Annotated in this window: 88 protein-coding genes and 3 tRNA genes (2 of these 91 cut by a window edge); 47 read left to right on the forward strand and 44 right to left on the reverse strand. The window is 48.1% G+C overall.

Translation table 11 applies throughout. The annotated features are described in order from the left end of the window. From lon to DRJ53_RS02550, 4 genes are all read right to left on the reverse strand, one after another. Window positions 1-1,787, reverse strand: partial view of an endopeptidase La gene (gene lon, locus DRJ53_RS02535; protein ID WP_241558433.1) — the 5' portion only. 610 nt of this gene lie to the left of the window's left edge; 1,787 of the gene's 2,397 nt are visible here — the first part of the coding sequence; its start codon is at window positions 1,785-1,787; its stop codon lies off the left edge, out of view. A 318-nt stretch (window positions 1,788-2,105) separates the two neighbouring features. After that, window positions 2,106-2,696, reverse strand: coding sequence for a porin family protein (locus DRJ53_RS02540; protein ID WP_114233993.1), 591 nt, complete (start codon window positions 2,694-2,696; stop codon window positions 2,106-2,108). A 75-nt stretch (window positions 2,697-2,771) separates the two neighbouring features. Beyond that, window positions 2,772-4,070 (reverse strand): hypothetical protein, encoded by a 1,299-nt coding sequence (locus tag DRJ53_RS21455; protein WP_175580729.1) that lies wholly within the window; start codon window positions 4,068-4,070, stop codon window positions 2,772-2,774. A gap of 210 nt (window positions 4,071-4,280) precedes the next feature. Next, the gene (locus tag DRJ53_RS02550) at window positions 4,281-5,531 is read right to left on the reverse strand and encodes a metallophosphoesterase (RefSeq protein ID WP_114233994.1); all 1,251 of its coding nucleotides are present in this window, start codon (window positions 5,529-5,531) and stop codon (window positions 4,281-4,283) included. 352 nt (window positions 5,532-5,883) lie between these two features. On the opposite strand from DRJ53_RS02550, the gene DRJ53_RS02555 reads away from it, so the two are divergent. The 6 genes from DRJ53_RS02555 to dapB all read left to right on the forward strand — a co-directional run bounded on the left by DRJ53_RS02555 (window position 5,884) and on the right by dapB (window position 10,373). Continuing rightward, window positions 5,884-6,564 (forward strand): metal-dependent hydrolase, encoded by a 681-nt coding sequence (locus tag DRJ53_RS02555; RefSeq protein ID WP_114233995.1) that lies wholly within the window; start codon window positions 5,884-5,886, stop codon window positions 6,562-6,564. A 15-nt stretch (window positions 6,565-6,579) separates the two neighbouring features. After that, window positions 6,580-7,383, forward strand: a complete 804-nt coding sequence (locus DRJ53_RS02560) for a ParA family protein (RefSeq protein WP_114233996.1) — start codon at window positions 6,580-6,582, stop codon at window positions 7,381-7,383. 96 nt (window positions 7,384-7,479) lie between these two features. Next, window positions 7,480-7,842 (forward strand): four helix bundle protein, encoded by a 363-nt coding sequence (locus DRJ53_RS02565; RefSeq protein WP_114233997.1) that lies wholly within the window; start codon window positions 7,480-7,482, stop codon window positions 7,840-7,842. Window positions 7,843-7,888: 46 nt separating this feature from the next. Then, window positions 7,889-8,809: a ParB/RepB/Spo0J family partition protein gene (locus tag DRJ53_RS02570; protein WP_114233998.1), complete on the forward strand. Its 921-nt coding sequence runs from the start codon at window positions 7,889-7,891 to the stop codon at window positions 8,807-8,809. A gap of 140 nt (window positions 8,810-8,949) precedes the next feature. Next, window positions 8,950-9,624, forward strand: a complete 675-nt coding sequence (locus DRJ53_RS02575; protein WP_114233999.1) for a DUF5683 domain-containing protein — start codon at window positions 8,950-8,952, stop codon at window positions 9,622-9,624. 14 nt (window positions 9,625-9,638) lie between these two features. Beyond that, the gene (gene dapB / locus DRJ53_RS02580) at window positions 9,639-10,373 is read left to right on the forward strand and encodes a 4-hydroxy-tetrahydrodipicolinate reductase (RefSeq protein WP_114234000.1); all 735 of its coding nucleotides are present in this window, start codon (window positions 9,639-9,641) and stop codon (window positions 10,371-10,373) included. A gap of 109 nt (window positions 10,374-10,482) precedes the next feature. Here the strand turns inward: dapB and DRJ53_RS02585 are convergent, their stop codons facing one another. After that, window positions 10,483-10,974 (reverse strand): CAP domain-containing protein, encoded by a 492-nt coding sequence (locus DRJ53_RS02585; RefSeq protein ID WP_114234001.1) that lies wholly within the window; start codon window positions 10,972-10,974, stop codon window positions 10,483-10,485. Between the two features lie 173 nt (window positions 10,975-11,147). Here DRJ53_RS02585 and DRJ53_RS02590 point away from each other — a divergent pair, with 173 nt between their 5' ends. Next, window positions 11,148-12,956: a nitronate monooxygenase family protein gene (locus DRJ53_RS02590; RefSeq protein ID WP_114234428.1), complete on the forward strand. Its 1,809-nt coding sequence runs from the start codon at window positions 11,148-11,150 to the stop codon at window positions 12,954-12,956. A 51-nt stretch (window positions 12,957-13,007) separates the two neighbouring features. Here DRJ53_RS02590 and DRJ53_RS02595 read toward each other — a convergent pair whose 3' ends face one another. From DRJ53_RS02595 to DRJ53_RS02620, 6 genes are all read right to left on the reverse strand, one after another. After that, window positions 13,008-15,464: a S9 family peptidase gene (locus DRJ53_RS02595; protein WP_114234002.1), complete on the reverse strand. Its 2,457-nt coding sequence runs from the start codon at window positions 15,462-15,464 to the stop codon at window positions 13,008-13,010. A 53-nt stretch (window positions 15,465-15,517) separates the two neighbouring features. Continuing rightward, on the reverse strand, window positions 15,518-16,324 hold the full coding sequence (gene pyrF, locus DRJ53_RS02600) for an orotidine-5'-phosphate decarboxylase (RefSeq protein ID WP_114234003.1): 807 nt from the start codon (window positions 16,322-16,324) through the stop codon (window positions 15,518-15,520). Between the two features lie 50 nt (window positions 16,325-16,374). After that, window positions 16,375-17,655 (reverse strand): kynureninase, encoded by a 1,281-nt coding sequence (gene kynU, locus DRJ53_RS02605; RefSeq protein ID WP_114234004.1) that lies wholly within the window; start codon window positions 17,653-17,655, stop codon window positions 16,375-16,377. Between the two features lie 103 nt (window positions 17,656-17,758). Then, entirely contained in the window at window positions 17,759-17,962 is a 204-nt protein-coding gene (locus DRJ53_RS02610) for a hypothetical protein (RefSeq protein WP_123893312.1), read from the reverse strand. Between the two features lie 80 nt (window positions 17,963-18,042). Next, window positions 18,043-18,828: an SDR family oxidoreductase gene (locus DRJ53_RS02615; protein ID WP_114234006.1), complete on the reverse strand. Its 786-nt coding sequence runs from the start codon at window positions 18,826-18,828 to the stop codon at window positions 18,043-18,045. 135 nt (window positions 18,829-18,963) lie between these two features. Continuing rightward, window positions 18,964-19,050: transfer RNA gene (locus DRJ53_RS02620), tRNA-Ser, on the reverse strand. 215 nt (window positions 19,051-19,265) lie between these two features. Between DRJ53_RS02620 and DRJ53_RS02625 the strand changes: the two genes are divergently transcribed. From DRJ53_RS02625 to DRJ53_RS02645, 4 genes are all read left to right on the forward strand, one after another. After that, on the forward strand, window positions 19,266-22,109 hold the full coding sequence (locus DRJ53_RS02625; protein WP_114234007.1) for a S8 family serine peptidase: 2,844 nt from the start codon (window positions 19,266-19,268) through the stop codon (window positions 22,107-22,109). A gap of 5 nt (window positions 22,110-22,114) precedes the next feature. Next, window positions 22,115-23,857, forward strand: a complete 1,743-nt coding sequence (locus DRJ53_RS02630; RefSeq protein WP_114234008.1) for an amidohydrolase family protein — start codon at window positions 22,115-22,117, stop codon at window positions 23,855-23,857. Window positions 23,858-24,322: 465 nt separating this feature from the next. Continuing rightward, complete coding sequence (locus DRJ53_RS02640; RefSeq protein ID WP_114234010.1) at window positions 24,323-25,321, forward strand: NADP-dependent oxidoreductase; 999 nt, start codon at window positions 24,323-24,325, stop codon at window positions 25,319-25,321. Between the two features lie 69 nt (window positions 25,322-25,390). Next, window positions 25,391-26,089: a type 1 glutamine amidotransferase domain-containing protein gene (locus tag DRJ53_RS02645; RefSeq protein ID WP_114234011.1), complete on the forward strand. Its 699-nt coding sequence runs from the start codon at window positions 25,391-25,393 to the stop codon at window positions 26,087-26,089. 98 nt (window positions 26,090-26,187) lie between these two features. Here the strand turns inward: DRJ53_RS02645 and DRJ53_RS02650 are convergent, their stop codons facing one another. The 3 genes from DRJ53_RS02650 to DRJ53_RS02660 are packed head-to-tail and all read right to left on the reverse strand — an operon-like array spanning window position 26,188 to window position 29,762. Beyond that, window positions 26,188-27,357, reverse strand: a complete 1,170-nt coding sequence (locus DRJ53_RS02650) for an ABC transporter permease (RefSeq protein WP_114234012.1) — start codon at window positions 27,355-27,357, stop codon at window positions 26,188-26,190. A 49-nt stretch (window positions 27,358-27,406) separates the two neighbouring features. After that, window positions 27,407-28,384, reverse strand: coding sequence for an HlyD family secretion protein (locus DRJ53_RS02655; RefSeq protein WP_114234013.1), 978 nt, complete (start codon window positions 28,382-28,384; stop codon window positions 27,407-27,409). Between the two features lie 13 nt (window positions 28,385-28,397). After that, window positions 28,398-29,762: a TolC family protein gene (locus DRJ53_RS02660; RefSeq protein WP_114234014.1), complete on the reverse strand. Its 1,365-nt coding sequence runs from the start codon at window positions 29,760-29,762 to the stop codon at window positions 28,398-28,400. A 214-nt stretch (window positions 29,763-29,976) separates the two neighbouring features. Here DRJ53_RS02660 and DRJ53_RS02665 point away from each other — a divergent pair, with 214 nt between their 5' ends. Beyond that, complete coding sequence (locus DRJ53_RS02665; RefSeq protein WP_114234015.1) at window positions 29,977-30,867, forward strand: AraC family transcriptional regulator; 891 nt, start codon at window positions 29,977-29,979, stop codon at window positions 30,865-30,867. A 201-nt stretch (window positions 30,868-31,068) separates the two neighbouring features. After that, complete coding sequence (locus tag DRJ53_RS02670; RefSeq protein WP_123893314.1) at window positions 31,069-31,317, forward strand: hypothetical protein; 249 nt, start codon at window positions 31,069-31,071, stop codon at window positions 31,315-31,317. Here DRJ53_RS02670 and DRJ53_RS02675 read toward each other — a convergent pair. Beyond that, a tRNA-Ser gene (locus DRJ53_RS02675) sits at window positions 31,280-31,367 on the reverse strand. The genes DRJ53_RS02670 and DRJ53_RS02675 overlap by 38 nt on opposite strands. A 122-nt stretch (window positions 31,368-31,489) precedes the next feature. On the opposite strand from DRJ53_RS02675, the gene DRJ53_RS02680 reads away from it, so the two are divergent. Beyond that, entirely contained in the window at window positions 31,490-31,924 is a 435-nt protein-coding gene (locus tag DRJ53_RS02680) for a CBS domain-containing protein (protein WP_114234017.1), read from the forward strand. Between the two features lie 282 nt (window positions 31,925-32,206). Here DRJ53_RS02680 and DRJ53_RS02685 read toward each other — a convergent pair whose 3' ends face one another. After that, entirely contained in the window at window positions 32,207-34,318 is a 2,112-nt protein-coding gene (locus tag DRJ53_RS02685) for an endonuclease MutS2 (RefSeq protein ID WP_114234018.1), read from the reverse strand. A gap of 378 nt (window positions 34,319-34,696) precedes the next feature. Between DRJ53_RS02685 and msrA the strand changes: the two genes are divergently transcribed. Together msrA and DRJ53_RS02695 are read left to right on the forward strand one after the other, a co-directional pair. After that, entirely contained in the window at window positions 34,697-35,266 is a 570-nt protein-coding gene (gene msrA / locus DRJ53_RS02690) for a peptide-methionine (S)-S-oxide reductase MsrA (RefSeq protein ID WP_241558434.1), read from the forward strand. A 132-nt stretch (window positions 35,267-35,398) separates the two neighbouring features. Then, window positions 35,399-36,448 (forward strand): WD40/YVTN/BNR-like repeat-containing protein, encoded by a 1,050-nt coding sequence (locus tag DRJ53_RS02695; protein WP_114234019.1) that lies wholly within the window; start codon window positions 35,399-35,401, stop codon window positions 36,446-36,448. Window positions 36,449-36,500: 52 nt separating this feature from the next. On the opposite strand, the gene DRJ53_RS02700 is transcribed toward DRJ53_RS02695, so the two are convergent. From DRJ53_RS02700 to smc, 3 genes are all read right to left on the reverse strand, one after another. Continuing rightward, a complete protein-coding gene (locus DRJ53_RS02700) occupies window positions 36,501-37,091 on the reverse strand; it encodes a peroxiredoxin-like family protein (protein WP_114234020.1) in 591 nt (196 codons plus the stop codon). Between the two features lie 92 nt (window positions 37,092-37,183). Then, window positions 37,184-37,513, reverse strand: coding sequence for a DMT family protein (locus DRJ53_RS02705; RefSeq protein ID WP_114234021.1), 330 nt, complete (start codon window positions 37,511-37,513; stop codon window positions 37,184-37,186). 68 nt (window positions 37,514-37,581) lie between these two features. Beyond that, a complete protein-coding gene (smc, locus tag DRJ53_RS02710; RefSeq protein WP_114234022.1) occupies window positions 37,582-41,103 on the reverse strand; it encodes a chromosome segregation protein SMC in 3,522 nt (1,173 codons plus the stop codon). A gap of 219 nt (window positions 41,104-41,322) precedes the next feature. Here smc and DRJ53_RS02715 point away from each other — a divergent pair, with 219 nt between their 5' ends. Further along, a complete protein-coding gene (locus DRJ53_RS02715; protein WP_114234023.1) occupies window positions 41,323-42,105 on the forward strand; it encodes a universal stress protein in 783 nt (260 codons plus the stop codon). Window positions 42,106-42,290: 185 nt separating this feature from the next. After that, entirely contained in the window at window positions 42,291-43,238 is a 948-nt protein-coding gene (locus DRJ53_RS02720) for an arginase (protein ID WP_114234024.1), read from the forward strand. A gap of 332 nt (window positions 43,239-43,570) precedes the next feature. Here the strand turns inward: DRJ53_RS02720 and DRJ53_RS02725 are convergent, their stop codons facing one another. The 3 genes from DRJ53_RS02725 to DRJ53_RS02735 form a co-directional block, all read right to left on the reverse strand. Then, window positions 43,571-44,599 (reverse strand): glycosyltransferase family 2 protein, encoded by a 1,029-nt coding sequence (locus tag DRJ53_RS02725; RefSeq protein ID WP_123893316.1) that lies wholly within the window; start codon window positions 44,597-44,599, stop codon window positions 43,571-43,573. A gap of 113 nt (window positions 44,600-44,712) precedes the next feature. Next, on the reverse strand, window positions 44,713-45,564 hold the full coding sequence (locus DRJ53_RS02730; protein ID WP_206609706.1) for an ABC transporter permease: 852 nt from the start codon (window positions 45,562-45,564) through the stop codon (window positions 44,713-44,715). A 311-nt stretch (window positions 45,565-45,875) separates the two neighbouring features. Next, window positions 45,876-52,271, reverse strand: coding sequence for an Ig-like domain-containing protein (locus DRJ53_RS02735; protein WP_114234027.1), 6,396 nt, complete (start codon window positions 52,269-52,271; stop codon window positions 45,876-45,878). A 910-nt stretch (window positions 52,272-53,181) separates the two neighbouring features. Between DRJ53_RS02735 and DRJ53_RS02740 the strand changes: the two genes are divergently transcribed. The 7 genes from DRJ53_RS02740 to DRJ53_RS02770 all read left to right on the forward strand — a co-directional run bounded on the left by DRJ53_RS02740 (window position 53,182) and on the right by DRJ53_RS02770 (window position 60,610). After that, window positions 53,182-54,663, forward strand: coding sequence for an oligosaccharide flippase family protein (locus DRJ53_RS02740; RefSeq protein ID WP_162303788.1), 1,482 nt, complete (start codon window positions 53,182-53,184; stop codon window positions 54,661-54,663). A 17-nt stretch (window positions 54,664-54,680) separates the two neighbouring features. Further along, window positions 54,681-55,580 carry a glycosyltransferase family 2 protein gene (locus DRJ53_RS02745; protein ID WP_114234029.1) on the forward strand — a complete coding sequence of 300 codons (900 nt, stop codon included), beginning with the start codon at window positions 54,681-54,683 and terminating at the stop codon, window positions 55,578-55,580. Window positions 55,581-55,812: 232 nt separating this feature from the next. After that, window positions 55,813-56,748 (forward strand): glycosyltransferase family 2 protein, encoded by a 936-nt coding sequence (locus tag DRJ53_RS02750; protein ID WP_114234030.1) that lies wholly within the window; start codon window positions 55,813-55,815, stop codon window positions 56,746-56,748. 129 nt (window positions 56,749-56,877) lie between these two features. Next, complete coding sequence (locus DRJ53_RS02755) at window positions 56,878-57,390, forward strand: VanZ family protein (RefSeq protein WP_162303789.1); 513 nt, start codon at window positions 56,878-56,880, stop codon at window positions 57,388-57,390. A 64-nt stretch (window positions 57,391-57,454) separates the two neighbouring features. Next, window positions 57,455-58,453 carry a hypothetical protein gene (locus DRJ53_RS02760; protein ID WP_123893318.1) on the forward strand — a complete coding sequence of 333 codons (999 nt, stop codon included), beginning with the start codon at window positions 57,455-57,457 and terminating at the stop codon, window positions 58,451-58,453. Between the two features lie 54 nt (window positions 58,454-58,507). Beyond that, complete coding sequence (locus DRJ53_RS02765; RefSeq protein WP_114234033.1) at window positions 58,508-59,413, forward strand: glycosyltransferase family 8 protein; 906 nt, start codon at window positions 58,508-58,510, stop codon at window positions 59,411-59,413. Window positions 59,414-59,467: 54 nt separating this feature from the next. Then, a complete protein-coding gene (locus DRJ53_RS02770; protein ID WP_114234034.1) occupies window positions 59,468-60,610 on the forward strand; it encodes a glycosyltransferase family 4 protein in 1,143 nt (380 codons plus the stop codon). A gap of 42 nt (window positions 60,611-60,652) precedes the next feature. Here the strand turns inward: DRJ53_RS02770 and DRJ53_RS02775 are convergent, their stop codons facing one another. The 10 genes from DRJ53_RS02775 to DRJ53_RS02820 form a co-directional block, all read right to left on the reverse strand. Then, on the reverse strand, window positions 60,653-61,828 hold the full coding sequence (locus DRJ53_RS02775; protein ID WP_114234035.1) for a glycosyltransferase: 1,176 nt from the start codon (window positions 61,826-61,828) through the stop codon (window positions 60,653-60,655). After that, complete coding sequence (locus DRJ53_RS02780; RefSeq protein ID WP_114234036.1) at window positions 61,825-63,015, reverse strand: glycosyltransferase; 1,191 nt, start codon at window positions 63,013-63,015, stop codon at window positions 61,825-61,827. The genes DRJ53_RS02775 and DRJ53_RS02780 overlap by 4 nt, the downstream gene beginning before the upstream one ends. Window positions 63,016-63,074: 59 nt before the next feature. Then, entirely contained in the window at window positions 63,075-64,331 is a 1,257-nt protein-coding gene (locus DRJ53_RS02785) for a hypothetical protein (protein WP_123893320.1), read from the reverse strand. Further along, window positions 64,328-65,611, reverse strand: coding sequence for a glycosyltransferase family 4 protein (locus tag DRJ53_RS02790; protein WP_114234038.1), 1,284 nt, complete (start codon window positions 65,609-65,611; stop codon window positions 64,328-64,330). The genes DRJ53_RS02785 and DRJ53_RS02790 overlap by 4 nt, the downstream gene beginning before the upstream one ends. Before the next feature lie 33 nt (window positions 65,612-65,644). Then, window positions 65,645-66,625, reverse strand: coding sequence for a glycosyltransferase family 2 protein (locus tag DRJ53_RS02795; protein ID WP_114234039.1), 981 nt, complete (start codon window positions 66,623-66,625; stop codon window positions 65,645-65,647). Window positions 66,626-66,668: 43 nt separating this feature from the next. After that, window positions 66,669-69,008, reverse strand: a complete 2,340-nt coding sequence (locus tag DRJ53_RS02800; RefSeq protein WP_114234040.1) for a GumC family protein — start codon at window positions 69,006-69,008, stop codon at window positions 66,669-66,671. Between the two features lie 61 nt (window positions 69,009-69,069). Beyond that, entirely contained in the window at window positions 69,070-69,645 is a 576-nt protein-coding gene (locus DRJ53_RS02805) for a WcaF family extracellular polysaccharide biosynthesis acetyltransferase (protein WP_114234041.1), read from the reverse strand. A 29-nt stretch (window positions 69,646-69,674) separates the two neighbouring features. Next, window positions 69,675-70,418: a polysaccharide biosynthesis/export family protein gene (locus DRJ53_RS02810; protein ID WP_114234042.1), complete on the reverse strand. Its 744-nt coding sequence runs from the start codon at window positions 70,416-70,418 to the stop codon at window positions 69,675-69,677. A 77-nt stretch (window positions 70,419-70,495) separates the two neighbouring features. After that, window positions 70,496-71,623, reverse strand: coding sequence for a glycosyltransferase family 4 protein (locus tag DRJ53_RS02815; protein ID WP_114234043.1), 1,128 nt, complete (start codon window positions 71,621-71,623; stop codon window positions 70,496-70,498). A gap of 81 nt (window positions 71,624-71,704) precedes the next feature. Then, complete coding sequence (locus DRJ53_RS02820; protein WP_114234044.1) at window positions 71,705-72,580, reverse strand: glycosyltransferase family 2 protein; 876 nt, start codon at window positions 72,578-72,580, stop codon at window positions 71,705-71,707. A 625-nt stretch (window positions 72,581-73,205) separates the two neighbouring features. On the opposite strand from DRJ53_RS02820, the gene DRJ53_RS02830 reads away from it, so the two are divergent. The 12 genes from DRJ53_RS02830 (at window position 73,206) to DRJ53_RS02885 (ending at window position 87,345) form a co-directional block, all read left to right on the forward strand. Further along, window positions 73,206-73,883 (forward strand): class I SAM-dependent methyltransferase, encoded by a 678-nt coding sequence (locus DRJ53_RS02830; protein ID WP_114234046.1) that lies wholly within the window; start codon window positions 73,206-73,208, stop codon window positions 73,881-73,883. Window positions 73,884-73,974: 91 nt separating this feature from the next. Further along, window positions 73,975-77,181 (forward strand): S41 family peptidase, encoded by a 3,207-nt coding sequence (locus tag DRJ53_RS02835; protein ID WP_114234047.1) that lies wholly within the window; start codon window positions 73,975-73,977, stop codon window positions 77,179-77,181. A gap of 470 nt (window positions 77,182-77,651) precedes the next feature. Next, window positions 77,652-78,686 carry a glutamate 5-kinase gene (gene proB / locus DRJ53_RS02840; protein ID WP_114234430.1) on the forward strand — a complete coding sequence of 345 codons (1,035 nt, stop codon included), beginning with the start codon at window positions 77,652-77,654 and terminating at the stop codon, window positions 78,684-78,686. 15 nt (window positions 78,687-78,701) lie between these two features. Further along, on the forward strand, window positions 78,702-79,946 hold the full coding sequence (locus DRJ53_RS02845) for a glutamate-5-semialdehyde dehydrogenase (protein ID WP_114234048.1): 1,245 nt from the start codon (window positions 78,702-78,704) through the stop codon (window positions 79,944-79,946). Between the two features lie 87 nt (window positions 79,947-80,033). After that, window positions 80,034-80,504, forward strand: a complete 471-nt coding sequence (locus DRJ53_RS02850) for an Lrp/AsnC ligand binding domain-containing protein (protein ID WP_114234049.1) — start codon at window positions 80,034-80,036, stop codon at window positions 80,502-80,504. A gap of 282 nt (window positions 80,505-80,786) precedes the next feature. Then, entirely contained in the window at window positions 80,787-81,563 is a 777-nt protein-coding gene (locus DRJ53_RS02855) for a TerC family protein (protein ID WP_114234050.1), read from the forward strand. A gap of 48 nt (window positions 81,564-81,611) precedes the next feature. Further along, window positions 81,612-82,166, forward strand: coding sequence for an NADPH-dependent FMN reductase (locus DRJ53_RS02860; protein WP_114234051.1), 555 nt, complete (start codon window positions 81,612-81,614; stop codon window positions 82,164-82,166). A gap of 36 nt (window positions 82,167-82,202) precedes the next feature. Next, window positions 82,203-82,910, forward strand: a complete 708-nt coding sequence (locus tag DRJ53_RS02865) for a pirin family protein (protein WP_114234052.1) — start codon at window positions 82,203-82,205, stop codon at window positions 82,908-82,910. A gap of 110 nt (window positions 82,911-83,020) precedes the next feature. Further along, window positions 83,021-83,407 (forward strand): hypothetical protein, encoded by a 387-nt coding sequence (locus tag DRJ53_RS02870; RefSeq protein WP_123893322.1) that lies wholly within the window; start codon window positions 83,021-83,023, stop codon window positions 83,405-83,407. A 295-nt stretch (window positions 83,408-83,702) separates the two neighbouring features. Beyond that, complete coding sequence (locus DRJ53_RS02875) at window positions 83,703-86,027, forward strand: beta-N-acetylhexosaminidase (RefSeq protein ID WP_114234054.1); 2,325 nt, start codon at window positions 83,703-83,705, stop codon at window positions 86,025-86,027. A gap of 185 nt (window positions 86,028-86,212) precedes the next feature. After that, a tRNA-Arg gene (locus tag DRJ53_RS02880) sits at window positions 86,213-86,286 on the forward strand. Between the two features lie 465 nt (window positions 86,287-86,751). Beyond that, complete coding sequence (locus tag DRJ53_RS02885) at window positions 86,752-87,345, forward strand: HAD family hydrolase (RefSeq protein WP_241558435.1); 594 nt, start codon at window positions 86,752-86,754, stop codon at window positions 87,343-87,345. A gap of 196 nt (window positions 87,346-87,541) precedes the next feature. On the opposite strand, the gene DRJ53_RS02890 is transcribed toward DRJ53_RS02885, so the two are convergent. The 4 genes from DRJ53_RS02890 to DRJ53_RS02905 all read right to left on the reverse strand — a co-directional run bounded on the left by DRJ53_RS02890 (window position 87,542) and on the right by DRJ53_RS02905 (window position 90,563). Continuing rightward, a complete protein-coding gene (locus tag DRJ53_RS02890; protein WP_114234056.1) occupies window positions 87,542-88,120 on the reverse strand; it encodes a DsbA family protein in 579 nt (192 codons plus the stop codon). A 206-nt stretch (window positions 88,121-88,326) separates the two neighbouring features. Then, entirely contained in the window at window positions 88,327-89,193 is an 867-nt protein-coding gene (locus tag DRJ53_RS02895; protein WP_114234057.1) for a pirin family protein, read from the reverse strand. A gap of 70 nt (window positions 89,194-89,263) precedes the next feature. Continuing rightward, a complete protein-coding gene (locus DRJ53_RS02900; RefSeq protein WP_114234058.1) occupies window positions 89,264-89,896 on the reverse strand; it encodes a nitroreductase family protein in 633 nt (210 codons plus the stop codon). A gap of 64 nt (window positions 89,897-89,960) precedes the next feature. Continuing rightward, window positions 89,961-90,563, reverse strand: coding sequence for a TetR/AcrR family transcriptional regulator (locus DRJ53_RS02905; RefSeq protein ID WP_114234059.1), 603 nt, complete (start codon window positions 90,561-90,563; stop codon window positions 89,961-89,963). Between the two features lie 163 nt (window positions 90,564-90,726). Between DRJ53_RS02905 and DRJ53_RS02910 the strand changes: the two genes are divergently transcribed. After that, a complete protein-coding gene (locus tag DRJ53_RS02910) occupies window positions 90,727-91,650 on the forward strand; it encodes a phosphatase PAP2 family protein (protein WP_162303791.1) in 924 nt (307 codons plus the stop codon). A gap of 72 nt (window positions 91,651-91,722) precedes the next feature. Here DRJ53_RS02910 and DRJ53_RS02915 read toward each other — a convergent pair whose 3' ends face one another. Further along, window positions 91,723-91,935, reverse strand: a complete 213-nt coding sequence (locus DRJ53_RS02915) for a hypothetical protein (RefSeq protein ID WP_114234061.1) — start codon at window positions 91,933-91,935, stop codon at window positions 91,723-91,725. 79 nt (window positions 91,936-92,014) lie between these two features. Further along, on the reverse strand, window positions 92,015-92,548 hold the full coding sequence (locus tag DRJ53_RS02920; RefSeq protein ID WP_114234062.1) for a hypothetical protein: 534 nt from the start codon (window positions 92,546-92,548) through the stop codon (window positions 92,015-92,017). A gap of 118 nt (window positions 92,549-92,666) precedes the next feature. Between DRJ53_RS02920 and DRJ53_RS02925 the strand changes: the two genes are divergently transcribed. Next, on the forward strand, window positions 92,667-93,416 hold the full coding sequence (locus DRJ53_RS02925) for a YdcF family protein (protein WP_206609707.1): 750 nt from the start codon (window positions 92,667-92,669) through the stop codon (window positions 93,414-93,416). A 61-nt stretch (window positions 93,417-93,477) separates the two neighbouring features. Here DRJ53_RS02925 and DRJ53_RS02930 read toward each other — a convergent pair whose 3' ends face one another. From DRJ53_RS02930 to DRJ53_RS02940, 3 genes are all read right to left on the reverse strand, one after another. After that, complete coding sequence (locus tag DRJ53_RS02930; RefSeq protein WP_114234064.1) at window positions 93,478-93,978, reverse strand: ankyrin repeat domain-containing protein; 501 nt, start codon at window positions 93,976-93,978, stop codon at window positions 93,478-93,480. Window positions 93,979-94,077: 99 nt separating this feature from the next. After that, window positions 94,078-94,320, reverse strand: coding sequence for a DUF3820 family protein (locus DRJ53_RS02935; protein WP_114234065.1), 243 nt, complete (start codon window positions 94,318-94,320; stop codon window positions 94,078-94,080). A 124-nt stretch (window positions 94,321-94,444) separates the two neighbouring features. Beyond that, entirely contained in the window at window positions 94,445-99,082 is a 4,638-nt protein-coding gene (locus DRJ53_RS02940) for a DUF3320 domain-containing protein (protein ID WP_114234431.1), read from the reverse strand. A gap of 147 nt (window positions 99,083-99,229) precedes the next feature. Between DRJ53_RS02940 and DRJ53_RS02945 the strand changes: the two genes are divergently transcribed. The 4 genes from DRJ53_RS02945 to DRJ53_RS02960 all read left to right on the forward strand — a co-directional run bounded on the left by DRJ53_RS02945 (window position 99,230) and on the right by DRJ53_RS02960 (window position 105,644). Further along, window positions 99,230-100,189 (forward strand): cytochrome c, encoded by a 960-nt coding sequence (locus DRJ53_RS02945; protein WP_114234066.1) that lies wholly within the window; start codon window positions 99,230-99,232, stop codon window positions 100,187-100,189. Between the two features lie 159 nt (window positions 100,190-100,348). Next, on the forward strand, window positions 100,349-101,272 hold the full coding sequence (locus DRJ53_RS02950; protein ID WP_114234067.1) for an alpha/beta hydrolase: 924 nt from the start codon (window positions 100,349-100,351) through the stop codon (window positions 101,270-101,272). A 679-nt stretch (window positions 101,273-101,951) separates the two neighbouring features. Beyond that, a complete protein-coding gene (locus tag DRJ53_RS02955) occupies window positions 101,952-103,535 on the forward strand; it encodes a hypothetical protein (RefSeq protein ID WP_114234068.1) in 1,584 nt (527 codons plus the stop codon). A 294-nt stretch (window positions 103,536-103,829) separates the two neighbouring features. Next, window positions 103,830-105,644 (forward strand): AMP-dependent synthetase/ligase, encoded by a 1,815-nt coding sequence (locus DRJ53_RS02960; protein ID WP_114234069.1) that lies wholly within the window; start codon window positions 103,830-103,832, stop codon window positions 105,642-105,644. Between the two features lie 34 nt (window positions 105,645-105,678). On the opposite strand, the gene DRJ53_RS02965 is transcribed toward DRJ53_RS02960, so the two are convergent. Beyond that, on the reverse strand, window positions 105,679-106,131 hold the full coding sequence (locus DRJ53_RS02965; protein ID WP_114234070.1) for an SRPBCC family protein: 453 nt from the start codon (window positions 106,129-106,131) through the stop codon (window positions 105,679-105,681). Window positions 106,132-106,312: 181 nt separating this feature from the next. On the opposite strand from DRJ53_RS02965, the gene DRJ53_RS02970 reads away from it, so the two are divergent. Beyond that, entirely contained in the window at window positions 106,313-107,200 is an 888-nt protein-coding gene (locus DRJ53_RS02970; protein ID WP_114234071.1) for a sugar phosphate isomerase/epimerase family protein, read from the forward strand. Between the two features lie 410 nt (window positions 107,201-107,610). Next, window positions 107,611-109,221 (forward strand): phosphoenolpyruvate carboxykinase (ATP), encoded by a 1,611-nt coding sequence (gene pckA / locus DRJ53_RS02975; protein WP_114234072.1) that lies wholly within the window; start codon window positions 107,611-107,613, stop codon window positions 109,219-109,221. Between the two features lie 339 nt (window positions 109,222-109,560). On the opposite strand, the gene DRJ53_RS02980 is transcribed toward pckA, so the two are convergent. Both DRJ53_RS02980 and DRJ53_RS02985 read right to left on the reverse strand, forming a co-directional pair. After that, on the reverse strand, window positions 109,561-111,912 hold the full coding sequence (locus DRJ53_RS02980) for a TonB-dependent receptor (protein WP_114234073.1): 2,352 nt from the start codon (window positions 111,910-111,912) through the stop codon (window positions 109,561-109,563). 58 nt (window positions 111,913-111,970) lie between these two features. Continuing rightward, window positions 111,971-112,588, reverse strand: a complete 618-nt coding sequence (locus tag DRJ53_RS02985; RefSeq protein ID WP_162303792.1) for a DUF3347 domain-containing protein — start codon at window positions 112,586-112,588, stop codon at window positions 111,971-111,973. Between the two features lie 170 nt (window positions 112,589-112,758). Here DRJ53_RS02985 and DRJ53_RS02990 point away from each other — a divergent pair, with 170 nt between their 5' ends. Next, window positions 112,759-113,319 carry a hypothetical protein gene (locus DRJ53_RS02990; RefSeq protein WP_123893326.1) on the forward strand — a complete coding sequence of 187 codons (561 nt, stop codon included), beginning with the start codon at window positions 112,759-112,761 and terminating at the stop codon, window positions 113,317-113,319. A gap of 158 nt (window positions 113,320-113,477) precedes the next feature. Continuing rightward, a protein-coding gene (locus DRJ53_RS02995; RefSeq protein ID WP_114234076.1) for an ABC-F family ATP-binding cassette domain-containing protein crosses the window boundary here: on the forward strand, window positions 113,478-115,343 show its 5' portion. 87 nt of this gene lie beyond the right edge of the window; 1,866 of the gene's 1,953 nt are visible here — the first part of the coding sequence; it begins with the start codon at window positions 113,478-113,480; its stop codon lies beyond the right edge, outside the window.

Consider the following 115,343-nt stretch of genomic DNA (forward strand, 5'->3'; position numbering starts at 1 on the left):
GTCAGTGTTGGTTTTACCTTGCCATTCAGCGCCAAGTCTTTGGCCACATTGCGCATGATGGCTGCAAGCTGGCGGTCCAATTCGCGAACACCGCTTTCGCGGGTGTAATCCTGGATGATTTTTTCCAACACTTTGTTGGTAATGTTCAGCCGCGTCGATTTCAGGCCATGCGCTTCTTTTTGTTTTGGAATCAGGTGGCGCTGCGCAATCTCAATTTTTTCCTCAACGGCATAGCCGCTGAGTTCAATGATCTCCAACCGGTCGCGGAGTGCAGGCTGGATGTTTTGCATATTGTTGGCCGTGGCAATAAACAGCACTTTGCTCAGGTCGTATTCCAGCTCCAGGTAATTGTCGTAAAACGTATTGTTTTGTTCCGGGTCCAACACTTCCAGCAGAGCAGACGAAGGATCGCCGCGGTGATCGGAACCAACTTTATCTATTTCATCGAGGATAATAACCGGGTTCGATGTTTTCGATTTGCGAATGCTTTGTACAATGCGGCCGGGCATCGCACCGATGTATGTTTTGCGGTGGCCGCGGATCTCGCTTTCGTCGTGAATGCCACCAAGGCTCAGGCGCACATACTTACGGTCAAGCGCATGCGCAATTGACCGGCCCAGCGATGTTTTGCCAATACCGGGAGGACCGTAAAAGCAAAGGATCGGGCTTTTCATATCACCCTTTAGTTGCAGCACCGCCAGGTATTCCAGGATGCGGTCTTTGATCTTGTCCATGCCGTAATGGTCCTGGTCGAGGATTTCTTTCGCCCGCTTCAGGTCGTACACATCTTCGGAATATTCCTGCCAGGGCAGGTCCAGCAACAGGTCGAGGTGATTGTACACCACCGAATAATCAGGCGTGCTGGGGTGCATGCGCTCCAATTTTTCCACGCCTTTTTTAAACATATCACGCGCAGCATCGGTCCATTTTTTTACGTCCGCTTTTTTGCGCATTTCTTTTAGCTCCAGGTCGTTGGCATCGCCGCCCAGTTCTTCCTTGATGCTTTTCAGTTGCTGCTGCAAGAAATATTCACGCTGCTGTTTATCAATCTCGGTTTTTGTTTTGGTGGTAACCTTGTTTTTCAATTCGGCAAACTGCAGTTCTTTTTGCAAAAATTGCATCAACAGTTCGGCACGTTCCCGCAGGTTGTTCAGTTCAAGCAGGCGTTGCTTTTCCTGCAGGTCGGTATTCAGGTTGCTCGAAACAAAGTGGAGTAAAAATGATGGATTCTCAATGTTGCGCAGAATGATTGAAGCTTCCGCCGGGATGTTGGGCGACAGGTGAATGATTTCAGCTGCAACATCTTTTATGTTGGAAATATATGCTTCAAAATCCGGGTCGGTTGGCGCTGGTTCTTCTTCCAGCACCTGGATGGTAGCGCGGAAATAAGGCTCCTCCGAAATCAGCGCTCCTACCGAAAAACGCGACTTGCCTTGTATGATAATGGTAGTGCCGCCATCGGGCATTTTTATTTGTTTCACAATGCGGGCCACAGTACCGATGGAAACCAAATCTTTAAATTCAGGATCTTCCACCGAACTGTCTTTTTGCGCCAGCACGCCAATTAGTTTGTTGGTTTTGTATGCCTCACTTACCGCCTTAATGCTTTTATCGCGGCCAACGGTAATGGGCAACACAACACCTGGAAACAAAACGGTGTTGCGCAGGGGCAGCAGCGTCAACTCATCGGGAATGGGCTGACCATCGTTGCCATCCCCTTCGTTTTCATTTATGGGAATGATGGGTAAAAAATCCATGTCATCTTCGGGCTTGAGCAAAAAATTCACGCAGTTATATTTAAATGTGCTTTGTCCGGAAACCTGCAAAGGTAGGGCATCCGTTCAAGTATAGTGCCACGGGCGGATATCTGCAAGAATGGCAGGGAGATGGGGTGAGTGGCGAATGGTGAATGGTGATTGGGCAATCGTGAAAAGGGAAACGTCAATGGTGAATAGACGATTGCGTTTTCATATTTGCTGCAATGAAACAGTTTTATTGAATAAATAAGTTCAATAAAAAATGCTACCGAAATCCAGTAGCATTTTTTATTAATTAATAAGCTGGCTCAATACTTCACGCACCATTCACTATGCAGCATGCATAAATTACAGCGCCAGGCCAACACTCAGTTGGATGGCTTCGTTGCGCCATTTGCTTTGCTCGCCAATGTCGTTGATGTTATTGAGGCCCACTACATAACGGCCCGAAACAACCACTTTGCTTAGTTTGATCTGGGCGCCGGCAGCCATTGAAAAGTCGCCGCCTTTAAATGCCCGCTTGCCATTTTCCAACAAGTTGTCGTCTTTGTTGAGCAGCACGCCAAATTGCGGGCCCGCCTGCAGCGACAGGAAGTTGCCAATGAATTTGTAGTTGAGCATGATGGGGATGGCCAGGTAATTCAGTTTTACATTGCCATCGCGTACCTCGCGAAAAGCTTCCTGATAAACGTTTTCAAAGTCGCTTTCAACTTTGGTTTGTGTTTGCTGATACAGCACTTCCGGTTGCAGGGCAAACTTTTCGCCGAGGCCAATCATGGCAAAGCCACCGAGTTGGTACCCATAGCGAAACTCCTGGTTAAAAGATTTGCCTTCGATTTTGGTGATGTTGGCGCCCCCTTTGATACCGGCCGTAAACTGGGCCATTGCAGCCTGTGTAAAAGTGAGCAGTGCAGCGAGTGTTAGCAACTTCAGTTTCATAAAAGATAGGTTTTAGTAACAACGCTCAATACTAATACCAACAATGTTCCAATGCTGTTAAAGAAAAGTGTTTTATTAAAATATTACCCCGGTGGACACCATAAAATTGGTGGTCCAGTGCTTCCCTGTTTCGGGAATGTAGTAGTCGACAATAAACTGCGGTTGCAGGTACCATTTGCCGCGGGTGTAGGCGGTGCGTAAAAAAGCGGTTATGGATAAGGGTTGGAATCGAGATTTCTCTTCAAGCGCCACCTGGTCGGAAGCAAACGGTTTGAACGCAGCCGAGTTGATGCGCCATGAAGATTGCGTGGTTTGGTTGAGGCCAAACCTTTGTGTACCGCCATTTACGGTAAGCTGTGGTGTAAAACGTATATGGTCTTTTTTGGAAAATGCTTCCATCCAGTAAAAGTCGTGGCGCACCGATACACTAACCGCAATATCATAATAATGTTCTTCGGTTTCGGTGCGGGAAATAATATCAACCGGGATTACCTCATCGCCGCCGTTGCCGTTATTTCCGTTGTTGCCGCCGTTGCCGCCATTTCCGTTGTTGCCATTGTTTCCGTTATTACCGCCGTTACCATTTCCGTTTCCGTTATTGCCATTGCCGTTACCGTTCCCATTGTTTCCATTATTCCCATTTCCATTTCCGTTGTTGCCGTTCCCATTTCCGTTATTCCCGTTATTGCCGTTTCCGTTATTTCCATTACCTCCATTCCCGTTGCCATTTCCATTGTTTCCATTACCGTTACCCCTGCCCGGCTTTTTCTCTTTGTTTAGTTCCTTTGTTTTCTTCCGGATCAGTTCAATGAAAGTGGCATACTCCTCCACACTCGACTGGCTGCCCCAGCCATAACTCATCGTCAGCGACGGTTTAAGCCAGCTGTTGCGGTAAATAAAATAAGCCGACGCTTCATTTTGCAGTGGCGATGTATAAAACCATAGCGAATCGGAAGTAAAAAAGCGGGTAAATGCGACGCCGGTGGCAAACTTGTGCGACTTTAAATAATCGTATGATAGCGATGCGAGGTACTGGTAAGGTTCGGGCTTGCCGCCATTCATTACCAGTGCCGCGCTGCCGCCAATGCCTAACCCGCTTTTGTGGTAGTAACCTGCGGCGGGTGAAAACATCAACGCGGACTGGGTTTCGAGGTCTCGGCCTTTGGGCACAGTCAGCAGCCGGTTGCCTGCGGTCAATGAAAATGTAGCAAAACTTTTTGGCCGGGTCAATGAATCGAGAAAAGTATCAAGTTCGGAAAAAAGAACAGCATAGTCGTCTTCAGTCAACGCACCGATGCTGGTTGTATCTTTTTGTGCCAGGCAAACAGGCGCAAAAAGCTGGAGCAACACGTATAGGCACAAAATGCGCAGCATTGTATCAGGTGAAATGTGGGTTTAATGATCGTGTGGCCAGCCGCCGAAAACTCTCTTAAATAACAACTTTTTCTATGCCAAGGTAACAAAACCCACCGAAGTGCCGCAAACCTAATATAGTCCAGCTTAGGTTTCTGCTAGCAAACCAGCGCATTTCGAAATTTTTGTCCGCAGAGAAGAAACGCTCATCACTGTGACCTAATTGCATTTTTACGCCAATTCAAAAAGCGTGATTTCCGGTAAAATGCCCACCCTGCCGGGATAACCGATGAAGCCAAATCCCCGGTTGACGTACAGCTTTTGGTTGCCGCGACTGTACAATCCCGCCCATTGCTCGTACACATATTGCACCGGGCTCCAGCGCAGCCAAGGCAGCTCCACGCCAAACTGCATGCCGTGGGTGTGGCCGGCCAGCATCAGGTCAATGTCGGCGTACTGCGGCAACACTTCGGCATCCCAATGCGATGGGTCATGGCTCAGCAGGATTTTAAAAGGCAGGTGTTCCGCGCCTTTGTAGGCCTCGGCAAGTTTACCATATTTCGGAAAACGGGCTTTAGCGCTCCAGTTTTCCACACCCAGCAAACCTATTTGCTCGCCGTTGCGTTCCAGTACCGCGTTTTGGTTCAGCAATAATCGCCAGCCCATTTCGCCATGAATCTTTTTCAGCGTTTCCAGGTTCTGCCGTTTGTGCGCCGCCGACTCCCACTGCTCATAGTCGCCATAATCGTGGTTGCCCAAAATAGAATACACACCCAGCGGGGCTACGAGGTTTTTAAAAATTTCTTTCAACCCCGCCATTTCATCGGCGCGGTTGTTCACCAGGTCGCCGGTAAATACCACCAGGTCCGGTTTGAGGCTGTTGATCTTTTCCACGCCTTTTTTCACGGCTTCGTGGTGGAGCAGGCTGCCGCTGTGTATGTCGGATATCTGCACCACCTTCATGCCCTTGAACGATGCGGGCAGGTTGGAAAACTGCAGCGGCACTTTTCGAACACGATAATCATATTTGTTGGAAAAGCCATACAGCAGCGATCCCAACACACCGCCACCCAGGCCAATGCCGGCCCAGGTTAAAAAATGCGATCGGGAAATGGTTTCACCCTCCTGCAGTTGTGCGCCTTCAGTATTATTGAAAAAAAGTTTACCTGCGGCCCACTGAATGAGGCGTCTGATGTCGTCGATAAGTAAGAACAACGCCACCAGCACTTTTGCAAAAAACAAGGCAATGATTGTAGCAAACACCACCGACCGCAACCCTTGCGACCAAGTATCGAGTTTAAGCAGCGGCAGCAAAATAAGTGTGAGCAGGGCCAGAATGGAAATGGTCCAGTAAACGCCGTATATAATGGTGCGGGTGCGGGCACCGGCAGCTGCCGAAACCAGTTTTACCGCCTGGAAAACATATATGTCCAGCACCACCATCAACCCTACAATGATGAGCCAGAAGGGTGAATTTCGCATGAATTGGTATTTAATTCGTTGGTTTAAAATGACTTGCCTAGGATCGGTTGCAATATTATCCAGCAGGGCAAATGTGGTGCAAAGAAATAGGAATTACGGCGCAATCGGCCATTTGGCCGGCGGCCGCCCTAATCTTTCCACATCCCTTGTTTTGCCGCCTGATGCTGTATTTTTGCAAAACTTTCGGAAACAGCCTTTTATACAAATGAATAGGCCTTTGGTTGGTGACGGGTGGCGATGGGGCCGGATCACCTTTCATTTAATATTTAAGGGGTCTTACTTTCGCGACGGCATCATTGGTGCCTGAACAAACGGTGCCAAATCTGTTTCACCCAAATAAAAAGAAAACATCATGCGCTTAACTTTTTACGGGCATTCCTGCTTCGGACTGGAAATTGGTGGTACACATATATTGGTAGATCCGTTCATAACGCCAAACGAAAAAGCGGCGGGAATCGACATCGCTTCTATCAAAGCCGATTATATCCTGGTATCGCATGGGCATGCCGACCACGTGGCCGATTGCGTGGCCATTGCGCAGCAGACTGGCGCTACTGTTATAGGCAGTTTTGAAGTATGCAACTGGCTGCATTCGAAAGGCGTGGCCAAAATCCACCAGATGAACACCGGCGGTGTCAAGGCTTTTGAATGGGGTTCGGTACGCTGCACCAATGCACTCCACTCCTCCTCTATGCCCGATGGTACGTATGGTGGCAACCCGATGGGTTTTATAATTTCGGCCGGCGGCCAAAACCTATATTACAGCGGCGATACGGCCCTTACGCTGGACATGCAGCTTATCCCCAGGTGGGGAAAGGTTAACTTTTCCGTATTGCCAATTGGCGATAACTTCACAATGGGTTATGAGGATGCGGTAGAAGCAGCGCGGATGGTTCAATGCACTACGGTGGTAGGCGTCCATTACGATACTTTCCCTCCTATTATTATTGATCGCGAACAAGCAAAAAAGGCTTTTGCCGATGCGGGTATCCAGCTATTGCTGCCTGCTATTGGCGAAACCATTGATATTTAAATACTATCCGAACGAATGGCCAGAATCATAGGTGTAGCCAATCAAAAAGGCGGTGTGGGCAAAACTACAACCGCCATTAACCTTGCAGCTTCTTTTGCGGTGCTGGAATACAAAACGCTGCTGATCGACGCCGATCCGCAGGCAAACAGCACTACCGGCGTGGGTTTTGACCTGCAGAATGTGACGCAGAGCCTGTACGACTGCATGGTGAACAATGCAACGGCCCGGGATGTGATCCTGAAAACCGATATACCCTATCTCGATCTCATTCCTTCGCATATTGATTTGGTGGGCGCCGAGATTGAAATGATCAATTACCCCAACCGGGAAAGCGTGCTGAAAGGCTTGGTGGACGAGGTGCGCAACGACTATGATTTTATCATCATGGACTGTTCGCCGTCGCTGGGCCTGATCACGGTAAATGCGCTGACCGCTTCTGATTCGGTAATTGTGCCGGTGCAGTGCGAATTTTTTGCCCTGGAAGGTTTGGGCAAATTGCTGAACACCATCAAGATTGTACAAAGTCGCTTGAACACGTCGCTGGTGATCGAGGGTATTTTGATGACCATGTACGACGGCCGCCTGCGCCTTTGCAACCAGGTGGTGAGCGAAGTGCGCCGCCATTTCGAAGACCTAGTTTTTGCCACCATTATCCACCGCAATGCCCGCCTCAGCGAAGCGCCCAGCGTAGGTAAACCGGTAATTTTATACGATGCCAACAGCAAGGGTTCGGCCAACTACCTGAACCTGGCGAAGGAGATTTTGCAGAAGAACAATATGACCAAGATTCCGCAGGAGGAACGGACGATGGAACTGTAGGTATTAGTCGGGAGTTATGAGCCGGGAGTTGGCAATCGAAAAAATTTTTTGCTGTCTGTTCAAATGGCTTTGATAAACTGTTTCAACTAAAACTAAATGGGCGACCTGAAAAACCTGATTGTGTACCAAAAAGCGTTTCAGTTGGCCCTGGACATTCATCAGGTTTCACAAGCGTTTCTTCCTGACGAGAAATTTAGTTTAACCTCCCAAATAAGGCGGTCGAGCCGCTCTGTTTGCGCTAATCTTGCAGAAGCTTACCGCAGAAGAAAATACAGGCAACATTTTTTATCGAAACTTGCCGATTGCGAATCGGAAAATACGGAAACAGCTGTCTGGCTTGATTTTGCCTTTGCATTTAAATATTTTAACGACGCAGTCTTCAAAGATTTTTCAGACCGAAACGTTGAAGTCGGCAAAATGATTTGGTTCATGATTCAAAATCCCGATCGTTTTTGCTGAATGAAAACAGACCCTGAACTTTGAACTCTGAACTACGAACTAAATAATGAGTACTCCCAAACCTAATAAAGACTTACTCGGTAAAGGAATCCGTTCCCTGTTGCAAGGCATTGACTCGGAGTTGAAAAACACGTCGGGCAACCTGAAAGAAAACGCGGTGGAAGCCGCTACCGGCATCCTGCGCATCCCGGTGGCACAAGTGGAACCGAACCCCAAGCAACCGCGCCGCGATTTTGATGAGCAGGCCCTGCAGGAACTGGCGCAGTCCATCCGGATCCACGACATCATCCAGCCCATTACGGTATCGAAAGTGGGCGCCAATAAATACCGCCTTATTTCCGGTGAACGCCGTTGGCGTGCCGCTAAGCTGGCCGACCTGAAAGACATTCCGGCCTACATCCGCCAGGCCAACGACCAGGAACTGCTGGAACTGGCCTTGCTTGAAAACCTCCAACGCGAAGACCTCAATGCCATGGAAGTGGCGCTAAGCTATAAGCGCATGATGGAAGAGTTGGAATATACGCAGGAGCAGGTAGCCGAACGCATGGGCAAAGACCGCAGCACGGTGACCAACTATATTCGTTTGCTCAAATTGCCGCCGGATATCCAAGTGGCGGTGCGCAGCGGCGAGCTGAGCATGGGCCATGCCCGTGCCCTCATCAACGTAGATACGGTGGACAAGCAACTTTATATTTTTAACCAGATCAAGGAAAAAGCCCTGTCCGTAAGGCAAACCGAAAACCTGGTGCGGGCCCTGTATAAGGAAGCTACACCCGATGATAAAAAGGGCGCTACACCTTCCCTGCCACCAGTTTATAAAAAAATTGAGGACAAACTAGCTACGCATTTCAGCACCAAAGTGGCGCTGAAACACAGCAAGAACGGCAGCGGCCAAATATCGATCGATTATTATTCGCTGCAGGAGTTGAACAAACTGCTGGAGCAGATGAATGTGACGATCGAATAAAATCGGTGACTGAGAAGCTGCAGCGTTTTGTGCAAGCGCATGGTCATGCAAATACCTGACCGAAACATTTTTATACAAGAAAGAAATACTTGTTGGCGAAAGAAAATTTATATAAAACCGTTGTTACCCCGTTTTGTGTAATGCTGTTGGTGTTGATGTCGAATAAAGCAGCGGCACAGCAAAAAGATACACTCAACCAGAACAGCAAAGTGGTGGTGCAAACCGATACGACCAAGCCCCTGATGCGTGCCGATTCGCTGGTGCGGCTGGCGCCACCGGTATACGACAGCAAAGTGGACTCGGTTGTAAAAGTGCACTCACCCCGCAAAGCAGCCATCCGTTCGGCCATTCTGCCCGGCTGGGGCCAGATTTACAATGGTAAATACTGGAAGTTGCCCATCGTGTATGGCGCTTTGGGTGTGTCGGGTTATGTTTTTTTTACCAATATTCAAACCTACCGCGACCTGCGTTTTGCCTACCAGGCAAAATATAAAGCTTCGCTGCCGGTGCAGAATCCAAATGATCCAAGCCAGCGCGGGCCTTTTAGAGACACTAGCGACCTGATCCGCATCAAGCCGGAATACATGCCCTATGACCAGGAGTCGCTGCGCTACAACCGCAACAACTTCCGCAAATACATTGATTACTCATTCTTATTCTTTATAGCGCTTTGGGGCCTCAACGTGGTGGATGCAACGGTTGATGCACACCTTAAAGCTTTTGATGTAAGTCCGGATTTAAGCCTGCGGTTTAAAGCAGGATATTTTGACGTGGCCCGAACCGGAGGTGTTGGACTGGTGCTCACCTTTAAATAAACAATTGCAACGATATGCGCATTGCACTGATCGGTTATGGAAAAATGGGGCAAATGATTGAATCCATTGCCCTGGAACGCGGCCACGAGATTGTATTAAAAATATCCATCGACAATACAGCCGATTTTACAAAAGAAGCGGTGCAACGGGCCGATGTGGCCATTGAATTTACGACGCCGCACAGCGCCTTTGCCAACGTAACGCAATGCCTGCAATGGGGCGTGCCGGTAGTATCGGGCTCCACCGGTTGGAACGACCGACTGGATGAGGCAAAACAAATGTGCGTTGAAAATGGCGGAGCGTTTTTACATGCGTCCAACTTCAGCATTGGGGTAAACATTTTTTTCGAGGTAAATAAATTGCTGGCACGCCTGATGGCCACCCATCCCGAATATGAGGCATCGTTAAAAGAAATCCACCATACGGCTAAACTGGATGCACCCAGCGGCACCGCTGTAACCCTTGCCGAGCAAGTGTTGCAGGCCCTTCCGCACAAAAAGGGATGGACCAACGAGCCTGCGCAAAATGGTGCCGAACTCTCCATCATCAGCGAACGGGTGGACCCGGCTCCGGGTACGCATCATGTAAAATACACATCGGAGATCGACGACATCGAAATCATTCATACGGCACACAGCCGCAAAGGATTTGCACTGGGCGCCGTGCTGGCTGCCGAATTTGTGGCCGGTAAAAAAGGTGTTTTTTCAATGAGTGATGTGTTGGGTTTAGGCGCCGCAAATACGCAATAATTAATGTGCCATAAACATCAATTATTCGCCAGATTTTGTTGTGAGTAAAATGACATCACCAAACTTTAAATAAACAAAGAAGCCAGTGCAGGTGCACTGGCTTCTTTGTTTACCTCGATCCAAAATTTTGCGTCCAATATTGGCCGACCCGGGCGACACCCATTTCTTTATATTTCGGGTTCAGCATGTTTTTGCAATGCCCCGGGCTTTGCTTCCACGCCTCTACCACTTCGTTCTCGCTTTTATAACCAAGGCCAATATTTTCGCCAAATGTCATCCACCGGTACCCGGCCGCGTCGATGCGTTCCCCGGCATTATTGCCTTCCGGCGAATAGTGATTGAAATATTTACGCGTTTGCATGTCCCTGCTGTGCACCAGCGCAGCCTGTTCCAGTTGGTCGTTCCAGGTAAGTGCAGGTGCTGCGGGGTAAAATGTATCGCCACATTTGCCACCGGTACTTCGGAATTTATTTACCAACCTTAAAATGGTTGTTTTGTTCAGCCCTTCGCCCGGAATGGGCCGGGATGCAGGCTTCTGCGGCGTTGGATCGCCGGATAGTGCAAAGGTCAGGATCGAGGAAAGCAAGATGTTGTACGGCATAGGATCAGTCTTACTCCACCATAACAAATGACAACGCCTAAAAATTGCAGGTGCGCCGTTAAAAAAATGTTGGTTTGTCACCTTATGAAAAAATTTGGAAACAGCCCAATGATACCGGTCATATAGTGGGCGGAAAATATACCTTCTCTTTGGGCCAAAACTTATTCAAAGGCATGCAGTCACCGCACCAGTTTCACATCCCGGTTATGGGATTGGCTTACACCATCGACTCCCCCATTAAAGTTGCCCGCTTTGGAATTGCATCAGTTATTTCCATTGTTGAAGACCGGCTTATTGAAATGATGCGCCATTATTATTGCCAAAAGCTCGACCGGCCATTTGTGCCTATTTCCAATAAAGAAGAAGATTACCGGGCACGGCGCATCACCGAGTACCTCAACATGGTGCAGCAAATAGTGCAGGAGCAGGTGAGCATATTGAAACAGCAGGCCTTTGAAGCAGGCAGCGAAATTGCCAAATATTTTGAAATGCTGCCGCCCGGAAGTTTTCTGCAACACGCTTACCAAACTATGCTGCAAACAAAAGATGCGGCAATCCAATACGGCCAACAACAATGGCTGCGCCAGCAGATCACACCGGGGGCGATTGATGTAAACATCATGACCAAGGTGGATAAAGCGAACTACAACAAGGAAGGTGTAGCAATTGAAAACGGGTCCGATGCATCGGCTGCGCTGCGTGGATACATGAGCAGTGACCTCACCGACTCTTCGATCGTTTTTTCAGCCGGATTGAATCCAAGATTATTCAATTACCTCGAATTATTTCGGCAACTCGATGCAACGCCAACTGGTGAATTTTCAAAAAAAGTAGTCATCAAAGTAAGCGACTATCGGTCGGCCTTGATCCAGGGAAAATACCTGGCGAAAAAGGGGATTTGGGTCAGCGAGTTTCGCATTGAGTCGGGCCTGAACTGCGGCGGACATGCATTTGCCACCGAAGGCTTTTTACTGGGTCCCATCCTGCAGGAATTTAAAGATAAAAAAGCCGAACTTTCCGATGCACTGTTTGCCCTCTACGCTCCTGCCATTGCGGCCAAAACAGGCGCCCACTTTCACCAACCGCACCCTATCAAATTCACGGTGCAGGGCGGCATAGGCACGACCGAAGAAGCAGCATTTTTACAAACACAGTATGGGATTGAAAGCACTGGGTGGGGTTCGCCATTTCTGCTGTGCCCCGAGGCAACAACAGTTGATGCGGAAACGTTGCAGCAATTGTGCGCTGCCGGCGAAGGCGACATTGTGCTGAGCCACAATTCACCATTGGGCGTGCGGTTTCATTACTTAAAAAACACCACTGGCGAACAGGAAAAACTGGATCGCATAATGAGTGGCAAAGCCGGCAGCCCCTGCACCGAAAAGCACCTCGTGTCGAATACTGAATTTACCAAAGAGCCCATTTGCACCGCGTCGGTAAAGTACCAACGGCTGAAATTGGCGCAATTGAACGGCAACCCAGAACCGGCTCCAGATTATGCGCTGCAAAAACAAAAAATTCTCGATAAGGAATGCCTCTGTGTTGGCCTGATCAATTCGGCGGTAAAGGCTTACCAGTTGCCCATTTTAAAAAGGCAGGAAGGCGTTACCATTTGCCCCGGGCCCAACACGGCTTACTTCGACAAGGAGGTGACGTTGCAGCAAATGACGGATCATATTTATGGCCGCACCAACATAATTTCCAATGCCAAAAGGCCGCATTTTTTGATCAAAGAATTAGGGCTGTATTTAGGTTATTTGCAGGAACAGATGGCCGAGCAAGCACATACTTTAAAGGATGGTCTTTCCAAACAGTTGATCACATTCATTCAAAACCTGCAGGAAGGCATTGCGTACTATGGTAACATAGTTGAACAAATTACGAACGACCAAAATCAGCAGGCCATTTTTATGCAAGCATTAAACAGTGCAAAACAAAAGCTGGAAAGTTTGCTGCCGCAAAAAGTGGCACAACCAGCCTAACAAAAAAGCATAAAAAAAGCGCAGAAATGATCTGCGCTTTTTTTATGCTTTTTATTTTTTCCGCTCTACCTCTCGGTCCATTTCTTCAATGCTTACCGGGAAGTCTTTCTTTCCCAGCAAGTGCTCGCTGAAGTAGTCGGCCATACGCCAGAACGAGTACTCGGTCATATCGCCAAATGCGTGCCGCTGACCGGGCAAGATCACCAGATCGAAACGCTTGTTTGCTTTGATCAAAGCATTGGCCATGCGGATGGTATTGCCTGGGTGAACGTTGTTGTCAATGTCGCCGTGCATCAGCATCAGGCGGCCTTTCAGGTTCTTTGCCAACTCTGGGTTTTTATCAATGGCATAGGTAAATGTGGTATCGCCTTTTTCACCCACCACTTCTTTTACGCCGTGGTGTTTTTCACTCCACCAGCGGTTGTAAATCGAGTTGTCGTGGTTGCCAGCAGTGGATACCGCCACTTTAAAAAAGTCGGGGTACACCAGCAGTGCAGCAGTGCTCATAAAGCCACCACCCGAATGCCCGTGAATGCCCACACGGGAAACATCAATGAACGGGTAGCGATCGCCCAGTTGCTCCACGGCTGCTTTTTTATCAGCAAGGCCATAATCGCGCAGGTTGCCGTAGCCGTAGTTGTGGTACCATTTGCTGCGGCTGGGGTGTCCGCCGCGGTTGCCCACGGTTACTACCACAAATCCTACTTGCGCCAGGCGGTCGATGCGATCCATGCCGCGGCCAAAAGCTTTGTTCACCGCCTCGGTTTGCGGGCCAGGATACACATACTCAATTACCGGGTATTTTTTCGTCGAGTCGAAGTTGAACGGCTTGTACATCACCCCATACAAATCGGTCACACCATCGTCGGCTTTTACTTTAAAAATTTCGGGGAACCTGTAGCCGGTGCTGAACAACGCAGACAGGTCGGCCGTTTCCAGGTCCATTACTTTGCGGCCATCGGAGGTAAATAACACGGATTTTGGTACCGTGTTTACCCGCGAAAAGCTGTTGACAAAATAATTACGCGAATCGGCCATGCTCATTTCATGCTCAAAGTCGCCAGGGTTGAGCAGGCGCAAACCAGTACCGTCGAAATTAACGCGGTACAGGTGGATGTAATAAGGATCCTCGCCTTTCTCCCGGCCATTGGCTGAGAAATACAGCACCCTTGCTTTTTCGTCAATGCCCACAATGTCTTCGCAGTGCCAGGCACCGGATGTGATCTGGTTTTTCAGTTTGCCGGCACCATCATACAGGTAAAAATGCGCCCAGCCGTCGCGTTCGCTCCAGTGGATCAATTCCTGTCCACCGTTTACCAAACCAGGCCTGCGGGTTTCGATGTAAGTATTCAGCTCTTCGCGAATAAGCGGTTGTACGGCACCGGTAGTAATGTTAACCGAGCAGAGGTCAATGCGCTTCAGGTCGCGGCTGGTGCGGTAGAAGTACAACTGGTTGGGTGTGCCCAGCCAGGTAAGCGTACGGTATTCATCATCGCGGCTGCTTTCTTTTACCGGCGCGGCTTGCAGGTTGATCACCTGGTCTTTGAATTGTTTGATGTCCAGTTCGCGGCGTTGTTTACTTTGTACATTAAATAGCAACACCTGAGGAATCGGCGCTTCTTTTTCGCCGGGCATGTGGTACTTGTAGGTTTCCAGCGTAGGCCTTGGCTCCGCAATTGAATTAATTACCCACAACGGTTTTACCTGCCGGTTGTCGGTGCGGATCACTGCAAAATGTTTTGAATCGGGGCTCCAATAAGCGAATGCACTTTTGCGCTTATCCTTATTTTTTTCCTTATCGATATTTGTTTCGCTGTTGCTTTCGCCAAAGCCAAAAAACTCGATGCCGTCAGTCGTCAATTGCTGCTCCACAATAGTACTGTCGGACTCATTCTGCAGCGCCTTTTCGTAGTTGGCGCGGTCCATCATGTAGAGGTTAAAACGGCGGGCAAACAAAATGGTTTGACCATCCGGTGAAATCGAAGCCCAGGACGGTTTTCTTTTCGGCTTTTTAAAACCGGTCAGTTCGGTTAGTTGGCCTGTATTGAGGTTGTATTCGAAATAATGCACCTTTCTTTCTTTCACCGGCTTTGCATCTTTTTTGGTGCTGTCGCGGCGTTCAATTTCCTGTGTGCTTTTTACTTCAAACTGGATGCGGGTTTCATCGCCAATGAAACGCATGCTGTCGATGCTGAGGTGTTGCGCATCAAACGGATCTTTCACAATCTTGGTGATCTCGGCAGCCATCTTTTCATTGTCGAATAGCGGGCGTTTTTGGCCTTTAGCGGCATCTACGAGGTACCAGGTTTTGCCGCTGGATGTAGACCATTCGTACCAAAAGCGGTCGCCGTTTTTTAACCAATGCGGGTCAACGGCAGTGCTGAAAATAAGTTTGTCTAATTTCTTGGGCGAGAACCGGGCGGCCATTTGGTAATTGGGCTCGGTGGCTTGTTGGGCATGGGAATAAATGAGTGCCAGGCACAACACAAGGGTTGAAAAAAATCTCATGTGAACTGAAACAAGTTTAAACTTTAAAAATCTGCAGCAGCAAGTTATTTAATTTACCGGATCAGGTAGCTTTTCATTTCGGCAGCGTACTGTGCCGCGGCGGCGCCGGCTTTTTCGGCAAAGTCTTCGCCCGAACCGGCATAAATCACGGCACGGCTTGCGTTTACTAAAAGGCCGCAATCTTGGGTCATAGCCTTGCTGGAAATGTCGGCCAAGCTACCGCCTTGTGCGCCAACGCCGGGCACCAGGTAAAAATGCTGCGGTGCAATTTTGCGGATGTTTTCAAAAGCTGCGGCCTGCGTGGCGCCGATTACAAACATCAGGTTATCAGGATTGCCCCAACCGGATACTTTGGTGAGCACCTGCTCGTACAACAAGCCATCGCCGCAAGGCTGGCGTTCAAAATCATCGGCACCCTTGTTGGAAGTAAGCCCCAGCACAATGGTCCACTTGCCTGTGTATTCCAGAAACGGCCGGATGCTATCCTCTCCCATATATGGCGCAACGGTAATGGAGTCAAAATTCAGTGTTTCAAAAAATGCTTTTGCATATTGCGCCGAAGTGTTGCCGATGTCGCCGCGTTTGGCATCGGCAATAGTGAAATGTGTGTCCGGAATATAGGCCACCGTTTGCTCCATTATTTCCCATCCCTTCGCTCCATGCACTTCATAAAATGCGGTGTTGATTTTATAAGCTACGCAATGATCTTTCGTTGCATCAATGATCGCTTTATTGAACGCTAAAATCGCATCAGGCTGATGGCGCAGGTGCACCGGAATTTTTTCCAGGTCGGTATCTAATCCGACACAGAGATAAGTGCCTTTCGAAAAAATTTGTTCGGTCAGTTGCTGGCGGGTCATGTATTATTGGGTGTAAAAATGTTTATGCAAAATGTGTTGACAGCGGGCTATTATTTTGCGGATGCGGCTGCCAGTCCTTCTTCGAGGTATTGGCAAAAAAGAAACACTTCCTCGAAGGTGTTATAAAGCGACACCGGTGCCACGCGGATCACGTCGGGTTCACGCCAATCGGCAAACACGCCTTTATCGGTAATGTACTGAAACACCTGCTTGCCAATATTGGGTACGAGTATCGACACCTGGCAACCTTTTGCACTGCTGCGTGTAATAATATGCAACAGGCCCCTGTTGGCACTCTCAATTTTTTGTAATAAAAAAAGAAGGTAATCGCTTAATTGTTGCCCTTTTGATGCAAGGCGATCCATGCCGGCTCGAGCAAATAGTTGTAATGCTGCAAAATGCGCCGCGTATAATAGTGGCGATGGTGTGCTCAATTGCCAACCTTCGGCCGATGCAATGGGCACAAAACCTTTTTGCATGAGGAAACGCGTTTCTTTTTGATAACCCCACCAGCCGGCAAACCGCTGTAGTGAGTCATCTTTGTGGTAACGTTGGTGAATATAACAACCACCAATTGCACCCGGTCCGGAGTTGAGATATTTGTACGAACACCAAGCTGCAAAATCAACATCCCATTCGTGTAGTTGCAGCGATATATTTCCGGCTGCATGCGCCAGGTCGAATCCACAGAGTGCGCCTGCATCATGTGCGGCCGACGTTATTGATTGCATGTCAAACGCCTGACCCGTGTAATAGTTGACACCACCCCAAAATACCAGCGCCAGGCTATCGCGGTGTTGATCAATAGCCGCAAGTATGGCAGCCGTAGTTATTTCAGTTTGACCATCTTCCGGCTGCACTTCAATAATCACATCGGCGGGATCGAAACCGCGTTGGCGCACATGCGTTTCCAACAGGTATTGATCGGAAGGAAAAGCTTTGGCTTCGCACAAAATTTTATTGCGCCTGCCTTCTGGTTTGTAAAATGATACCAGCAGCAGGTGCAAGTTTACCGTCAGCGAATTCATCACCACAATTTCGGAAGGCAACGCACCCACAATATTAGCAAGTGGCTCCACCAATTTATCGTGGTACTGGAGCCATGGATCGCTGCCCATAAAAAAGCCTTCCACGCCCCAGTGCGCCCATTGATCTAACACCTGGTGCAGGTGCTGCGCTGTTTGCCGCGGCTGCAAACCAAGCGAATTGCCTAGAAAATAAATCTGTGCTCTGCCGTTCCTTTCGGGAATCAAGAATTCGTTGCGGAAAGGGGCCAGTTCATCTGCTGCGTCCAACTGGCGGGCAAAGGCGCCCGATGCTTCAAATTGCATGTTGCGAAGGAAAAAAAAAGCGGCCAGCCTGCAAAAAGAAAGAATAAGCCCCGGCCGCCGGTTTAGGCAAAACCAGGCTACCGGGGCTTATCCGTTGTAAGTACTAATGACCTTGTGTGTCCTTGTCCGTATTGCGGTTAGGGTTATTGGTCCGAACATGGTCGGCAACATCCTGATCGTCGGCTGTGTACCGTTCCGTGATGTCGTCGTTCACCGGCTTGTTTTCCGGCTGCATTTTATTGGGCGTTCCTGTTTGGTGCTGCTCTTTGCTCGTATCGCCGGGTGTTGGTACATGATCTCTTGCCATAACTATTTTTTTGTTTTTAGCGACAATAGGCATGCCAAAGGAAATCTCCAACCGAACTAATTATTTATAGAAAACGCATTCTAAAATGCACCGGTTCTGCCACCATCCACCGGGATGCTGGTACCATTGATATAAGCCGCTGCCGGTGCTGCTAAAAACGCAGCCAGCGCAGCTACTTCGGCGGCTTCGGCAAAACGCCTGGCTGGAATGGCCTGCTGCATCTCATTTGCCACAGTGGCTGCTTCTTTGCCATTGGCCGCAGCAGTGTGTTCAATCAGGCTGTCGAGGCGTGCCGTTTTGGTAAAACCGGGCAGCACATTATTTACTGTAATGCCCCACTGCCCAACTTCGTTGGCCCACGACTTAGCCCAGCCTGCCACTGCGGCACGGACGGTGTTGGATACGCCTAGGTTTGGCAGCGGAATTTTTACAGAGGTAGACACTACGTTGATAATGCGGCCATACCCCGCTTCCTTCATGCCGGGCAGCAGCGCCTGCGCTAATATTTGGTTGTTAGCAATATGCTGGAAAAAGGCTGCTTCAAATTGTGCCGGTGCTGCATCGGTAATAGGGCCGGCAGTTGGGCCGCCGGTATTGTTGACCAAAATGTGAATGGGACCAAATTGTAGTTGCTCGTTCACTGCTTTTTCTACTGCGCCTGCTACTGAAAAATCGGCTTGTGCAACGCGGTGTTGTTGCCCATCGCTGGTGCTCAGTGTGGCCAATGCATCCTGCAAACGTTCGCTACTTCGGGCCATTAAAATACATGTGGCACCTAACAGGGCCAGTTCCTGTGCAATGGCCAGCCCTATGCCCTGTGTGCTGCCACATATCAATGCCGTTTTATTGCGAATTGATAGATCCATAGTTTGAAATTTAGTATCGACGTTTTGGAGGGTTAAAAGTACCGCCAAGTTGCTTGCTAATGTGCCCGCAAGTGTAAAGTGTTTGTGTTTTCATTGAACACGAAAAAGCCTGTTTGCACATACAAACAGGCTTTGCGGAAAGGGAGGGATTCGAACCCTCGGTACAGTTGCCCATACAACGGTTTTCGAGACCGTCCCATTCGACCGCTCTGGCACCTTTCCTCTGGGGCGGCAAAAATAGTGGTTCGGCGCAATACTGCAAAAGGTAAAAATAGCGGGCTGCTGGTTTCGTCCATTTATTAAGTGCCACGCAATTGTTGCCTTATCGATTGTCGCAACAAAGCAACGGAACACTAAGCTGTGCTTGCTTGCATTTTTTAAATAATAGCATTAGTATTGATCGTAATATTTCACCCGGCATCCAAAACCAATGCACTATGGTTACCGACGAATTGGATCACCAACTTTCCATTATCAATGCACTCAAACTTGAAGCACAACTGCAGGCAGTGCAGCGCTACGAAAGTAGGCTGCAGGAAATAGAAGAAATCAGGCGACAGATAGAGCTGGTGCACCAGGGCAAGCTCTCGCTGGTGCAGATAGATACCAGTAAGGCTCGTGTGGACCAGCGGATTGAGCGGGAACATGCACCCCGCCATATTGCCGAAGAACGCATCAACGGTACCAACAATTTCCAGGATGCTTTTATCATTGATAAACTGGCGCATCTCAAAAACGCTGTGTGCCGGCTAACGTTAAACGGCCGCGGCCTGGGCACCGGCTTTATGGTTGCCGAGGGAATCATCATAACCAACCACCACGTGATTCCTGATGAAGCCACTGCGCAACGAATGGAAGTTGAATTTGGGTATGAATTCGATTCGAATAAAATTTTAAAAAAGGCCGACAAGTTTTCCCTGCACCCGCAATTGTTTTTTTGTACGTCGTCCATTGCGCCGGTTGCTGGCGATGCCACTTCCGGTCTTGACTTTACACTGGTCGCGGTCGATCCTTCGGCTAACCTTTCCCGTTATACTGTTGCCCCGCTTGATGGAACGCTGGGTAAAATTGTAATGGGCGAATTATGCATCACCATTCAGCACCCGGCAGGTGAACCTAAGAAAGTGGTACTGAAAAATATTTCGCTGCTCAAGCTTACGGAAACACATCTTATTTATGAGTCCGATACTTTGCCCGGTTCGTTGGGCTCCATGGTTGTCGGGCTGGGAACCGGCGAAATAATAGCGCTCCACCATGCAGGCGTACCCAAGCGCAATGCAGAAGGGAGGCCTGTAACAAAATCAGGCGCCGTTGCCTACCCGGGCACGCCGGACGAGCAAATTGCGTGGGAAGGAAACGAAGGGGTTCGGGTAAGTTGCATCATCAATGCTATTGAGCAAATGGCTTTGCCAAAAGCGATGGAGCCTTTTCGGCAAAAAGTGTTGCGCCGCACCAACGACCGCCGGCAGATCAGGCAGGAGGCGGGGAAAATGGTAACAGAAAGTGTAAACGCCGCGGGCAATCATAAAACCGAAAAACAGAATGTCAACATGGAAAGAACAGCCATAAACAAAAGCGACGGGCTGCAGGCAAATGAGCTTACCTCTTTTATTATACTGGTAAAAAACAAGCCGGAAAGCATTCAACAGGTCAATGCATTTTTAACCGCACGATATGGCCGGCCGATCAAAATCCAGTTGCTGACGCCGGCTACCGCAATCGATGGCGCCGATGAATTGTTCGAGTTTGTTGCTTCGCCAAAAATTTCGCTGTCGGATGAAGCCGCGGAACTTACCCGGTTCACTTACATACAAGCGGCGGAAGCCGATGTGCCGCTGGCGCTGAATACCTACATTGAAAAACGGGAAGGCGGCGCAGGTACGGAGTCGGTATATGAATCCGGTGTAAAGGATAAAGTTTGGGAAGATGAATTTGCCTCCTGGAACGAAGAAGCATTTCAAAAAGAGTGGGCGGAAGCCGAGTTTGTAAAAGGCCGCAAAGCCCACGAGTTTAGGCGGTGGAACCATGATGCTGCCCGCTTTGACAAACTCACCGATGAAGACTTTTCTTTTTTAAAAGAAAACCCGGTATTCATTGCGCAGCTTGACACGGGTTTTACGAACCATTTTAAAGTGGTGGGCGGTTTTGATCAGGACCTTGATGTTGATTTGATTGACAACGACGCCGATGCACCAGATGAATTGCAAGGCGGCGTGCTCAAGTTTCCTGGCCACGGTACCCGAACCGGCAGCATATTAATCGGTAAACAACCGCTTTTTGATTTAAGCGACAGCGCAACACAACACGATGGCAATTACGGACTGATATCCAAAGCAGGTTCACGCATCATTCCCTTTCGCATTGCAGAAACGGTGTTGCTTCTGAACCGGCAAAAAGAACTGGCCAAAGCTGTGGACCGCGCCATTGCATCAGGCGTGCAGGTAATGACCATGAGTATGGGCACCGCCTCAACCATCACTACGGCGCGGCTTGCAAAAAAAACATACGATGCCGGCGTGATCTGGTGTTGCGCTGCAGGGAATGAGGTAAAATTTGTGGTGGCGCCGGCTGTATTTCCCGGTACCATTGCAGTGGCGGCACACAACCCGGATAATGGCCCCTGGCCAAAATCAAGTGTGGGCGATGCAGTGGATATTACGGCACCGGGACAAGATGTGTATGTGCCCATTTTTGCCAAAGGACCCAACGGTACCCGGCTGGACGATTTTGCATATGGCAGCGGAACATCGTACGCCACGCCGCATGTGGCCGCAGCTGCAGCTCTGTGGCTGGCAAAATATAAAACAGAATTGCTGGACGTGAAAGGCTGGCAACGTGTGGAGGCATTCAGGACTGCAATTACCCAAACAGCAAGACAGCACGATAAACTGCCCAAACGCGGCTATGGCGCGGGTATACTGAATGTGGATGCGTTGCTGAACAGCAAAAAAGGCAGGCCGACACCGGAAATGATTGCAGGACTGAAATACGCTTACGATGGATGGAACGAGCACCATTTTATTGCATCGCTGCAAGGATGGACGGAGTTGTTTAAATCGTATTGGAACTTGGCACATGGCGGCTTGCGCCGGCTGTTTGGTATGGAAGCGATGGAATCGGCTGCAGCCACTGCTACGCTGAGTGATTTTTCCAAAACGCAGGAGACACTCCTTTTTGGTGGGGGCTCGTTGCTTGAAAGCGATGCTGCACTTTCACCTGACGAGGCGATTAGCCGCTTGCAGGTACTGAACAATCTTATTCTTCAAAATGCAAAAGCATAATCCACATGGCACATTTTGATTTTCATTTTCACCTCCTTTTCAAACATGCCATATCCGGAGACACGGATGCGAATGAACACACCGATGTCAATCAAAACATCGATGTAAAAGGATTTGCTGATTTGCTGGACTCTGCTTTTGGTGGCCCGTTTGAAAGCCAGGCGTCGCCGCAAATGGTGTTGCAAAGCCCGCTAAAATTTGGATTGATCGCCATCTTATCTGTGGAGCATGCGTTTGTAAAAAGAATGATGCGCATACCGGGTTTTCGATTGGAAAAGGCACTGCCCTTGGACCCGAAAATGGTACAGCAAATAAAGAACAGCGAAGTAAGCTACCACGAGCTTTTTCAAAAGCAGGTAACGTTTACACGCGATACAATCCAAACACACGGCAAAGATTGGGACATGCTGCTGCTCAACCGCTCCAAAGACCGCGAAGAGCCCGGTGTGTGGGAAGCCATCCGCAAAAGGGCGAATGCCAATATGCAGGACGCCATCAAACAACAACAAAATTATAAAGGCAGCCGCTGGTTTGCGCTTTCCATCGAAGGCGGTCACAACCTGAGCGAAGTGCCCATCCGAAACCAACAGGGTTTGATTCACCAGACGCCGGAAGAAACACTGAAAAAATTACAGGACCGGGAGGATGTTGATTTTATGGCGATCAACCTGAGCCACCTGAGCCGCATTCCGGAAATGCAATTGAGTGGTTTTGCACAAGGCCTTAATATGTCGGCGCAAAAAGCGTTCAAAAGCCCCGACTTTCACCCGGCTACCGAATGCGGGTTGACTTTCCTGGGTAAAAAGCTGGTACGACAGGCCCTTACCCACACGGCTAAGCCCATTTTAATTGATGTAAAACACATGAGCCTTTATTCAAGGCTTCAGTACTATCGATACCGCGCAAAACTTGCGGAAGAACACCAACAGGTTGCCAAACTGCCGGTCATTTCTTCGCACACCGGCTTTACGTTCACCACTTACTCCAATTTTATTGGCAACCAGCAATACCTGCCACAGGTGGACACCGATGGTGAAGGCCTGCCGGTAACCACCATCGCTGCACAGGAACGCAAGATTGGTAAAACCGATGACCACAACAACGAAGACTTGTTTGGCAACCCTTGGACCATCAACCTGTTTGACGAAGAAATTGAAGAAATTTTCAACACCAATGGAATGATCGGCATTTCGTTGGACCAACGGGTGCTGGGAACCCGCAAGATGTTTTTAGACGGCAAACGTAAATCGCATTATGAACCCGAACACCTGGCGCGGGAAGAGTACACCAAACTGTTTGAAAACGGGCAAGTGCCTGGTGCAGAAGCCGTGTTGCTGGAAGGCTTGCAAAGAGTGGTGCCGCTGCCCAGGGAACGCCACTCTATGCTGCTGGCGCTGCACCTGGTGCATGCGGTAAGGGTGGGCTTGAACGCAGGCATTGCAGGCCCCGCCGATGTGGACGACCCTTCGCCCTGGGATTACCTCTGCATTGGATCGGACTTCGATGGGTTGATCAATCCAATTAACTCAGTAAAAAATATAACGCAGATCGACCGGCTGAAAGGCGAGTTGATGCGTTACCTGCCACAGGCGGATAAAACGCTGCCATTTTACGAACATGAAAAAGCGCTGCGCTATGACCGGAACGGCACGGTGGACCGAAAGTATCTGGAATCCGTTATTGATAAGGTTTTAAGCATCAATGGCATCAGGTTGCTGATGCGGTTCAACAATAATTGGGGTATTTAAGTATATAAAAAATATCGACGCGGCCATGTGGAGATTGGTGCTGTTCAGATAAGAACAGGTAGCGCATGTGCAAGTAAAACCATTAATAAAAAGGCCCCTGATAATTTGATCAGGGGCTTTTTTGCATGAATATGGGGAATAGATTTTGAAAGCTGTAGCTGGTTTCAAAATTGTGAACGATTGCATCGAAATAGCCGTTTTGCCAATAAAACATTCTTTTAGTTGCATAACCGGATACAACCTGGTAGGAAGGAAACGCCCAGCCCGAGTAAAACTTTACAACGGATCACCGCTTCGTTCAACTTTTTTGCTCAAAACGTTGTTGTGTGGTGTACAACCGCTTCAAAGCCGCATGACAAATAACTGGTTTTATTAAATATAAAACCAGCCAACAATTAGCCGAAATTTAGGTACTGGTATACTACGCTTGTTACCGGAATTACTTCACATACTAAATCAAAAAAGATGACAACTGAACAAATCGTATTGGCATCCAGACCAAAAGGTTTGCCGGTCGGTACCGACTTTCGGATGACGCAAGTTGAACTTCCGGAAATAAAGGCCGGGGAGCTATTGCTGAAGGGCCTGTACTATTCAGTTGACCCGTATATGCGCGGCCGTATGAACGATGCAAAATCTTATGCTCCGCCTTTTGAAATTGACAAGCCAATTTATGGAGGCGTAGTGGCTAAAGTAATGGAGAGTAAATCCGATCAATATAAAGCCGGTGATCTGGTGGTGGGCAATTTTCCCTGGCAAAAAGACTTTATTGCAACGGAAAAGGAAGCCAGAAAAATAGATGCCACCCTGGCGCCTCCCAGTTACTACCTCGGCGTACTGGGCATGACGGGATTAACGGCTTATTTTGGGTTGATGCATATCGGCAAGCCTAAAGCCGGCGAAACTGTAGTTGTTTCCGGGGCCGCAGGGGCGGTTGGAATCGTGGTCGGACAAATTGCTAAAATTCAGGGATGCCGGGTGGTGGGTATTGCCGGATCGGATGAGAAAACAAAACTATTGACCACTGAGTTTGGATTTGATGCTGCGATCAATTACAAAACTGCCTCCGATATGAATAAAGCCATTGCGGCGGCCTGTCCAAACGGCGTTGATGTTTACTTTGATAATGTGGGCGGCGAAATTTCAGACGCGGTTATCAAGAATATAAACTTCCATGCAAGGATCCCATTGTGCGGACAGATTTCTTTATATAATGCTACGGAAGCACCCATGGGGCCCCGGATACAACCGATCTTACTTACCCGTAGCGTATTGATGCAAGGTTTTATTGTCGGCAATTTTCAGGAACAATTTCCTGAAGGCATGCAACACCTGGCGCAATGGATCAGGAAAGGTAAATTGAAAACTACCGAGACGATTGAGCATGGCTTCGAAAATCTTCCAAATGCCCTGCTTGGATTGTTCAAAGGCGAAAACACAGGCAAAATGATCGTTGAGGCCTGACCGCATTTTCCCTAAAACAGTTTTCAAAATATTGCAAACAGCTTTATTGTTCACTTTAAAATCAAGATCATGAAAGTATTATTTGTACTGACCTCACATAGCGAGTTAGGCAACACCGGCAAGAAGACCGGATTTTGGGTAGAGGAATTTGCTGCCCCTTATTATGTAATGGCAGATGCGGGTGCCGACATTACCATTGGATCGCCCAAGGGCGGCCAGCCTCCCATCGATCCTAAAAGCGAAGCACCGGATGCGCAAACAGCAGCTACGAAACGGTACTATGCAGATGCGGCATTGAAAGAAAAAATGGCCAACACAAAAAAACTTGCAGATGTGAACGCGGCCGACTTTGATGCTGTATTTTATCCTGGTGGGCATGGGCCTATGTGGGACCTTTATGAGGACAAAAATTCGATTGCATTGATACAAAACTTTTGGTCGGCTGGCAAACCTGTGGCAGCAGTGTGCCATGCGCCATCTGCCTTGTTGAATGTGAAAGACGAAAATGATGAGCCGTTGGTGAAAGGAAAAAAGGTAACCGGATTTACCAACACAGAAGAAGAAGGCGTGCAATTGACCGACGTGGTGCCCTACCTGCTGGAAGATGAATTGAAGGCAAGGGGCGGCCACTATTCCAAAGGCAGCGATTGGGGTCCTTATGTAGTAGAAGACAGTATGCTCATCACCGGGCAAAATCCGGCCAGCAGCGAAGAGGCAGCGGAAAGATTATTGGCTTTACTTAAGAAAAATACAGCGCCAGGTAATTAGTTACGCATGATTCAGCAAAATGCACCAGCGATAGAATAAATCGTTGCTGGTGCACTTTGTTTTTAGCGTGAATATGTAAAGGGCGGTGCAAACGGTTATTAATTCACCAGCGCAGCCTGCTTTCGTTGCCTGTAAATTTTTACCTGTAACAAAATTGTCATCAGCAAAAAACAAAAGCAGCTGATCCAAATCAGCGCCATTAACTGCGTATGAATATCTGCCACGGTTCCGCGGTAAATAGCAATGCGCCGGAAGGCCTGCAGGAAATGCGTCAACGGTAACAAATTGGAAAACTGCTGTATGAGCCGGGGCATGGCTTCTATCGGCCATGTGTAACCGCTAAGTAAGAAGGAAGGCGTGGCCAGCACCATCAGCAATTCGGTGGCTTTTAACTGGCTGGGTATGGCCAGCGAAAACAACATGCCAATAAACATGCAGGCCAGTGTAAATATGCTTACCAGCAAAACCATTGGCCAGGTAAATACCGGGATAGCGATGCCAAATAATGGATAAAAGCTGCCCACAATCAGCCACATTACAATACTAAGTAAAACAAAGGGTAAAGCTTTTAGCACAATATGGTACAGCGACCATTGGCTGGCAGCTGCCAGCTTGTTGAAATATCCATCCTCAAAATCACGGGCAAATACAAGCGCCAATCCTAAAAACAACACCTGCTGCATGATCGTGCCTAGAATTCCCGGCATCATCAGCTCCATATAATTGGATGCGGGATTGTACATCCTGTTGTAATTTACTCTGAACGGCTCGTATCGCTGCGCAGCAGTAGCCGGGTCGGCACCGGCTTTTTTCAGGCCTTCAATTTCAACGCCTGCACTGATGGTGCCCAATACGGTTTGTATGGCCCGTGTGGCAAAATTGGCCGGCACCAGGTTGGCCAGGTTAATATCCACCTGCACTTCCGGATACCGCTTTTGCAGCACGGCCGCTTCAAAGCCATCGGGAATGGTAAGAATGGCTACGTATTCTTTGGAGGGCATTTCTTCGGCAATATTATCCGGTGCATATTGCACCTTCGTTACCAGCAATGCCTCGTTGTCGCCAAGGGCATCGATGATTTTGCCTGATAGTGGCGAGTTGTCTTCATCAATCACCACAACAGGCATATCGGTAAGCTTGCCTTTTTTATACACGTTGGCAAACATGACGCCGTAAAGGATCGGTGCGCCAAAGAAAATGGCTACCAGCACACTGTTTGAAAAGATGCGTCGGAACTCCACGCCCAGTAAACGAATAAATTGTTTCATTCCGGAATTGTTTATAATCAAAGCCAGCTTATGTAATTGGCTATGTCGTTTATTGTTTTTGATCGAGTAACACGGTAGCGTTTGTATATAATCCGGATGCATCTTCTATATTCAGGGGTACTACCTTCAATTCAAAAATGCTTTCTCCCAGTTTATAGTTAGGTGATGTGCTGGTGTTTTCTGCATACTTCGGCAGTTGTCGTACACTCGCTACTTTGGCTGCAATAGTTTTATCCGTAAAAGGCACTTTAACCGTAACTTGCTGGTTCAACCCGAACGCATTAATCTTTGATTCACTCACCGTAAAACGGAAGTATGTGGTGCCGGTTTGAAACCCGTTGAAAATGGTGTAGCCCGGCGTAGCCAGCTCCCCTTGTTTCAAAGCGATGCTTTCAATTACCATATCGGCGGGAGCAGTGATATAACGTTCTTTCTCTGCCTGCAACAATTCGTTTTTAGCGCCAGAAGCCCGTTGTACCTGTCCGCGGGCTGCCTGGATATTTTCGGGTCGTGCACCTTTTTGCACTTCCCTCTTTTTTGCTTGCAGTGCCCGAACCTGGGCCTGCGCTGCCCTGTACTTGCTGCGCACCTCATCAAACTGTTGTGCGGAAATTAGCGAGTCGGCGTACATGTTGCTCATGCGCTGGTAGGACTCTTTGGCAAATTGCAGCTGTGCATCGGCTGCGTCAATTTGCCCTTGCACCTGCGCCACCTGGTCGGCGGTGGCACCATTCAGCGCAAGGTTCAACTGGCCCTGTGCGCTTTCGATGGCACCGTCGGCCTGCTCCAGTTTGGCGCCAATCTCCGGCACGTCCAGCACAGCCAGTGTATCGCCTTTCTGTACGGATTGTCCTTCGCTGACATTGATCTGCAAAATGCGGCCGGCAACTTTGGGCACCACCGATACTGTTTCCTGTTTTACTTTTCCCTGGTTTTCGATGCTGCCGTTGGTGGCAGTTTTTTGATCACTACATGACATGAGCAACAAAAGCGGAAAGGCAGCCATGAGTCGAGAACTGTATTTCATGATCAATCAAGTTTTAAAAATTTTCCAACAAGGTTCCATTTACATGGAGCAACTGCAAGCTGGCCCGGCGCTGTTCGTAATAAGCCTGCTGCAGATCAAATCGGGCTTTTTCAAGGTCGTTCAGCGCATTCAGCAATTCAGTTATGGTCGTAAGCCCGTTTTTGTATTGCTTAGAAACAAATTCGAGCGACTCATCCGACAGCGCCACCTGTGCCTTCAACATGGTAATACGCTGGTTGGCCGTACGTAATTCATGCCCGGCTTTTGCTTTTCCCAATTGAATAAGGTCTTCTGCGCTTTGTTTTTGCACTTCAAAAGCATGGCGATCAAGTGCTACTTTACGTGCATTATTGCGTGCCGTAAAGCCATCGAACAGGCTCCATTGCAAACGTAAACCTGCGTACCACCTGGGGTCAAGAAGTGACAGGTCTTGTTTGCGAAATTCGTATTGGGCAAAAGCGGCCACCTTGGGAATGTATTCACTTCGTTCCGCCTTTTCCTTATAGTGGGTAGCCGCAATGGCTTCGTTGAGCGACTTGATTTCGGAGCGTTCCGCTACGGCCGTATCGTTGGCGAGCAGCATGGGCTGCAACCTTGGCTGCAGACCATTTAGTGTAGTAAATTCAATGCCGGTAAGCTGGTGCAAACGTTCCACCAGTGTAAGGCGGTTACCATCGTTTTCTATAATACGTAGTTGCAGTTTTTGTTGGGCCAGTTCAATTTTCTTCCGTTCTATCGGGGTGGCCAAACCGTTTTTGATAGCGCCTTCGACAAACCTACGTTGCTGATCAAGCAACGCATCGGAGCTTTTGATTACGCTGTCCGATGCATAAAGCAAGGCCAGCTTGTCGTAGAGGTCTGCGATATCCAGCAGCAATCCTGCCTGCTTTTTTTCATTGCCGTAAGCCAGCGCTTTTTGCTGGTGCTGGTACGCCCTGATACCGTTCTCTATTTTGAAGCCACTGAACAATACCCACTGCATGTTGCCCGTAATTTTAAAAATATCCTTCTGCTGAATAGCTGGTACGGGTTGCAGCTTTACCGAAGGCGGTAACTGGCTGTTGAAAGGAAGGCCCGCTCCTTCTTTTATCAACAGGCGCTGTGTACCCAACAGGAGCGACTGCATATCCTGCGGAAAAAGAATATCATCATTCAAGCGGGTGTAGGTTGCATTTGCCGATAACCGGGGCAGATAGTTATAGCGGGTCGTTTGTTCTTCAATTTTTGCCTGCTGCACCCGGATGTTGTTCAATTGAATGGTGTCACTTTTGCCGTAGGCCATGTGTACGAGATGGCGAAGTGCCTCATCAAACTGTTGGGCCTGCGACAAAGTGCTGAGCAACACCAATAACCCGGTTAGAATTTTTTTGCGCTTCATGTTTATTCTTTAATGATTAAGAATGTAAACAGGTACAAAATTGATATTCTAGCTGGCCGTTATTTCGTCTGTTCTTCGGGTAGGTTGGTCAAAATGAGAACAAAAAGGAATCGAGGGTAAGGATCAATAGGAATGATGGGTGAGAACAGCCAGGGTATTCGTGGCCTAACAACTGAACCCGCAAAGCGTTCACTACACGTTCGTATTTTTGGGTATGTCGCTGCCAAAGCTTACCGATATCACGATTGCGCACCTCAAAGAAGTTTACCAATTTGAATGGAGCACCCATGATTTTTTGGTATCCGACGAACAACATTACCTCCGTATGCACGATGTGCCCATGCACGTGGATGGTTACCTGATTGGCATCTGCACGCAGGGAAACATAAAGATGGAGATTAACTTAACGGTGTATGAAGGTGGCGCCCATTCCATGATCATTACCACGCCGCACCCGGTACTGAAAGTGCTGGAAACCAGTGCGGATTTTCGCTGCCGTTTTATTGTTTTCTCCCCTCGTTTCCTCACGGCTAATTATATCAACCCGCATGTGTTGGACAGGTTCCAGTTTGCTAGGGTGGCTGCCGTACCAGTAGTACACCTCCAACCCGCCGAAGCGATGCAGTTGCAGACACTGTTTATCTATATCTGGCAACGCTTTCAGGAAACGACGCACCCCTTTCGCAAAGAAATTACAGGCAACCTGCTGATGGCGTTGCTGCACGATTTTGAAGGGGCGTACCAATTGCATTTTCAACAGGTGCAAAAAAAGCAAAGCCGCAAAGAGGAGCTCAACACCAAATTTCACGAGCTCCTGTTCCGTCATTTCAGGCAGGAACACGGTGTGCGGTTTTATGCCGGCAAACTATACGTAACCCCTAAATATTTATCTGAAACGGTAAAAGGAACAACTGGCCGAACGGCCAGCGAATGGATAGATGCGGCCCTTGCTGTGGAAGCACAGGCCCTGTTGCAAAATCCGGACTTATCGGTGCAACAGGTGGCCAATGAACTCAGCTTTCCGGACCAGTCATCGTTTGGCAAGTTTTTCAAAAAGCAGGTGGGTATTTCCCCTTCTGACTACCGGAGGGGCGTGCCGGTGTAGACAAGCGCAGCGAGAATCCCGAATTAAATTGCAAAACCAGCACTTAACTTCTGTAATCTTTTTGCCATTTCCGAATGAGGCAGGCTTTCTTTCCTGCACAAGACATGTTTTTAAAGCAAATTTCCAATAACCAATAAACGGCCATCTCGAACCCATGAAGTGAACGCATTCGTAAGGTGTATTGGGATGCCAAACTTAAGTTTGGCCGAAGTGAAATCAGGGTCAATCAGTTTTATCTCGGTTTGTCACGGTGCGGCGGCAAGCGGGGCATTAGATGCATTGATCGATAACGGAAACTTGAAACAAAAGGATGGCCTCGCTTTTTATTATACCATTTCATTTGTACAACAAGCTTTGCACCGAAGGCTGTATAACAAAACAGGCCCCGATCGAATCGGGGCCTGTTTTGTTTTGGCGGAGAGAGAGGGATTCGAACCCCCGGACCTTTAACAGTCAACGGTTTTCAAGACCGCCGCAATCGACCGCTCTGCCATCTCTCCGGCGCGAAAATAGGAGAACCGCGCCTGATGACAAAAATTTTTCACTGCAGTTTTTAAACTTTGTTGTGCCGCACTGCTTAATGTCGTAAATTCCAAATCACAATACCTAAATTTTATTCAGTATGAGAAGCGTTGCCCAAATATTACGGCGTAAAGGCAGTACTACAACAGCAGTTGGCCCACAAACTTCGGTGCTGGAGGCGCTCCGCATTATGGCAGAACAAAACATCGGGTCGGTAATGGTAATTGAGCACAACCAGTTATTGGGCATTATGACGGAACGCGACTATTCGCGTAAAGTGATTTTGAATGGAAAGTCGTCAACCGATACGCTGGTGGAAGAAATTATGTCGACCAGTTTTCCAGCGGTTTCGCCCCGCGATTCGATTGAGCATTGCATGCAACTGATGTCGGATTTGAATATCCGCTACCTGCCGGTATATGATGGCGGCGAATTGTGCGGCATTGTTTCGATGAACGATGTGGTAAGAGAAACGATTTCGGCGCAGGCTGAAACCATTTCGTCATTGAAAGATTATATGCACTCTGGAAGATAATAGCAACTGTTTTAATAAAAGAAAAGGACCTGCACATGATCTGCAGGTCCTTTTCTTTTATGGCGTAAAGTGATTGTAGTTGATGCTAAAAATGAATGCCCTATTTCGAGGATACCGTGTCATGCCGAACTCCTTTCGGCATCTCCTTCCGGACAAGTGATCTTGACAAAAGGTTAACGCTTATTCGTTTCGTCCCCTAAAAACTTAGGAGATGCCAAAACAAATGCGGCATGACAACCCTTAAAATCGAGAAGCCTTTCAATTTAAAAAATCGCGATGCCGCTATTCCACCTCTTTCTCTTTAACCACAACCAAGTCATCCAAATCAACAGTGATGGGAATGATGCCCAACTGAACGATAGCCTTTTTCCCGCGCAGTTCTTTCACCTCTCCTACTTTGTGCGCTTTCTTCATCCACACTTTAGCGCCGGGGATAATTTCACCGCCAACTTCCTGGTATTTCGAGTTGATCTTCTTTTTTACTTTTTCAGCGCTTTGCTGTTGTTTTTGTTTAAACAATAAAGCCTGCAATTGCTTCATCAGCTCCCGCTTGTCTTCCGATGTTTCCGCTTTGCGCCAGTCGAGCACCACTTGCCGCAACTTTCGCTCCATGTCTTTCAGGTAAACGATGCGGTCTTCGGTAATGCGGTTTTGCTGCTTCAACAATTCAACCTGCTGGCGGTGTTTTTCCTTATTCATCAACACTTCCATTTCCTTTTTCAAACGGTCGTTTTCTTTCAGCAGCCCGTTCAGTTCTTTTTGTTTTTGTTCCACCTGCCGCAAATCCTGTTCGGTGCGATTGAGTAGCTTATCCAATTTAAAATGGTCTTCATCAACCAGCTGCCGTGCCCGGTCGATGAGGCGTTTTTCCAGGCCAATGCGCTGTGCAATGGCGAAGGTATACGAACTACCCGGTTTGCCCACCGTAAGTTTATACAATGGCATCAGGCTTTGTTCGTCAAACTGCATGGCACCGTTCAAAATACCCGGCGTTTTGTTGGCCATCACTTTCAGGTTGAGGTAGTGCGTGGTAACAATGCCCATGGCGTGTTTACGTGCCAGTTCTTCGAGGATCACTTCGGCAAATGCGCCGCCTAAGTTTGGGTCGGAACCACTGCCCAATTCATCGATAAAGAACAGCGTTTTGCCGTTGGCCGATTGCATGAATTCTTTCATGCTCAGGAGATGGCTGCTGTAGGTACTCAACTCAAACTCCAAACTTTGCGTGTCGCCAATATGGATCATCAATTGTTTGAAAATGCCAAACTCAGAGCTTGGATGCACCGGCACCAGCAGCCCGCTCTGCACCATGATCTGGAGCAGGCCCACCGTTTTCATCGTTACCGTTTTACCACCAGCGTTCGGTCCGCTGATCACAAGGATGCGATTCGCTGCATCGAGTGTCAAATCGGTTGGGATCGTCGTTTTGCCGCTGCGCAAATTGTATAAAAACAACAGCGGATGGTATGCCCGCACCAGGTGGATATGTGCCTTATCGGTCAGCACAGGGTACTCGGCTTTTATTTCAATACCGAATGATGCTTTTGCACGTATAAAATCATACTCACCCACAATGTTGTGGTAGGTGGTGAGCAAGGGTGCATATATGGCCATTCGGCTCGTTAGTTCGCGCAGAATGCGGTACACTTCCTTGCGTTCGGCGCTTTCCAATTCGTATATATCGTTATTGAGTTCGATGGTTTCTTCGGGTTCAATAAATGACGTGCGACGGCTGTCGCTTTCGCCATGAATGATGCCTTTAACGGTGCGTTTTTGCTCGGCATAAACCGCCACCACCCTGCGGCCGTTCATAAAGCTTTCTTCAATTTCCGACAGGTAACCAAGCTTATTCAGCTTGCCCACAATGCGGTCGAACATGCGGCGCAGATCGTTGCGTTTGCGGTACAGCCCCATACGAATGTCCTGCAACTCTGCCGATGCACTGTCTTTTACCACGCCGGTTTCGTCCACCACTTCATCAATCAGTTGCAACACCGCCTTTTCGTAATATGTGCCTTCGATCACCAACGTCAGCGCATCGTACGATTCGCGGCGCTCTTTATCAAACCAACGGAAAATGGCTTCGAGGCTCAGCGCCAATTTGCGCAGCCCCACCAACTGTTCGCCGCTAAGTACAGCACCCGGAATGCCCAAAAGCTTTAAATCTTTTGAGAGGTTAAGTATATAATCGTTGGGAAAATAAATGCCATTTTGCAGCAGTTGCCTGAACTGGTGCGTTTGTTTTAATTCGCGTTCAATAAAATCCTTCCGGGTATGGATGCGCAGCTCCTTCGATTTGTTGCGGGCATACTCCGAGCGGCATTTGGCATGCAGCAACTCTTTTACTTTATCAAATTCAAGTTGTACAGCGGCCGATTCTGGAAATAACTTCATTTAGTGTTTCTCGTGCTATTGCTTTTTACATCAGGTGCGGCATAAAGTGTTTTTACTGCTACATGTCCACTCCTGTCTGCCCACCTCTTTGTTCCTTTAAATAAGGTCTGCAAAGATAAACCCGGCGGCCGTTTCATAGTAAATGCGGCTGTTATTTATCCTATAAGAGCGGCATCAAGGTTTTAACTGTTAAAAGCATTGTCCTAAAAAAGTGTAAAAGGTAGCCACAACCAACTGTTAAAGTGTTTTTTGCTTAATTTCCGGCACCATATAGAATTGGATATTTGTATTTCAAATCATCTCATGATGAAAATGACCTTTGCCACGCTTTTGGCGATCAGTTTTTTTTCCTGCACGTCGGAGAACAAATACAATGCGATGAGTTCATCCCTGATACACATGACTGAACAAACTGACACGGCGACTTTTGGCACCGGTTGTTTTTGGTGTACCGAGGCAATATTCGAGCAACTCAACGGGGTGTTGAAAGTAACCTCGGGTTACTCGGGCGGGCATGTTGAAAATCCAAGCTACAAGGAAGTATGCACCGGCGAAACCGGGCATGCCGAATGTGTACAAATCCAATACGAGCCCGACAAAATTTCTTACGACGAATTACTGGAGGTGTTTTGGCAGGTGCACGACCCCACTACCCTCAATCGCCAGGGTGCCGATGTAGGCACGCAATACCGCAGCGCCATTTTTTACCACAACGATACGCAGAAGCAAAAAGCAGAACATTATAAAACCGAACTGCAGAAGAGCGGTGCTTTTCCAAAACCTATTGTCACGGAAATTGCAGCAGCGGCAAAGTTTTACCCGGCCGAAGATTACCACCAGGAATATTATTACAACAATAAAAACACCAACCCCTACTGCGCCGTAGTGATCCGGCCCAAGTTGGAAAAGTTTCAAAAGGTGTTTGCAAGTAAATTAAAAACGCATTGATTAAAGGAGGCTCCGGCCTCCTTTTTTATTGCTGTAAAAAAATCGTTGCCGCTAGCCTTGCTGTGTACACGAAAACCCCACCACCATTTTGTCTAAACAAACATCCCGTAAATTGCTGTGCAAACTACACTGATGAAAACGTTGACCCTTTGCCTGTTGCTGGTGGCAGCCACCACATTTGCCCAACAAAAACCGGAAGTAACAGTGCTGACCTCGGGCACCAAAACCAGCCTGCGCGGCATCAGCGTGGTAAACGACCGGGTGGTTTGGGTCAGCGGCTCCAACGGCACCGTTGCCCGCAGCACCGATGGTGGTAAAACCTGGAAATGGTTGGTGGTAAAGGGTTTTGAGCAACGCGACTTTCGCGACATTGAAGCGTTTGACGCTACCACGGCCATTATTATGGCTATTGATGCACCTGCATATATTTTAAAAACAGTGGATGGCGGGCAAACATGGAAATCGGTTTATGAAAATAAAACGCCGGGTATGTTTCTCGACGCGATGGAGTTTTGGAACGACCAAGCAGGCATCGTGATTGGCGACCCCATCAACGGTAAAGTGTTTGTGGCCCGCACATTTGACAACGGCAACACCTGGAAAGAACTGCCCGAAGCCAATAAACCAACCGTTGCACAAGGTGAAGCATTTTTTGCATCGAGCGGCACCAATGTGCGGGTGTTGGATAAAGACGAAGCGGTGATGGTTTCCGGCGGAACGAAATCGCAAGTGTTTATCCGCGATCAGAAAATCACGCTGCCGCTGGTACAAGGCGGCGAAACAACCGGCGCCAACTCGGTGGCAGTGCAAGATAAAAACAGCCGTAAAGGCGGCAATACTATGATTGTGGTGGGCGGCGATTTTACCAAACCTTCGTCCGATTCGCTGAACTGCTTCATCAGCACCGACCGCGGCGCCAGCTGGAAAGCGCCGCGCAAAGGCCCGCGGGGTTACCGCAGTGCCGTGGAGTATCTTTCTAAGAAACATTTGGTTACCTGCGGACCAACCGGTGTTGATTATTCAACCGATGGCGGCCAAACCTGGAAGGGCATTTCCGATGAAGGTTTTCATGCAGTGCGGATTGCCAAGAACGGCAGCGCCGTGTTTTTGTGTGGCGGTAACGGCAAAATTGCTAAGCTGGACTACACCAAAGAACAAAAACCTGCGCAACCCAAATTTTAAGCATTGGGCTGCCGCAGGCTTTTGGGCAAAATATTTATAGCTAAATGTTCCCCTATTTTATCTCGTCTAAGAGTTCCCGCACTGAAGGCCGTTTTTTGTAATCTTCTTCAAAAAAGCGGTAAGTGATCGAGCCGTCTTTGTTGATAATGTAGACAGCAGGCACCGGCAATTGGGCTTTGCCTTTTTGCCCGTTGGTCTGCAGCAGGTCGATGCCCGCATTTTTATACCGGGTGGTGGTGCGTTCGTCCACATCGTAAGCCACTTTATAAGCCTTGGCAATCTTCATTTCCTCGTCGGAAAGAATGGAATACATGGCTTTTGTTTTCTCGATCGACTGTGCCACACCGGCCGATTGCTCCGGGGTAATGGCTACCAAAGTGGCTCCTTTGTCGACGATCATTTGCAGCGAGTCCTGCATTTTAGCGAGGTGGCGGTTGCAGTATGGGCACCAGTTGCCGCGGTAAAACATCACCACCACCGGTCCTTTTTTCCGCAATTCGCGGAGGCTTATCTCCATGCCGCTTTGGTCCTTGCCCTTAAACTCCGGTGCTTTTGAATTGATGAACAAACCTTCCGGTTTACCTTGCGCAGATAAAGTAAAACAAGCAGCCACTACGGCAATAAAGGTCATCAGTTTTTTCATCGTGCTGTTATTGCTTTATAAAAATAGCCTTGGCTGCGCAATAACAGCGTGTAGTCCCGCGGAATTAACAGAATGAAAAGTGCGATGCCGAGCTATTTACGGAACATAACCCACACCGCCGCCAGCAGCAACAGGAAAGCATACACGTATTTCATGTGGAAAGGCTCCTTCAGCACATACATGGCAAAGGCTGCAAACACCACGAGGGTAATCAGCTCCTGCACAATTTTCAGTTGAAAAGCATTGAACCCGCCCGAATATCCCAACCTGTTGGCAGGCACCATCAGGCAGTATTCAAAAAAAGCAATACCCCAGCTGATTAAAATGGCTTTCCATAACGGCCAGCCGTCCTGTTTGAGGTGGTAGTACCAGGCGTAGGTCATGAATATGTTGGAGATCACCAATAAAATAATGGTGCGCATGCTGGTGCAATTTTGACTAAATCATCGAACTGTTGGCGCCGAAGCACCACCGTTTTTACGATGCGGTATTAATTATTCAGGCTACGGAAATCCACCGGCACCAACTTGCTAACGCCGGGTTCCTGCATGGTTACGCCATAAATAACATCCACCGTACTCATGGTGGTTTTGTTGTGCGTTACAATGATGAACTGCGAATTGGCCGAAAACTCGCGGATCATTTTGGTGAATTTGCCCACGTTGGCATCGTCCAGCGGTGCGTCCACCTCATCGAGGATACAAAACGGCGCCGGCTTGATGAGGTAAATGGCAAACAGCAGCGCCGTGGCGGTAAGCGTACGTTCGCCGCCGCTCAATTGACCAATGCTGGCCGGTCGCTTGCCTTTTGGCTTTGCCATGATGTCGATGCCGGTTTCCGCCAGGTTGTCCGGGTTTTCCAGGATCAGGTCGCACTGGTCGTCTTCGGTAAACAGGGCTTTAAATACCTTATGGAAATTTTCCCGCACCACGTTAAACGTGTCGAGGAACTTTTGGTTGGCGGTGGTTTCCACTTCCGCTATGGTTTGCAGCAGGCTTTCTTTGGCACTTACCAGGTCGTCGCGCTGCTCTACGATGAAGTCGTAGCGCTTTTTCATTTCCTCGTACGCTTCAATGGCCGTCGGGTTTACTTCGCCCAGGTTTTCGAGTCGCTTTTTCATCCGGTCGGCCCGCTCCTGCAGTTCTTCTGCCGGTGTATCTGAGGTTCGTGGCTCGTCTAAAATATCTTCCAGCACCACCCGGAATTCCACCTTCAGCCGCTCTTTCATTCCAGCCAGTTGCAGTTTCAGGTCAGTCAGCTTTTCCTTGATGCCCGAAAGCAGCTGCTCCAGTGCATCTTTTTCTTTGGTGCGCTGGCGCAGGGCTGTCTCACGTGAATTTAATTCGTTGCGCAGCACATAAAATGCCTGGTCGGTTTCGTTGAGTGCCTGTTGCTCCTGTTCGCGGCGGCGCATCAGTTCAATTAGGGCTTCTTCCACCTCTTTCAGCTTGGCCGCCGATTCTTCGATGTTGGCAGTCGTTTCGCCCAATTGCGCCGTATTGCTTTGCACCTGTGCGTTCAGGTCGGTGAGCTGGTTGGTTTTAAACTGCAACTCCTGCTTAAGCCCGGCCACCTTGCTTTGCTGGCGGGTGATGCGCAAGTTGCTTTCGTTATATAATGCGTTGATTTCGTTGTATTGCTGTTCAAAACTTCGGTACTGGCTTTCCGCATCCTGCAATTGTTCGGCAAAGCCGCTCAGTTGGCTGCTCAGCGATTTCAGTTCCGAACGAACGCCATCGATCGAGCCATGTGTTTGCTCCAGTTGCAGGTTCAAATCCTCGAGCCGGCGGCGGCCCTGGCTTTGGGCATGCTGCAAGTTTTCGGCTTTGTTTTGGAGGCCAAAAACGGCGTTATTCATTTGTTGTAGTTCGCGTTCCAGCTCCCGGATCTGGCCTTCCTTCAAGTTGGCGTTGTATTCCAACACTTCCTGCTGCCTTGCCTGGATTTGTGACGTGAGACCAGCCACCACCGTTTTCTGCGCCTCAATTTGTTCGCGCAACTTTTCCAGGTTCTTTGCCCGGCCAATTTTTTTACCTTCAAAAAGACCTACACTGCCGCCACTGAGTGTAAACTCGCCTTTTACGTATTTGCCGGTTTTTTCCAAGATCACCGAGCCGTTGCTTTCGGCCAATGCGCCTTCGTCGTTGGCAATAAAAACATTGCCCAATAGCTGTTGCGCCAACGGGCGGTATTGCTCATCTACTTCAATCACGTCCATCGCCGGCGTAGTGCCGCCCGGTTGGTGGCCCGCAGCATCTGCCGCTTTTACTTTATCGAGTAAAAAGAAATTGGCTTTGCCTTTTTTAGCGCCTTCCAGCAGGTGCACGGCTTGCATGCCTTCGGCCAGGTTCTCCACCACGTAGTAGTTGAGGTAAGGCTCCAGCACGTTTTCAACCGCTGCGCGGTATTCTTCTTTTACATAAATAATGTCGGATAAAATGGGCGCCTGGTGGTTCCAGCCCCCATTGTTGTGCAAAAATTTTACACTTTCCGGGTAACCTTCCATCTTATCCACCAGGCTTTTCAACAGGTCGTGCTCGTTGCGCCGAGCATCCAGAATGCGGTTTTCCGCGGCCAGGTTGGCCCGGAGGCTTTCCAGAGCGCCTTGTGTTTGCAAGATCTGCTCCTTTGTCCGTGCCTGGTGTTCGTGCAGGGCTTCAAGCTCTGCGCCTTTTTCCGACAATTGCTTTTCTTTGGAAATGCGCTCCGCTTCCAGGCTTTCAATTTGCATCGTCCGCTGATCCCGCTCTTCTTCAATCTGGTGGATGGTGCGCAAGAGGTTTTGAATGGAAGTATCGGCTACGGCCACTTTTTTCTCTGCATCAAACTGGCTGCGCTGCACCTGCTGGTAGGCGGTACGCAGGTGGTTCAGCTGCGACCGGTTTTCATCCAGCACTGCCCGTTTTTCATCCACCTGGGCCCGCAACTCTTCGATTTGGTCGGAGATGCCTTCCAATGCCGCTTCTTCGTCGGTGAGTTGTGTTTGGGTAAAACGGATGCTTTCTTCGAGGCCGCTCACCTGACTGCCGGCCCGCTCCAGAAATTGCTGGATGCCGCCTTGGCGTTCTTTTAAATATTCGAGGCGCTGCGCCGCCAGGTTCTTTTCGTTTTCCCTGGTGCGCACACCCTGCACCAATTCATTGAACTGCGCCTGCATGGCATGCAGCTGGCGCTCCCTTTCCACAAAGCCCACTTTGTCCGATTCCAATGCCGCTTCGGCGGTGGCAATCTCCGCTTCCAGTGCTATGCGTTTGTCGCCTTCACGGTCGTGCTGTTCATTTAAATCTTTATAAGTGAGGTTGAAACCTTCCAAAGCGGCCTTGGCTAATTCAATGCTGACCTCACGATATTCCTTTTTTATCTCGTGCCACTTCTGTGCCTTTTTAGCCTGATTTTCAAGCGTTTTCAGCTGGTTGTTGATTTCAAATAAGAGGTCTTCAATCCGGGCCAGATCCTGCTCCGTGGCATCGAGTTTTTGTTTCGCTTCTTTTTTCCTCGTCTTGTAAATGGAGATGCCGGCAGCCTGTTCCAGCATCCGGCGGCGGCTATTGTCTTTGTCTTTTATCAAATCATCCACCATGCCCAGCTCGATGATGGCGTAAGAATCGGTAGACACACCCGTATCCATGAATAGGTTTTGGATGTCCTTGAGCCGGCATTGCACATCATTCAGCCGATATTCACTTTCGCCGCTTTTGAAAAATTTGCGGGTAATGGTGATGGTGCTGAATTCGGTGGGCAGCAGGTTCTTGGTGTTTTCAAAAGTAATGCTCACCTCCGCCAGGCCGCTGGCGCTGCGTGTTTTTGAGCCGTTAAACACCAGGCTGTCGAGGTTTTCCGATCGCAGCTGGCTGATCTTTTGTTCGCCAATCACCCAGCGAATGCTGTCGATGATGTTGCTTTTGCCGCAGCCGTTGGGCCCAACAATGCCGGTGATGTTCTCGTCGAAGCTGACGAAGGTTTTATCCGCAAAACTTTTAAAACCTTTTATTTCAAGTGACTTTAGTCGCACTAATGCTATTTTTTTGGAACGGGCAAATATAGGCCAAAGGGTAAATAGAGTCGTTGTTTTAACTTTTGGGGACCGGCGCTAAATTCCATCGATGCAGGTTGCCGAAATTTGCATTGTACTTTCAACTAACGACCCGTCTAGTTTTCCACCGTGACCTGCTTCAACTCAACGTTACCGCTTTAATCCCTATATTGAACCGCCATTTGAAAAAAGAAACACATGACCATTATTGTTCCTACCGATTTTTCCGCTACCGCAAACAATGCTGCCAACTATGCCGTTCGCATGCTGCACGGCACTTACGACAATACGCTAATCCTGTACCATGTATATGATAAGGCGGCCGATGAGGCAGATGCACAGGCGAATATGGACCTCCTGAAAAGCGAAATGCAGTCGCAGGGAGCCGTAAAAATTGAAACCCGCTGCGAGCTGAATTCTGATTTTATCAACAGCCTGGAGCGCCTGGCCCGCCATTTCAGCGCCGGCCTGGTTGTGATGGGTATTACGGGGAAAAGCCGCCTGGAGCAGGTGTTTTTTGGGTCTAACACGTTGAAAATGGTGGAGCGGAACGTATGCCCAGTGCTCATTGTGCCGCCCGCAGCTCAGTTTACCAAGGTAACCAACGTGGCCCTTACTTCCGATTTTCACGATGTGCGCCATTCTATTCCACACGTGCCCATTAAGCGGACTTTGGAATTGTTCCGCCCTTCGCTGCATATTGTGAACGTAAACAGCGAGCATTACGTGTCGCTGACCGAGGAATACCTGGAGCAGCGCGGACTGCTGGTTGAAATGTTCCGCGAATTCAACCCCGAGTTTTATTTTATCGGCACTTACAATGTTGAAGAAACCATCCAAACATTTGTGATGGATAAAAATATTGACATGCTCATCACGGTGCCGCGGCAGCGCAACCTGTTTGCTTCGTTTTACAAAACGAGCACTACCCGCAAGCTGGCCTACGAAAGCACTGTTCCTATTTTAGCTGCCCACGAGTAATTTTATACCGATTGGCCCGGCCGGATTTCCGCTGTTGTATTTTATATTATTAAAATAAGGCGGCAAGAGTTGGCTGGGGCGATTTTCGGATATTGCAGGCTGGATGTCAACTAGAGGGCTAATTCAAATTCAGCCGCCTGGGCCATACAGCGCGGCGCCCTGCTTTTGTGAACGAAAATGATTGCATGAAAAACATTAAGATTATCGAGGTGCCATCGGAGATCGGTGCAGGTACGCGGGGTGCATCTTTGGGCATCGAAGCCATCAAGATTGCCTCACTCGACTTCATGAGCTCGTTTTTTATTCATTTTCCCAGCGAAAAAATTCCCCACGAAAACAAATTACTGTACGAACCCATCGAATCGCCTTATGCCAAGCGCATCAAGGGTGTGTTGCAGATGTATGAAAAAATAAGCAAAGCCGTTCAGGACTCCACGCGGCAGGGCTTTTTCCCGGTGGTTATCTCCGGCGATCACTCCAACAGCGGCGGCACGATTGCCGGCATCAAAGCAGCCAAGCCGGCTAGCAAGTTGGGCGTGATTTGGATTGATGCCCACTCCGACCTGCACACGCCGTACACTACGCCTTCGGGCAATTTGCACGGCATGCCGCTGGCGGCGGCGCTGGCTGAAGACAACCTGGAATCGGCCGTGCATGAACTGGACGACGAAACGATTGACTGTTGGAACCGATTAAAGAACGTAGGAAATGTATCGCCAAAAGTATTGCCGGAAGATGTTGTGTTCATTGCGCTGCGCGACTATGAAAAAGAAGAACGGGCACTGATTGAGAAATACGGCATCAGGGTAATCTCGGTAAAGGAGGTGCGCAACAAAGGCGTGGAAAACGTTTTTAAATCCGTAAACCGCTACCTGAGCGACTGCACCGATATTTATGTTTCTTTTGACGTGGATTCGCTGGATTCTTCCATTTCAAAAGGCACCGGCACTCCGGTAGGCAACGGCCTTCGGGAACGTGAGGCTGAGGATTTGGTGAGTAAACTGATGCAAAATCGGAAAGTTTGCTGCTTAGAAATTACTGAAGTAAACCCAACATTGGACAAGGAAAATTTAATGGCGGAGATCGCATTTAATATCCTTCAGCGAAGTGTGAATGTCTTAATGATGAGTTAGAAAATGAATTATGAATAATTCTCTAGAAACTGATTTGTATACATTTACAAAGATTTACTTCTTATTAATCGTTGTGAAAATTTGACGCTCTGGTCGAAAGAATTTTCGTTTCCAATGTTCTCAGATTTTTTCATCGATCACAAAAAAGCAGGTGTCCCATAAGTGACACCTGCTTTTTTATAAAGGGATTTCAATTAATTCTTTGCTGGGTGAATATAGACCTGTATATGCTTTTGGGTTTCAGAGTCCGACAGTGAGACATTTACAATGTAGGCTTTCGTACTAAGAGTTGAACGACACCAACGAGTATAAATACAGATTTACTTAATTTCCTATTCCCCAAACCAAACTTTCCGGTAAGCACCCCGCATGGCAGGCAGCCAGGTTTTGGGCATCATCATGATCATGCGGATAAAATATGATTTGCAGGTAAGAAAAGGATCGCGGTACAACTTGAGGGCTTCGTTCATTTGGGTCATCACCACGTTTTTGTCGTGGGTGCGGTACCAAAGACTATAGCAGATATTGAGCGAGGTATAAGCCCAGTATTTCCGGGCTTCCGTAGCGGCTTGCTTTTGCTGCTCCTTCGGCAGGTGCTCCGCAATCCGTTTGATCACTTTTGCCAGATCACGGATGTTTTCGCCGGTCATGTAGCTGCGGCGGGTAATAGACGATGGATGCACCCGGTACACCGCCAGCGCTTCCGGCGTATACACGATCGGGTAGTTTTTCGCGATGCGCACCCACATTTCCCAGTCTTCGCCATAAGTGGCCAGGTAAAACGAACCCAGTTGCTCGTACGCCTCGCGTTTTACCACCATACAAGCGTACTGCAGCCAGGGCTTGCTGCCCATGCGGTACAGAGCGTTTTTGATGATGCCGCGTTCCGGCTCCATTTTACCGGAGGTGGCAAAAAACTCGCTGGTAGGGCCCATCATGTCGAATGCACAAAATGCCGCGCCGGCTTCGGGATAAGTTTCAAAAATTCCCATCATCGTATCGTAAAAGCCGGGATGCACTTTGTCATCTCCATGGAGAATATGAACATAATGACCGCGGGCACGTTGGATGCACGTTTGGAAATTCCATAAGCTGCCCACATTTGCCTGTTGGCGGTAATAAGCCACACGGCCACCACCCACCCGCTGCACCAATCCTTCCACATCGGCATCAGTACTAAAATCATCGATCACCTCAATTTGCATGTCCTCTGCACTCCAGCCCTGCTGCAACACACTTTCCAATGCCTCCTGTATATACTCGGTGCAATTAAATACCGGTACCATTACCGATATCTTCGGCCGGTGCACACCCGGCGCAACAGGATCTATCGAAGGAGGCGTTGACGGAATTCTTTCCACTAAAAATATTTTATTCCAGAAGGCAGGCAATTTGAATATAAACCCAACCTAAAAAAAATTAATGTAATAACAATTTTATTCTAAACGGTGAAGCAGAATAAAATGATTATGCGCTACACAACGTCCATCAACCGGTCGCCGGTCTTATTAAAAAATAAAATACCGCTTAGCAATATCACCACCATAAAAGCAATTCCATACAATACCTGCCCGGTGCCCACCATGCCTTTTCCCAAAATTGCCAGCCGGAACAATTCGAATTGGCCCGACAAGGGATTAATGTCGACCAACCACTTTACTTTTTCCGGAACGATTGACAGCGAATAAAACACAGGACAAACAAACATCAGCAGGCTGTTGATGATGCCGATCATGTTCGACAGGTCGCGGTATTTGGCGGTTAAAATTGAAAAGATCAAACCGCTACCCAACGCAATTCCCGAAACAGTGATCACCGCGGGGATGATATACAATACCTGCAGCCCCGAAAATTCAATTCGATCGGTTGCGAAAAAGTATAAATAAAATAAAATGAGAAAACCCATTTGAATGGCAAACCGCAACAAGTGCAGCGCCACTACTGAAAGGGGAATAATGAGCCTTGGAAAATAAACTTTAGAAAAAACATTGGCGTTGGCTACAAATGTGCCGGAGGTGCCGTTAAAAATATCGGAAAATAAATTCCAAAGGTTGATGCCCGTGAGGTAAAACAGCACCGGCGGCACACCCAGCGTGGACAGGCCGATTACTTTGTTGAACACCACCAGGTAAATAGCCATGGTAAGCAGTGGCTGTATCACCACCCACACCGGCCCAAGCAGGGTTTGCTGGTAGCGCAACAAAAACTCTTTGCGTACCATACGCGACAACAAATCACGGTATTGCAGCAGCTCCTTGAAACTTGCGCCCAGCCAGCTTGTTTCAGGCTTGATAACCCAGTTCCATTGCACCCGTTCTTGTTGCATTTGCATGTATTATTTTGAAATAACCAACCGGCCAGAAAAGAGCGGCGGGCCTGGTAGTTTTGGTGTTAGTAAAATTCGTTTTCGTTGACAGGATGATCAGGGTAATATGGAAAAAATATTTATGTGTTTCAGCCGATTATGCAGCATTGAAACAGTCAAATGTTGCAACATGCTAATCGGGCACTAAAATAAGATAACCCTCAAACATGAACACATTTTTTTTATTGTTCATGTTTTGTAAAGGCAGTTATTAAAAGACCCGCAGTAAATGGCTGCGGGTCTTTTTTGTAATGTTATTTCAACTATGATGCTTAACGTGCAATCACTACTTTCTGATAAATCATCTTATCGAAAAAGGTCACACCGTCGTTCAACTTGATGGCAACGATGTATGCACCGTTGGGTAGTCCGGTACCATTCAAATTGAACTTATGCACCAAACCCGGTTCCAGAATGCCCTGGTGGATGTTGGTGATCACTTGTCCTGACGGCGCAATCAATTGTGCCACCACGTATGATTTTGCCTGCACAGCCACTTCCAATGTTGCCTGGTTGCTAAATGGATTCGGGTACGATTTGATGTGGCCCGGTTGGTTGGCAGTATTGCTCATTTGCACCGTTACCAACACCGCCGCTGCAGTGGATGTAAGACCTTGGTTGTCGGTCGCTTTGGCGGTTATCTGGTATGTACCACCAACTTCCGCTTTCCAGTCGATGCGGAAAGGAGCAGTTTTGCTTTCACCGATCCTTTCGCCATTGGCAAAGAATTCCACTTTTACTATAGCGCCATCTTTGTCTGTTGCATTAGCGGCTACCGAAATGGTGGCGGGCAACACGTACACGCTGTTGGCAATTGGGTTGACTACGTCCACAACCGGCGCTACCTGCGGCGTAGTTACGGTCAGCGTCACTACGTTCGAAGTTGCAGTCATGCCGCTGTTGTCAGTTGCTTTAGCAGTGATCTTATAAACACCTGCTGCTGCAAATTGCGCAGTCCATTCAAATGGTGCAGTCTGGTCTTCGCCCAACTTTGTGGTACCGTTGAAAAATTCAACTTTCACTACCGAGCCATCGCTGTCAGATGCTTTTGCCGACAGGGTGATTTTTTCTCCGGTTTTGGCTGCTGTTTTATTGGCACCCAAAGAAATTACCGGTGCAACTGGTGCGGGCTTGCTCACGGACAGTGCCACCACTTGCGATACGGTAGCCATACCGCCATCGTCCGTTGCCTTCGCAGTGAAATTATGTACGCCGGGTTGCAGGTTTTTCACTTCGTACACATAAGGGCTGGTGGCTGTTTCACCCACTTTCACGCCGTTGTTAAAGAACTCCACTTTAGTAATGGAACCATCAGGGTCGGACGCCAGGGCCAGCAGTGAAACTGATTCGGCCAGCGATGACAAGCCTGTTTTGCCGCCTTGCGTTTTGGTCAGGCTTACTTCAGGAGCCTGGTTCTTTTTGGTAGCAATAATGGTTACTACTTCTGATGTTGCAGTCAAGCCATTGTTGTCCGTTGCTTTTGCAGTTACGGTGTACGTGCCTGCCTGTGAAAGGGTCCATTTGTATTGGAATGGCGCTCTTGTAGCTTCGCCCAGTTTTTTGCCGGCGCTGAAGAATTCCACCTTAACGATAGAGCCGTCCGCGTCAGTTGCATTAGCGGTAAGTGTTACACTAGCCGGTGCTGCAATGCTGCTGGCTGAAGATGCAAGCGTTACGACCGGAGCCACAGGAGCGTGTTTCACCGTTACTGAAACGCTGCTGGATGTAGTGTTCAGTCCGTCGTTGTCTGTTGCTTTTGCTGTGATGCTATAGGTGCCGGCAGCTACATTGCTCCAGGCCATTTCAAAAGGAGCGGCCAGGTCTTCTCCTATTTTTTGTGTGCCGTTAAAAAATTCAACCTTAGCAACGGTGCCATCGTTGTCGGTAGCTGTTGCATCTATTTTAATAGTGGCCGGCGCAATGGCATCAGCAGTTACCGACGTAGCTGTAACAGAAATTGCAGGTGCCGTTTTTTGTGGCGCATTTACAGTGATCGCTGTATTGCCAGATATGGTGCTGAGGTCGCTGTTGTCCGTAGCTTTCACCGTAATGCTGTAATTTCCTGGCGCAACGTTTGTCCATGACATGCTGTACGGTGCTGCAGTGGCTGCTCCTATTTTATTGCCGTTGGCAAAAAACTCAACCAGGACAATGGTACCATCGGCATCGGTAGCATTGGCTGCGATGTTGATGGTGGCCGGCGCAGTAAACGATGTTCCGGCTACCGGCGCAGTGATGGCCACTACTGGCGCAACCGGTGCCGCATTTACTATAATATTTACGGTAGCCGATGTCGCGGTCAAGCCATCGTTATCGATTGCTTTAGCTGTGTAGGAATAAGTTCCCGCGGTAAGTCCGCTGAGTGTAAATGTGTAAGGCGCGGCAACATCTTCACCGATTTTATTGATGCCCTGGTAAAATTCCACCTTAGCAACAGTTCCATCCGTATCAGCAGCATTTGCTTGCAGCGTAACGTTTGCTGGTGCAGCGAAAGTGCTGTTTGTAGTGGGAACTGTCAAGCTTACTGTCGGTACTACTTTCGCAACCGGTGCCGGGTTCACAAGCACTTGTACGGCTTGCGAAGTGCTTATTGCGCCTTTATTATCCGTTGCTTTTACGGTTATGGTGTAAGTGCCTTGGGCCACACCAATCCACTGGAAAGTGTAGGGCGCAGTAAGGTCTTCACCTATTTTATTTCCGTTCGCAAAAAATTCAACTTTCGATATAGTACCATCGCTGTCTGTTGCGGTGGCTGACAAATCAATCGTTGCCGGAGCTGTAAAAGTTTGTGCGGCAGCAGGTGCGATTAATGAAACAACCGGCGCTACGTTTGGTTTTTCTGCCACAGTTAACGAAACCGAATTAGAAGTGGCTGACAGATTGCTGTTGTCAGTTGCTTTCGCCGTGATAGCGTATGTACCTACTGCAACATTCGACCATGCAAATGCATATGGAGCCGTTGTGTCCTCGCCTATTTTATTACCATTTACAAAGAACTCCACTCGGACGATAGCACCATCGCTGTCTGTTGCGTTGGCTGCAATGCTGATGGTTGCCGGTGCATTGATGTTGGCACCAGTAGTTGGTGCGGTCAATGCAACACTAGGCGCCTGCGGTGCGGCCTGCACACTCAGTGGGAGCACCGAAGATGTTGCAGTCAGGCCGTCATTGTCGGTTGCTTTTGCAGTAATGCTGTAGCTGCCTGCGGCGATATTGCTCCATGTCATTTCATAAGGCGCCGAATTGTCTTCGCCGATCTTTTGGGTACCGTTAAAAAACTCAACCAATGTAATAGTGCCATCGCTGTCGGTAGCTGTTGCTATCAATTTAAATGATGCAGGCGCTACCTGTGTAGCCAATGTTTGGCTGGTGCTCACTGAAACTTTTGGTGCCACTTTAACCGGCGCATTTACCGTAATGGTTGCACTTTGCGAAGTAGCTGCTGCGCCATCGTTGTCAATGGCACGTGCCGTAAATGCATAGCTGCCGGCAGCCAGACCGCTTACTGAGAAAGTATATGGTGCGGATAGGTCTTCACCTACTTTGGTGCTGCCCTGGTAAAATTCAACTTTGGCGACAGTGCCGTCGCTATCGGCAGCGTTCGCGGCTAGGCTTACCGTGGCCGGTGCAATAAACTGGTTGCCCGATGCAGGTGCGGTGAGGATTACTGTTGGAGCAACGTTTGGTACAGGCGCTGCGCTAACAACTACCTGCATGCTTTGCGAAGTGCCCACTACACCTTTGTCGTCTACTGCTTTTACACTCAGCATGTATGTGCCTTGGGCTACGTTGCCCCACTGGAAGGTATATGGTGCAGACAAATCTTCACCAATCTTTACATTACCCTGGTAAAACTCAACACGCTGTACCGAACCATCCGCATCCGATGCATTTGCTGCGATGGTAATGTTGGCAGGTGCTGTAAAGGCACTGCCTGCTGCGGGCGACACGATCTGAGCAGTAGGTGCCTGGTTGGGCACGGTAGTGCTGGCAACCACATTCAGCCACACGGTGTATTTTTTCACTACACCGCCTGTTGTTACGCTTAGCTCGGCACGGTGCCTGCCCTGAGCAAGGCCACGGGCAATGGCGGTAAGTGGAATGTTGGACAGTGCTTTTTCACCTTCGATGGAGCCGCTGGTTTGACCCAGGCGTAGCCATGAGGCGTTGCTTTGTGCAGTCCAGGAAAGTGGCGCAGTACCGCTGTTCCACAATATAAACGAACCCTTTGCTGTGTCGGACCCGGTTGGTGCGGAAAGGTCCACCACATGCAGCGGTGCTTCCAACACGCCGCCCAATGTTTGCGTAGAATTTAAATCATTAGTTGTGCGGGTAAAATAAAAAGTAGTTGCAAAATTTTCAAAGCTGTTGCCACGCAGGGCCAGTTTTGCGGTTACCTCTTTACCATACCCCGTTCCATTACCACGGAATGTATTGTTGTAAAAAATCTGGTTGGTGATGGCACCGGGCCGTTCGGTATGAAACCCAATGGGTGTTCCCTGTATGTTGTTGTGTTCATACACCGCACCATCCGTGATCGCTGGCGTAAAATTGTAATGGGTGTTTTCAATAGCCGCCAGCGTCGGGTTTTGAATATAATTTTTACGGTAAATGGTTCCAAAAATACCGATGCCACTTGGGTTCGTTACATCCATGATATTTTGAATGGCCACCCGGCAGTTGATGTATTTATTGTTGGTGTAAATGGTAAAATAATTTGCACCTACCGGCCAAGCTGAATTGGACTGTTGCGCCCAGTTGGCAGTGCCCTGGCGCAGTTGGTGAAACGTGTTATTGTCAACAATGAAGTTGTACGAGTTGCCATAAGGTTGTACGCCTGCAGCAGCTACGTGGTCTTTGTTGGTAACCGCGTATGGCTTGCCATCAAGGAAGTTTTTATAAATGGCAGTACGGTCCGACACCATGCCGATGCTCAGCGTGCTGGCTGCATCAGGAATTACATTCCATGGCTCATCCAGCGAAAGGACGCCACCATTGTTAGCAGTAATCCTGCGCGACTGGCCCATGCCGCGGCCGCTGGTTACGATGAGATAATATGCATTTTGAGCTGTGTTGGTCCAGCCGCTTACGGTTGTAGTTTCTGTTGTAGATGAATTAGCCTTGCCTTTCCATACACCCACAAAACCCTCGAAGAGAAACTGCTCGCCGGAGTTCTGGTCGGTGTCGTACAACCGCGGTGTCATATCGGTAGTGGTATTGTGACCCAGGTATGTACACTTGCTGGAGCCCCAGTTACCAAGGAATGCCATAAAACGGCCTTTACCCCAACCGGTACCATCGTACTGGTTTGAGTTGTCGTAATCTTTACAAGTTGAGTTCGTCATGCTCACACCGGTTGCGCCCCACGAGTGCCAGGCCATGTCGGTATCGTTGGTCATGCGGTAATCGCAACGATCAATGAACAGTTGCGAAGCGGTTCCCAAAAAGGTGTGCTGGCCAATCAGTTCAACGTTGGTGAGGTATACATACTTGGCGTTGTTGATATCAAGTACTTTATAATTTTTACACGCCAGGCGTACATTGGTCATCCAGATATTCTGGCTACCCACCAGGTAAATCGGCTTTTCCGTGCTGCCGCGGTAGCTGCTGTTGGCATCAAGGGTCAGGTCATTGAGTTCGAAGAATCTTGGGTTGCCAAACAAGAACGCATAAGGAGAAGAAAACGTCGGACCGCATTTAATAAACGTACGATCGCGGCCTTCGCCCTGCCAGCGGTTGTTGCTGTGGGCTTCCATGATGCCGTTTACAATGTAGGTGCCGGCTGGAAAGTACAGTGTAGCACCTGGGTTATTTTTTGCCAATGCAATTACACTGGTGATGGCTTTTGTGTCGTCTGTGACACCATCGCCTTTTGCGCCATAGTTTTTGACGTTATAGGTAATACCGGTCCATTTTACGCCATCATAAATGGTGAGGTTGATGGGGTTGCCCCAGCCATAGTCGCCACCGTGGCCGTTGTGTGCCCACACTTCGTACTCACCGTTGGCAAAGCCGTCCGGCACTACAAAGTCTACCTTATAAGGGTTCACCCGCTTTACCGATGCCCACTGGCCTGCACCGGATGATTTGCTCCGTACATATACATAAGCCGTTGTGGTATCACCACCGCGGGAAAGGTTGCGGCCGTACACCGATATGGTGGCGCCACGCGTTGCCTTGTCTGGGCCTACCCACCAGGCATCTGTTTTGTTGATGGCAATGGGGGTGCCATAGCCTGCATCGTTGCCGGGCCACATCAGGTACATGCCCCAGGAGGGAATGGTGCGTGGAATGGTTACAATGGCACGATCGCCATCGAGGCGCTGGATCTGGGCATCGCCCTGCACACCGGATGCGCTGTAGAGGGTAAAGCGGGTGTCTTTGCCTGCGTCGGTGCCGCTATGGCGGGAAAAAGATACACCGGTCATGATCACTGATTCATCGGGGCCTGCGGTGCGGGTCCATTCTGCCACCTGTGGTGCATCGCCGGAAGGGCTGCCACCAAAGGGAGGAGCAAACGACTCGCCGGGTGCAGATACACCAGACGGCTTCTGGAAACGAGCAAGTGCGGGTAATTGCGTTTGAGCTTGTACTGTTGTGCAGATCGACAACAAGAGGGTGAGCATGCACAGGTATGTGCATTGCACCTTTTGCTTCATAGGATACATAGAGTACGGTTTTACTTGGATACCTACAGCCGCCTAAGGGGCCTTGCTGTAAGTTGTGGGTTGCAATGGATTAGGTTGCAAACGCCATTTTTTGGATACGGTTTTTCTAATACGATACTGGATTACTACTTGCCGACGCTAATGAAAAAACAAAAAATCTGTTTTCGAATTAAACCCCGATCAACTGTTACAGTCATAGTACGTTTTGTAAAAACGGCTCAATCCTGTAAAATTTGCACAAGGCTACCGAAAAGAATGCCAATAAACAATGAGGTTTATTTATTTTTTTAAAATGAAATATATAGCCTTAAGCCCTACTAAGTAAATACTTTTACTAATGCAGTGCATAAAATTATGGGATGATTTTTTGTGGCGAATTCGCTACAGCATTTCCACAAAAGCCGCACCCAGTGCAGTTTCTGATATGTGATGAAAATCAGATTGATTTTCATCACATATTGAGATTCCAATTTTGCTATTCATACCTTTTAATTTCGTTTATATATAACCGTTATATACTCCCGTAAAATTTGAACTCTTTGGAACTTGGCTATTTTTTTCCTAATGAAATAACTATCAATCTGATTACATCGACCTTCCCGACGTTACAGCATCTCGGTATTAATGGCTGTTTATATCAATAAAAATTAAAATATAACGCGAGACAGGGGCTAAAAGTTCCATAGCGGAATAAATTTATTTAGTTAACTTGCCCGCCGTTATTCAACAACCAGATGCTGGTTTCCTAAATTGGCGCCTCAAATTGCCTTTCGGACCGGTGAAATCACCAGCAGTTTTTTTCCTTTCCTACTGGTTGCAAAAATCCCTTATCCCCTGGCCATTCGTAAACTTGAAAATAATGTCGAGAGCAAAGTCCTCGTTTTTAGGCTCCTTAACTTCACAGGCGTTCATGATCATTTCCATGCTCATGGCTATGATCACCACACCCCTGGTCCTGAAGTTTTTGGATAAGGAAGAATACGGGCTCTCCACCATTTTGTTCCAGATCGTTAGTTATCTTTCGCTGCTTGATTTTGGACTGGGCGCCGCTGTGAGCCGTTTTTTGGCCACCACCCGCGGCAACGATGAAGATGCCCAGCACAACATGAACAAGATTATTTCCACGGCCTTTTATATATATACGGCGTTGGGTGTGCTGGTGTTGATCATCGGGTTAAGCTTTGCGCCGATGATCCCGCGGTTTTTCGACATGAAGCCCGAACTCCATGGTGTGGCGGTTTCCATTGGTTATACCCTCAGTATTTTTATTGCGCTGCAGTTTCCGCTAAAGGTGTTCAGCAGCATCTTTTTTGCCCACCAGCGGCTGGTGCTTTCCAACACCATGAGCTTTATTGTAAATATGCTCAACCAGATTTTACCGATTGTTTTCCTGGCTTTTGGTTTGGGCCTATGGTCGTTTGTAATGACCAATATCATTGGAACGCTCATTTCGGTAACCGTTACCCTGATTTTGCTGCGCAAGTTTTATCCATACCTCCGCATCCGGATCAAGTTGTTCGACCGTGAGCTGGTTCGCAAGCTTTTTTCCTTTGGCTTTTATATGTTCCTCAACGTCATTGCCGTTTACCTCATCATGTTTACCGACAGGTTTTTCATCGGTACGCTGGTGTCGCTATCGGTAGTAACCATGTATATGCTAACGGCAAAGATCCCGGAGATTTGCCGCGACCTTATTTTCCGCATCACGGACAACACCTACCCTGCACTGGTTGAAATTTCGGAAAAAGAAAACCGCGACCGCTTTGTGCGGGTACACCAAAAGCTGCTCCTGATCACTACCGCATGTGTGATGGTTGCGGCCTTTATGATCCTGATCTTGAACGAATGGTTCATGGAGCTTTGGGTGGGCGCTTCCTTTTTTGCCGGCACCGAAATATTGCTGCTAACGCTTGGCCTGATGATCTTGCATTGCATTTTACACGTAAGCTCGGTTTGCCTTAACAGTGCAGGCATTGTAAAAGGCTTTACGCTGGTGTCGGTGGTGGAAGCCGCCTTCAATGTGGGCCTCACGTTTTGGCTGGGTAAGATGTATGGCATCCAGGGCATTCTGTGGGCCACCATCATTGCCAGTGCACTTACTTCGCTTTGGTACGTGCCCCGCACCGCGGTGAAATATATGAACATCAGCATGATGGATTACCTCTGGAAACCATTGCTGTTGCCGCTATTCGCGGTCGGCAGTTTTGGTACATTGGTGTACATGGCCAGCAATTACCTGATGAAAGGCATGCCCGTCACTTGGATCAACCTGATTGCGATTGGAACCGTCACGGGATTGCTTTTTGCCCTGTTTATTTGGTTTGCTTTTCTGAAGAAGGAAATTGTTGAGTTTATGCCCGATAGTATCAAAAGAAAGCTGTTATATTTATAAAAAATCTGACCCTTTATATGCAACCAAAGGTTTCAGTATTGATACCGTGTTACAACGCTGCTGCTTTTATTGACGAATCGATTCAAAGTGTATTGGACCAGACCTTTACAGATTTTGAATTAATCATTGTGGACAACGCATCGGACGATGCGACGCCGCAATTGGTGGCGAAATATTGCACCCATCCCCGTGTGCAGTACTTCCGCAACAGGGTAAACATCGGGATGTCGGGCAATTTCAACCGGTGTTTGACACTGGCGAAAGGCATGTACATCAAGTTCCTGATGGCCGACGATAAGTTTCATCCGCATTTACTGGAGCGCTTTGTGGAAGTGCTGGATAACAACCCGGACGTGGCGCTGGTAACATCCTATCGCTATCTCCTAACCGAAAAGGGAACGACCAAAGTTTTTGAAACGCCTTTTGCAGGCCTGCAGGAAGGCAAAAAGATCATTTACTCAACCCTGAACGACTGGAACTGGATTGGAGAACCAACCACAGTGATGTTCCGTAGTAAGAACCTCGACCTGGGCCTGTTCAATCCCGAATATCATTATTATCTCGATTGGGATATGTGGCTGCGCCACCTCGCGGTTGGCGATTGTTATTTTGTACCCGAGCCCCTGTCCTATTTCCGCATGCACGGATCGCAAACATCCAATAAAATAAAACAAAACTATAGCTTGTATTTCGAGGAGTATCGTTTTTTTAAATCCATCAAAACGGTAAAACCTTATTATATAAAAGACACGGCATACAACCCCAAAGCCCAGATCAAAAACAAATCGTTTACACTCGTAAAGATTGGTTTAAAGTTGTTGTGCAAATTGAAAGTGCGGCAATGGCAGGTAGCGTATGTGGCGCTGCGCACCGGTTGGAAAGATGCGCTGATACCGGACCGGTTGCGACTGCATTAACTCTTGATCAACCGGTGCAATGTTTTGATACAAAGTGAAGTGCACTTGTTAGTGCCATAATCTTTACAAAAGTTCGTGGGCATAATTTTTATACATTTGTGCCGCAACGATTTACAGCGTACTTCTTTAATATCCTCAGTTGCGCTTCGCAACAAAAGCCTGCACTCCAATTTCCGGGCAAACCGAAACAGTTACCAACATTAATCCCGACTGGCGATAATAGCCCTACGTTATGAAGCTACAAGAACCCTTAGTTTCTGTATTGGTGCCCACTTATAATAGTGCGGCTTTTTTGGAAGAAGCCATTGAAAGCGTGCTGGCGCAAACTTATACCAACTTCGAATTACTGATTGTCGACAACCAATCGACCGACAACACGCAAGAGCTGGTGCAGCAATACCTTTCTGACCCTCGGGTCCAGTACCACCTCAACGAAAAAAACCTGGGGATGGTGGGCAACTTCAATCGTTGCCTCGAACTGGCACAGGGCAAGTACATCAAGTTCTTGATGTCGGATGATAAATTTCACCCGGAGATTCTGGAGAAATTTGTGGCCGTGATGGAAGCGCACCCCAATGTTTCGCTGGTTACATCCGACCGCGGCATTTTTGGCGCAGTGAATTACACCTGGGTGTTACCGTTTCACCACCTGCAGGCCGGCAAAATGGTTATTGCGGATAATTTGAAAAGCGTAAACTGGCTGGGCGAACCGACCACGGTGATGATCCGCAAAGCCAACATGTTTGTGGGCCCGTTTAATCCGGAGTTTCATTACCTCACTGATTGGGATATGTGGCTGCGGCACCTGGCGGTGGGCGACTGTTATATTGTGCCCGGAGTGTATTCTTATTTCCGGATACACGCCAACCAGTCCACCAAGCAGATCATGCAAAACATCGGCAATTATATCGAAGAATACCGTTTTTATAAAAACATACAAAAGCACAACAAGCTGCAGCTCGATCTGCAGGAAATAAAAATGGACCGGCTGGTTTCTGTAAAGGCCTTGTTTTGCTCCAAGGTGATTATCAAAGGCGTGCTGTCGCGGAAATTGAAGAAAAACTGGAAGCTGATGGCGCAGGCATTTCAAATCATTCGCAAGGAACATGTGCCCTTACACTTGTATTTGAAGCTGTTTAGCAAAAAAAGATTGAGTGAAATTTACTAAACAGGACAATCAGGCAGGCTTATTGTTTATAGTGGAGGTTGTTAAGCTGAGGTTGAACAAGTGAAACCCGAAAATAGCGCACCACGATTGCATTAAAACCTATGAGCAAGATGTATGCAGGATTTAAAAATGGTAATATCTAAGGCGGCCAAAGCCAGGGCCTGGGTATTATTTATTTTTTACCTTTTCTTGTTAAGCTGGTTTCTTTTTGTAAGTGTTGGCGGAACGGTGCGGGACGAATATTTCGACAAGCGCATTGTGCATTGGGTACCCATGAAACATACCTACCAAACCTTATCCATCATCATCAGTGGCAATTTTGGTGCGGAAAACAAAGTGGGCTACACCTACTTGGCTTTTCGCAATATAATCGGCAACATCCTGTTATTCATGCCATTTGGTTTTTTGGCGCCCATTATACTGCCCATTGTCAGAAGCTTAAAAGGGATTATGTTGTTCACCGGTGCATTTAGCTTGATGGCGGAACTGATTCAGTTTGTATTAAAAATTGGTGTATTCGATATCGACGATGTAATTTTCAACCTGATTGGCGGAACTTTGGGATATCTATGCCTTTATGGTTTTAGGAATTTGCTGTTTCGAGATCATGTATCGAAAGATCTAAATGGTGAAGCGTTTTAAAACGGCGCTAAATTAATGTCGAAAAAATACAAATAGTGCGGTGGTTCAATAGAACATCCTCCTTATGAGTAGTGTAACATTTAATTTCTTGATCAATTGCAGCGATGCTGAAATCGCCGGCTTCGAACGGCTTAACATTCCGCCCGGTGAGGATATTCCGCTGGATTTAATTGATACCTGGAATATTGAATGGTGCTGGAGCATTCAAACCTATTTGTTGCTAAAGGCCCGTAAAAACCTGCGTGTTACTTGCTCCAACAAATTGATGGATGGCGTAATTAACATCGTGCACTCAACGCAGTTGTATGAGTTGGGTGGGGATAGTGCTAAATTTATTGTTTGTACCCAGGCCGACTTTCCGCGGCGGCCCTGGGCGCATTATCATATTGTGCAAAATAAGGCGCAGTTGGAAAGCGCCTGTGCTTATATTCCGCATTGGATTCAGCCTTACCTGGTTAAACGCGATGCGGCACGCAGCGGCGTAAAAACCGTTGCTTATGTAGGCCAGATTTGGAACGGAAACCTTGCAGGTTCGGTAGAAGAATGGCAGGAGTTGTTCAGGCCGCATGGACTTGAATTCATTACCCGTGAAAACGGCGCCTGGAATGACATGAGTGGCATTGACGTGGCTATTGGCATCCGAAGTTTTGACACAAACCCACACAACACCAAGCCACCAAGTAAATTGATCAATGCATGGCATGCACGGATCCCGTTCATCGGCGGCTACGATTCGGCCTTTAGCCAGGTGGGCGTTCCGGGTGAAGATTACCTGCTGGCTAAATCGCAGGAAGAAGTGCTAGCCGCGGTATTGAAATTGAAATGGGATACAAAACTATACGAACAACTGGTGACCAACGGACTGAAGAAAGCAGTGATGTACACCAACGGACATATTGGAACCATTTGGGAAGAAGTCCTCACAGGCCCGGTGTATGAAAGATTTGTGCAGTGGCAGTCAAGGCCCACTTTTGAAAAAGCAAGGTTCAAAACCCTGTTGGGCATTGGTCAACTGGAACGCAGATCCAAAGCCTTAGTAAAAAAAATAGTTCAAACACCCTAACCCTAATAAACAGTGCAACCCGGATTTTTTCTGATCCGGGTAAAAAGACAAGAAATGGAAACACAAGACAAGCAAATACATTTGGCGCTGGCTTTTGACCAAAATTTCATCACGCCGTTCTATGTTTTGCTGACCTCAATTTTTGAAAATAATAAGGAAAGCAATTTTGCATTGCACACCATTGCGTCCGGTGTGGATGCAGCGGAACTAAATGAGATCGCGGCTTTTGTACAACAAAACAATTCGCAAATTCACTACTACACCATCGATGCCAGCCAGGTTGATAATTTTGTAATCCCTGAAAATTCACACTTCTCTCCTGCCACCTATTACCGCCTGTTTTTCCCGGCTCTTGTTCCAAAGCATATTGAAAAACTTTTGTACATCGATACCGACACTATTGTAATTGGCAAGCTGTCGCAACTATACAATACCGACATCAGCCAATATCCGGTGGCAGCGGTGCTAGATGAAGTAATGCCCGCCCGGCCCGAACTGGGTATTCCAAAAGATGGCCAGTGCTTCAATGCAGGTATCCTGCTGATGAACCTGCCGCAGTGGCGCAGCCAGCGGGTATCGGAAAGAGCGATTGCATTTTTAAATGAATTTCCCGAAAAAATTCAATGGGTGGACCAGGATGCACTCAATGCAATTTTGATTGGCAACTGGTATCATTTGCCCACCCGCTACAACCTGACGTTTTACAACATTCCGAAAAAGCTGAAGAAAAAAGACATTGCGGCTTTCCTGGAAGACAAGGTGATCATTCATTATACCACGCAACACAAGCCTTGGATATTGGGTTGTGCAAACCGGCTCAGGTTTTTGTACGAAGAGTACTTTGATAAATCGCCGCGGGCCAAGCAGCCAATGTATCTTGATTTCAAAGTGCCGTCGCTGCTGCGGCATACCCGTACCCGGTTCAAGGAATTTTTAATTGATTATACCAGTTTGGTTTGATTAAATAAAGCCTGCTTAATCGACCAAATAAATGCGGTCATTAATTTACCTATCATGAACATTCTTTTTTATTCCCGGGGTTTTGCTCCCATTGGCGGAATAGAAACATTATATAAAAACCTGGCAGTTTTCCTGCAATCAAAAGGGCATCACTGCAGCCTTTTGTATTGGGGTGCACCTAACCCATTGTTGCGTTCGATTGAAGCCGCAGACGTGCAGATCATCCGATCTTTTTGGCAATGGGGCTGCCGGTGGAATGTTCCTGACTGGGTGATGTTGCCACAAGGAATGAAGGAAGTAAAAAAGGCCGACATTGTTGTGTTTGGTAATGCCATTCCATCAAAGATGTTGGCGCCGCTGCGCAAAAGTGCAGGGCCGCACACCAAGTTTGTGTTTATTACACCTTACCGGCCCACGCCACCACAACAGGCGGCCGACAGGGCTGAAGCATTGCAGATGCTGCAGTTGTTTGATCATGTAATGGTGCAGGCCGGGGCATTTGAAGGCGACCTACGCGAAATTGGTTATAAGGGAGCCGTGAATGTGTTGCCATATCTTACCCAGGAGCCGGCAGCGGTGGCACCTTTCCCAAAAAATGACGTGATTCAATTGGGCTTTTTAGGACGCCTGGTTGAAGACAAAAACATTCCGCTGTTGCTACAGTCGTTCAAGGTGTACCGCACTTTGTTGCAACAGCAAAAAACGCATCTGCAACTGTTTGGTACCGGCCACCTGCAAGCCGAAATGGAAACGCTTACCGACAGTCTTGGACTAAAAGAGCATGTAACTTTTCATGGCGGCATCAACAACGAAAAGGTGATGGATGCCGTTGCTTCCTGCCACTTGTTTGCATTTAGTTCAAACATCGAGGGGCAGTGCCTGGCAGCATTGGAAATATTGAGTTGCGGCCGGCCAATTGTCGCCACCGAAGCCGGTGCATTCCCTGAAATTCTTTCCGATACACGATTGGGCCAACTGGTGCCGCAAGCCAACCCAGAAAAGTTTGGCGCCGCATTGTACGATGTAACACAGCGCATCTTGCAAAAAGACATTACGGAACAATCAGTGCGTGAAAGCTACAATTTGCGGTTTAGCGCCAGCAAAATAGCGCTCCAGTATGAAGCGCTATTTAAACAAATATCCGGTGAATCGAAAGCGGCAAGTGGGCAAAAGAAATCTGTTGTTTCTAAACAATAACGTGTTCATTTTAGATCAACGAAGGCGTAAATTTTACTTCATTTATTTCAGCCGCACATGCTGCGGCATTGGCCCATTGTTGCTGATCCATCGGTAAACATCCAGTAATTCCTGCGCAACATTTGACCAAACAAATTTGCGCTGTACCAGGTCATAACCGGCCGCACCCATCGCTGCCAAAGCATCGCTCTGCATCGTTGTCGTTTGGATTATACCTTCTGCTATGCTTTGCTCCTCGGGTTTAATTTCAATGGCAGCACCATGCGCAAATCCTTCGGGCAGGTTGCAATGGTTTGTGATCAGCACAGGCAATTGATACGACCATGCTTCCAACACAACCATCGGCAGGCCTTCGCTGAATGAAGGAAGGATGAACGCATCGGCATGTGCAAATGCGTTTTGTTTGTCCCTGTTAAACTGCGGGCCTAAGAAGAAAAGATCATTTTGCAATTGCAATGTGCCTGCAAGTTGCTTGAGTTCCTGTTCATATCCACCCTGGTCCCACCCAACTATTGCCAGCGCCCAATCTTTCATTGCTACAGGTTGCGTATCGATAGCCTTTTTCCAGGCAATGACTAAGTTGGTTAAGCCTTTTTTCGGATGAATTCTTCCGAGGTATAACATCACTTTTTTACCGGCTGGAATAACGTCAGCCCAAATCGGTTTTTCGGCCTTAATGGCCGCAACATCCTGCGGTAAGTCCACACCATTCGGTATCATGCACACCGGGTTTTTCAGGCCCAGCCCGCGTATGTCTGCGTATTCCTGTTCGTTGAAGGCTTGCAGGCAAGCTGCCTTATTCAAAGCTGCTTGTTCATACAGCAGGCGTGCTATTTGTTTTTTGTATTTCGAGTTGTTAATCGCCCATTTATCTAACATGCCATGCACAGTAGTTAGATAAGGCTTGCCGCCTTTTAGCGCAGCATACGAAGGATATTGCCAGATGCCATGCAAATGAATGGCATCAGCAGTGCTGCTTTTTACGGCGCTTAAAAGTTTGGGCGAATAGCCAATTGCTTTGGGCCCGATGGTAGGAAAAGTTTGCGGTTGCAGCGGCTGCCATAAGGGCAAGGCCTTTTCCGTTTGTGCATCTTCCAGTCCCATTACCGAAACATCTACACCGGGCATGGCTGCCAGGCTTTGGGCAACCCTGCGTTTTACTTCCGTTACACCGCCCCCCAAATTAGAAATAGTGGAACTCAATAATAAAACCTTCATCGGGCGGCTAAAAGTTTAAGTAACAATGAAGCACCGGCAGGTTGCCTGTTGCTTTTGCTTTCGACAGCAATGGCCACTGCATCGCGAATACCTTTGCCAAAAGTATCAGGGGATAAATTGGAAACGATGCGCTGTCCTTCCCGCCCCATTTGTTGCCAATCGTAAGTGCCGTTGGAGAATCCATACATGATATCGGCCAATTGCTGTTGGTTGTACGGATCAATAGCAAAGCCGTTGATGCCGTCATGTACCAGTTCGGGTACAGAGCCGCAAGGTTTTGAAATGATCACTGGAAGTGCGGACGCCATCGCTTCGTTTACCACTAAACCCCACTGCTCGACGGTGCTAGCATGCACCAATCCTTTGGCCAAACCGAAGTAGGCCGGCAACTCACCGTATTGCTTAAATCCTTCAAAATGCACTTTGCCGGACAGGCCTAGCCGCACCACCTGGCTGTGCAGCGCGGTTTTTAGTTCGCCATCGCCCAGGATGTAGAGGTCCCAAGCGGCTGCTCCGGCTTTCGAGAAGTATTGATGATAGGCATCAATCACAAACGGCAAATTCTTTTTTTGAATAAAACGGCTCACTACAAGGAAGTAGTTTTCGGGCAGCTTACGCTTGGCGCGTTCCGCTGTTTCATTTGCACGAATCTTTTCTGTTTCGTTTTTAAAATAGTCATTGTCTACAACGTCGTATCCAAAGAAAATTTTCGACGAAGAAATACCCAACAGATTGAGGTAATGCGCATGGCGCTGTCCGCCCACAAGGGCAGCAGCAAAATGCGACACGACATTTTTCTTAATCCACTCTTTCCACCACACCCGCTTGTCGTCGGTGGCCGTACTTTCCGACATTAAAATTGCAGGCACTTTCCGCACTTTGCACCAGTATAAGGCAATGAGTGCAGATCGATCGAACCAACCATTGACGGCAACGGCATGAGGTTTTTGCTGGTCGAGCACTTCAAAAATCCGTGCTTTAAGCTCAGGTGCTTTTACCTGTTCTTTTGTACGATTGTTGAATAATGTAATGACACCTTTCAGTCCATTCGGTGCAACTTTATCCCATTGGTATTCGCTGGTTTCGCCAAATATTTCAATGGGCACAACATCAACATAAGTTGCTGCACCTTTCAGCCGGGCTATATGGTAGGGTCCAAATCTGTCGAAAAGAATTGCAACTTTCATTAGTTGTTTTTATGGAAAGGATGTAAGCAATACAACAGCAGTTCATTTCAAAGTGCCCTTTAATCTTTCACCGCAGCATACCTGCTGATAAAGAACAGGAACATAAAACCAAACAAACTGGCCGGTATAAAATTGATGGTACCATGCGTAACCGAAATCAGTGCATTGACCACACAAAGCGTATAAAAAGTTTGAATGAGCGGGTTATCGGTCTGTAAAGAAAAACTCCAAATGGATTTAAAAAAGCCGCCCATAAAAAAGAAAAAAATAGAACCCAACAAACCAAACTGCCAATAAGCATCGCCGATGCCGGTGCTGGTTAAACCAAGCGGCATGCGGTAACCGTTGCGGTATTGCAAGCCTTTTTTCTCAAAAAACAGTGCCTCCTTCACCTCTTTTCCAACAATTTGTGCCGGCACATACCGAAACACGATTTGGTCCCAATAACCTGCGCCGTAAGAATAATTGCCGGAAAATTTATAACTGTCAATGATATGTGCAGCAACCTTCAACTCAAGATATTTACCGCCCTTGTTGTAATAATCTGAAAAGCTTTTTTGTAGGTCCAACGACTTCAATGCAGCAACCGGCCCTTCTTTGTCGGCCAGCGAACGGTAGTCGCCGGTGGCCGGAATAATAAGCATGGCAAAAACCAGCATACCCACAACAGCCCACCGCGGCGGCACAATTTTATACCGATAATAAATGGCCATGGCAATGGACAATCCAAACAGCGCCGATATTTCGCGACGGCCAGCCGTTAGGATCATGTATAAAAATGGGAACGCCGCAACGCACAACATAATGATGTACAGCGGCCTTGGCCTGCGCAGTGTGAGGTACAGAAAAATAGGAAAGGCAATATGCGCCAGCTGGCTGATGAAAAAGTAAATGGTAATGGCACCGGTAGCCTGTGTTGGCGCCTCTTCGCCGGCTTCTTTGTAACCGCCATAAGTTCGCCAGATCAGGATGTAAAACATCAGGCCGATAAAGGTGTAGACCACACCTAGCTGAAAAACCTTTTTCTCAATAAGCGGCCGGTCGAGGTATTGAGTGATGGATATTTTAGGCGCAAAATAATAACCCAGCACACCCATGGCTAAACAAAAAAAGCACATGGCAAAAAGCGTGGTGGCTACACCGTTAGGAACCAGGAATGGTTGATTGTACAATATGATTGCCTGCGGTACGATAAAGACGAAAAAGATCCCGCTCAGGAAGTATGGAAACTCTAGGATCAGTTTAGGCGTGACGATCACCATCACGAGGAGGACGATGCACAGGATCAGGAAAAAGTATAAGAATAGTTCGATCATTTTGCTACAACTGTTTTCACGCCCATGCCGGCCGATGCGCTGCTGGCAATAGGTTCCGGGTAATGTTTGAGACGTACTCCCTGTCCCAATTCATTCGTGATGATATTGGCTAGGTTTACGCCATAGTTTTCCCAGGTATATTGTTGGATATCCCGTTGCGCCGCATTAGCGAGGTTTTCACGGTAATCGGCGTCGGCTAGCACCCGAAACAATGCATCTTTCAGGGCTGCTTCGGAGCCGTATGGAACAAGCAGGCCATTTTGCCCATGCATAATAACGCTGCCTGCATTGGGCGTAGTTACCACAGCCAGGCCCATTGCCATAGACTGGTAAATGGCCAATGAGCTGCCTTCAAAAAAAGTAGGCAACACAGAAATTTGGGCGGTGCGCATCTCGGCCACCAAATCCTTTTGTGCCACAAAGCCGTGGAAATGTACCTGCGGTAAATTTTGCGGCAAATCAATGGAAACGCCACCAAAAAAATGCAATTCAGCAGAGGGAAAAGCCGCGGCTATTTCCGGCCATATTTTTAGTAAAATGTCTGCACCCTTTCGGTAGTTAACCGAGCCGACGAATACGATTTTTGTCTTATCGCCATCTTTTTGCAACGACTTAGGCGCTGCTTTAAATTTTTCGAGATCAGCGCCATACGGCAGCACCTTCAATTTTTTTTCCGGCACACCGAGGCTCAAACAGGAATCTTTTACAAACTGCGAACCGCACAACACAACATCGGCAAGGTCCAGTTCTTTTTCGTAACTACTATACAGGTGTTCATCGCCTTGCGTCAGGTTGTTGAGCATTTGGGTATTGCCACCCAAGGTTGCCGCCAAGGTCTTTTTATACTGCGGTACTGCAATCGAAAGGTCGAGCACCAACTTCGATTTTCCTTTCCATGCCTTGAACACTAGCCAGCTCGAAGTATCGTACCCGATGCAAACTTTGGGCGGGGCAAACCTGCGCAATAAAGAGCGTTGAAATTGTTCGTTGCGGCGCACAAAATCCTGCGGCCCCAAAGCCTTACCCCTAGCCCGCTGCAGCAATAAGCCTAGTTCATGATTAGGAATGGCATGAACAATATTTCCCGGTAATGCCGAGGAACGTTTTTCTAAAGCACCGCCAATTTTCTTCGAATATTTACTGACACTTTTTACCGTCGCCGCTGTAAAATGCAAGCTGGTAACATGACGAAAACCATTGAACAGCCGGTGCAGCTGCACTGCCTGCTCAAAATTGTGTTGTCTTCCAGGGTGAAATGATATGATGTCGGCTTGGGTCATTCAGGTGGCGGCCTCTCTTATTTGTTCAGTGTATTAAGCATTAATATCTGCAAGCTTTTGATAGCTTTTCTTCAACTCGCGGTATTTCCGGTAGGTTTTCATCGAAACCGGCTTTCGCTCCCGCATCAATTTAAAGCCATCGGAAAAACCATGAAACACCCCACGCGTTTTATCGTATGGGCGTTTTATTTTAAAGCCAAATAAGATTGATTTTACCGCGCTGCCGGCCAATTGAATGGGCAACACGCTGGTGGGTACGTTGAAAAAAGCAAACAGCATTAGGTTGCGGCTGCCGTAATAGTCCATCCGCTTCCAGCTGCGCTTTGGCGATTCGTAGTGCGATATCGCAGTGCCGGTGCCAAGCAATACGGGGTGACCTGCATCAAGTAAACGAATGCAAAAATCTTCTTCTTCGCCCTGGTGTACCAATACAGATCTAAATCCACCGAGTTGTAAAAATGTTTCGCGCTGCACCACAAAAGCACATCCTTTAAAAGTGCAGGCCTGCCACAATCCGCCGTCCGGCGAAATGCTTTCGACCTTTTTGTTGGTGTTCACATCCACATACGGCCAAGCAACGGCCGCGCATTTTGTTTGCTGGCAAAAGGTGGCTATTTGCGCAAGAATCTCCGGGCTTTCTAAAATGCAATCATCGTCAATGGAAAGGACATAGGGCGTGGTTGCCAATTGCACCGCTTCGTTGCGTCGTACAATGTAGCCTTTCGATTCGTTGAAACGCAAAGCTTTTACTTCCGGATACAGCTGCTGTGTTTTCTCAAATGTGCTGTCGTCCGAATTATCATCCATCACAATTACCTGGTGCGGCAGCGTTTGCGACCGCAGGCTTTGTAATGCCCTGTTCAAATCTTCCCACCTGTTTTTGGTAGAAATAATGACAGTTAACATCTGGTCCAAATAAAGTCCATCCTTTTGGGATAACGCTTGTGGGTCCATATCCTTTCGTAAGTGGTGGATTAAAACGTGCAAAAATCCGGAAACAGTGCACACCATCATGGCTTACACTGCTTCCGATTTTGCGTTATTAAAGACACTACGTTTAGTTGTAGTAGTAAGCGTTTTTGTAGGCGCTTTTATCCATATGCACGTCGTTAATTACCATGCATACGTCCTTCAGTTTGTCCGACCGGTACATATCTTCCAGTTCGCCAAGGCGCTGCAGTTGCGTGTATTTTTCACGCACCACAATCATCATAACGTTCGCAAAACGTGAGATGATCAGCGGATCGGCAACAAGGCCGAGTGGCGGCGTATCGATCAGGATATAATCGTATTGCGCTTTCAAGTACTCGAGTAAAAATTCAAGCTTATTGTCCATCAGCAACTCCGCAGGATTGTCAGGAAGCGTGCCGGTCCCAATGATATCGAGGTACTCGTTATCGGTCTTCATGATGATGTCCTTCAGCGGAATATTGTTCGACAAAAATTCGGAAATGCCGTGTCTGTGTGTACCCAACTCGCGGTATACCGAACTGGGTACACGCATATCGAGGTTGATCAGGATCGTTTTCTTTTTAGCCAGCGCATAAGTGAACGCGAGGTTTGTAGAGATAAACGACTTGCCCTCGCCGCTGTCCAGCGACGAAATAAGGAGCACTTTATCAGTATTATCTTTTAAATAAGACGACAAGTTCGACCGCAGCATCCGGAACGATTCCGAAACCGCCGAACGGTTGCTGGAAGTAACAACAAACGGCTCTTTTTTCAGGCTGTGGTAAATCGAGCCAACCACGGGAACCGACGAATGGCTCATGATTTCCGCTTTGTCAGCAACGCGTTTGTTCATCAACCTACGTACCCGCACAATGCCCAGGGGCAGCGCCAGGCCAAACAAAACAGCCAACGCATAGTTGTTGGTTTTTTTAGGCGTAACAGGCACCGAGCTGGTGAGGAATGCAGGCTCCACCACTTTGTCTTCAACGGTTGCAGAAGCTTTCATGATGCCCGCTTCTACCCTTTTCTGCATCAAAAACTGGTACAGGCCGTCGTTGAAATCGGTGGTGCGCTTGATATCTGTAAATTTCTTTTCAGCAATCGGAATATTGAACACTTTCGACTCAAACTGGCTGGCCCGTGTATTTACCTGGTTCAGGCGGGTACGGTTAGAAGCAGAAAGGCTGCGGATGTTGTCGCGCAAAGAAGCTTTTACATTTTTAATGCGCACATCAATTTCCTGAACCAACGGGTTTTTAACGCCGCCGCCGTTGGCGAGGTAGCTGTTTTTCTCCAGCTGAAGGTCAGACAACTGTTTGATGAATCCTTCGGTCAGGTTATCGGTAATGCCTACAGATGATGGTGAAATCAGTTGGTCAACATCCGCATTTTGCGACAGGTCGTCGAGTACTTTAGAATAATACCGTTCGTTGAGGGTCAGGTTCGCCCGCTCTTCATCCAGTTGCTGGATTACGGTCAGATTGCGGCTCGCCATTTCATTGGCATCAGTATATGTGTTGTTGGCGCGGAACGAAGCCAGGTTACTTTCGGCGCTGCCCAGGCTGCCGCGTACCGAATTGATCTGCTCGGTAATAAACATCAGTGCCTGCGTAGCAGAGCGGCTTTTTTCCTCGTATTTATCAACAATGTATTGCTTGGTGATGGCATTCAAGAATGCAATGCCTTTTTCAGTGTTTTCAGTTTTTACCTGCAACGAAATAACCGAGCTTTCTTCGCCACCAATGAATACGTTGAGGGCGCTTTTCATACCCCAAGCCAGGTCGTGCAGGTTGTGCACGGTAAACTGGAACTCTTTGCCAGCCAGGCTGGCTGCGTCAAAATCTGCACTTGTTTTGATTTTTACAGGAACATTATTAAGGTACAAAGTATTACCCGGTGCAAACTCCTTCCCGGTTGCTTTACCAAGGCCGGCGTCGTTAACGACGAAATTGCCATTTTCTTCGAAAAACACAGAATAGGTCCGGTTGTACACTCCTTTGGTAAGTGAGGTATCGGGGAACTGCACAGTAAACGGCAGATCCTTAGTGACCTCTTTCAACCTAAATCTTGTGTTCTCGAAATAGCTTACCTGCATGTCGAGGTTGCGCAGGGTTTTATAAATAAATGGATACGAGGTAATGATCGCCATCTCCTCCTCCCTGTTCACTGGCGAAACCGTATTGCCCTGGTATTCGGGGGAAACAAGGGTGCGGCCGGGGCTGGAAGTGGGGTTGAATGCATCCTTAATGATCAGCGAACTTTCCACCATGTATTGCGGCGGTGTCGATTCATTGGTAATGTAGGCGCCCACCAGGAACAGCACGAGGCTGATAAGGAAAAGATATTTATGCCGCACCACGTCTTTCCAAAACTTCTGGAACCCAGACGTGGTAATACGTTTCACAGACTGGTACGAAGGTGGATTTATAAACTTTGTCGTTTCCATTTTACTTTAGTAATAGGTAAAGTTAGAGTACTTAATGTTTAAAGTTTTGGTTTGTAGGATATTAGTTTATAAAGCGTTCCCGCTTTTTCTCGGCCGGCACACCCTGGTATATCCAGTAAGGCTCCATATCGCCGGTGGCAACCGATGCCACTGATAACACACTGTGCGATGCGCAGGTTACACCCGGACATACCACAGCTTTTGCCCCAATCCACACGCCGTCTTCCAGTTTTATTTCCTTTACAATTAGGTCGAACGTTTCCAACTTATAATTGTGGCTGCCCGTAAGCAAAAGTGCACCCTGGGAAAGGGTAACATTGTTGCCTATAAAAATGCGGGTCAGGTTGTCGATCCAAACATGCTCCCCAATCCAAACGTGATCACCAATGGTCAAAAGCCAGGGGTATTTGATGTTTACCGATGGCTTGATCACCACTCCATTGCCCACCTGGGCGCCAAAAAGCCGCAGCAAGATGCACTTTATTTTGGAGAATGGGTTGAGTGGATTGATAAAAAAGATAATATTTATGAAATACCAGATAAAAACCTTCCAGCCCGGGGCGCCGGTTTTAAACCAGACGTTGTTGTATTTTTCTAAATTTACCCGCCCCCTCGTGTTCGCTTTGGTTGCTATCATATCCACTTTCGTTTGCCCCAAAAATTTGTTTACCGCGTAAGTTGGTAGATAATAAATGAAGTGCTGGAGATCAGGGATAAAACTAAGCTGATGGTGGAAAGCCGGTTCTGCTGGTTGGAAAGTACCTTACGTGGGTTCACCAAAATTACGTCATTGGGCTCTAAAAAGAAGTTTTTAGAACTCATCGAATTCTGGTCGAGCAAGTTGATGGGATAAATTTTTGCCGATTTGCCTTCGTTGCGTACAATACGGATAGTTTCACGGTTGGCATTTTCGCTAAAACCACCGGCTTGTCCAATGGCTTCGAGCAAATTGATTTCAGGATCTGGCACGAGCACCACGCCTTGACGCAACACTTCGCCAATCACTGTAACCTGGAAGTTCATCAGTTTAATAGTAACGCTTGGGCTGCGCAGGTAGTCCGAAGATACACGCTTCAAGGTGTCCTCTGCCTGCTTCAGGGTCAAGCCGGCCAGGGTTACATTGCCAATTACAGGCAGTTCAATTTGGCCGCGAAAATCGACCAGTTTTTCGATCTGAGGGTCTTTGATGAAGTTTACCTTTTCATCGGTCAGGCTAAATATGTTTAACATCAGCCGGTCGTTCGGCCGGATCTTGTATTCTTTTTCAGAAATGGGAACTGTACGGCTTGCCTCCTGCCCTTTTGCGGTGGGGGGATTTTGTTGCAGCAAGATCATGTCTTTGGTAGACCCGCACGAATACAATCCAACAATCAGTAACAATAGGGTAATACGGCTTAAAACAGCGTTCATAACAAAGTGTTGATTATACTTTTTTAAAGGAAATGGTTTTGGTTAAACATTGGGCACTAAAGGTAATGGAAACTTGGCTAATTGGTTTCGGCCACTACTCCCTGCGCCTGGATGACGCCGGGCCTTGCGGAAGCAGCACCAGTGGCGCTTTTTGTAAACACCACCCCGCCCCGTTTGAACGAAACCGAAGTGCGGGCAACCAGCCCCATTCCAAAAAAGAATAAACCAGCAATGATCAGGAACAGCAGGTTGACATTGAGGTGTGCGGCGCCAAATGCCACCAGCACAAAACTGGTATTGGCCAGCGTGAGGCCAATGGCAATTTGCTGATGCGAACATTTTTTGCGCAGCAGCAGGTGGTGCACATGGTTTTTGTCGGGGCGGAACGGCGAATGGCCCTGCAACATCCTTATGGCAAATACCCGCAGGGTGTCCATCAGGGGAACCACCAACAAACTGAACGCAATTGCTGGTGAAGCTTTCAGTGGCAATACTTCGCTGCCCGGCGCAAAGTTGATGAAGCGGATGACGAGAATGGCCACCACCAGGCCGATGAGCATCGAGCCGCCGTCGCCCATGAATATTTTTGCCGGCTGCATATTATATATAAGAAAGGCAATGAGCCCCCCAGCCAGGGAAAATGCCAATACCGCGTTGGCAGTGCTGCCGCAAAACAGGAAATAGGCGCCCAACAGGGTGCATATTGACAGCCCCAGCAACCCAGCCAGGCCGTCGATGCCATCGATAAGGTTGCAGGCATTAATGATGAGCACAATTAAAAAATAGGAAAGCAGCACCCCGAGCCATGTTGGTATAACACCAACGCCGAGGAAACTGTACATATTAGTGATCTGCAAACCTGCCAGGTGCACCAGGATGCCGGCGGCAATTAATTGGCCCACCAGTTTTTTAAATGGTTTGATGACCATTATATCGTCCTTCAATCCCAAAAAGAAAATGACCAGCCCTGCGGTGGCATAGTATGGCAGGTGGCCGCTCTGGGCCATATCGGACGATAATAACAACGCGAAAATAAATCCGGCAAAAACCCCTACCCCACCTAAAGATGAAATAGGACGGCTGTGCACTTTTCGTTCATCGGGTTCATCGTACAGCCGTTTTGCTTTAGCGATCTTGATAATGACCGGGATGAAAAAGTATACAACAATAAAGCTTAGTGCCAGGGCAATAAGTGAAGCGTTCATTTGGTATGGTTTGTTTGCGGCCCCGTAGGTACTGGATTACTTGGGCTTGGTGCTTTTTGAAAGGGCGTATGGGTGTAGTGTTTAGGAAATCTGGCTTCGGTGCGCAGGCCTTAGATAAGGCGCCACAAACTGAAACAGCTTCCTCATGGGCTTCATGTACAGTGTAAAAAAGTATGGGCGCAGGTCGTTCATTTTCCAGGCCATGCGGTCTTCAATGTTCGCCTTAAGCCTTTTGCGCCACGAGCCATTGCTCATACCGCCTACACGCATTTTTACCAGCACTTCTTTTAAGTATGAAGTTTTGTATTGATGCTTAAACAAAATGCGCAGCATCAGTTCGTAATCGGCGGCGCTGCGCAACGAAAGGTTAAACAAACCGGTTTGCTCATACACTTCGCGGCGAACAAAAAAGGTTGGGTGCGGCGGCATCCAGCCAAAATGAAAATTGGAACGGCTGAATTTGCCGGAGCGCCAAGAACGCACCACTTTGTCGAGGTTATCAGGATCTACAAAATCCAGGTCGCCGTAGAGGGTGTCGGTTTGTTCGCGGGTGAATATTTCGGCCACATGACTCAGCACATGTGGGTGGGCATAAACGTCATCGGAATTAAGGATGCCAATAATATCGCCGGTGGCCAGTTGCACGCCTTTGTTCATGGCATCGTACAGCCCCATATCCTTTTCGGAAATGTATTTGGATACATGTTCGTAAGAACGTACAATATCAATAGTGTTGTCGGTAGAGGCGCCGTCGACAACAATATGTTCGATGTTCTCGTATTGCTGCGCCTTTACGCTTTCCAGCGTATCAGCTATTGTGTGACTGCTATTATAGGTAACCGTTATGATCGTAATACGAAGCGGACGCTGTGCAGTAACGGGCTCTTTGCGGAGCACCTTACCTGGGGCGATGGAGCCGGTAACGGTTTTCGTTTTGTTGGTGATCGAAAGATCCATTGTGCGCTTTAGTTTAAAGTTTGCGGATTAGAATATCAGTCATAGGACAGATAGACAACACGTGTTAAAACGGTGGATCTTTAGGAGGATCTGGATTATGGTGTATGCCTCATCGGGATGTGTACTACAAACCTGCAGCGATATACTGCATTAAAAAAGCAATACTTTGTTATTCGATAAGGCTGAGCAAAACGTTAATCCAGGAAAGATGGAACTTGGTTTTCTGAAAGGATGGAGGAAACGGGGTAACGGGATGTTGTTGAACTACGGAACGTAAACACAACCAATTCCGCATCGAAAATAATACTTTTTTTATAAATACCTATTTCTGCTGCATAAATTTCTTTTTTTACAATTTCTGCTGAAACACATGATGGATTTGTTCGGTGCACAAGTTCTTTCCAATGATGCATTTAATAAATCCGGACCAGATTCTTCACAAAAATATTGTCGCTAATAAAAGCATTTGTTCAATTCGTTGGTTTAGATATCGCTGTACCTAAAAAGTTTAATGATAAACGGTGATTTTTATAAATAAATATTTGCCGCTCACCTTTTTAAACATTAGAAAACGCAATACGATGCAAATGTGCTTACCTAATTTTGCAGCATATACTCATTGCACTTGAACCATTCGTTTGATCCACAAATTTTACCCGGCCTTTTTCCAACTGTTGAGCACGCCTTTCTATTTAAAAGTTGTGCCATTAACTTCCCGGTTCCAGACCCGGAAGCAATTTTCCAACAATACTCGGCAATGCGAGCAAATGGCGTTGCCGCTGAAACTGCCTACTGGTCGAGGTTGTGGCCGTCGGCTATTGGTATGTGTTATTTTTTGGAGGAACATCCGGAACTAGTAAAAAATAAAAAGATTCTTGAGTTGGGGGCTGGTCTTGGTCTTCCGTCATTGCTTGCCGCAAATCACACGTTGCACGTTGTGTGTACCGATATTCACCCCAACGCTATTTTTTGGGCAAAAAATGCAGCAATTAAAAATGAATTGGATCATATAGATCATCAGGTGGTCGACTGGAATAATATACCGGCGCATATAAAAAATGCGGATACTGTTTTATTATCGGATGGCAATTACGATCCCGCAGCGTTTAGTCAACTGCAAAATGTAATTCAAGATTTCTTACACAACGACGTGCAAATAGTGCTGGCAACACCGCAGCGGCTTGCAGCCAAAAGTTTTGTTGCAGCACTGCTCTCTTTTTGCCGCAAACATGAAACATATGATGTGGTGCTTGACGGGCAGACAACGCCAATCAGCGTTTTGCATTTTAGTGCAAATTCATAATTGAAAAATCTGTAGATCTATTGATTTTCGATATCCACTTTTTTACCCCGCCAAGCGATAGATTTAATAATTTTCCGTTTTACTTTTTACCATGAACAAATTCAAAAAAATCCTGCTGGCTTTTACGTTTGCCACAGGTACAGCAGCAGCACAGGAAGCACCTTCCTGGATCCGCTACCCTTCTATTTCACCTGATGGCAGCACCGTTGTGTTTACGTATAAAGGCGATTTGTATCGTGTGGCTGCATCAGGCGGAACGGCCGTGCCGTTGACGCTTCACGAAGCACACGATTTTATGCCGGTGTGGAGCCCCGATGGAAAGACGATTGTGTTTGCTTCCGACCGGTATGGCAACTTCGACCTGTTTCAAATGCCGGCCACTGGTGGTGCAGCAACGCGTTTAACCCATCACAGCGCCAACGAATTTCCATACAGCGTAGGGCCCACCGGGAAGGAGGTATATTTTGGCGCAGCCCGTATGGATGCCGCTGCCAACCGCCTCTACCCCACTGCCTATTTACCCGAATTATATTCTGTCCCTTTGGGCGGCGGCCGGGTGCAGCAAGTGCTGACAACGCCAGCCGAAGATGTGCAATGGAGCGCCGACGGCCGCTTCCTTGTTTACCACGATAAAAAAGGCGGCGAAAACAGCTGGCGCAAACACCAGCAGTCGGCGGTGGCCCGCGATATCTGGCAGTGGGATACACAAACCGGCCAGCATGTACAGCTCACTAAGTTTGCAGGCGAAGACCGCAATCCTATTTATTCGGGTAGCAATTCGATATATTATTTAAGCGAAGAAAGCGGCTCGTTCAATGTGTATAAAATGCCTGCTGGTGGCGGCAAGGGCGTTGCGGTAACTTCATTTACTAAACACCCGGTACGCTTTTTAACTGCTGCAAAAAATGGCACGCTTTGCTTTGGTTACAATGGAGAGATCTACACCAAAACCGAAAACGGCCAGCCGCAAAAACTATCAGTGCAAATTCCTTACGACGCTAAGATCAATCCAGAGCGGTTGCTTTCCATCGGTCGCGGTATACGCGACCTGGCAGTTTCTCCCTCCGGAAAAGAAGTAGCTTTTATTTATCGCGGCGAAGTGTTTACGGCATCGGTTGATGCAGGCACAACGAAGCGCATTACCAACACACCGCAACAGGAACGATCGGTAACATTCAGCCCTGATGGCAACCACCTGGTGTATGCATCGGAACGTGGCGATGGCTGGAAGATCATGCGTGCCACAAAAACAAGAGCGGAGGAACCGTATTTTTTCAACGCCACTTTGATCAAAGAAGATGTGTTGATTGAAAATAGCAAAGACGCTTACCAGCCGCAGTTTTCGCCAAATGGAAAAGAACTGGCCTTTGTGGAGGACCGCATGACGCTGAAAGTGTACAACCTGGCCAGCAAACAGGTGCGGACACTGTTGACTACGGCGGAACTTTTTTCAATGGGCGACAACGATCAATACTTTACATGGAGCCCCGACAGCAAATGGCTGTTATTTGAATTTACCGAACCAGGTTTTGCGCCGGGCGAAGTGGGTATGATTGCCGCCGACGGCAGCGGTAAAAAACGAAACCTTACCGAAAGCGGTTTTCCTGATTTTTCACCTAAATGGGTGGCCGGTGGTAAGATGATGATGTGGCAAAGCACCCGTGATGGTTTGCGGGCACAGGCTGCAAGTGGTGGCGGTCAGCGCGATGTTTACGGAATGTTTTTTACGCAAGAAGCCTACGACCGGTTTCGTTTGACAAAGGAAGAAGCGGCGCTATTAAAAGAAGCAGAAGAGAAAAAACAAAAAGCAGATTCTGCTAAAAAAGGTGCAAAACGGGACACCACCATTGCGATTGATTGGGACGGGCTCAACAGCCGGAAAGTGCGGCTCACACTGCATTCCGCCAACATTGCCGATGCTGAAATTTCGAAAGATGGGGAAAACTTGTATTACCTGGCACGGTTTGAAAAAGGCTACAACCTTTGGAACACCAACCTGCGCAGCAAGGAAACAAAAATGACCGTGCCGTTGGATGCGCAAAATGCACGCATCGTGTGGGATAAAGACCAGAAGTTTTTGTTTTTACTAGCTGACAATAAAATCATGAAACTTGATCCCACAACCACCAAGCCCGAAACCATTGCCATCAGTGGTGAAGTGATGTTAGATGTGGCGGCAGAGCGGGCTTTTATGCTGGATCATGTTTGGCGCAGAACACAAAAAACCTTTTATACTGCGGGTTATCACGGCGCTAACTGGGCCGCGTTGAAAGCAGACTACGAAGCATACCTGCCGCACATCAGCAACAACTACGAGTTCTCCGAAATGCTGAGCGAACTGTTGGGCGAACTAAACGTATCGCATTCGGGATCTTCCTTCAATCCGCAAGTGCCAAACGCCGATGCAACGGCTTCGCTGGGTGTGTTTTTCAACAACAATTATAAGGGCACCGGCCTGCAGATTGAAGAAGTGATTGCCGAAGGTCCGCTGCGTAAAAGTGGTTTGAACATACTACCCGGAACCATCATTGAAGCGATCGACGGTGAAGCCATTCCAAAAGATCGCGACTGGGTTTATCTGCTGAACCGCAAGGGCGGCAAAAATGTTTTGCTCAACCTAGTTGATCCAAATGGCAGTCGCCGTCAGGTGTTGGTAAAACCAATTACACCAGGCGAAGAAAGCGCATTGCTATATAAGCGCTGGGTAGAACGCAACGCCGATGAAGTGGATAAACTGAGTGGCGGCACATTGGGTTATGTGCACATCCCGGGCATGAACGACAATGCCTACCGCACCACTTACGAAGAGGTAATGGGTAAATGGGCCGGCCGCAAAGGACTGGTGGTGGATACGCGGAACAATGGCGGCGGCGACCTCGTTGCCGATCTTGCGATGTTCCTAAGCGGGCAGAAATTTTTGGATTATACTACCGACAATCGGTCGGCAGGTTTTGAGCCCAATTTCCGCTGGACCAAGCCTTCCATTGCGTTGGCCAACGAAGCCAACTACAGTGATGGTCATTGCTTTGCTTTTTCGTACCGCGATTTGAAGTTGGGTAGACTGGTAGGCATGCCGGTACCGGGCACCTGCACCTTTGCCGGCTGGGAAATGCTGCAGGATGAAACCCTGCGCTGGGGCGTACCACCGCTGGGTGTAAAAGATGTGCAGGGCCGCTACCTCGAAAACCTGCAAACCGAACCTGATATCAAGGTAAGGAACATTCAGGAGCAAGTTGCAAAAGGCAAAGACCAGCAACTAGAAACGGCAGTAGCAGAACTGATTAAAGAAGTGAAATAGTTTTTGATATCAAATCGTTCAATCCACCAAATATCTGCACTTCATTTCGTTCTAGGCTTTGTCGTGCTGAGCGCAGCGAAGCATCTGAACTGAACGGAATCAGAACGCTAGCATAGAAGAGCATTGTTTTAAAAAATCAATATCCTTTCGCTTGAAATTAGCAGAGGCCCTGGCAACAAGCCGGGGCCTTTTTTCAATCGTAAAACATTCGGCTAACCAAACCCGTTAGTAATCTGCAAAATGCTTTAAATCCCAGATTGGATGAAGTAGCTCAAATCCCAGTCAAGCGCATTCTTTGTCGGAACAAATACAGATTACCCATCATGCCGTTGACACAACGTGTTTTTAAACCACTAAGCGCCGAAAACATAAAACTAGCTTTTTGAACAAACTTCTACGCTTTGCGCTTATTCCAAAATTTTTTTTAAGAAAAACGCATTATTTTTAGCCGGTATTCAAAAATGCTGTTCATGAACAAACCAATTCTGGTTATTAAAATCGGGTCTGCGGTGATCACCAACAGCAATGGATACATTGACGAGGCAGTGATTGAACGACTTGCTGGAGAAGTCGCCGTGCTGCACGGGCAATACAATGTAGTGCTGGTTTCCAGCGGCGCCGTGGGTTCCGGCAAACAGTTTTTTAAAAAATACCGTGGCACCCTGGTGGAACGTAAAGCCGCCGCCGCCGTGGGCAATCCCATTTTGATCCGCCTGTATCACCAGTATTTTCAGCCACACGGACTAACGGTGGCACAGGCACTTTGCGAACGCCACCATTTTTCCAATCGCCAACAGTTTTTGCAGCTCAAAGAAACCTTTGCGGAGTTTTGGTGCAACGATGTTTTGCCGGTCGTTAATGAAAACGACTTGGTGAGCAATGTCGAACTGAAGTTCAGCGACAACGACGAACTGGCAACGCTTTTAGCACTTGGGTTTGATGCATCGGCTTTGATCATTTGCACTTCGGTGGGTGGCTTTCTCGACGATAAGAAAACAGTTATTCCATTGGTTGAAAAGATCGATGATGGCTTGCTTGGTTTTATTTCCACCGACAAAAGCAGCCTAGGCCTGGGCGGCATGTTATCCAAGATCACATTTACCCGCCTTGCCACTTCATTGGGTATTAAAGTGATCATCACCGGTTTGAAGGAACCGGATGCATTACGACAGTCTTTAGCGGGCAACTGCGGCACTACTTTTTTGCCGCAGCGCTCCGACCTGAAAGCAAGACAACGCTGGCTGGCCAGTGGTTCCATTACACTCGGTGGAATCCAGGTTGATAGCGGCGCGGCTAAAGCATTGTTGCTGCGCAAAAGCCTGCTGGCAGTGGGCATTCAGCATATTAAAGGTTCTTTCGCGGCCGGGGAAGTAGTGCAATTAGTCGATGAATCGGGAACCATCATTGGCGTGGCAAAAGTAAAAATGGACGCAGCGGAAATTGCCCGCCATAAAACAGAGAAAAATGCGGTGGCCGCACATGCCGACGATATCGTTTTATTTTAATAACGAGCCAACACCATGTTGCAAAAAGCAGAACAAGCCATCATAAAAACGCATAAGGCCGGCGCCAGTTTACGGGCTGCATCAGAAGCGCAGATCAAACAAAGTTTGCTGCGGCTGGCCGAACTGCTGGAGCAAGAAACTCCTGCATTGCTGCGGGCTAATAAAAAAGACGTGGCGCAGCAAAAAAGCGACGACCCGCGTACCGACCGCCTGTTGCTTAATGATCAGCGCATCAATGCCATTGCTGCGGCCGTTCGGCAGATCAGCACATTGCCCGATCCGTCGAACAGGATCTTGGAAGGCCGCAAACTGGCCAATGGTTTGTTGCTGCAAAAATGGGCGGTGCCGCTGGGCGTGGTGGGCGCCATTTATGAATCGAGGCCCAACGTCACTTTTGACATTGCAGCGTTATGCCTTCGCAGCCGCAACGCCTGTGTGCTCAAAGGCAGCCGTGAAGCGGAAGCCACGAACAAAGCGGCTTTGAAAATCATTCAACAGGCATTGCGTGAAAACAGCATTGACCCCAATTGCGTAACACTGCTGCCATCCGACCGCGAGGTAGTGAGTGCACTATTTTCGGCTACCCGTTACGTTGATGTATTGATTCCCCGCGGCTCTGAAAGCCTGATCAATTATGTGCGGCAAAACAGTTTGGTGCCGGTAATTGAAACCGGCGCTGGTGTTTGCCATATTTATGTGCATGAAGCTGCGGACGTAAAGAAAGCAGTGAACATCGTTGTCAATGCAAAAACAAGCAGGCCTTCGGTTTGCAACGCGGTGGATACAATTTTAGTAGACAAAACGATAGCGCCACAGTTTTTACAACAGCTTGCCGCAACATTTGCAACAGCCGGCGTCACAATCTTTGCGAATGCTGCTGCACATAAATTGCTGCGCAGTTATCCGCACCTGGAAAAGGCATCTGCTGAAGATTTTGGTCGCGAATTTTTGAGCATGAAATGCGCTATTAAAGTTGTGCATGGTTTGGACGCAGCGCTGGCACATATTGCGGAATATTCCACCCGCCATTCGGAAGCTATAGTTTCGAAAGATAAAGCAGCCTGCCAGCGGTTTGTGCAGGAAGTGGATGCGGCAGCTGTCTACACCAACGCCTCAACGCGGTTTACGGACGGTGAGGAATTTGGATTGGGCGCCGAGATCGGTATTTCCACCCAAAAACTGCATGCCCGTGGCCCGTTTGCACTGGAAAAACTAGTCACTGAAAAATGGGTCATCACCGGCAATGGACAGGTTCGGTAGTGCTTTTTAGCATTGATAAAGAGCCAGCAGAATTATACTATACAAAGAATCAAACATTAATTATTTTTCCATCCCAAATAAAGCGCAATGAACGGCAAATCGGCACTGGATGAAATTGACCGGAAAATTTTGAACGAACTGACCGGGGATGCTGAAAAACCTTACTCCCAAATCGCGAAGTCGCTGGATGTGTCGAACACGATGATCCACCAGCGGATTGCCCGGATGAAGCAACTCGGAGTGATCGAACACACCGAGATCAAGCTCAATGAAAAAATACTGGGCTACGGATCTTCTGCATTTACCGGTATTATTTTAAAAGAAGTCGCCAACACTGCCCGGGTCATTGAGGCGCTGCAAAAAGTGCCGGAAGTGGTGGAATGCTATTTTGTTTCGGGTGCTTACAACCTGTTTGTGAAAATCATTGCGCAAAACAACGACCACCTCATGCATGTGCTGTACGATAAGATCGACAGCATCAAAGGCATTGTCCGCACCGAAACACTGATCAATTTCCGTACAGTGATCAAAAGGGGGTGCCCAATCCCGGAGGAATAGTCGGCTATATGCTGTTTAAAAAATTTTACGGCAGCTATTAAAATCTAGTGCTGACGATCATTTTGTTCGCTTTCCCTTTCGTTTCCTGTTTCATTTGGTTTTTTCAAAGGCGCCACGCGATATTTGCGCATCGCATAACTCAGCCATTGCCACTTTAAAGCAAAGCATTAAACAAGCTCATCTAGGCGTCACATCGGTTGGCCATGGAGGTTAGTATGATGTTTGTTTGTACTGGCATAAAGGGGCTGTTGCGGCCTCACTTTTCTACATATCCAACAAATTATGACACTGATAGCCGACTTATCCATTTTTGCCGACCCGGCAGTCTTAACATCCCTGGTCACCCTTACCGTGCTGGAGATCATTCTCGGCGTGGACAACATTATTTTCATATCTATTGTTTCAAACAAGCTGCCCGCGGAGCAACAGCCGCGGGCCCGCACCTTGGGTCTCATCATTGCCATGGCATTCCGCATTATGCTGCTGCTGGCCATTTCCTGGATCATCAGCCTTACCGAGCCGGTATTTACCATTGGCTTTATTAAAAATGAGGCAGGCGAAGGGCTGGGCATCAGCTGGAAGGACCTCATCCTCATTGCCGGTGGTATTTTCCTCGTGTTTAAAAGCACATTGGAAATTCACCACAAAATGAAACGTCATGACCCCGGCGCACCCAAAAAAGCACCCTCTTCGTTCAGTGCCGTTATTTTCCAGATTGTGCTGGTGGACGCCGTGTTTTCATTTGACTCCATTTTAACCGCCGTTGGTCTTGTTGAAGAAGTGCTGGTAATGATCGTAGCCGTGGTTATTTCCATGACCATCATGATCTTTTTCGCCGGCCCCATCAGCCGGTTCATTAACAAGCAACCAACGCTGCAGATACTTGCGCTGGCATTCCTCATCATGATTGGAGTGATGCTGGTTGCGGAAGGTTTCCACGAAGAAATCAACAAGGCATATATCTATTCGGCCATCGCGTTTAGCTTGGTGGTGGAATTGATCAACATGCGGCTGCGCAAAAATTCGGAAACGGTGCAGCTCAACAACGAAGAGCTTTAATTGTTATGCTGTTAGCCGGTTTGGATAAGGCCGTTTAATAAATCGTACATGAGGATTGAGATTATTTCGGGGAGCCCGCGGCAAAACAGCACCACGCTGCGGGTTGCCCTTTATTTGCAATGGCTTTTTTCCGAATCGGGCAACGATGCCGGGCTGATTGACCTGAGGGAACACCATTTGCCACCGATGGAACAAGTGTATTTTAGCCCGGAAGAAGCGCCGGAAAAACACCGTGAACTGGCCACCCGCATGTTTGCTGCTGATGCGTTTATTATTGTTACGCCAGAGTACAACGGCAGCTATGCGCCAGCCATGCAAAACCTGTTCGATCATTTTCCCAAACAGCAGCACAAAGCCTTTGGACTAGTAACGGCTTCGCCGGGTGCATTGGGCGGCATCCGTGCAGCAATGAAGCTGCAATTGTTTGTCCTGGCGCTGTTTGGCGTCCCCTCTCCTTTTATGCTCATTGTGCCAGGCGTTGATAAAAAGTTTGACGCAAAAGGCATTTTGATCGACGCGGCTTTTCAAAAAAATATTGATGTGTTCAAACAGGAATTCCTTTGGTTGGCCGGCCGGATGGCTGCAGCCACAACGCCTGTTTAATGCGTTTGAAAACATAACCCTATAAAATCATTTTGCATGGAAGTGGTATTGCACAAATCAACAACCCGTGGCCACGCTAATCATGGTTGGCTCGACTCGTGGCATACCTTTTCCTTCGGCACTTACCACGATGCGAGCCGCATGCATTTTGGCGCCCTGCGGGTATTGAACGATGACACGGTAATGGGCGGGGCGGGTTTCGGTCGCCACGCACATGATAATATGGAAATCATTTCCATCCCGCTGGAAGGCGAGCTGGAACATGCCGACAGCATGGGCAATGTGCAACGCATTGTAAAAGGCGATGTGCAGGTAATGAGCGCCGGCACTGGCATCATGCATTCTGAAAAAAATGCTAGTCCGCACCTGCCCGTGCGTTTTTTGCAGATATGGGTCATTCCCAATAAAAAAGAGGTGGCGCCGCGCTATGCACAACAGGCCTTTGGCGATACGCAACTGCACAATAAGCTCGCAACAGTTGTATCACCAATGGGCTCATCCGAAGGCGTGAATATTTACCAGGATGCGTGGTTTAGCCTTGGCATGCTGGATGCAGGAACAGCCGTTAGCTACAATTTAAAAGGCACCGCAAATCGAGTGTATGTTTTTTTGATTGAAGGCGATATTACCGTAAACGAAATTGTACTGAACCGGCGTGATGGTTTGGGCATCACGGATGTAGATAACTTGGAGATAGTTGCCAACAAAGCTGCCGAAGTGTTGCTGATGGAAGTACCAGTTTAAGGCTTTTGTTGCGCCATTCCGCTGACTTTAATCAAGTACAAATGGCCGATGAGTCAGCCAAATGCTGGGCAAAAAAGGGGTGCTTTATAGAAGCACTAAAACTTAAACCCATGGTAGGCACTGTTCCCATCCCGAAACTGCACCTCGAATACCGCCTTTGGATTGCAGAACTCCAGTTTGCCAAAGAAGAAATCCGCATTTTTGAACACCATCTCGAAGAGTTGGTCAGCAAAAACTTTTTAATTGAAGTAACTGCGCAGGTGGAGCAATTTCAAAACCGGTTTATCCGCGAAAAAGAAGTGATCGATACACTGCGGCACGACCTGCACGGCGCCGAAGTACAACTGGTGGCATTTGTAAAAAAACTAAGCGGCATGGGCCTCGAAAGCATCCGGATGGATAACCATTCCAAGCTACGCGACCAAATGAACACGTTCCGCAAATTATATAGCGAACTCAAGCAGGAATTCCGCAGGTTTGAAGCAGCGTGGTATTAGGTATAAATAATGATTTTGCGATTGCTCCGGAAAATGAGCGGAGCAATCATTCTGAGCGGAAATTCTTCAACAATACCGCTTTGCCTATCTATGATGAAAGCGGTTACACATTGCTGTCATTTTTTAATAGTGATTGGAATTGTTTCCGGCGATATATCTCATCAACATTCGTTAGTCTTTTAACCGACATCGCGCCGGCACAAAAAAGCTGTTGGTCGCCCGGTTAAATTCCTGATTTCTAACCCGTTGTTTTCTTTTCGTTGGTTTGCGTTTAACTTGCCGCAAAATTTGAAGTATGCGGATCACCCTGTTCCTACTATGCTCCCTTTTTCTTTCCGGTACGGTGATAGGCCAAAAAATCTCCATCATTCCGAAACCAGCCTCAATCACTACCGCTACCGGCACTTTTAAACTGACCGCTGCCACCAAGTTGGTGGTGCCGAACGATGCCGACCTGAATGCTGCCCGTTTTTTAAACGATTACCTGCAGCAGTACCTCGGTTTTCAATTGCCGGTTACCAAACAGCGCGGGGCCAACAGCATTGTGCTGAGCACCCGCCAGCATATTGCAGCACCGGGCAATGATGGCTATGCGTTTACTAGCGGCCCAACCGGCATCACCGTTGATGGTGAAACCGGAGCCGGAACATTTTACGGTGTGCAAACCTTGATTCAATTGTTGCCTGCGAATGCCGCACCGGGAATGCAGTCGGTAGCCATTCCTGCCGTTCGCATCAGCGATGCGCCCCGCTTTCAATACCGCGGCATGCACCTCGATGTTACACGGCATATGTTCCCGCTGTCGTTCATAAAAAAATACATTGACTACTTGGCGCTGCATAAAATGAACTATTTCCACTGGCATCTTACTGATGACCAGGGATGGCGCATTGAAATTAAAAAATATCCCCAGCTTACAAGTGTTGGCGGTTGGCGTGACGGCACCATCATTGGCCGCTATCCCGGTACCGGCAACGACAACCAGCGCTATGGTGGATTTTACACGCAGGAAGAGGTAAAGGAAGTGGTGAAATATGCCGCCGACCGCTTCATCACTGTAGTGCCCGAAATAGAGATGCCCGGTCATGCCTCTGCGGCTATTGCCGCATTTCCGTGGCTAAGCTGTTTCCCTGAAAAAGAAACCGAAATACCACACCACCCTTCTGCAGCGAGCAAGGCAAAAGGAGGAAAAAAAGTGCAGGAAACATTTGGCGTGTTTGAAGATATATTCTGCGCCGGCAAAGACAGCACGTTCCTGTTTTTGCAGGATGTTGTAGACGAGGTAGTTCCGCTTTTCCCATCAAAATATTTTCATGTGGGGGGCGATGAAGCACCAAAAGAACATTGGGCCCAATGTCCCAAGTGCCAGGCCCGCATTAAAGCCGAAGGCTTGAAAGACGAACATGGTCTGCAGAGTTACCTGATCCAGCGCATGGAAAAATACCTGAACGCAAAAGGCAAAACCATCATTGGTTGGGATGAGATCTTGGAAGGTGGCTTGGCGCCCAACGCTATTGTAATGAGTTGGCGTGGTGAGGCCGGCGGTATTGCTGCTGCAAAGGACAAACACCAGGTGATCATGACGCCGGGCAGCCATGTGTACTTCGACCACAGCCAGTCTGGCGATGAAGATTCAGTAACCATTGGTGGGTTTACGCCTATTGAGAAAGTGTACAGCTACGAGCCGGTACCGAAAGAATTAAATGAAGCGCAAGCCAAATTTGTTTTGGGTGCACAAGCCAACCTGTGGACGGAATACATCCGCTATCCGCAAAAGGTGGAGTACATGGTGTTTCCGCGAATTGGTGCACTGAGCGAAGTGCTGTGGAGCCCTAAAGCCGGAAGAAGCTGGCCTGAGTTTGAGCAGCGTTTGCAAACACAATTCACACGGTATAATACATGGGGTGTAAACTGGAGCAAGGCTTACTTTGACATTGCTGCAACCGTGCAGCCTGCGCAGGGTAATAAAGGCTTGCAGGTAAAACTTGCATCAAAAGATAAAACAGGCAAATTGACCTATGGCATCAGCGGAGTGCATTTTGCTAAAAACTACACCGCGCCAATTGTGGTAAACCAAACATCGGCAATAACGGCCTTGTATAGCCGAAATGGCCAAGTGATGGATTCTGTTTCCGTGAACCTGATGTTCAACAAAGCCACCGGTAAAAAAGTAACCATCAACCCGCCTCCTGCTCCCAACTATCCCGGCGACGGCGCGTTCACACTGGTGAATGGCATCATTAATAACAAAGGCATGACCCGCAGTGCCGAATTCATTGGGTACAACGGCAAGCCCGTAACAATTGTAATTGACCTGGGTAGCGTACAGCCACTGGAAATGGTGGCAGCCCATGCACTTTCTGCCGGTGGCAGTTGGGTGCATCCGCCGCAGGAAATGGAAGTTTCCCTCTCTACCGACGGTACCAGTTACAAACGTATGGGTACAGCAAGAGAGTTTAAAGGGGTAACCCCGCAAAAGGGAATGCTGGAAGTGGTTGCGGAAGGACAGCGCGGCAGGTTTGTAAAACTTGTGCTGAAACCATTGGAGAAAATTCCTGCGAACCTGCCCGGTGCCGGCAATGCAGCATGGATGTTTTTGGATGAAATTGAAGTGCGTTAATTGCGTTGATTGGATTGCACAATTGCAATGCATCCATCAAACATCATTGCAATGCAATGACTTAATAGGAATCTTTTAAAAATTTTTTTAAAAACTGTTGGTAGAAAACATAGAGCGCTCTATATTTGCACTCCGCTAAACGCAGTAATGCGGTGCGAAAAATAGAAAAAAGTCTTCAAAATACTGGCTGCGTAGCTCAACTGAATAGAGCATCTGACTACGGATCAGAAGGTTTCAGGTTTGAATCCTGACGCGGTCACTACCAACACAAATAAGGCCTTGTAAGTTAAAACTTGCAGGGCTTTTTTGTTGGTGTAGACATTACTCTTCATCCAATTTATACGAATATAAAAATCGTTTTGCCCTGCGGAGTACGTCATGCCGAACTCGTCTCGGCACCCCCTCGCATTAGGGAAATTTTGTAGGCTAACTTCCGAACATCTGCTTCTTTAATTGCCGCTTTTTATTTCATTGGAGATGCCAAAAAAAGGTCGGCATGACAACTCTGTTTTTAAAAAACACAAATTCATTTCAGATTCTTTCACTTTCTTTTTTAGCAGAGTTACAATTCGTGGAACCGTACACTTTCAATCCAAACAAGTACTCATGCTCATCGCAACAATTTTTTTAACCATTTATAGCCGCCGCATCGGGCTACCTTTGCGGCGAAATGAATACAAGGAATTTTGCACAAGACACAATGAGCGATTTAAAATTGCATCGGTTGAGTGAAATCACTGCAAATGGCTTTGATGCATTGCTCTATGATTGCGATGGAACCCTTGCCGACAACATGCATTTACACAAAGCTGCATTTGTGCAAACGGCCCGGCAACATGGATTTGAGCTGGACCCGTCGATACTGGATGAAATGGCCGGTGTACCAACTGTTGGTGTTGCTGAAGAAATTTTGCAGCGCTACGCTGTTTCATTTGATCCAGTGCTTTTTGCACAGCAAAAATCGCAAACTTTTGTTGATGAATATTTGCCCCAAACCAAGCCGCTGGATTTTGTGTTGGAGCACTTAAAATTAAACGCAGGTAAAAAGCGCGTCGCTGTTGTTTCCGGTGGCAGAAAAAGTACCGTTTCAAAAACTTTGGCGCTGCTCCAAATCGATCACCTCGTGGAGGTACTGGTTTGCGCCGAAGACACATTACGCGGCAAGCCATTCCCTGATCCGTTCCTGCTTGCAGCAAACACATTGGGCGTTGCTCCGGAGCGCTGTATGGTATTCGAAGACGGCAATCCCGGCGTAGCCGCTGCAAAAGCAGCCGGAATGAGCTGGGTGCGGGTGGATCAAATAAGTGGTGAGCAATAATAAAAAAGACCTGCACTACGCAGGTCAATTCAACTTGTTTGCAGTTATTTCGATCAACGCGTAGCTAATTTGAACCTGGTTCTTAAGCAAATTTTCACAGCACAAGAGTAGTTGCAGGTCCATTTCATACGCCACCACTAGTCCTAAATTCAAACACAAGAGTTTCTGCAAAAATTCGACGAAGACGCTTTGCCCATTAGGCACGTTTTCTTTTCGTTCCCACCGTAGGCATACTGGCCACTTCCTGCAACAGATTGTTGATATGTGTTTTCACATTGCGGGTGCTCCAGGTGCCGTCAAACGATTTGTTGTTGATGAAAAAATGGGGAACATCACGAACGCCCATCTTCAGGCCTTCCTGCAAATCGCCCTGCACCTGCCAGCCATACGTGCCATTCATCAGGTCTTCCAAAAAACGCTTGCCGGTAACGCCCACTTCACGGGCATAGCTTTTCAGTGAAATGATGCCGAGGTTGCGGCGATTGGCAAAAAGCGCCTGGTGCATTTCCCAAAATTTGCCTTCCTGTCCCGCAGCCACTGCGGCTTCCGCGGCCTTGTGGGCACGCTGGTGCACTTTTGTAAGCGGGAAATGGCGGAACACAAAATTCACTTGTCCTTCGTAATACTCAAGCAGCTCTTTCACCACCTCATTGGCTTGCATGCACGCTTCGCTTTCATAGTCGCCAAATTCCATAATAGTTACTGGTGCATTGGGGTTGCCCACAACTATATCGCGTGGTTCTATTATTTCGGGTATATCTTTTACGTTTCTCATTGTTTGTATAAAATAGCATTAAGGAAAAGGGCTCAAAGATCAGCAGTTAAATACTTCCAAAATCTTAAACTGTGTGCATCCACTACAAACAACATTTCCTACCTGCAATAGTTTTCCAGACCTAAAATATCTTTGCACACAGCTATCCATCTAATCCTTGCACAAATAATAATGCCGCCTGATCTTATCGCCCCACTCCTAATTTTTTAGTGGTTCCAGACACCAAATTTTCCCTGTTGGTAATCAACAAATGCCTTCCTAATTTCTTCTTGTGTATTCATTACAAAAGGGCCATGTGCAGCAATAGGTTCCTTGTTTGGCATCGCATGTCCAATGAGCACTAAAGCATCTTCTGATGCCTGCACTTGTATCACAGTGCCCTCAGCATTGAACACAACCAGGTCATTGGCTTCTGCCTCCGAGCCATTCACCGAAAGCTTTCCACGGATCACATAAAACAACACGTTGCGATCGGCGCCTACCGTCAACGACCACGATGCATTCTTTTGCAGCGCAACCGTTGCCAGTTGTACATCCGAAAGCGATTGCAGCGCACCTTTTTGATCGGCCCAGGTGCCCGATACCGCATCGATCTGCACACCATTTTCCAAAACAATATGCGGGATCTCGGGATGTTGCAAACCCGTATACGCCGGCGGCGTGCCTTTCAAACGTGCAGGCAGGTTTACCCACAGCTGCAATATTTCCACAGGTCCGCCTGATGCTTTAAATTCTTCGGATGAAGTTTCGGAATGAATAATGCCCGCCCCTGCAGTCATCCACTGAATGCCGCCAGCTTTGATGTTGCTGTTGAAACCGGTGCTATCCTGGTGAACGAGGTCGCCGGTTACAATAATGGTCACCGTCTCAAAGCCTTTGTGCGGGTGTGGACCAAAAGGCAGGCCCGCATTATTTGGAGGATAGACTTGTGGGCCATGGTGGTTCAGGAAAATAAACGGGTCCATCATGTCCATCGTTACGTTGCGGGACGGCATTACCCGGTAGGTATCCAGCCTATCGTAATCGGTGTAGCCTGCACGGTATATGGCATTGACGGGTTTTTGTATGCTCATTGGTTACATTTTATTGAGTAACTGGTGTGGGGTAAAAATTGTGTACCCGCACAACAGCTTCGTTTGTGTATCAGGCGATTTCCTGTACAAAAAGCTCCTTTGACCGGCGCACTTTTTTTGCATTGGCCAAAAAATCCTTCGCCTCATCGCGGTAGCCAATGGCCAGGATGGTTACGCTGCGCAAGCCTTTTTCTTTCAATCCCAAAATCTCATCCACTTGCGCCGGCACAAATCCTTCCATCGGCGTTGCATCTACTGCTTCGGTTGCTGCTGCAGCAATGGCGGTTCCAAAGGCAATATAAGCCTGCCGGGCAGCCCATTCGTGTTTTTGTTCCGGTGTGCGGCCGGTTACAATCGACATCAGCGAATCCTTAAATGCATCAAGGCTCTCGGCAGCCACGCCGCGGGTATCGGCAATGTCCTGGATATAGGCTTCAACATGTGCTGCAGTTACATCTTCCCAAGCGGCAAACACCAAGAGGTGCGAAGCTTGTACAATCTGCGGCTGGTTGTAAGCAGCGGGCTGAATCAATTTCTTTACATCTGCGTTGGAAACAACAATCACCGAATACGGCTGCAAGCCCATAGATGAAGGTGCCAGTCGTGTGGCTTCGATGATGTTTTCAATTTTAGCAGCCGGTACCGGCTCGCCGGTCATTTGTTTGGTTGCGTAGCGCCAATTTAAAGCTTCAAGTAAGTTCATGGTGTGTTATATTATATCGTAATTAAAAAAGCTAACAGTGTTAACAAACCGGGTAAAAAAAAGTTTACTTCTTTAGGCTCTGGATAAATGATTTGGTGAAATCGTGCAGCACGGCCTGTTGCATTGGGTCGAGCTTCTTTTCCTTGCCCATCATATTGATGGAAATAAGTCCGTGCAGCATCGACCAAAAAGTGTGGAGCTTCAGCCAGGGATCTGCGTCTTTACTGTTGCCTGACGCGATGATCGCCTTTACAGTTTGCAGCAGCAAATCAGTAAAACTGCTCAGCTCGGGTATTTGCCGCACCGTTTCGCAACTCGGCATGCCCAAGCCATACATCAGCTGGTAATACTCAGCATTTGAAAAAGCAAAATTCCAATAAGCATTCGAGATCGCCGTTAGTTGGTCCGCTGCGTCTTTTTTCCCAGCCACTGCATTTTGCAGTTGCTCGTTCAGCAACTGAAATCCCTTGCGGGTAAACTCCAGCAGGATTGCCTCCTTGTTTTCAAAATGGTCGTAAATCACGGGCACACTGTACTCAATCGCGTCGGCAATTTTGCGCAGCGATAACGCCTGCCAACCCTCCTGCTCTACCATTTGCCAGGCAGCCTGCAGTATGGCGGTGCGTACGCCCTCTTTTTGCCGTTGTTTTCTTTCTGCTATTCCCATAACTAATACCTAACAGTGTTAGCAAATATAATACCATTTGGCAAAAATCCAAATCAGCAGTCTGTTAAATGACAAAATGCCAAATTGATGCGGTTCGGAAATCCCAAACCTCAACCATGCGGCATAATTTTTTTTAGCGGTATTTAAAATGAATAACACCAGTATGAAAAAGTGTGTAACGACGATCACAGTTTTATGCTGTGCAGTAACGACAGCCCTGGCACAAGACACTACCCAAACCGAAATGCGGCAGGATTCGATGACCACCACAGTTGCGGTGCAAGACACGGCAGTTACGGTATACGAATCCCAGTCCGCCAACCAGGCCCGTGAAGGCGAAGTGTACAAGATCAAAGCAAAGCTCGACATTCCGCTGACTGCGGCCCTTACTGCCTGGACGCTGTACGGTTTTACCCAGGCTTATGACAAGGAAACGACGCCGTTGGCAGAAATTCAGCGGGTGAACCGGAACGACCTGCCCCGTTTTGACCGGTGGGCCACTAAATATTATAATGAGGACGCTGCCAAGACCAGCGACCTCTTGTTCTACGGCTCGATGCCCTTGCCGTTTTTGCTATTAGCCGATAAGGAAATCAGGCGCGACTTCGGCAAAATTACCTTGCTGTACTTACAGGCAATGTCTGTAACGGGTACGCTGTATACTGGCGCTACCACTTTTGTAGACCGCTATCGTCCTTATGTTTATCAATATGCTACCGGCGGTGTATCGGAAGGTGATGCGCGGGAAGGCAACGCTAAAAACTCCTTCTTTGCAGGCCACGCGGCGCTAGTAGGCACTGCTACATTTTTTACAGCAAAAGTGTACGCCGATTACCATCCAGGCTCTAAATGGAACAAATGGATGTTTACTGGTGCCGGTTTGGCCACTGCCACTACCGCTTACCTGCGTCATCGCGGCGGTCGCCATTTTCCGTCCGACATTGTTTTAGGTACTGCAGTAGGTGTGTTGTCCGGTATCTTGATTCCGCATTGGCACAAAAACAAATTGTTTAAAAACGAAAATATGAGCCTGATGCCATTTACCGGTCGTTCGCATGGCTTGGCTTTTACTTACAAATTGCAATAAAGAAGACACTTGTATATCAATAAAAAAAGCTGGCGACATGCCAGCTTTTTTTTGTGCCTTATTACAAGTTTATTATTCTTTTTTATTTTCTTCCCGCTTTGGATCCAGGTGGCCGCTGCCGCCGGTTTCGCCGTGGTGCATGCTGCCCTCCTGCTGGTCCATGCTGCTGATATCGGCTTTGTCACTGCCCTTTTGTGCGCCTACATTTTCCGGAGTTCCTTGGTTATGGGTGCGGCCAATGCCGCCGTTCTGTCCGGTTTGGTGCTTATTTTTTTGCTCTTCCATAATTTTCGTTTGGCAGTAACAGACAAAAAAAACATGCCTCGCTATCGGCAGGCATGTTCTAAATAATTTAATTGAAAAATTACTGGTTGCCGGGCCGCCTCCGCAATACCGAATCGGACAATTGCAGGTTGCGGGCCGAACCCCAAAGTGCCGGGCCGGCATACACGTTTTTGCCGTTGACATGCGGTACCATTCCGCCCATGCCTACGCTGCCGGCACTAGTGCCCGTACCCACCGAACCGCTACCGGTGATGCCGCCAATAGAAGGCGCATCGGTAGAGCGAAGAGAGATTTGTCCGTTTGCAAAACCGTATGTGCCGCGTGGAGCACCCAGCACGCCAGAGCCGCTCAGCCTTATATTGGCGCCATTGCTTCGCTGGTTAAACGCCCGAATTACCGGATCGGCAATTGAAAGTTGGCCGGGAGCCGCCGGCGATTTTGCAGCATAGTTTCCCCGCTCGGTTAGGGAAATGACGGGTGAAGTTGTTGCCGGAATTGAGGGCCGCGCTGTTTCTTTTTTCGGTAAAGGCGTTGTTTTCCCGGTGCTTTTTTTCTGGGCAAATGCCGGGGTAGCCAAACTAAAAATGCATATCGATAACCACACTATTTTCATAACCTTCATTTTTATGTTCGTATGAAAAAGTGCAAACAGGCTGCCATTTATCCAACGTGGGTAATAAATTAAAGATTATTGTACGCCTTCCTATTTCTTTGCACGCATGTTTTTCGTTTTGTCTAAGGTTTTGTACTATTTAGTCACGCCAATTGTATGGATTGTGGTGGCGCTGGCTATAGCGGTGTTTGCAAAAAATCCAACACGGAAAAAAAGGTCGTTGGTTATTGCATTGGGATTGGTGCTTTTTTTCACCAACCCGTTCCTTTCAAACGAGGCGATGTTGTTGTGGGAACAGCCGCCAACGCCGATGGCACAGGTTGGGCAATACGATGCGGCCATTATTTTGTCCGGAATTTCGGACCAGGAAAAACTGCCGCACGACCGCATGTATATTACCCGCGGTGCCGACCGGGTGCTGCATCCGTTGCAACTGTACCGCATGGGCAAGGTGCGCAGTTTTGTTATTACCGGTGGCTCGGGATCACTGGTGCAAACTTACTCTTCTGAAGCCGCGGAGATAAAACAGCTGTTACAGAATGCCGGTGTGCCGGCGCACCTGATTTTGACGGAAGAAAAAAGCCGCAACACGTATGAAAATGCGCAGTTTACTGCACAACTGTTGCAGCAGCAACCGCAGCTGAAAAAGCTGCTGCTCGTTACATCAGCATTTCATATGAAACGGTCGGTTGGTTGTTTCAAACAAGCCGGGATTGATGCCGACCCATTTGCAACCGATTTTTATACCTCCCGCCGCAGATTCACACCCGATAACTTCATGCCTTATGAAGGTGCATTGTATCATTGGCAACGCTTGCTGCGTGAAATACTAGGATACGTGGTGTACGATGTAATGGGCTATTTGTAGGTCTTGGGTGTATGAAGGTTTTTGGAAAAACTGTATTGAACAACATTATTATCGGTCTAGTCTACCGACCACGTTGCTCATATTTTTCAAGCAGGCGCACCATTGGTTCGTTTTCCTGCATCACTGCGTGGTCAATGGGCGTTTTGCCGCGGCTGTCTGGAATATCCCATGCGGCGCCCTGTTCGAGCAGGTCTTCGGCAATATCCATTTTACCAAATGTTGCGGCAAAGGTCAATGCGGTTGCGCCTTGTGTATTGCGCTGGTTTACATCTACACCCGCAGCCAATAGTGCAGTCACCAGGTTGCGATAACCTTTGAACGAAGCGCCCATGAGTGCAGTGTTGCCGGAGGCATCGGGCAGGTCGGCAGGTGCGCCTTTCTGCAACAGCAATTGCGCTGCTTCTTCAGCGCCATTATATACGGCGATAAGCACCGGCGAGAAACCTTTTACATCCTGGTAAGACATTAATTGCGGTTCGGCATCGACGATCTGTGCTACAGCTTCGGTATCGTTGCGGCGGCAGGCCTCAAATAGGGAAACAGCATCGGCTTCTTGTTGCATATAAAAGAATTTAAGGGTGGTTTGAACTTATTGCAATTGATGATCCAGCGTTCCGGTGCTTCAACAACGAAGCATTGAAAATGGTTGAAGAAGGAAGTTTTATTTACCTGATTCCATTTTCTTGATCGTTACTAATAATTCACCTAAACCGTTCATTTTTATTTCCAACAAAGTTTGCAGCAACATGCCCAACTTACCGGCCGGAAAACCTTTTTTGCCAAACCATTCGAGGTACGACACAGGCAGATCGCACAATACCGTGTCTTTGTATTTGCCAAACGGCATTTTCATTTTCACAAGCGCCACCAATATCTGCGGATCCGGGTTGTTGAGTTGGAACATATTTTAATTTAGAACAGCGACTATCAAAGTGTGCAAGGTAAGCGCACTTCGGCTGAAAATAAATTGCTGTTTTGATACGCTTTATCTTAAAACAACCCGCCTGCCGACGATAAGATTAGCGACACTACTTTAATGTGATCACCGCACCTTCCTGTGTTAAGATATCAGCCTGCACCAACGAAGGAATGACCTTCAAAATATCCTGGCGCATTTCTTCAGTCACTCTCGAAAAGCCCAATGCTTTTGCCACCAGCGGAAACGCCGCTTCCGGATCAATTGCTACTGCATCGCCAACCACTTTCAACAACACGCCGGCAATTTCTTCCGGTGCGATGTATTTAAATTTTTTCGAAGCTGCCGAAAGCGCAGAGCGGTTGCGCAGCGGCGGCGCAGCATGGCCCGCATACCACAAAAATGATTCCTTCCGTTCGATGCGTCCGCTGCCTTCCGTAAACCGGATCGCCAGCCGGATATGGTCGCGAATTCGGGGCCCGATGCGGGTTACACCGGCCGCTTCCACCATGCGCCGTACAATTTCTTCTTCATGCACCGGGCTTTCGGTTGCCACCACCATTTCCACCCACCGCGACATTTTACCCACCGGGTGCAGGTGCACTTCTTTCGATGCGATTTCAGTTGGCAGCTTTGCTACTTCGTACGGCTCCAGCTGGTTCTTTTCTTCAATCACTTCTTCACGCACCAGGCTGGTATCGGTGGCTGGCAAATCATCTTCTTCGGGCACATCTAACTGTTGCTTCCACGATTGTTCAATAGCATTGACCACACGCCGCAATTCCTGCTCCGGGTTACGAAACCAATCCGTGCTCCAGATGCGGTGCATGCGCCAGCCCATCGCTTCCAGCACTTGCTGTCTCAAGCGGTCGCGGTCGCGGGCCGACCGTGCGGAATGGTACGAAGCGCCATCGCATACAATGCCCAGCAAATAACGGCCTGAATGTTCAGGGTCTTCAATTGCGAGGTCAATGTAAAAACCCTTGGAGCCAACCTGCCGGTGCACCTTGTAGCCAAGCTGTAACAGTCGATCAGCAACGGCTTCTTCAAATGGGCTTTGTGCCGGCAGGCCCGATACTGCAGGCAAATCCATTCGCCCATGCTGCGCAAAATGCAGGAACCGTTTGAGTGCGGCAATGCCTGCACTTTGCGTCCGGTTCAAATCGATATCAGCGGCAGTAAGGTTGGAAAAAACAGCGCAGCGCAAGCGGGCACGGGTAATTAGTACATTCAATCGCCGTTCACCACCATCGGCGTTCAGTGGCCCAAACGACATCGAAAAATCGCCCGATTCATCGCGGCCATAACCAATCGAAATAAAGATCACGTCCCGTTCATCGCCCTGTACATTTTCGAGGTTCTTGATAAAAAAAGGTTCCTCTTTATGGCTCCTAAAAAATGGTTCTACCTCCGGATGCTGTTTGCGTTGAATCTCCAGTTCATCTTGTATTGCTTGTTGCTGTGCCGTGCTAAATGCAGCCACGCCCAACGATAGTTTTGGATGCTGCCGTGCATGGTCTAAAATAGCAAGCACTACTTTTTTCGCTTCCTCCGGGTTGGTGCGGGTAGTACCCCGCATATAAGCACTATTAGGCAAATGATGGAATGACAAACCTGCCTGCTGCTTTTGACCAGCGGCTGGAAATACTACCAGTTTATTCTCATAAAACTCGTGGTTGGAAACCTGTATCAGCGACTGGTGCCGGCTACGGTAGTGCCAACGCAGCATACGTTGCGGAGCGCCTTGCGCATCGCACAGGCCGAGTATGCTTTGCATGTCCGCAGTAATACTGTCGCTGTCCTCATCGGGCTCACCGGTCAGCGCATCAAAGAAAGATGTAGGTGGCAATTGTTTGCTGTCGCCCACCACTACCAACTGCTTACCGCGTATGATGGCGCCAAGCGCATCAACGGGTCGCACCTGGCTCGCTTCGTCAAAAATCACCAGGTCAAAATCAAGCGCACCGGCCGGTAAAAAGTTGGCAATTGAAAGCGGGCTCATCATAAATACCGGCTTGATGGCCTGGATAGCCAGCCCCGCATCGCCCATCAATTTTCGGATGGGTTTGTGCCGGCTTTTTTTATTAAACTCGGTGCGCAGTACCTGCATTTGTCCACCGCCTTCGGCCTCCGGCATTCCTTCCCAATGTGCCAATGCGGCTTTGGCGCGGTTCAATTGCAGGTTCAACACATCGAGTTTGCCAAAATGTAAAATCAGTTCTTCATGCCGGTTGCGTTCAAATCTGCGTAATGCAGGCTCACTTTGCATTGCCTGCTCCAAAAGGTATTCCCACCAGGATTTTTGTAACGCCAATTTCAAAAACCTACCCGCTCCTTCCCAATGTGTAGCTGCGCCAATCAATGCGTTCAGGCCTTTGCTATTTGCGTCATCTGCAAGGTTGTTCCACGATACAGCGCCATGTATTTGCGGCAGATGCGCCAGCCAATGTTGTAGGCGTTCCAGTTGTTTTTTAAATGGCTGCGCTAAAAATGTTTGACCACCAAATAGGGTGCTTTCTTCCAGTGCCAGTTTTTCCGCAACAGAATGAATGGTGCGGCCATGCCCATTTATTTCCTGCAACAGTTGTTGGTGCATTACAGCGCATTTTTCAATACCTATTTCTTTTGTGAAGACATCAAAAAAATCAGCTGGCAATTTACCTGCAGCATGTTGTTGGTGCGCCTCCTGTAAAAATCGAAACTGCTGTTGCAGTTGGTTCCAATCGCTTTCGGCACCTTGCCAGGTTTTGCCATACAAATTTGCCGCATCAAATTTCGGTTGCTGCACTTGTGGCAATAGACCTTGCGCTTCAATAATGGCATCAACCAACTGCAAACGGCTGCTTTTATCTTTCGGTAGTGGTGTTTGCATCAGGCTTTGCAAACGTTTAACTGCAGCTTTGTAATCGCTGTTCAAAAAGCGAAAAAACTGGTCGCCGTGTGCCAAAATTTCTTCCCGGATAGGTAACACATCCTGTGTCCATGCAATCGATAAAAATGTACCGGCATATTGCTTTTGCAAAGCCTCGTATCGGCTTCCTGCTACAATCCAGTTCGAAATTGCAGGCGCCTGCTGTATCCATGAACTGTCTGCAACAGCTAAGCCGGCGACACCAGGATTTTGCGATAGCAGTTCCAACGCATTTGCCAGTTTGTGTGCTTCTTCCCTATTGGCTGGCGGCTGCAGCCCCAATGTTTCCGAAACTGAACGGAGCAGGTTGGTAAACTTGCGATTCTGCTCCATTGCTGCACCTATTGCCTCCGATAACGAATCCTGTTGTTGCGGCAACATTACCCGCAGGTTTGTGCCCCAAAATGGATTTGCCGAAGGCATGCCCAACTCCCTGATGCGGGCCTCAATGGCGGCAGCTACTGCTGTCGCCTCCTGCGCCCTGACGTTATTCCAACCCTGCCAGTCGTGCATGGCGATGCGTGGCAAAGCAACGCCGCCCGTTTGTTCGCCCAATCGCAGGAGCAAGCCAGAGACATCGTGGGTGGACAAGCCACTGTTTTGAAATTCTTTATTAACCGCAGCGCAATATTCATTCAGCTCTGCCCGCATCGAAGTGAGCAGGCTCACCTGTTGTTGCAGGTGTTGCACGGCCGGTTTGCCCAGTTCCAACACGCGGCGCATTTCCGCATGCAATGTTTTTTTGTTGGCCTTATGGCTATGCAGTTCGAGGCAAGCTTCGCCGAGGTGCAACGCATCCAGGCGGCGCTTTACCACTTCCAGTGCGGCTAATTTTTCAGCCACAAAAAGCACCCTTTTTCCCTGACCAATGGCATGGGCTATAATGTTGGTAATGGTTTGCGATTTTCCGGTGCCCGGCGGACCCTGTATCACCAAGTTTTTTCCTTCGTGCACGGCCAGCATGGCCAGCACCTGCGAGCTATCGGCATCCACCACCTGGAACAACTCCTGTGCTGGTGCTACATTATCGATAAAATCGTTTTCAGAAAAGGTGGGTGCACCATCGTTAAAGCCATCGTGCAACAGGCTTTGCAACAACGAATGACTCACAGGATTTTTGCCTTCCGGCCAGTGCTCTTCGTCAAGATCATGGTAGATCATGAACTTGCCAAAGGAAAAAAAACCCAGTTCAATTTCATCCCACTCCAGCTTCCATCCTGGCAGTGATTCCAACGCTGCTTCCAACGATGAAAAATAGGTGTCGATGGTCCAATCCTCTTCTTCGGGCAATTGCTGCAACTGCACGCCGTACTCCGCCTTCACCTTGGCTTCCATCGACAGGTTGCTGCCGATATCTTCAAGTGTATAACGCAACGAAAACCGTTCCCGTGCTGTAGTTCGTTCCAACGCAACCGGCACCAACAGCGCCGGCGCCCGCCGCACCTCACTGCTTCGCTCCGACTCCTTCCAATGGATCATGCCCAGTGCGAGGTACAAGATGTTTACGCCTTGTTCTTCAATTGCAGTGCGGGCCGCATAATATGTTTGCAACAAACGCTTTTGTAGTAGTGCTTCCGGTTCACCGGTTTGCAATTTGTTATCGGTAAATGTTGCGCTGTTGCTGGACAATTCATTTACCAAGGTGCCTTCTTTCAACGGAAGAAAAAACAGCGCTTTTTCATCCTGCACCAACAGCTGAAACACATCGGCGCTTCGTTCGGCCACCACCTGCACGCCACGCGATTGCAGCCTCCGGTAATTGATCAAGGGGTTGCGCAGGCCCAGGTCGAGCAGTTCTTTACGGGCAGCCTGAAGGCGGGAACGAATAATCAATTGCATCGGGGCCAATTTACAGGTTTTACAGAAGATAAGCGTGGCCGGCGCCGGCAACAGGTCATGCAACAAAAAATACAGTTCGTGCAATTACAGCTTCTTCCCAAATCGGCCGGCTGGTAAGTTTGGCGCAGCAACCAAAAAATAAAAATCATGCTACGCAAAACCTTGAAAGTGCTCAAATGGACCGGGATCGTTATCGTTTCCCTGTTTGCAATATTGCTCGTTGCCATGGAAGTGCAGCTGCGCAAAAAATTTGATGCGCCTTATCCCAATATTAAAGCATCTACCGACAGCGTTCTTATTGAACGGGGCCGCCAACTGGTAACCGGCCCGGCGCATTGTGTCAACTGTCATGGACCTAAAAATGCCGACTCGCTGTTGAAGGGAGGATTAAATGTGCCGCTGCATGGGGGCTACGCTTTTGAGCTGCCGTTTGGAAATATTTATGCCCGTAACATTACGCCTGATAATGAAACTGGCATTGGCAAACGTACCGATGCAGAACTGGCCAGGGTACTGCGTTATGGCGTGCACGCCAACGGCCGGCCTGTGCTGGATTTCATGCCTTTTCACGATATGAGCGACGAGGATTTGACCGCGGTAATTTCGTACCTTCGGGCACAAAATCCGGTGCGCAACAAGGTGCCGGAAAACAATTTAAATATCGTTGGCCGAGCCATTATGGCATTTATGATCAAGCCGGTAGGACCATCGGGCCCGGTGCCGCAAAAAGTGGAAAGGGATACGTCCGCGGCTTATGGCAAATACCTGGTGATGAACGTAGCCAATTGTAATGGCTGCCATACGGTGCGGGGCGGTATGGGCGAATATATTGGCGAACCGCTGGCCGGTGGCAACGGCGCCGAAGACCCGAAAATGGTGCACCTTACGCCGCCCAATATCAGCGGCGACCCTGCCAGCCGCATCCGGGCATGGAAGCAAGAAGATTTTATCAAACGGTTCCGGATGGGCAAGGCTTACGAAGAAAGCCATATGCCGTGGACAGCCTTTGCAAATATGAGCGACGATGATTTGAAGGCGATTTACAATTACCTGAAATCAGTAAGGGCAGGTGGAGCGCCAACGCCGCAATTGACTTCGCATAAATAGAAAACGGAAACCCGCATTTTTTAGATGCGGGTTTTTTAATAAAACGATGGGAAATGACTAGCGTGGCGGGAAGGTCCAATTACTTGGCAATGAAAATATAGGGCACTACGGCGTCGTGTTTGCCAGCCAACGGTGTATTTTAGTAGTAAATCACCCCGCATGCCCAGGATCGCTTGTCTTTTTCTTTCAATCATTTTTACCTTACCCATGACCGTTAGTGCCCAGACAACCATGCCTCTGTATGAGGGTGGCATACCCAATTCCAAGCCTGGCCCCAACGAAGAAACATCCGAGATCAATTCATCCAACCGGTTGATCATTTCTAAAGTAAGCAGGCCTACACTTACGGCTTATTTGCCTGCAAAAGAAAAACGCAATGGCGCTGCGGTGATCATTTGCCCCGGCGGCGGCTATTCCATTTTGGCGGCAGGCCACGAAGGCGCCGATGTGGCCAAAAAATTTAATGAAATGGGCGTGACTGCTTTTGTGTTGAAGTATCGCCTGCCCAGCCCGCAAACCATGGTGCAGCCGGAGATTGGCCCTTTGCAAGATGCGCAACGAGCCATACAATTGGTGCGTGAAGGTGCGGACAAATGGGGCATAAACCCCGGTCTCATCGGCATCATGGGCTTTTCGGCCGGTGGGCACCTGGCAGGCACGGCAGGTACGCATTTTCACGAAACGCACATCCAAAATCCAAAGCACACCAGCTTGCGCCCCGACTTTATGATCCTTGTGTATCCGGTGATTTCGTTTGCCGATTCGGTGGGTCATTCGGGTTCGCGGCAACAGTTGCTTGGAAAAAATCCAACGCCGGCACAGATCCGCAACTTCAGCAACGATGTGCAGGTAAACGCACAAACGCCACCTACATTTTTGGTGCATGCAAAAGACGATCCCGTGAAAGTGGAGAACACGCTCCTTTTTGCCGCTGCAATGAAAAAGATCGGGCTGCCGCACCGCGTATATTTATACGAAACAGGTGGACATGGCTACGGTATGGACAATCCGAAAAGCGACGTAAAATGGATGGACCTGGTGCACCAATGGATGATTGAATTTTTGGGACTGAATAAAAACTAACGCAAAAAAAACCCCCTGGCTTGCAGGGGGAACGTTTTCTGTTACACGTATCGGACAGTATAAATCTTTGTTTTCTTATCTGCACTTGCAGGATGGAGGGACCAGATCAATGCATAAGGATTGAATTCAAACGGGACCTAAAATAATCATCATTCGAAATACACCTGTCTGTTGCAATTCCTGTCTGTTATAGCTGGCGCAAATGTAAACCAATACTGCCAAAAGCGATGGCTGGAAACGGCCACACACAAGCCGGAAAATGTATTGGTTTGCGCAGCGCAGGTCTTGCGCTTGTTTTTTGAGTTGTCCACACCCGAAATAGGCTGTTTATAAATTTTTTACGCGGTTATCGCACCAGGCCCTACCTTCACAGCCCACAGAAAGAAAAAGCCCACTGTGGAAACAGCGGGCGACTAACGATTGCTTGCCATATGAAAGAGTTCGAATAATCTTTTTCTCTGCTGCCTTTAGCAGCGATTTCGACCAGGGCGGCTAACGATTCTTACCATTTTGCTGACTTCCGATTGCTGCCGTATGTTTTGTTCCGGTCTGTTAAAACAAAAATAGCACATGCACATTCGTGCACGGAATCAAATAAATTTGCTTAAAATTATCTCTAAAACCAGTGGTGTTCGCCAAAAGTATTGTCAGTAAAGGGTTTTAAGAGTATTTCTCCATTATGGCCAATAGATTTTCCGATACGTTATTTCAACTGATCCACTCTCTGGAAAAGTCTGAAAAGCGCCATTTCAAATTATATATTAAAAGAAGTTCGGCTAAAGAAGACTTAAAAATCATCCAACTCTTCGATGCGCTGGATAAAATGAGTGAGTACGACGAAAAGTTGTTGCTCAAAAAGCTACCCGGAACCGAAAAGCCGCAACTGTCTAATTTAAAAACGCACCTGTACAAACAAGTGCTGGCTTCGCTGCGCCTGCTAAAGCGCACTGAGAACATCGACTTCGAACTAAACGAACAGCTCGAATATGCCCGCATCCTGTATTACAAAGGCCTGTACCTGCAAAGCCTGAAGATTTTGGACCGTGTAAAAGAGCAGGCCCACCAGTATTACCAGGATTCTATTTTGATGCAGGTTATTTCGCTGGAAAAAAAGATCGAAACATTGCATATCACGCGCAGCATTCAGCACAAAGCAGATTTGTTGGCGGCCGAATCAACTGGCGTGCACGAACGCCGCTGGATGATCACGCAGTTGTCCAACCTCGCATTGCAGTTGTACAGTTGGTATGTAAAAAATGGGCATGTGCGCAATGAGGACGATGAAAAAGATGTACGGGTGTTTTTCCGTTCTACCCTGCCGCGCAATGCGCACAAGCAGGTAGGTTTTTACGAACGTTTGTACCTCTGCCAAAGCTATTGCTGGTATGCATTTATCCGCCAGGATTTTTTGATGTATTACCGCTACACGCAAAAATGGGTCGACCTTTTTGAAACCCATTCTTGGATGATCCAGGTGGAAACGGGCCACTACATCAAAGGCCTGCACAACCTGCTGAATGCACATTTCGATTTGCGCAACTACCAGAAGTTTGAGGAAACGCTGCAGCATTTTGAAAGCTTCAGCCAGAAGCCGCTGGTGCAGCACCATGATAACTTCCGGGTGCAAACTTTTATCTACCTGCAACAGGCAAAAATCAACCAGCATTTTATGTTGGGCACCTTCAAAGAAGGCCTTGCGCTGGTGCCGCATCTGGAAGAAAAAATTTCCGAGTTCCGCCTGTTCCTCGATATGCACCGCATCATGGTGTTCAATTACAAAATTGCCACGTTGTATTTTGGCTCCGGCGATTTTGCAACGTCCATCGATTACCTGCAGCGCATCATCAACGACCATGTGGACCTGCGCACCGACCTGCAATGTTATGCTCGCCTAATGCACCTGCTGGCACACTACGAGCTGGGCAATTTTGAGTTGATGGAATCGCTCACCAAATCGGTGTACCGGTTTATGGCCAAAATGAAAAACCTGACGGTAGTGGAAGAAGAAATGTTCCGGTTCCTGCGGGCATCGTTCCATTTGTCGCGGCACAAGCTGAAACCGGCGCTGGAAGCGTTTTTGCAAAGCATCAAACACCTGGAAAAAAATCGCTACGAAACGCGGTCGTTTGCGTACCTCGACGTGATATCGTGGGTGGAAAGCAAGGTGCACCAAAAACCGATGAGCGAAATCATCCGGCAAAAATACCTGAGCAGCAAACGCAGCAAACCGGCCATCCCGGCGGCTTTGCCGAAAAGAGCTTAAGCCGTAGTAACGCGATGACTGTATCTTTAAGAAACTTGTATTTATAATTTTTCGTTGCCCATTTTCCAAAAAGTGGCACATTGGTTGTTGCTAACATGAAGGCACACCCTGATTACACTTTTCATTTTCGAGACGCTTTTTATTGGGTGATGCCACGGCAGTTACAGTTTCTTACGCTTTTGTAACTGCCTGGAAAGGCGGCATTTTTGCCGCCTTTTTTTTAACGGTAATACCCGAGTTTTGCCGCCCGACAACGGGCACCCTTTTTCGGGCTAACTTCGCCTTGTACTACTTATGAATACACTGACTCCAAATATGCCGCAACGACTGTTTGACCTGGTGGATTATCAGTTGCAGCAATTTCCGTTGCCTGATATGATGGCGGCAAAAGAGGCCGGCGAATGGCGCCGGTACAGCACCGCCGAGGTAAAGCAGCTATCAGAGCGTTTGGCTGCCGGGCTTTTGGAAGCAGGCATTTCGGGCGGCGACGGCACCTGGGAAGGCCGCGACAAAGTGGCCCTGATTAGTAAGAATCGGCCGGAATGGGTTTTACTCGATCTGGCAGTGCAGCAGATCGGTGCTGTGCTGGTGCCGCTCTATCCTACTGTGCATCCAAGTGAGTTGCAGTATATTCTGGAACATGCACAGGTAAAAATGCTGGTGGTAAACGATGCGCAACTGTTGGAAAAAGCTGAGCCCATTTTACCGCAGTTAAACCACTTGCAAAGCATCTATACTTTTGAAAAAATAGCGGGCGAACTGCATTGGGAAGATCTGTTGGTGCCTGCTGACGAAGTGCCACAACAAACTTTGGCCCAGTTGAAAGCCTCCATCACACCAGAGGATTTAGCCACCATTATTTATACATCCGGCACAACCGGTGTGCCTAAAGGCGTCATGCTATCGCACCGAAATGTGATCAGCAACATCATGAGTTGCTACCCCCTGTTCAAGGAAATCGGCATCAGGGGCGACAAGGCATTGAGTTTTTTACCGCTCAATCATGCATTTGAAAAAACAGCCACTTATCTATATTTCTACACCGGCGTTTCCATTTACTACGCACAAAGCACCGCCACTATTGCTGAGGATCTGCAGGACGTACAACCGGTAATTTTTACAACAGTACCACGCCTGCTGGAAAAAGTGTATGAAAAAATCCAGGCAAAAGGTGCAGAGTTGACCGGTGTAAAAAAGGCATTGTTCGACTGGTCGCTGCGTCTGGCATCGGCATACGAAATCAACCGGCGGCTCGGGCCCTGGTACGAGATGCAACTGGCCCTTGCTAACAAACTGGTTTTTGCAAAATGGCGGGCTGCGTTGGGTGGTCGTGTTCGGGCCATCATTACTGGTGCAGCTGCCTGCCAGGTAAAACTCTTACGCATTTTTGCGGCAGCCGGTATCAACATTATGGAAGGCTACGGCATGACGGAAGCTTCGCCGGTAATCAGCGGTAATCGGTACCACAAATCGGGCCGCAGGTTTGGCACTGTTGGGCCGGTGTTGGATGGCGTTACGGTAAAACTTGCTGCGGACGGCGAAATCCTGGTGAAGGGAGCAAACGTAATGTTGGGTTATTACAAACAACCCGAACTGACGGCGGAGACCGTGCGGGATGGCTGGCTGCACACCGGCGATATTGGCGTGTGGGAAGAAGATCGTTTTTTGAAAATAACGGACCGCAAAAAAGAAATGTTCAAAACCAGCGGCGGCAAATACGTGGCGCCGCAGCCTATTGAAAACAGCATGGTGCAAAGCCGTTGGATCGAACAACTGATGGTGACCGGTGCCGGCGAAAAGTTTGTGTCGGCGTTGATTGTCCCTGCTTTTAACGTGTTGAAGGAGTGGTATGCTAACCGAGGTAAAACATACCCGGGCAACGAAGCCGTGGTGCAGGACAACGAGGTGCACCAGATCATTCAAAAAGAAGTGCAGCAATACAACAAACAATTCAACCAGGTAGAGCAGGTAAAAAAGTTTCAGCTTATTCCCGCAGAGTGGACCATCGAAGGCGGCGAACTAACCCACACGCTGAAGCTGCGCCGCAAACAAATCCTGGAAAAATACCAACATTTGTTGCACCTGATGTACACCGAAAGCAGGGCCTGAAATCCCGCCGCTGCAGGCTTCCAGTTATTGTAATTTATTGTGCTGCTTTATCCTGCGATACAAATTGGTGCAGGTCATTGAGTGCTGACTCCCAACCTTCCTGGTGTGGCTGAATGGCCTCTTCGGAGTCAAAATTATCCTGCCGCACCGACAGTTTGCTGTAAGTGCCGTTTGATTCAAAACCTATGGTCAGTTTGTAATGCCCATTACCAACCGTGGCCTGCGGCAGGTGCCAGTTCCAGGTGTACACCAATTGTTTGGCTGGCTCTACCGTTTCATAATTTCCGCTGATTTCGATCCGCTCTTTTTGGTGGCCCGCTTCAAACACGTACCGCACTTTACCGCCGGGCTGCAGGCTATTTTCCACTTCTAAAAGATCGTTGCCCATGGGGTGCCACCATTGCTTCAGTGCCTCGGGCTCGGTCCATGCCTTGTACAATTCTTCTGCCGTTACCGGAAAATCCTTTTCTATCGATACCTGGTACATTTTGTAGGTTTTAAAGGTTGTTTAAAATGCCGCGCTGTTTCGGCCATCACTGGGTTAACAATTCTGATGTCCGCAAGTTCACGAAGGAAAAAGCGCCGCGGAAGCATGATGCGGTACAAATAACCGGCCATGGAAATATTTTACATAAATTGGCGCTATATTAAATTTCAACCCCAGCCAAATGCAAAACAATCGTAGAAACTTTTTAAAGACCGCCACTGCCTTGGGGTCGGGTCTTTTCCTTACTTCTTTTGCTACAAAAATGACCGGTTGCACTGCTGCAAAAGGAAGCGCCGGCGCAAACACAAAACCTTTTGGCCTGCAGCTCTACACCCTGCGCGAAGATTTTCCAAAAGATCCCAAAGGCGTGCTAAAACAGGTTGCCGATTTTGGATACAAGCAAGTGGAAGGATATGAGGGGAACCAAGGAATTTTTTGGGGCATGAAGAACACAGAAATGAAAAGCTACCTCGACGGCATTGGCCTCACGATGGTTTCTACCCACTGCGACATGAACCGCAACTTCGAACAAAAGGCTGATGAGGCTGCGGCCATTGGCATGAAGTACCTGATTTGCCCCTACCTCGGTGCAAATAAAAGCCTGGATTTTTATAAAAAAGCCGCCGACCGCTTCAACCAGTGCGGCGACATCTGCAAGCAGCGCGGGCTGAAGTTTGCTTACCACAACCACGACTATTCGTTCCGCCCGGTGGAAGGGCAACTGCCGCAGGATGTGATGATGCAGATGGCTAACCCATCAACGGTTGATTTTGAAATGGACATTTACTGGGTGGTGATGGCAGGCCAGGACCCCATGGCGTGGATGAAAAAATACCCCAACCGTTTTACGCTCTGCCATGTAAAGGACCGCGGCGCTGTCTCGGGCAGCAACGATAAGTTCGAATCGGTGGTATTGGGTAAAGGCAGCATTCCTTACCAAAGCATGCTGTTGGAAATGGAGAAGTCGGGCATGCAATATTACATTGTAGAACAGGAAGCTTATGCCGGCACTACGCCGTTGAATGCTGTAAAATTGAACGCTGATTACATGCGGACGGTGAAGTTGTAGCACTTGCCACTATGCACAATGTTTAAAACTCGAATTGAATTACAGAAAAGGGATGCGTAATGCATCCCTTTTTCGTTGGTGCAATGACTATCAATTATTGCTGCGCTTCAAAAACGGAACTAAAAATTTTTAAAAAACCGATAGAATCGCTGCTGAACTGAATTTTTTATGCCAATGAAATATAACGCTCCTGGTTAGACGCTTTTTGAATAACGTAAAATGAATCCATTCTTTTTTTAGATAAAAACATGTGCTGGACAGACTAGACAATACAATATTTATGCAACTGTGATTTTGCTAAAAAGTGTTCTTTTGACACGAAATGGTAGCAACGAAAAATAATTTTATTAAAATGATGCCTATTTGGTGTCATTTTTGTTTTTTCGTAGCTTCAAACTAAATTGCCATAAATGTTTCAACGATTGCTTGCTTCACTTAACCAACAGTTGTGGTGCCAGGGTATACGTAAGCCCTTGTTACACTACCAATGCGATTCGGGATCGTTAACCCGCCAAACCCTTGAAATCGGAGAAGGTTCTCTGGACCAAAACGGAACACTTGTCATCAACACCGGAAAATTCACCGGCAGATCGCCCAAAGACAAGTACGTGGTGCAGGATGATATGAGCGATGAATTCGTACACTGGAATGATTTTCACAAACCTATTTCGCCAACATGCGCCGAAGAACTGCAGCGCAAGATGATGCGCTATCTTTCCGAACGGCAGCTTTGGGTTCGCGATTCATTTGCCTGTGCCGATCCCAATTATTCACTGCCGCTTCGCCTTGTTTCCGAAAAGCCTTGGGCCAGTCTTTTTGCCGGCAATATGTTTATTGCAGCCAAAGGCCCTGAACTGGAAACGTTTGAACCCGAATGGTATATTTTTCATGCGCCGGGTTTCCTGGCCGAACCCGAAGTAGTCGGCACCAACGCTCCACAGTTTGTGGTCATTGATTTTGCAAAAAAACATATTCTTATTGGCGGCACCGGTTATACCGGCGAGATTAAAAAAGGTATGTTTACCGTGCTCAATTACCTTCTGCCCATGGAGCAGGTATTGCCCATGCACTGTTCCGCGAATGTTGGTAAAAAAGGAGATGTTGCCTTATTTTTTGGATTGAGTGGTACCGGCAAAACCACGCTGAGTGCAGACCCGGACCGGCGACTAGTGGGTGACGATGAACATGGCTGGAGCGATGAAGGCATTTTCAATTTCGAAGGCGGATGTTATGCCAAATGCATTGGCCTCAGCGCTGAAAAGGAACCGCAGATTTTTGGGGCCATCCGACCCGGTGCCCTTGTTGAGAACACTTCGTTTTTTTCTGGGACACAGCAAATCAATTTTGACGACAGCACCGTTACCGAGAACACACGGGTATCCTATCCCCTTTCCTATATAGAAGGCGCTGTGATACCCTCGGTAGCCGGCATTCCCGAAAATATATTTTTCCTCACCTGTGATGCTACCGGGGTATTGCCGCCCATCAGCCGCCTTACGTCCGAGCAGGCGATGTATCATTTCCTGGCGGGTTATACCGCAAAAGTAGCCGGCACCGAAACCGGCATTACTGAGCCGAAAAGTACATTCAGTGCCTGCTTCGGCGCACCGTTTTTGCCGCTGCATCCGCAAGTGTATGGTAAAATGCTGAAAGAGAAAATTCGCGACAATGCGGTGAATGTATGGCTGGTGAATACCGGCTGGACTGGTGGCTCCTATGGCACCGGAAGCCGCATCAAGCTGGCATATACCCGTGCCTTAATTAAGGCGGCGCTTGATGGCGTGCTGGAGCACATGATCTATGAAACGGAACCCGTTTTTGGATTGCGCATTCCTAATTCTTGTCCCGGTGTGCCGGCAAGCATACTGAACCCGCGCAATGCTTGGGAAGATGGCGCTGCTTATGATGCAGCTGCGCAAAAATTGCATGCAGCGTTTGAGCAGCAAATGCAAAAAACAAAACAAGCAGCAACAACTTCCAGGAGAGGTGTATTCCGCACCCAACTGGTACGCACTACCTGATGCTATTATAAATTTTTGGCTAACGATTGCTTTGTTTTTCAACAGACCGGCCCACCAGGGCCGGTTTTTATTTTCAGGCTTTCGCAAATCGAGATCAATAAACCATTTCATTCCGCAGTAATGTCATGCCGAACTCGTTTCGGCATCCCCTTCCCTTATCAATATTTTCCAAACATTAGGAGGAGATGCCGAAACAAGTTCGGCATGACATTACTCAAATTCAAAAACTTATTTCGGTCGCAAGCCGGTGAAAGATGAAAACGGAAGCGGCACAAACCAGTAATTTTTTCTACGCTTTCAATTCAGAATGACCACTAAAGCAAGGCTTGATTTTCTGCTCTAAAATTTAAAATTATACGTCACCGCCGGTATGATCGGGAAAATAGACACCTGCCTGGCTTCCACTTTTAAGGTGCCTTCCAGCGGGCTTCCGGTTTGGTCGAAATAGATGAAATAAGGATTTTGGCGGCTGTATACATTGTAGATGCTAAATACCCAACTGCCTTCATAACGGCGTTTCTTTTTTGCCTGTGGCGTGTATGTGGCTGAAAGGTCTATGCGGTGATACGAAGGCATGCGGTACTGGTTAATTCGGCTATACTCCTGCGTTAGTACACCTTCTACAATATAAAAGCGCTCAGGCAGCGATGCCGCATTGCCCGAGCCAAATACAAACACAGACCCAAAACGCCATTTGGGGCTTAGTTCATAGGTTGCCACTGCAGATAGGTCGTGGCGCCGGTCGTAACGCGCCGGGTATTTATTGCCTTCATTCAAATCGGGGAAACGGCGCCAGGTCCAGGAAAGCGTGTAGCCGATCCACCCGGTCAATTTGCCCTGCACTTTGTTTACCAAAAACTCGGCACCATAGCTCCAGCCTTTACCAAAAACAAATTCTTCCTCCGGATCCTGTAAACCAGGCGTGTACCCTTCGCGGTACTCAATCTGGTTCTGCATGTTTTTGTAATACACCTCCACCGAGGTTTCAAACATATTGTTGCGCAGGTTACGGAAATAACCCAACGCATATTGCCAGCCAATTTGCGGTTTTACAATAAATGTACTGGGCACCCAAAGGTCGGTGGGCAGCGTTGAGCCTGAGTTGCTGACTAAATGTATAAATTGAAAATTTCGGTTGATGCCTGCTTTAAGCGATGAAGCATCATCAATAGTGTAGCGCAGCGTAGCCCGCGGCTCCAGCCCATTGTATTCCTTGATCTTGTCGCCGCTTCCATACACAATGCTATCCAATTTGTTCCGGTTAATGTCGCGGGTATAGCGGGTGTATGGGCCTAGCTGTGTAAATCCTGTCCAACGTACACCGGCATTGAGTTTCAGCCGGTCGCTGATGTCCCAGTCGTCCTGGATGTACACGCCGTTTTCCAGCGCAAACTTGTTTCCTTCATTACTGGGCGCAAACGCCACCGAATCTTGGCGGCCGCTTACTACGTTGGGCGTAAACCGGTGGTAAGTGGCCACGGCGCCAAACTTGATCTTGTGCTTTGGTGCGGGGTAATAATCAAAATCAACTTTTGCACTGCCATCCCTGATGCCTGAAGCTAGCGACACAGAAAAATTATCCTGGTTGGCGGCAAACTTGAATTTATAATCATTGTACACCAGCGTGGCGTTGGCAAAAAGTTTTTGATTGAACACATGGTTCCAACGTAACGTAGCCGTGCTGTTGCCCCACGGAATGTTGGCACCAAACGAACGCCGTTGGTTGTTGAAGTCAAATACATCGCGGCCAAAATACCCACTCAGGTACAAGCGGTCTTTTTCCGAAAAACGGTAATTCACTTTTGCATTGAGGTCATAGAAGTAATAGCCGGAGCCATAAAAATCACTGGTCTTTTTTACAAACGGCTTGATCAATGCATCGACATAAGTGCGCCTTGCCGATACGATAAATGACGCCTTGTTCTTCACCAGTGGCCCTTGCAACGAAAGCCGGGAAGCAATAGCGCCAATGCCACCTTCGCCTTCAAACTTTTGGTTGTTGCCGTCCTTCATCGTAATGTCGAGCACCGACGAAAGGCGGCCGCCATATTGTGCCGGCATGCCGCCCTTAATGAGCGACGTATTTTTTATTGCATCAGAATTAAAAATGGAAAAAAATCCAAACAGGTGGCCGGTATTGTACACCACGGCGTCATCGAGCATGATCAGGTTTTGATCGGCGCCACCGCCCCGCACATAAAAACCGGCATTGCCCTCCCCTGCATTGCGAACGCCGGGCATTAGTTGCAATGTTTTCAAAATATCCACTTCGCCCATGAAGGCCGGAATATTTTTTATTTGATTTATCGAAAGGTCAATGCGGCCCATTTGCGCATTGCGCACATTTTGGTCGCGCCTGCGGCTAAACACATGCACTTCGGCCAATGCCGACGACTTAGAAAGCAATGTCCAGTTGAGCGTTAGATTTTGATTGAGCTGCACTTCGTTGCCCTGCGCCAGGTAGCCTACATGTGAAAGGGACAATGAATAGGCACCCGAGTCGAGGGTAAGCGAGTAAAAACCATACTGATTGCTGCCCACCGACATGCTGCTGCCCGCTACCGAAATAGTGGCACCAATCACCGATTCGCCGGTGGCGCTGTCGCGAACATAGCCGCTGATGGTGTATTTCTTTTGTGCTGTGGCGGAAAGCATTGCCAGTAATACAATCAGGCTGCAGATATATTTCATCCGTTGCTGGAAAATTAGGGATTTTGTATACGGTACAACAATGCAAACCCCAAATAGGTTACTGCACCTGGTCGAAAACCAGCGAATCCTTTACCTCGCCGCATTGCAGCATACCGCTTTTATACCGCGGGTGATGCAATCCAAGATACGGGTTGCGGATATCGGCGGTCTGGCTGATCCAGTTGCCTGTTTCTTCATCGTTAAAAGCCATCGGGCACTCCTGCAGGTACACTTTCGATGCGTCGTATTTTACAGTATGCAGCAGGTTGTACAGGTTGCCGGAAAGTTCATGAAATGTACGGCGCTTTGCTTCCAGGCCGTTGGCACTGCCAAATGCAGCAGTTTGGTTTTGTACTGTTTTCAAATGTGCTAGTGCCGACGTAAATAGTGCAGAGTCTTGTTGCAGCTCCTGTAATTTCAAGCCTGCCAATTCCTTTTGTAATTTCTCGGTAGCTGGCGCCAATTTGGCCGAATCCCAGGCCACCAATGTTTCGGAAAGCACATAGTATGCCTGTAATACCGAATCAACCGATTTATTAAATACAGCGCTGTGTTGGCTTGCTTTCACCGGCTTGACCAAATTAACTTCCTGGTCGGGCTTGGGTTTTGTTTCCCAATAGTACCAGGCAAACACGCCAATAAGCGCCAATACAACCAGTAAAGCAATCTTTTTCATGTGCTGTTCTTTTTGCAAAATTAAACCCGCAGGCATTGCCATAGCTGCTATTTCACTGCTTTCTTTTTTATCAATCACCCAGCGCTACATTTCTAAACCGAATCCGTTAACTACAGATAATCTTTTCCTTTAACAATTACACAACAGGGCTAGGTGGTACTTTAGCCCTGATGCATCGACTGCTGCTTTTTTTATTGCTTCTTTCCACTACTTTTTCCGCTGTTGCACAAATGCCGGATATGCTGAGTGTACGCCGAAAAAATGGCCGTACCATCAAAACTTTTTATGCGGGCAGCACCATTTCATTTATTACTAAATACGGCACTCCGATCTCGGGCAGTATTGTAACGATGCGCAACGATTCTATTTATATCCATACCTACAACATCCGCGCTGTGCCCACCACGCTGGGTGTAACGATGGTGGATACTTTTGCACGGCGCATTGAGCGGGTGCACTACCAAGACATTGGGCGCATTGAAGTGTATTCCAGAAAACGCGGCTTTTACGGCCGGCTGGCAGGGTATGCCGCGATTGGCGGCGGAGGCTATATTTTCCTCAATGTTTTTAACGGCCTGATGAATAGGGAGCCAGTCACCGCAAAAGAAAACCTGAAACTATTGATTGCCCCGGCGGCTACGGCCATTGGCGGCATTGCCGCACGCCAGCTTCTGAAGGGTATATATTTTACAAAAAAACGCCACCGGATCGTTTACATTTCACTGAACTAATTGCACCATTTTGGTAAATGCGTTGCAGGCGGTGGAAAACAATGTGCTCCAGACATTGTATAGTGTTCGGCGCCACAATCCGTTAAGATTTACGATACTCAGCCCCAAACCCGCCACCACAATGGGAAACTCTTTAACTTGCGCCTTCAATTTTTCATATGTTAGCTGGTTTTCAAAATCTGACCTTTGAATTTGGTGCCCGTACCATTGTTCGCGACGCAACCTGGCATATCCATCCGGGCGAACGCATCGGGCTGGTGGGCTACAACGGTACCGGCAAATCGACCCTGCTAAAAGTGCTGGTGGGCGAATACCTGCCCAGCGCCGGCCAGGTGGAGAAAGGCCGTTTTACCACTATTGGTTACCTGCACCAAGACCTGCTTTCGTTTGACACCAACGAGTCGATACTGGGTGTGGCCATGCATGCGTTTGACAAAGCCATGGCGCTTGAAAAAGAGCTGGAGCAAATAACAAAGGAATTGGAAACCGATTCATCGGATGAGAAATTGATGCTGTACAGCGAAAAACTTCACGAGTTTGAAGAAGCTGGCGGCTATACGGTGCAGCACCAAACCGAAGAAGTGTTGCAAGGTCTTGGTTTCAGCAATGCCGACCTGCAAAAGCCCTACAAACAATTCAGCGGTGGCTGGCGTATGCGGGTGCTGCTCGCCAAAATGATCTTGCAGGCACCCGACCTGTTGCTGCTCGATGAACCAACCAACCACTTGGATCTACCTTCCATTGAATGGCTGGAAAAATACCTGCAGCATTACAAAGGCGCTGTGGTGATTGTGAGTCACGACCGCTATTTCATGAACCGCATGGTGAAAAAAATCGTGGAGCTGTACCAGCGCGAATTGCATTTTTACAATGGCAACTACGAGTTTTACGAAGTAGAAAAACAGCAGCGTGTTGAGCTGCAGCAACGTGCTTTTGAAAACCAACAGGAATACATTCGCCAGCAGGAACGTTTTATTGAACGCTTTAAGGCCAAAGCCAGCAAGGCTGCGCAGGCACAAAGCGTGATGAAGCGATTAGATAAACTGGACCGCATTGAAGATGTGACCATTGAGCGACCGGACATACGCATCAACTTTGCCGTGGATAAAACGCCGGGCCGAGTGTTGGTGGAACTAAAAGATGTATCGAAAAATTTTGGCGACCTGCAGATCTTGAACAACACCGGCGCCGAAATTGAACGCGGCGATAAAATTGCGCTGATTGGTGCCAACGGAAAGGGTAAATCAACCCTGTTGCGCATTGTGGCCGGCACGGAGCCGCACCAGGGCAACCGCAAATGGGGACATAATGTCGAAGCAGCTTTTTATGCGCAGCACCAACTGGAATCGCTGAACGTAAACAACACCATTATCGATGAAATGAAAGACGCCGGTTCGAAAAAAACCGAACTGGAGTTGCGTACCCTGTTGGGTTGTTTTTTGTTTGGCGGCGATGAAGTAGAAAAGAAAATCCGCGTATTGAGCGGTGGCGAAAAAGCAAGGGTAGCATTGGCCAAAACTATTATTTCGAAGGCCAACTTTATGCTGCTCGATGAACCTACAAACCACCTGGACATACATTCTACCGAATTGTTGGTAGATGCATTGAACCGGTACGAAGGTTCGTTCCTGCTGGTGAGCCACGACCGTTATTTTATATCGAAAGCGGCCAATAAGATCTGGGAAATTGTTGATGGCGAAATCAAGGAGTTTAAGGGCGGCTACGAAGAATATGTAGCGTGGAAAGAACGCATGGCATCACGTAAAAGCGATGCGGCACCGGCTAAGGAAGAGAAAAAAGAAGTAAGAGCAGCTGCGCCACGGCCCGTGGCGCAGCCGGTGAAAAATGTGCCCATTGATAAAGAAGCAAAAAAAGAATTGCAGCGGGTACAACGGAAATTTCAGCAAACAGAGGAAACACTGGCAAAGTTGAACCAGCAAAAAACAGAGTTGGAAGCATCACTTGGCAACTCGAATATTTACGCCAACGCACAAACCTTTGCACAAGCCGAAGCCACTTATAAA

It is taken from the genome of Paracnuella aquatica, assembly GCF_003332885.2.
GTDB lineage: Bacteria > Bacteroidota > Bacteroidia > Chitinophagales > Chitinophagaceae > Flavisolibacter > Flavisolibacter aquaticus.

What these genes read in the sequence shown, in the direction of transcription:
- DRJ53_RS02540 (WP_114233993.1), bottom strand. Translation starts at nt 2,696, where the DNA reads ATGAAACTGAAGTTGCTAACACTCGCTGCACTGCTCACTTTTACACAG.
- DRJ53_RS21455 (WP_175580729.1), bottom strand. Translation starts at nt 4,070, where the DNA reads ATGCTGCGCATTTTGTGCCTATACGTGTTGCTCCAGCTTTTTGCGCCT.
- DRJ53_RS02550 (WP_114233994.1), bottom strand. Translation starts at nt 5,531, where the DNA reads ATGCGAAATTCACCCTTCTGGCTCATCATTGTAGGGTTGATGGTGGTG.
- DRJ53_RS02555 (WP_114233995.1), top strand. Translation starts at nt 5,884, where the DNA reads ATGCGCTTAACTTTTTACGGGCATTCCTGCTTCGGACTGGAAATTGGT.
- DRJ53_RS02560 (WP_114233996.1), top strand. Translation starts at nt 6,580, where the DNA reads ATGGCCAGAATCATAGGTGTAGCCAATCAAAAAGGCGGTGTGGGCAAA.
- DRJ53_RS02565 (WP_114233997.1), top strand. Translation starts at nt 7,480, where the DNA reads ATGGGCGACCTGAAAAACCTGATTGTGTACCAAAAAGCGTTTCAGTTG.
- DRJ53_RS02570 (WP_114233998.1), top strand. Translation starts at nt 7,889, where the DNA reads ATGAGTACTCCCAAACCTAATAAAGACTTACTCGGTAAAGGAATCCGT.
- DRJ53_RS02575 (WP_114233999.1), top strand. Translation starts at nt 8,950, where the DNA reads ATGCTGTTGGTGTTGATGTCGAATAAAGCAGCGGCACAGCAAAAAGAT.
- dapB (WP_114234000.1), top strand. Translation starts at nt 9,639, where the DNA reads ATGCGCATTGCACTGATCGGTTATGGAAAAATGGGGCAAATGATTGAA.
- DRJ53_RS02585 (WP_114234001.1), bottom strand. Translation starts at nt 10,974, where the DNA reads ATGCCGTACAACATCTTGCTTTCCTCGATCCTGACCTTTGCACTATCC.
- DRJ53_RS02590 (WP_114234428.1), top strand. Translation starts at nt 11,148, where the DNA reads ATGCAGTCACCGCACCAGTTTCACATCCCGGTTATGGGATTGGCTTAC.
- DRJ53_RS02595 (WP_114234002.1), bottom strand. Translation starts at nt 15,464, where the DNA reads ATGAGATTTTTTTCAACCCTTGTGTTGTGCCTGGCACTCATTTATTCC.
- pyrF (WP_114234003.1), bottom strand. Translation starts at nt 16,324, where the DNA reads ATGACCCGCCAGCAACTGACCGAACAAATTTTTTCGAAAGGCACTTAT.
- kynU (WP_114234004.1), bottom strand. Translation starts at nt 17,655, where the DNA reads ATGCAATTTGAAGCATCGGGCGCCTTTGCCCGCCAGTTGGACGCAGCA.
- DRJ53_RS02610 (WP_123893312.1), bottom strand. Translation starts at nt 17,962, where the DNA reads ATGGCAAGAGATCATGTACCAACACCCGGCGATACGAGCAAAGAGCAG.
- DRJ53_RS02615 (WP_114234006.1), bottom strand. Translation starts at nt 18,828, where the DNA reads ATGGATCTATCAATTCGCAATAAAACGGCATTGATATGTGGCAGCACA.
- DRJ53_RS02625 (WP_114234007.1), top strand. Translation starts at nt 19,266, where the DNA reads ATGGTTACCGACGAATTGGATCACCAACTTTCCATTATCAATGCACTC.
- DRJ53_RS02630 (WP_114234008.1), top strand. Translation starts at nt 22,115, where the DNA reads ATGGCACATTTTGATTTTCATTTTCACCTCCTTTTCAAACATGCCATA.
- DRJ53_RS02640 (WP_114234010.1), top strand. Translation starts at nt 24,323, where the DNA reads ATGACAACTGAACAAATCGTATTGGCATCCAGACCAAAAGGTTTGCCG.
- DRJ53_RS02645 (WP_114234011.1), top strand. Translation starts at nt 25,391, where the DNA reads ATGAAAGTATTATTTGTACTGACCTCACATAGCGAGTTAGGCAACACC.
- DRJ53_RS02650 (WP_114234012.1), bottom strand. Translation starts at nt 27,357, where the DNA reads ATGAAACAATTTATTCGTTTACTGGGCGTGGAGTTCCGACGCATCTTT.
- DRJ53_RS02655 (WP_114234013.1), bottom strand. Translation starts at nt 28,384, where the DNA reads ATGAAATACAGTTCTCGACTCATGGCTGCCTTTCCGCTTTTGTTGCTC.
- DRJ53_RS02660 (WP_114234014.1), bottom strand. Translation starts at nt 29,762, where the DNA reads ATGAAGCGCAAAAAAATTCTAACCGGGTTATTGGTGTTGCTCAGCACT.
- DRJ53_RS02665 (WP_114234015.1), top strand. Translation starts at nt 29,977, where the DNA reads ATGTCGCTGCCAAAGCTTACCGATATCACGATTGCGCACCTCAAAGAA.
- DRJ53_RS02680 (WP_114234017.1), top strand. Translation starts at nt 31,490, where the DNA reads ATGAGAAGCGTTGCCCAAATATTACGGCGTAAAGGCAGTACTACAACA.
- DRJ53_RS02685 (WP_114234018.1), bottom strand. Translation starts at nt 34,318, where the DNA reads ATGAAGTTATTTCCAGAATCGGCCGCTGTACAACTTGAATTTGATAAA.
- msrA (WP_241558434.1), top strand. Translation starts at nt 34,697, where the DNA reads ATGAGTTCATCCCTGATACACATGACTGAACAAACTGACACGGCGACT.
- DRJ53_RS02695 (WP_114234019.1), top strand. Translation starts at nt 35,399, where the DNA reads ATGAAAACGTTGACCCTTTGCCTGTTGCTGGTGGCAGCCACCACATTT.
- DRJ53_RS02700 (WP_114234020.1), bottom strand. Translation starts at nt 37,091, where the DNA reads ATGAAAAAACTGATGACCTTTATTGCCGTAGTGGCTGCTTGTTTTACT.
- DRJ53_RS02705 (WP_114234021.1), bottom strand. Translation starts at nt 37,513, where the DNA reads ATGCGCACCATTATTTTATTGGTGATCTCCAACATATTCATGACCTAC.
- DRJ53_RS02715 (WP_114234023.1), top strand. Translation starts at nt 41,323, where the DNA reads ATGACCATTATTGTTCCTACCGATTTTTCCGCTACCGCAAACAATGCT.
- DRJ53_RS02720 (WP_114234024.1), top strand. Translation starts at nt 42,291, where the DNA reads ATGAAAAACATTAAGATTATCGAGGTGCCATCGGAGATCGGTGCAGGT.
- DRJ53_RS02730 (WP_206609706.1), bottom strand. Translation starts at nt 45,564, where the DNA reads ATGCAACAAGAACGGGTGCAATGGAACTGGGTTATCAAGCCTGAAACA.
- DRJ53_RS02735 (WP_114234027.1), bottom strand. Translation starts at nt 52,271, where the DNA reads ATGTATCCTATGAAGCAAAAGGTGCAATGCACATACCTGTGCATGCTC.
- DRJ53_RS02740 (WP_162303788.1), top strand. Translation starts at nt 53,182, where the DNA reads ATGATCATTTCCATGCTCATGGCTATGATCACCACACCCCTGGTCCTG.
- DRJ53_RS02745 (WP_114234029.1), top strand. Translation starts at nt 54,681, where the DNA reads ATGCAACCAAAGGTTTCAGTATTGATACCGTGTTACAACGCTGCTGCT.
- DRJ53_RS02750 (WP_114234030.1), top strand. Translation starts at nt 55,813, where the DNA reads ATGAAGCTACAAGAACCCTTAGTTTCTGTATTGGTGCCCACTTATAAT.
- DRJ53_RS02755 (WP_162303789.1), top strand. Translation starts at nt 56,878, where the DNA reads ATGGTAATATCTAAGGCGGCCAAAGCCAGGGCCTGGGTATTATTTATT.
- DRJ53_RS02760 (WP_123893318.1), top strand. Translation starts at nt 57,455, where the DNA reads ATGAGTAGTGTAACATTTAATTTCTTGATCAATTGCAGCGATGCTGAA.
- DRJ53_RS02765 (WP_114234033.1), top strand. Translation starts at nt 58,508, where the DNA reads ATGGAAACACAAGACAAGCAAATACATTTGGCGCTGGCTTTTGACCAA.
- DRJ53_RS02770 (WP_114234034.1), top strand. Translation starts at nt 59,468, where the DNA reads ATGAACATTCTTTTTTATTCCCGGGGTTTTGCTCCCATTGGCGGAATA.
- DRJ53_RS02775 (WP_114234035.1), bottom strand. Translation starts at nt 61,828, where the DNA reads ATGAAGGTTTTATTATTGAGTTCCACTATTTCTAATTTGGGGGGCGGT.
- DRJ53_RS02780 (WP_114234036.1), bottom strand. Translation starts at nt 63,015, where the DNA reads ATGAAAGTTGCAATTCTTTTCGACAGATTTGGACCCTACCATATAGCC.
- DRJ53_RS02785 (WP_123893320.1), bottom strand. Translation starts at nt 64,331, where the DNA reads ATGATCGAACTATTCTTATACTTTTTCCTGATCCTGTGCATCGTCCTC.
- DRJ53_RS02790 (WP_114234038.1), bottom strand. Translation starts at nt 65,611, where the DNA reads ATGACCCAAGCCGACATCATATCATTTCACCCTGGAAGACAACACAAT.
- DRJ53_RS02795 (WP_114234039.1), bottom strand. Translation starts at nt 66,625, where the DNA reads ATGATGGTGTGCACTGTTTCCGGATTTTTGCACGTTTTAATCCACCAC.
- DRJ53_RS02800 (WP_114234040.1), bottom strand. Translation starts at nt 69,008, where the DNA reads ATGGAAACGACAAAGTTTATAAATCCACCTTCGTACCAGTCTGTGAAA.
- DRJ53_RS02805 (WP_114234041.1), bottom strand. Translation starts at nt 69,645, where the DNA reads ATGATAGCAACCAAAGCGAACACGAGGGGGCGGGTAAATTTAGAAAAA.
- DRJ53_RS02810 (WP_114234042.1), bottom strand. Translation starts at nt 70,418, where the DNA reads ATGAACGCTGTTTTAAGCCGTATTACCCTATTGTTACTGATTGTTGGA.
- DRJ53_RS02815 (WP_114234043.1), bottom strand. Translation starts at nt 71,623, where the DNA reads ATGAACGCTTCACTTATTGCCCTGGCACTAAGCTTTATTGTTGTATAC.
- DRJ53_RS02820 (WP_114234044.1), bottom strand. Translation starts at nt 72,580, where the DNA reads ATGGATCTTTCGATCACCAACAAAACGAAAACCGTTACCGGCTCCATC.
- DRJ53_RS02835 (WP_114234047.1), top strand. Translation starts at nt 73,975, where the DNA reads ATGAACAAATTCAAAAAAATCCTGCTGGCTTTTACGTTTGCCACAGGT.
- proB (WP_114234430.1), top strand. Translation starts at nt 77,652, where the DNA reads ATGAACAAACCAATTCTGGTTATTAAAATCGGGTCTGCGGTGATCACC.
- DRJ53_RS02845 (WP_114234048.1), top strand. Translation starts at nt 78,702, where the DNA reads ATGTTGCAAAAAGCAGAACAAGCCATCATAAAAACGCATAAGGCCGGC.
- DRJ53_RS02850 (WP_114234049.1), top strand. Translation starts at nt 80,034, where the DNA reads ATGAACGGCAAATCGGCACTGGATGAAATTGACCGGAAAATTTTGAAC.
- DRJ53_RS02855 (WP_114234050.1), top strand. Translation starts at nt 80,787, where the DNA reads ATGACACTGATAGCCGACTTATCCATTTTTGCCGACCCGGCAGTCTTA.
- DRJ53_RS02860 (WP_114234051.1), top strand. Translation starts at nt 81,612, where the DNA reads ATGAGGATTGAGATTATTTCGGGGAGCCCGCGGCAAAACAGCACCACG.
- DRJ53_RS02865 (WP_114234052.1), top strand. Translation starts at nt 82,203, where the DNA reads ATGGAAGTGGTATTGCACAAATCAACAACCCGTGGCCACGCTAATCAT.
- DRJ53_RS02870 (WP_123893322.1), top strand. Translation starts at nt 83,021, where the DNA reads ATGGTAGGCACTGTTCCCATCCCGAAACTGCACCTCGAATACCGCCTT.
- DRJ53_RS02875 (WP_114234054.1), top strand. Translation starts at nt 83,703, where the DNA reads ATGCGGATCACCCTGTTCCTACTATGCTCCCTTTTTCTTTCCGGTACG.
- DRJ53_RS02890 (WP_114234056.1), bottom strand. Translation starts at nt 88,120, where the DNA reads ATGAGAAACGTAAAAGATATACCCGAAATAATAGAACCACGCGATATA.
- DRJ53_RS02895 (WP_114234057.1), bottom strand. Translation starts at nt 89,193, where the DNA reads ATGAGCATACAAAAACCCGTCAATGCCATATACCGTGCAGGCTACACC.
- DRJ53_RS02900 (WP_114234058.1), bottom strand. Translation starts at nt 89,896, where the DNA reads ATGAACTTACTTGAAGCTTTAAATTGGCGCTACGCAACCAAACAAATG.
- DRJ53_RS02905 (WP_114234059.1), bottom strand. Translation starts at nt 90,563, where the DNA reads ATGGGAATAGCAGAAAGAAAACAACGGCAAAAAGAGGGCGTACGCACC.
- DRJ53_RS02910 (WP_162303791.1), top strand. Translation starts at nt 90,727, where the DNA reads ATGAAAAAGTGTGTAACGACGATCACAGTTTTATGCTGTGCAGTAACG.
- DRJ53_RS02915 (WP_114234061.1), bottom strand. Translation starts at nt 91,935, where the DNA reads ATGGAAGAGCAAAAAAATAAGCACCAAACCGGACAGAACGGCGGCATT.
- DRJ53_RS02920 (WP_114234062.1), bottom strand. Translation starts at nt 92,548, where the DNA reads ATGAAAATAGTGTGGTTATCGATATGCATTTTTAGTTTGGCTACCCCG.
- DRJ53_RS02930 (WP_114234064.1), bottom strand. Translation starts at nt 93,978, where the DNA reads ATGCAACAAGAAGCCGATGCTGTTTCCCTATTTGAGGCCTGCCGCCGC.
- DRJ53_RS02935 (WP_114234065.1), bottom strand. Translation starts at nt 94,320, where the DNA reads ATGTTCCAACTCAACAACCCGGATCCGCAGATATTGGTGGCGCTTGTG.
- DRJ53_RS02940 (WP_114234431.1), bottom strand. Translation starts at nt 99,082, where the DNA reads ATGCAATTGATTATTCGTTCCCGCCTTCAGGCTGCCCGTAAAGAACTG.
- DRJ53_RS02945 (WP_114234066.1), top strand. Translation starts at nt 99,230, where the DNA reads ATGCTACGCAAAACCTTGAAAGTGCTCAAATGGACCGGGATCGTTATC.
- DRJ53_RS02950 (WP_114234067.1), top strand. Translation starts at nt 100,349, where the DNA reads ATGCCCAGGATCGCTTGTCTTTTTCTTTCAATCATTTTTACCTTACCC.
- DRJ53_RS02955 (WP_114234068.1), top strand. Translation starts at nt 101,952, where the DNA reads ATGGCCAATAGATTTTCCGATACGTTATTTCAACTGATCCACTCTCTG.
- DRJ53_RS02960 (WP_114234069.1), top strand. Translation starts at nt 103,830, where the DNA reads ATGAATACACTGACTCCAAATATGCCGCAACGACTGTTTGACCTGGTG.
- DRJ53_RS02965 (WP_114234070.1), bottom strand. Translation starts at nt 106,131, where the DNA reads ATGTACCAGGTATCGATAGAAAAGGATTTTCCGGTAACGGCAGAAGAA.
- DRJ53_RS02970 (WP_114234071.1), top strand. Translation starts at nt 106,313, where the DNA reads ATGCAAAACAATCGTAGAAACTTTTTAAAGACCGCCACTGCCTTGGGG.
- pckA (WP_114234072.1), top strand. Translation starts at nt 107,611, where the DNA reads ATGTTTCAACGATTGCTTGCTTCACTTAACCAACAGTTGTGGTGCCAG.
- DRJ53_RS02980 (WP_114234073.1), bottom strand. Translation starts at nt 111,912, where the DNA reads ATGAAATATATCTGCAGCCTGATTGTATTACTGGCAATGCTTTCCGCC.
- DRJ53_RS02985 (WP_162303792.1), bottom strand. Translation starts at nt 112,588, where the DNA reads ATGAAAAAGATTGCTTTACTGGTTGTATTGGCGCTTATTGGCGTGTTT.
- DRJ53_RS02990 (WP_123893326.1), top strand. Translation starts at nt 112,759, where the DNA reads ATGCATCGACTGCTGCTTTTTTTATTGCTTCTTTCCACTACTTTTTCC.